The organism is Actinopolymorpha sp. B9G3 (assembly GCF_040120725.1).
Taxonomy (GTDB): domain Bacteria; phylum Actinomycetota; class Actinomycetes; order Propionibacteriales; family Actinopolymorphaceae; genus Thermasporomyces.
The window spans coordinates 1-115,343 of the sequence record NZ_JBEEAB010000009.1; the positions used below are offsets into that span (position 1 = coordinate 1).

The following is a 115,343-nucleotide window of genomic DNA, read 5'->3' on the forward strand; positions in this document are numbered from 1 at the left end:
TCGAGCTTCGCACCACGCCGTTACCGACATCGCACGTCAAGGGCGGGGACGGGCCATACGGACACAGACCCGGGACCACACCAACGGCATCAGCCGCCTCTCCAACCAGTCAGCCCACTCAAACTCGTGCAGCATCGTGTCGCACGGTCGCCTTCCCAATGCCCGGCCTGCAGTTTGGTCTCGACCTCGGCCGGTCGCTGGTCGATCATGGTCATGTCACGCACCGCCGCACCGTGTCCGGACCGGGTCAGCCAGCGTGACTTGCGGATCCGTCGGCCAGTGCGAAGCTTGCGGCAGTAGCGCTTGTGCAGGCCCTTTCCACCAGGGACGAGCAGGGCCCGGTAAATCGTTTCCGGACACAGCGACATGGACCTGTCATCTGGGTAGGTGCGGCGGAGCCATCCGCTGATCTCGTCCGGTGACCAGCATCGGTTGAGTTTGCGTTGCACCAGCTTCCGCAGTTCCCGGTTGGCGGCCAGCTTGGGCTCGCGGGGTCGGCGACGCTGCACTCGTGCGGCGTGGTCGGCGGTCTGGGGCAGGTAGCGGCCTTGTTCGTCACGGTGCCGATCGAGTTCGCGTTTGATCGTCGATGGGCTGCGGCCCAGCTCGGTGGCGATCTGCCGCTTCGAACAGCCCAGCCGCAACAGATCAGCGATCTGCAACCGCTCTCGCAGCGACAGGTACCGTCCCGAGGATTAGCGCTGCTGGGCAGGCGCCACGCTCTGGTGACGGGCTCGGGTGCGAATCAGTACGCCGGTGCGTCGAGTCACCCCGAGCAGCCTGCACGCTGCGGTGTTCGTCAGCCCGGAACGCATCAACTCCCAGTACCGCGTGTCGCGCAACTCGGTCTTCGACAGCGGCCGCGCGTGCAGCAGTTCGACATGGCGCGCTGACTCCCGCACCGCGCGCTGCTCGGCGGCCGTACGCTCACGCCGCGCCCGCTCATAAGCCCTACGGCGTTCGGCCTCCCACACCGCCGACCGCTCCCGCGGAATCCGCAGCTGGCGCGCCACAGCACGCGCGGACACGCCCTGCTCCCGCAGAGCCGTGAACCGGCGCCGCCACCACCGATACGCACTCGCGCGACTAATACCAGCAGCCCCGCAAGCGGCGTCGAGAGAAGCGCCGCCGAGGAAGCTTGCCCAGAACGCGTCCTCAACCTCTTCGCCGACGGCGAGATGGTGTCGGCGGTCGCGTCGGCTAGTGGCCCTCTGCTGCTCCCAGCGAACAACCAGCGGGGAGAAGTACCCCAGCGACGCCTGAGCCTCGGCCACACCCAGGCCCTGCTCGCGAAGAGCCACGAACGACTCTCGCAGCCACCGATACCCCGTCTGCTTTCCGACCCCGGCCGCCCGTGCCGACCGTGTGAGATCACGCCCCTCACGCACCGACGCCAGGAAACGCACACCAGCAGCAGAGTCCGACCGCAAGTACATCGACGAACCACCTTCGAAGAAGGCGTTGCGTCGACCGATAGAACCTGAGGGCTAACCGTACGCTGCCGATCATGCCTCGGTGCGCCAGGATGGCCGGCACGCTGGACGTAGCCTCTTTAGTAGAGGGCCGCAGGCGGCCGTCGCGTGGTGCGGGTTGTGGTGCGAACTGCGGTCACGCGATGCACGTGGAGTCGAATCCGGAGGGGCGGCACGACTGCAAAGTCGCAGGTAGAACGCCTGGGGCAGGTCGGCGAGGGTTCTCATAATCCCTGGGTCGCGGGTTCGAGTCCCGCCCGCCCTACCCCTCTGACCTGGCGCGCGGCGTTGTAGCCGAGTGCCGGAACCGGGCGCGGTCCTCGGTGTACTCGATCCGGTTGGCCGAGGACTCCCGGCTGTCCGTGCGGCGATTCACGCCTTTGACCCTGGCAGGTTTGCGATTGAACAGCCACGTTCTTCCGGCAACAATTGCCGGCATGCAGTTCAGCGCCGATCTTCGCGATCGAGTAGCGGACGGAACCATCACCGTCTCCTACCGGCTCTGGTCGCGACCAAAGGTCAAGGTCGGCGGCGTCTACCGGAGCGGGTCCGTGATGATCGAGATCGACGAGATCGAGCTGCTTCCGTTCTCGTCCATCAAGGAGGTGGATCTCGACCGGACAGGAGAGCCCGACCGTGAGACCCTTCGTCGTCGCGCTGCACACGCCGGTCCGATCCAAGACGACACGATGCTGTACCGGGTGGAGTTCCATGTGGTCAGGCAGCGCCCATGATCAGGTGACCCTCTACGCCATGCCTTTCGCCTTCATTACCGACTTGAGGTAGGCGATGACGTCGTCGTGCGTGGGCTCCGACCGTAGGCGAGATGCATTGACCGCCCACTCCAGCGGGGTCAGGTCGGAGTTCCCGTACGGCTCGTCGGGCTCAGATCGCGCCGTCAGGTCAGCACCCCACTCCACAAGCTTGCGGACCTGCTCGAGGTCTCCGCGCCAGGCGGCAATGTGAAGCGACGAAGCCGGCCACGGAGGACGCTCCAGCGCTTGCTGAAAGGCCTCGCGGGTGTGGACAGGCTCGCCGTGGGAGATGATCACACGCTCGAACGGAAGGTCCAGCATCGCATGAAGGTCAGGCAGAGCGCGTTCCTCGTGAGTGGGTGACATCCACACCCTCAACGATCCAGCTCGCTCGGTCAGGCCGTCGCCGAACACCAGAGTCTTGTGCTGTGGAAGGTAGAGCGGCGTCTCGTGCCAGCCACGTGGATCCCGGAAAGGTAGCAGGCCTCCCGGCAGCTCACGACCGGGCACGATCTTCTGCACGTCGGTTTCTGCCGGGCCCACCTTGTCGATCATGTCGGGATCAAAGGCGTTCGGGCCGAAGGCGCGGCATCGGTATCGGCGGACCAGCGCATCGACGCTCCACGTCTGGCGATCGCTCCAGGTCTCACGCATGTGATCGGCGAGCAGGACTGCGACCGCCGTAGGCGGTCCGGCGGCGAATCGATCCCACACCTCGCTCGCGACCTCCGGCGGAAGCAGAGGGTCGACCACCCACCTTTCGTCGCCTGCGTCCACACAGACACTCGTCACCACCTTCTGCCAGTCGTGACCCTCACTCCAGGCGGGGTGCTCGAGCCGCCAGATCCAAAGACCCGGCGCGAGGTCGATGACCTCCACACCCGGGGAGATGCGCTGAGTCATCGCCGCATCATTCCTTTCGCGTGCGGACCGTCCGCTGGCCGACCGGGGGCAGAGCCGGCAGAGCCAGTGTGGCAGGCATACCGGACATCCTTAGTCCTGTACGCAGCGATGCTGTACACCGGAGTACCCGAGTCCGGTCGGGCATTCGTTCGTGGGGCCAGCGGCAGATCGTTCCGAGCGTTCGCTCGTCACTCGTGCGGGGCGAGCGTGCGGGCGAGCAGGCTGGCGGTTTCCGCGAGCAGGTGGTCGTCCGCGGGAACACCCTCGAGTTCCTTGCTGGACATGACGGAGAGGACGAGCGTCGTACCCTTCGGTGTCCACACGATGCCGATGTCGTTCGCGGTTCCGAAACCGCCGGTGCCGGTCTTGTCGCCGAGCACCCAGTCGTCCGGCAGGCCTGCCCGGAAGCGCCTGCCGCTCGTGGTGTTGACCTTCAGCCAGGACACCAGCTGGGCGCGATGGAACGGCTTCAACGCACGGCCCAGGACGAGGTGCGCGTAGTCGCGGCCGATCGCCTCCGGCGTGGTGGTGTCCCGCACATCGCCGGGGACGCTCGCGCTCATGTCCGGCTCGTACCGGTCCAGTCGGGTGTACGAGTCGCCGAGGGAGCGGCAGAACCTGGTGAATCCGCGCGGGCCATCCGTCGCGCGCAGCAGCACGTTGGCCGCGGTGTTGTCGCTGAGCGCGATCGTGGCCATACAGAGGTCGCGGACGGCCATCCCGGTGTTGACGAAGTTCTCGGTGATCGGGGACCAGTCGACCAGGTCGTCCTCGGCGTAGTGGAGGACGCGCTCCAGATACTCGCCGCGGTTGTCGTAGTCGCGCATCACGTGCGCCGCGAGCAGACTCTTGAACGTCGAGCACATCGGGAAGCGCTCGCCGCTGCGGTACCTGACGGTCTCGCCGGTACGTACGTTGCGCGCATAGACGCCGAGCCTCGCGGCGTACCGCTTCTCCAGGTCTTGGAGCTGTTGGGTGACGCCGGGGTCCGATGTCGCGATGGCCATCGGAGTGGCGGTGACCGCGGCGGCACCCGACACGAGCACGCCGGCGGTCGAGGCGGTGAGGCCGGTCTTGAGCAGCGAACGACGGGACACCGGTGAGGTCGAGGGCATCTGTGCTCCAGGTTCGAGAGAGGGTAACGGCACGGGCGAGCCAACCAGCTCACCTGCGGTCATGTCCAAGACACAACTTTGAACGAACCATGCAGATCTGATATGAGTCGGCCATGGACCTGTTCGTGCACCTCGAGACGTTCGTCGCCGTCACCGAGGAGCAGAGCTTCTCCCGCGCCGCGGATCTCCTCGGCATCGCACAACCGTTGCTCAGCCGCCGCATCAAGACCCTCGAGCGGGAGCTCGGCGGTGACCTCTTTGACCGGTCCAGGCGGCAGATCGAGATCACCCGGTTCGGCAGTCTGCTGCTCCCGCACGCGCAGGATGTGCTGCGAAGGGCGGAGCAGCTGCGCAACGTGGCCAGGTCCGCCCAGGCGTCCGCGGTCCAGGTGCTCGGTGTGCCGCCGGACTGCGACCCGCCGGCGCTGGCCCGCGTCATCCGCGCCGCGGCTGACCGGGGGGTCGCTGTGAGCGTGCGGGAGCTGCCCGCACAGGCTCGCTCCGACGCCTTGGCGGACGGGTCCCTGACCCTCGCGCTGGTTCGCGTCCCCGTAGACACCGCGGACCCCGCGGACCTCGACGTGCCGCTCGGCCTTGCCGGGGCGATGCCACGCGGCGGGCTCGGCGGGGGCGTCGCCCACCTGGAGAGCCTCCGCCCCCGCCGGGGCGCTGCTTCGAATGCCGACCCGGCGCTGCTCGTCACCCCGGAGGACGACCTGCCACAGTTCGTCGAGCAGCTGCGCAGGGCGATCGCTCGCGCCGGGCTGCCGGAGGAACGGGTCAAGGTCGCGTCGTCGACGGCGGCCGCGCTCGCAGAGACCCTCGCCGGCACCGGACTGCTGCTCTGCACAGAGCAGTTTGCGCGACGCAACCAGGTCACCTGGGTGCGACTGCCCGACATCCCGGTGCGCAGGGGGTACCAGCTGGCACCCAAGGCCCCGGACTGGTTGCTCCCGTTGCTCGGCGCTGCCGTCGGGAGTGTCCCCGAGCACCGGCAGGACGCCGACGACGCGCGCACGCGACTGGCGGTGCAGGCGTGACCGTACGCCAGCCTGCGTACGTCGCCAGCTCGCCGAAGCTGCTGCCGCTCGCCCAGTCCGTCGCGGCCGACTGGCAACGGCTCGGCGTCCAGGGGCACCTGCTCGCGCGGAACATCAGCACTGGGGATCAGTTCGGGTTCGACGTCGACACGCCGCTGCCAATGGCGTCGGTCGTGAAGGTTCCGCTCGCGCTCGCCGTACTCCAACGCACCGCGACCGGTGCACTCGACGCCGCGCAGCAGATCACCATCGACCCGGGCGCAGCCAGCTTCGGGCCGACCGGAATCGCGGCGTACCGCCATCCGGTGACCATCGCGGTCGGCGACCTCGTGTACCAGATGCTCTCGGTGAGCGACAACGCGGCCGCGGACACACTCGTCGACCTTGTCGGCATCGACGGAATGCAGCAGAGCCTGCGTGAGTGGGGCTGTACCGACATCAAGATCAGGCACCGGATGCAACGGATGTACGACTGCGCCGCCGGTGTGGCGGGCAACGACTTCGGCCTGGCAATGGAGCTCGCGATCAAGTCCGAGAGCACCGGGCACCATGTGATCGAGCTGCTCGACCCCGGGCGGGGCAACGTCGCCAGCGCAGAAGCGCTCGTCGATCTCCTGCAGCGGGTGTGGCTCGACCAGATCGCGGTCCCGGCGGCGACGGCCGAGCTGCGCCGACTGATGTCGCTGCAGGTCTTCACCTACCGGCTATCCGCCGACCTACGGGCGGACACACTGCGGGTGAGCGGCAAGACCGGGTCGTTCCTCCATCTGAGGCACGAGATCGGCGTGGTCGAAGCAGAGTCCGGCGACCGGGTGGCGATCGCCGCCCTTACCCGGTCGACCCGCAGAGCGATGATCGCCCACGACGTCGACGTGGCCATCGGCGCCGCGGCCCGATCGGCGTTCGAGGCGCTGCGCCGCTGAAGGCAGCGCCCGCTGCGCGCAAATGAGGTTGCCTGTCGGACGGCGACCTGCTTCGCTCCTGGACAAAGTATCGATCGATGAAAGGGGCCCCACGATGCGTCGTGCGTTCATGTCCACGCGAACTGCCAGCTATGTGGAGGACGTGTCATGCAGTGCGAACGCTGAACCTGGGGATCTTGGCACATGTCGACGCAGGTAAGACCACACTGACCGAGCGGCTGCTCTTCGTATCCGGCGTCATCGACCAGCTGGGCAGCGTCGACGATGGCAACACTCAGACCGACTCGCTGCCGCTCGAACGCCAACGTGGCATCACGATCAAGTCCGCCGTCGTCTCGTTCGAGGTCAACGGGGTCGTGATCAATCTGATCGACACGCCTGGGCACCCCGACTTCATCGCTGAAGTCGAGCGCGTGCTGACCGTCCTCGACGGCGCGGTGCTGGTGGTCTCGGCGGTGGAAGGCGTCCAAGCGCAGACCCGCGTACTGATGCGTACCCTGCAACGGTTGTGCGTTCCCTCGCTGATCTTCATCAACAAGATCGACCGCAGCGGTGCACAAGAGGGGCCCATCCTGCAGAGCATCTCCGACAGACTCACGCCGGGCATTATTGCGATGGGATCGCCCTACGGTCTCGGCACCCACGATCCAGGATTCACGCCGTACGACCCCGCCGAACCTGGCTTCACCTCCCGGCTGACCAGCCAGCTCGCCGACCATGACGACGCACTGCTTGCCGCGTACGTAGGCGACGAGAAGGTTCCGTACGACCAGCTCCGACATTCCTTGGTCACCCAGATCCGTGCGGCGCAGGTGCATCCGGTGTACTTCGGATCGGCGGTCACCGGCGCCGGGGTCGAGGCCTTGATCGAGGGAGTCACCGAGTTCCTGCCCACGGTCGAAGGAGACGCCGAAGGTCCAGTCGCCGGCTCGGTCTTCAAAGTCGAGCGCGGCCCGTCAGGAGAGAAGATCGCCTACGTCCGCCTGTTCTCCGGGACCGTACGCATCCGAGACCGGCTGCACTTCGGCGACAATGCCGAGGGCAAGGTCACGGCCATCCACCTCTTCGACCACGGCAAAGCCGTCCATCACGGTACGGTCACAGCCGGGCACATCGCGAAGCTGACAGGCCTTGTCGACATCCAGATCGGCGACGCCATCGGCACGCCACGCACCACAGCCGGACACTATTTCGCTCCGCCTTCCCTCGAAACGGTCGTCGTGCCCAGCAATCCGGCCGACAAGGGCGCGCTCCACTCCGCCCTCACGCAACTCGCCGAGCAGGACCCGCTGATCAACCTTCGACAAGACGATGTCCGCCAGGAGATCTACGTCTCGCTTTACGGTGAAGTGCAGAAGGAAGTCATCCAGGCCACCCTGGCAAGCGAGTACGCCATCGACGTCACGTTCCGCGAGACCACGCCGATCTGCGTCGAACGACCCGCAGGTGTCGGGACCTCGCTCGACGTGCTCGGGAAGGGAGGGAATCCGTACGTCGCCACGGTCGGGCTGCGCGTTGAGCCCGCGCCCGCCGGTGCCGGCATCGAGTTCCGGCCGGATGTCACGATCGACGGAATTCCGATCCATGCGTTCAAGGACGTGGAGGCGTTCCGCAGGACGGTCGAAACCGCAGTGCGAAACGCCCTCCGGCAAGGAATCCACGGATGGCAAGTCACTGACTGCATCGTGACCATGACGAAGTCCGGTTTCGTTTCGGCAACGAGCGCGAAGGACTTCCGCCTCCTGACGCCATTGGTGCTGATGGACGCTCTCAGCCGCGCCGGCACCATCGTGTGCGAGCCCATCCACCGCTTCCATCTCGATGTCCCCGCGGACACCGTGGGGCAGATGCTGGCGGCCCTGGCGCGGTTGCGCGCCGTGCCGGAAACACCGGTGATTCGCGGCTCGGAGTGCACCATCGAGGGTGTGATCCCGGCAGGACGAGTGCATCTGCTCCAAGAACAACTCTCGGGACTGACCCGCGGTGAAGGCGTGCTGGAGTCGGCCCTGCACCACTTCGAACCGGTCGGCGGCAAGGCGCCGAGCCGCCCGCATACCGGCGTGAATCCACTCAATCGGACCGAGTACCTACGGCAGATGAAGCGAGGTATCTGAGACACCTCGGCATCGCTCGGCGTGCCAAGTCGACACGCCGCCTCCGCGCTGACCCGCGTGGTCATCTCGAGCGCTGTACGTCGCATCCAGGCCGATTGCTGATGATGGTTAACCTGCCGTCGTGGGTTCTGATCGGGTAGGCGGCGGCGCCGTTGGGCGAGGCGCGGGATGGTATCGCGGCGATTGCCACGTGCACTCGGTTTACTCGGATGGACACCTGACGCCAGAGCAACTCGCCGCGGAGGCGCGCACCGCAGGGTTGGACTTCATCGCCGCCACCGAGCACAACACGTCCGCCGGTCACGCCGCCTGGAGTGGCGTCGCCGGCGATGACCTGCTGGTAATCCTCGGCGAGGAAGTGACCACGGACAACGGTCACTGGTTGGCGCTTGGTATCCGCCCGGGTCAGGAGATCGACTGGCGGTACCGCGTGCGGGACGGCGTGCTCGGTCGGCACCTGGACGAGGTGCGCCGCTCGGGTGGCCTGTGTGTGGCAGCACACCCGCACGCCCCCTACCAGTCCGGGACGTTCATGTATCCCCCTCAGGGACTCGATGTCATCGAGGTGTGGAACGGGCTGTGGGCGTCGGACCTGCCGTGGAATGCCGACAACGCTGCGGCCCTTGCCGAATGGGGCCGCAACCTGGCCGCCGACATCCATTCCGGAACGTGGCGGCCCGCGATGGGCAACAGCGACACCCACTTCGAGAATCAGCTGGGGATCCCGCAGACAGTCGTCCAAGCTGACGACTTCACCACCGGCGCCATCCTCGCGGGAATACGCGCCGGTCGGAGCTGGGTCGCCGAGTCCTCCGGTGTCGACCTCGCGGTCACCCTCTCCACCAACCACCGGACCGCCGGCATCGGTGAACAGCTCGAGACCGACAACAAGCCAGCCGTCGTGCGCGTAGCCGTTCAGGGCGTACCGTCCGGCTCGATCAGCGTGCACACCGATCGCGGCACCGTCCACCGCGCGTCACTGCCCGAGGATGGCGCAGGCGCGACCGAGTGGGCGACCACCGCCGAGGAATCGGACTACGTCCGCATCGAAGTACGCCACCCCAGCGGCTCCATGGCAGCGCTCACCAACCCCGTCATCCTGACCTAGTCCGGCTGCCGAGCTGCGCGGTGATACTTGGTGTATCGAGCGGGCGGAGGCTGGTGGCGATGGACGTCTGGGCGTGGGCCTTTCTCGTCGTTGCAGTCGCGGCGATCTTCATGGTGATCTCCGGCGAGGTTGTGGTGACGTTCATCCTCACCGGCCTCTGGATGGGAGTCATCTGGCTGCTCGTGACGTACGGCGGAGTGGTGATGGATGGTCCCGGCCCCGCGATCGTGATCGTTGTCGGCATGGTGATCCTCAGCATCGTCACGCTCGCCGCCATGGCCAGCGCCATCGAGGACCGCCGTTCGGACAAGACCTGATCTCAGAGCCACTCTGTGGCAGGTCATGGCTGTGCCATTGTGGACCTGTGAGAGCCGTACAAATCCGGCTCGACCGCGCCATCAGGACACCTAGATGTTGCGGATCATGAGGTTGGTGACGCGGGGGGCGTGAGGACGTGAGGCGGGTCTCCGTCGGCAGGATGTGAAGCGCTGACCACACGTCCTGTTCCGAAGGAGACCCGCGTGTCCCACCGTAATGCTCCGTTGACTCCTGCTGGCCGTCTGCGTCTGGTTCAGCGCTGTCAGGCCCGTCCGATCGCTCATGTGGCTGCCGAGGCTGGCCTGTCTCGGCAGTGCCTGTCCAAGTGGGTCGGCCGGTACCGCCGGTGTGGCCAGGTGGGTCTGCTCGACCGGTCGTCAGCGCCACACACCTCGCCCGCACAGCTGGCGCCGGAGGTGGTGGAGCTGATCGAGTCCTGGCGCCGCAAGCGCAAGTGGTCCGCCCGCACGATCGCGACCGAGCTGGCTGCGATCGGGCACCGGGTCTCGGCCGCGACGGTGGGCCGCTGGTTCGTCCGGCTGGGCATCAACCGCCGCCGCGACCTCGACCCCGACGGGGAGGTGAACCGCAGACCAGCCACGATCACCGCCCGCTATCCCGGCCACATGATCCACCTGGACGTCAAGAAAGTCGGTCGGATCCCCGACGGCGGTGGCTGGCGCGCCCACGGCCGCGGCAGCACCGCCGACCGGGCCGCCCAACGCGCCAAGAACCGCCGCAACGGCGCCGCCAAAGCCGGCTACGTCTACCTACACTCCGTCATCGACGGCTACTCCCGACTGGCCTACACCGAACACCTGCCCGATGAGACCGCCGCCACCAGCATCGGCTTCTTCCACCGGGCGCGAGCGTTCTTCGCCGCCCACGGCATCACTCGGATCACCCGCGTGGTCACCGACAACGGACCCAACTACCGCGCCGCCGCCTTCGCCCGCACCATCGCCGCGTTCGCCTCCCGCCACCAACGGATCCGCCCCTACACCCCACGCCACAACGGCAAAGTCGAGCGCTACCAACGGATCCTGGCCGAAGAACTCCTCTACGCCAGAGTCTGGACCAGCGAAACCCAACGCGCCGAAGCCATCCAGATCTGGAACATCCACTACAACTACCATCGCCCACACACCGCCGTCGGAGACCAACCCCCAGCCTCACAACTCCACCACGGCGTCACCAACCTCCTGACCGGGAACACCTAGACGGTGCTGTGCGGCCCCGGCCGGGAAGGAACGTCCAGCTGCGTACGTTCGTCGACTCGAATAGAGACCAAGCGAAGACTCGAGTTCGCCGAGGGCCACTGAGCAGGTGTGGTGACCCGTACGAATCCGGCAAAGTGAGGCATCATGGCAAGGCTCTCTGAGCGCGTCCGCGCATTCTTCCACGGCGAGCAGGCACAGCGACTTACTCGTCAGGCCCGCGAGCAGCTGCGTAAGCCTGGGAACCAGCGGCGACTGCGGCAGTTGGTGCATCCACGCCGGCACCGGCACCACTGACCTGCCGGATCCGGGCGTTCCCTCCGCTGAGGGTGAGGTCCTCGTGTCCCGACTGCTCACAGGTCCAGGTCGACGACGACCGGGGCATGGTCGGAGGGATTCTTTCCCTTGCGCGCATCTCGGTCGACGTAGGCGTCCGTGACGCGTGACGCTGCCGACCGGCTCGCAAGGAAGAGATCGATCCGCATGCCTTCGTTCTTGTGGAACCTGCCAGCTCGGTAGTCCCAATAGGTGTAGGGAGTGTCGTACTTCAGCGCCCGTGGATTCACGTCATCGAGACCGAGCGCGCGAAGGTCGGCGAGTGCCCCTCGTTCCTCATCGGTGACGTGGGTCGAACCCACGAAGACGGACGGATCCCAGACGTCGGCGTCGGTAGGTGCGACGTTGAAGTCACCAGCCACGACGAACGCCTCCGAGGTGGCGAGCTCAGCTGCCAGCGCGTCGCGCAGCGCGGCGAGCCACGTCAGCTTGTAGTGGAAGTGCGGGCTGTCCGGGGTCCGTCCATTGGGCACGTACACCGACCACACCCGCAGCGGGCCACAGGTGGCGCCCAGCGCGCGGGCCTCGACTTGGGCGACCGGCGGGATGTCGACCAGCGCCGCGTCATCCTCATCCGGTGGGGGCGCGTAGCCCGGCTGGCCGGGGAACCCCCGGGTGATCTGTTCGAGTCCCACGCGAGACAGGATCGCCACGCCGTTCCACCTGCCGTCGCCGTGGGCGACCACCTGATAGCCCCGCTCGATCGCCCCCTCACCGGGGAACTTGTCTCCGGCGCACTTGGTCTCCTGCAGGCAGAGCACGTCGGGTTGGGCGAGGTCGAGCCAATCCTCGACGCGTGCCTGCCGGGCGGTGATGGAGTTGACATTCCAGGTCGCCACTCTCACACGTACCGTTGTACCGCACCGACCCAGGTCGTCGTCGGTAGGTCCTGGCGACGCTCGCGGAGAGGTTCGATCAGCCGGGCCGGCGGGTGATACAACGGTACGAATGTATGACCGTCCGCTGATGCCGGGCCTTCGAAGGCGCCTGGCGCTCGCCTCCGCAAGGATCGGGGCGTGGGCGGCTCAGCGACGCTTCCTGGGCGTCGTCCTCCGTACGTACGCGCGGGTGTCTACCCGGTTGCGTCGTCCGGTCCAGGTCGTCGGCCTGGCCGGGTTGGCTGCCGGCGGGGCCTGGCTGGGCATGTTTCTCGGGCAGACGGCGGCTCCGGTGGGTCCGGTGGACACGACGATGCGGCTTGTGCCGTCGTGGGACGGCGAGTCGAGGGTTTCACTGCCGCCTCTCGGCACCCTGGAGCTCGACACGCACGACGGGCCCGTCCAGATCCAGGTCAGCGTCGACGCGATCAACCCGGTCGCGGCGAAGCGGCTCGTCGAGGACCCGCAGGCGCTTCGGGGGCTCGAGCCCGAGATCGTCGACGACGTGCGTACCGGTATCTACGCCACCGCGACCAAGGGGCTGATCACCGGAACGCTCGGCGCGATGACGGTCACGCTGATCGTCATGCGTCGCCGGATCCCGACGCTCATCGCCGGCGGTGGGGCCGCCGTCGCGATCCTCACGGTGCTCAGCGTCGCGGGCGCGACGCTGGATCCGCGCGCTGTCGCCGAGCCGAAGTACACCGGCCTCCTTGCCAGCGCACCCTCTCTGGTCGGCGACGCCCAGGACCTCGCCGAGAGCTTCGGTGCCTACTCCGACGAGCTGGTACGCCTGGTCGGCAGCGTCTCCGACCTGTACGACGTCACGAACACGCTCCCGGCCACCTCGGCGAGAGACGACGAGATCCGGGTCCTCCATGTCTCTGACCTGCACCTCGGCGAGCACGCGTGGGACATCATCGGTTCGGTCACCCGGCAGTACTCCATCGACGTGATCGTCGATTCCGGTGACATCACCGACCATGGCCTCCCGGCTGAGAACTACTTCCTGCAACCCATCCGGAACCTCGGTGTGCCGTACGTCTGGGTGCGCGGTAACCACGACTCGCTGGTCACCGAGGAGGCGATGCGGGCGCTGCCGAACGTCGTGGTGCTCGACGGCAAGGTGAAGACGGTGAAGGGGATCCGGTTCCTCGGCGCGGGTGATCCGCGGTTCACCCCGGCCTGGAGGCGTGTCGTGCCGGAGTCGGACACCCGCGCGGTGGCGAACCAGGCGTTCGCGCTGGCGAAGGTCGCGAAGAACTCCTTTCCCGCCGTCGACGCGATCGTCTTCCACGACAGCGCCGGCGCGACGTTCTTCGACGGCCACGCGTCCTTGCTGCTCACCGGCCACGGCCACGAACACCTCGCCCGCGTACTGCCGAAGGGCAGCCGACTCATGCAGGAAGGCACCACCGGTGGCGCTGGCATGCGTGCCCTGAAGTACGAGGAGCCGCAGCCGGTCGCGCTGGCGGTGCTCTACCTCGACCGGTCGACCAGGGAGCTTCGGGCCTGGGACCAGATCACGCTCGGTGGGCTTGGGCTCACGTCGGCCCAGATCGAACGGCACCAGGTGAAGCCGGACGAAGAGGCGGAACCGCCACCGAGCCCGATACCCACTCCGACCGGTTCGGTGCCCGAGACTCCGGTGTCGTCGCCGACCGTCAGCCTCGACCCGTCACCCCCGCCCTCCCCGTCGTCCCCCTCCCCGTCCTCGCCCTCCCCGTCGTCGCCCTCCCTTTCGTCTCCTCAGCCGGACGGACGCTAGCCGCCGAGGCGCAGCGACTGCCGAACGACCCGTACGGGACCGGACGCCGGTGGCGTACGCCTGCGCCATGATGGGGTGATGCGAGTGGTGGTGCTGTCTGACACCCACGCGCCCCGGCGGTGGCGGTCATGCCCCGAGCGGGTCGCCGCACACCTGCGGACGGCTCAGATAATCCTTCACGCGGGTGACGTGTGCACGGCAGCGGTGCTGGACGAGTTGGCTGCTTACGCGCCCGTGCATGCGGTCCGGGGAAACAACGACGGGCCCGACGTCGCCAACTGGGGCGCGCCGGACGAGGTGGAGCTGACACTCGAAGGCGTACGACTTGCGATGCTGCATGACAGCGGTCCGGCGGCCGGGCGCCTCGCCCGGATGCGCCGCCGCTACCCGGATGCCGATCTCGTGGTCTTCGGTCACTCCCATATCCCGCTGACGGAGACCGGGCAGGGTCTGCGGATCTTCAACCCCGGCTCGCCGACCGACCGGCGCCGGCAGCCACGAGGCACGATCGGAATCCTCGAGCTCGACGCCGGTCGGATCCTGGACGCCCGGATCGTCCCTGTCACCTGACTGCCGCCCCGTCGCCGTCGTCCCGAGGCGGGCAAGGAGCCGGTCGGCGTCCGCGGAAGCGTGCCGGTTGCCCACCACACCGGGTTTGGCGACCGGAAGTTCGACCGGTGTCACCACCCCGACGCCGAGGGAGGTCAGGTGCCGGCACCACGCTGCACGGCCTCTCCGTTGCGCTGCGCGGCGTGTTTGAGCACGACCCGGTGTCCCTGCCAGTCCGACGGAAAGACCGGTGACCATGGATAGCAGCACCGTTCCTGGGTCGGTCGGCTGTCCGGGGCGTGCTTCTCGCCCGAGAAGCGATGCGGCTGATGGTGGCGCGTCCCCGACATCGGCCGGATTCGGACGGGGTTCGGCCTCTCGCGTTTCGTCGTCTGGCCTCACTACGGTGCACGACATGTTGCTCACGCCAGAATCGCCTTATGCAGTTGACGTGAGAGCCGCCCAGAAATACGGCTCTGTTCCGGGACTGCCGGCATGGCAGGCGGACCGGTACCTCGACCTCCTCCTGCCCACACCACGACCGCCGGAGCTGGCACCTGCCGTTCTCTACCTGCACGGCGGCGGTTGGCGGGCGGGGGAGCGGAGCGCCGGACTGTATCCCTGGCTCAGCCCACTGCTCGCCGCCCACGGGTTCGTCGCGGCCAACGTGAGCTACCGGTTGAGCGGAGAGGCACCTTTCCCGGCCCAGCTGTACGACGTGAAGGCGGCGGTCCGCTGGGTGCGGGCGAACGCGGAGGCGTACGGGATCGACCCGGAGCGCGTCGGGGTCTGGGGCGATTCGGCGGGCGGCCACCTCGCGGCGCTGCTCGGCACCACCGCCGGGCGTGCCGATCTTGAAGGGAACTGCGGCTCGACCGAATGGTCGAGCGCGGTGCAGGCGGTGGTCATGCGTTGCGCACCGAGTGACTTTCCCACGATGCCACCCGAGAACGCGGAGGTGCTCGACGCTTGTTCGGCGGGCCGCCTTCAGAAACTGCGGAGCTCCGCCGGTTGGCGAGCCCTGCGGGTCACGTGCATGCGGGCGTGCCGCCGTTCCTGATCGTGCACGGCACCCGCGATGAGACGGTCCCGTTCGACCAGGCGGAGACCATGGTCCAGGCACTTCGGGCGACCGACCGGGATGTGACGTTCCATGTCGTCGAGGGCGGGCACCACAACCTGCTGGAAAACCTGGATCTGCCCTGGGGGAGCGACCCTTGGGTCGATCTCGGCCTGCAGGCCCTCGACTTCTTCCGGCGGACCCTGGGAACGTGAACGGCCTACGTCCTTCGGGGGCTGATCGGCGGTAGCGTCGGTCACGGGCCGATCGGGGACGAAGACGCCGCCAAACCTCCACCAAGTGCCATGGATCATGCATGATCCATCACCATGACGCCGATCCGCCCGTTGGGACGGGGCACGCTTTCCGACGCCGTGTACGAGCGCCTCGGTGAGCTGATCTGCTCCGGCGGACTCGTCCCCGGCGAGAAGCTCGTCATCGACAAGCTGGCCAAGCAGTTCGATGTCAGCATCACCCCGGTCCGCGAGGCGATGCGCCGGCTGCAGCGTGAGGGCCTGGTCACCGAGACCCCCTACCGCGGCATGACGGTCTCACGCGCGACGGACGAGCAGCTGCGCGAGCTGTTCGCGGTCCGAGGGCTGCTCGAGGGGTACGCGGCGGCCGAAGCGTGCCAGGTGATGACCACCGAGGAGCTCGCCGTCACCGCCCGGTTGCTCGACGCTCTGGAACGCGCCACCGCCGACAACGACGTGCGCGAGTTCCGCCGGCTCAACACCGAGTTCCACGACAGCTTCGTCCACAAGGCACCATCCCAGGCACTACAGGAGGCGATCGCCGCGATCGCCCGCAACACCGAGCGCTACCGGCACTCTGACGACGTCTTCGACCGTGCCTATCTCGAAGCGTCCCAGGCCGAGCATCGGGAACTGCTCACCCTGCTACAGCAACGCCGACGCGACGACCTCGAACGCCTGCACCGCCGCCATGCCATGACCTTCGTCGACCATCTGATCAGGGGACGGACGAGCTAGTGAGGAGGGAGGAGCCGGGTGCGCATCACGAAGGTTGACACGTTCACTTTCTGGGCCGACTGGTGCAACTGGCTCTTCGTCCGCGTGTCGACCGACGAGGGCCTCGTCGGGTGGGGAGAGGGATCTCTGCACGGCGCCATCGCGTCGGTCGAGACCGCGATCAGGGAGATGAGCCCCGCGCTCGTCGGTGCGCCGTTCGATGGCGTGGAGGTCAGCTGGCAGCGGCTCTACCACGGCTGGCGTTGGCGTGGCGGAGCGATCCAGAACACCGCCCTCAGCGCCATCGACCTCGCCCTGTGGGACCTCGAGGGTGTTCCGACAGGGCCCGGACTCGGTGCGGAGGTCAACGTGGAAGCCATCGCGGAGTTGAGTTTCCGACCGCAGCCGTTGTCGCAGTCCAGGAGCTGGTGGAGTTGATGCGTACGCGCCGCCAATGCCCTCTCAGGTCGCCGGAACAGACCTTTCACGATTGTCTACCGACAGGAGGACTTCTCGTGTCACGCACAGGTGACGACGCCGAACGCCTCGGCCAGGTCGAGGACGCCATCTCCGCGGCTTCGCGGTCGTCGGATCTGAAGATCACCGACCTCCGCGTGGCGGTCGTGGCCAGCAACTACGACTACCCGATCATCCGGATCGACACCAACCAGGACGTGTACGGACTGGGCGAAGTCCGCGACGCGGGGCACAAGGAAAGCGCGCTGCAGTTCAAGAGCATGCTCGTCGGTCAGAACCCCTGCAACGTGGACATGATCTTCCGTGCCATCAAGCGATACGGCAACAGCGGTCGTGAGGGTGGCGGCGTTTCCGGGATCGAGATCGCCCTGTGGGACCTCGTCGGCAAGGTCTACGGCGTCCCCTGCTACCAGTTCCTCGGCGGCAAGTACCGTGACGCCGTACGGATCTACGGCGACACTCCCGCGCCGGCCGAGCCGACACCGGAGGCCTACGCCGACGTCGTACGCGCCCGTAAGGCTCTCGGCCTCACGTTCATCAAGTTCGACATCCGGCCGAGTCTGTTCACCGACACGCCGGGCGGCACGATCGGCCAGCCGTCGAAGTTCGAGCACGGCCTCGGTCGCCGATGGCGGGCACCGGGTGCCGGATCTCCCGCGAAGCTCACCGAACGCGGCATCGCGCGTGCGGTCGAGGTGGTGTCCGCGGTGCGAGAGGCGGCCGGCTGGGACGTCTCGCTCTGCACCGATCACTTCGGTCATGGACACCTGACCGCGAAGGACGTCATCAAGCTCGCCGAGCCCCTGGAGTCCTTCGGCCTTGCCTGGTTGGAAGATCCGATGCCGTGGTACGACGTGGCCGGACACAAGCGGGTGACGGACGCGATTTCCACGCCGACGGCGGCGGGCGAGGAACTCTATCTGTGGGACGAGTTCCAGCCGTTCATCGAAGAGCGGGCCATGGACATTCTGCACCCTGACCTTCTCACTTCGGGTGGGATGCTGGAGACGAAGAAGATCGCCGACTACGGCGAACGCTTCGGCTTGACGACGGCGCTGCACTTCGCCGGCTCGCCGATCGCGTTCATGGCCAACGTCCACTGCGCTGCGGCGATTCCCAGCTTCGTGGCGCTCGAACACCACGGTCTCGACCTTCCCTTCTGGGAGAGCCTGGTGACTGGCCTGCCGGCGGACTATCTGACCGACGGCTACGTCACCGTCCCGGATTCCCCCGGCCTGGGTGTCGATCTCAACTACGCCGCCATCGAGGAGAACCTCCGCACACCCGACACGATGTTCCTTCCCACCGAAGAGTGGAACACGCCCAAGCTCGGCTTCTGGCGTCCGGACGATCGCTGGCGGGAGTGACGATGACGAGATTCGACCATCTGAAAGGCGTCTTCGGCCTGCTGCCCACGCCTTACGCCGAGGACCACGAGATCCACACCGCCGATCTCCTGGCGGCGGCGGAGTTCTGTTGCGAGACCGGGCAGCACGGCATCGTGTGGCCGGTGATGGTGGGGGAGTTCTACCTCCTGGGTGAGTCGGAACGCCTCCGCCACCTCGAGCCCCTGCTGGAGAAAGTGAACGGCCGCCTGCCGGTGGTGTTCGGATGCTCCGGTACGTCCGTGCCACAGGTGTTGCTGTTCGCCCGCGAGGCGCAGAAGGCCGGTGCAGACGCGATCATCGCCATGCCTCCGGCAGGTACGACGCAGGACGTGGGAATGGACATGTTCCGTCGGCTGGGCGAGGTCTTCGAGGGCCCGATCATCCTGCAGAACGCGAGCGACTACGTGCCGCTGTCGGCCGAACAGGTGGCGTCGGTCGTCGACGACGTACCCCAGATCACCTACGTCAAGGAGGAACGCCCACCGGGGCCGCGGCATATCGGGGAGATCCACCAGCTGCTCGGCGACAAGATCAAGACCATCTTCGGCGGTGTTGGCGGGCGGTTGCTTCCCGAGGAACTCGTCCGCGGGGCTGGCGGGTGCATGCCCGCCTGCCAGGTGGCCGATGTCCTGGCCAAGGTGATGGAGCAGTGGTGGGCCGGTGATGAGCCGGCCGCGCGGGACCTGCACCAGCGGCTCCTGCCGATCCTCATCCGGGAGCGGCAGTCACTGATGCGCTACATCCTCAGGAGGCGTGGCGTCTTCACCTCGACCGTCCAACGGGCGCCCAGTGCGGCGTTCGAGCTCGACGCGGACGACAAGCGGGAGATCTCGATCCTGATCGAGGCAATACGTAACGACGTCGGCGGCTATCCCTTCGGGCCGGAGTAGCCGCGAGCCCGCCGTCGGCCATCCAGCGTCGCGAACGAAAGAGGAACGGAGTGAATCATGGGGGACACGGTTTCTCGCAAGGCGTTCCTGAAGTCGAGCGGGATGGCCGTCGTCGCGACTTCATGGGACAAGGTTCTCCCGAACGTCGCGGAGAAGTACGAGGTGAACGATGATGCGAGCGAGTACGTCTTCACGCTCCGCCGAGGAATGAAGTGGTCCGACGGCAAGCCGTTCGCCGCCGATGACGTTCTTCTGGTACGAGGACGTCTTCATGAACGACGAGTTGATGCCCACCAAGGAAAGGATGAGGTGCGGCGGCCAGGAGCCGATGCTGGTCGAGAAGGTGGACGACATCACTTTCGCGGTGCGGTTCCGTTCCAGGCCGAACGCGCTGCTCGACCGATTGCTCGCGTCGGGCAACGGCTACGGCATCGCGATGGTTGCCACACCTCGCCACTACCTCGAACAGTTCCACAAGCGCCACAACCCGGACATCGACCGCAGTACCTCGTCGAGGGATGAGCGCCTGAGCCGGGCCCGGAACTCCCGGCTTCTGTCCGACAAGGGCGGGGTGAGGGCGGTCGTCCGCCTGCTCGATATCGTGACAGTCTCGGCGTCCGGCTAAGGAGATGGCACGTGGGTGACGACGCACCGCGGATCCTGTTGACAGGAGCGGCCGGCAGGATCGGCACGAGCCTGCGCGACACGCTGTCGGACTATCGCCTGCACCTGCATGACCGGGACCTGTCCGGCGTCCAGGCGCGGCCGAACGAGATGGTGTTCGAGGGTGACATCGCGGACTTCGACGGCGTCCAGAAAGCGGCGGCGGGGTGCGACGCGGTGATCCATCTGGCGGCGGATCCCCGGGTTTCGGCGCCCTGGGACGACCTGCGCTCGCCCAACTTCGACGGTGCCTACCACGTGTTCGAGTCGGCCCGTCTGGCTGGCGCGCGTCGGCTCGTCTTCGCCAGCACCAACCACGTGACCGGCATGCTCGACCAGCAGGAGCGGTGGCCCCTCGACCCTGGCGGTGACATCGCGCCGGACTCCCTCTACGGCGCGAGCAAGGCGTTCGGCGAGGCGCTCGGACGCTACTACGCCGAGACCAGTGACCTGTCCGTCGTCTGCCTACGGATCGGCTGGGTGCTCGAACGCTACCTTCCCGACAACGCGGGCTGGCGGCGGATGTGGTTGAGCTTCCGCGACCTTGGCCAACTCGTCCGCAAGAGCCTCACCGCCGATGTCCGCTTCGGCATCTACTACGGCGTGTCCGCCAACACCCCCATGCGCTACCTGCTGGACAACGCCCGGAGCGAACTGGGGTACGAACCAGTTGACGACTCGGCCCGGATCGTCGCCGAGCTCGCCTCGTCAAAGGACGCGTCGCAGGCCTAGCTCCCAGGTCCCGCGCGCGGAGGCCTAGAGCCTCACTGCTGCCACCGGGCGAACGGCTCGTCGGCACCGGGCGTCGGGACGTACTGGAGCTGGCCCGGGGCCAGTCGGTGCAGGGCGTCCTGCATCTGCGTGAGGATAGGGGGAGTCCGCTCGACGCCGGGTACGAACTCCTTGGGTGCGGCATAGATGATGCGGGCCACCCCGGCGACGGCACATGCCGCGTGGCACATCACGCAGGGCTCGCAGCTCGACACGACGGTCGCCCCGGCGAGGTTCTCCAGGCCGTGCCGGGAGCAGGCGGCGCGGATGGCGGCCACCTCGGCATGCGCCGTCGGATCGTTGTCCTGCGCGGTGGTGTTGACGCCGGTGCCGAGCACCTGCCCGTCTCGGACCACGAGGGCGCCGAACGGGGCTCGACCGACGCCCGCGTTGTCCAAGGCGAGCTGGACGACCTGCCGCAGGAGATCACTGTCGGCCGGAGCCAGGCCCGGCTCGTCACTCGACGTCATGCGGGAATCGTAACGTTCCGGGCGTTCCGGCCCTGCCCGTCGAGCTTCCAGGCGATCACGTGTCGCGGATGGCCGCCGATGAGGTCTCGGCTGAAGCCGTCCCCCGTGGCCGCCGACGCTAGGAGGTCTTCCCGGTGGCGAGCAGCTTCTCCAGCTTGGGTCGAACCTCCTTCATCGCCTCGGCCGCGGAGCGTTTGCCCATCAGGACCGACTCCCAGACCGGCGTGAAGACGTTGCCCCACTCGACGACGTACCCGCCGTAGTGCTTGCCCGTCTTGTCACCTGGCGTACGAAGGAACTCAGGGTTGAGCTCGTCGAGGAAGACCTGCTTGCTCATGGGTTTCGTCGACGGATCGAGGAACACGTCGCCCTCGGCGAGCTCCCGGAGCGACGGCACGCTCTGGCCGAGCGAGGAGACGATCTTCTGGCCGTCGGCCGAGGTACAGAAGGAGATCCAGTCCCAGGCGGCCTGCTTCTCCTCATCCGGTGCCTTCGCCGTGACCGAAAGCGGGGAGTACCAACCGGTGGAGACCTTCTTACGCCCGACCGGGAAGGGGACGACGTCCCAGTCGAACTTCGCCGCCCGGTTGCGCACCGTCGCCCACACGCCGTCATAGACCATCGCGACGTTGCCGGTCAGGAAGGAGAGCTGGCCGGACTGCTGGTAGGCAGGACTCGGGGCAATCGCGTGCTTGACGCCAAGGTCGGCAACGAACTGCAGACCTTCCACCGCCTCTGGTTCGTCCAACGGCACTCGGCGATCCTCGGTGATCACCTCGCCCTCGCTCGCCCACACCCACGGCCAGGGCGTGCCGCCGGCGGCCGGGTCGAAGCCGTACTGCTTGACCCGCTTCGGATCGAAGCCGGCCTGGCCGGGGCTCTTGCCGTTGCGGTCGACGGTGAGCTGGCGGCCGTACTCGACCACTTCGTCCCAGGTCATCGGCGTCGTCGGGTCGGGCGGTTCGATGCCGGCCTTCTCGAACAGGTCGAGGTTGCAGTAGATCGCCATCGACCCGCCGTCATAGGGCAGGCCGTACGTCTTGCCTTCGTACTCCGAGGTGTCCCACGCGGTTGGCAGGAACTCGTCCTTCTTGAACCGGGGGTCGCTCTTGATCAGATCGTCGAGTGGCTCGAGCGCACCCGCCCGAATCGACGACGTGATCGTGCACGAGCACTCGAAGAGCGCGTCCGGCGGCGTGCCACTCGCGAGTTTGAGCTGGAACTTCTGGTAGAAGTCGCCCGGCACCTGCTCGATGTTCACCTTGGTGTCGGGATTGCGGGTGGCGAACTCCTCACGCAGTTGGCGGAACACCTTCCAGATCGCCTGGTCGCCACGGGCGAAGAAGTCGACTCCCGCACTGTCGCTGCCGCCCGCGCCGCCGGATCCGCCGGTGAAGCCACTGCAGGCCGACGTGAAACCTCCGGCCGCAAGTGCGAGGCCGAGCGAGCCGGCGCCCAGGAGGAACCCGCGCCGGCTGTGGAGCGGAGACTGTCTCGGAGCATCCACGATGATGCCTTCCTTTCGAGCAAGGCGTCGTCACTACGCCTTGAGACCTGTGAGCACGATTCCGCGGATGAATGTCTTCTGCGCCAGGAAGAACAGCACCACCACCGGCGCCACCATGATGACGGAGACGGCCATGACGAGATGGGTCATGTCCCGGCCCCACTGCAGGCCCTGTAGCGCTGAGATTCCCAGCGCGAGGGTCCACTTCTCTTCGCTCGTGAGGTAGACCAACGGACCGAAGAAGTCGTTCCAGTGTGAGAGGAACGAGAACACCGTCACGACCGCGATCGCCGGTCTGGACAGCGGAAGGATGATCTGGGTGAGGATCACCCAGGGGCTGGCCCCGTCGATGCGGGCCGCCTCGTCGAGTTCCATCGGCAGCGTACGGAAGAACTGCCGGAGCAGGAAGATGAAGAACGCACTGCCGGCGCCGAACCAGTAGGGCACGGTCAACGGCAGGAAGGTGTCCAACCAGTTCAGCGACTTGAAGAGGATGAACGTCGGTATCAGTGTCACGGTGTACGGCACCATGAGCGTGGCCAGCACGATGGCGAAGAAGATGTCGCGGCCGGGCCAGCGCAGTCGTGAGAATGCGAAGGCACACAACACCGACGTCACCACCTGCCCCGCGGTCGCGACGAACGTGATGACGAGTGTGTTCTCCAGATACTGCAGGAAGGGGAGTGCGGAGAGGACCTCGGTGAAGTTGCTCCAGCGCACCGGTTCGGGGATCCACTCCGGCGGTAGGACGAAGATGTTCTCCGGCCCCTTCAGGGAGCTGCTGATCAGCCACGCGAACGGCAGCAGCATGACGAGCCCGCCCCCGGTCAGCAGGACGTAGGCCACCGCGCGGCGGATCCGACCGGTCGGCCGCCGGCGCGGTGCGGCCGGTGCCTCGCCCAGGTCGACTGTCAGGGGACCGCTTCCCGTCGTCGTGGTGGCCACCTGCCTACCTCCCGCGCTCGGCTTCGTAGTAGACCCAACGGCGTTGGAGGCGGAACATCACCACGGTCAGCCCCACGATGACGAGGAACAGCAACCACGACAGTGCCGCTGCGTACCCGACATTGAAGTACTGGAACGCGTTGCGGTAGAGGAACACCATGTACATCAGCGCGGAGTCCTCAGGCCCCGAACTGCCCGTGCCGGTGGGAGTGTAGATCAGGTAGACGATCGTGAAGACCTGGAACGACCCGATGATGCCGAGTACGAGGTTGTAGAAGATGATCGGCGACATCATCGGGACCGTGATGTGCCGGAACTGACCGACCGTGCCGGCACCGTCGATCTCGGCCGCTTCGTACAGCTGTTGGGGGAGTCCCTGCAGTCCGGCGAGGAAGACCAGCATCGTCCCGCCGAGGCCCATCCAGAGCCCGATCATCACGAGGGCGGGAATGGTGAGTCCGGGTTCGATCAACCATCCAGGGCCGGGTATGCCAACGAAGTCGAGCAGGTTGTTCAGCAGGCCGAAGTCGCGGTTGAGGATCCAGCGCCACAGGGCGGCGGCGGCCGCTGCGGGTACGAGCGTCGGGAGATACCAGATGGTGCGGTAGATGCTGATGCCGCGAACCTTCTGGTTCATGAGGATGGCAACCATGAAACCGGTGATGAGCGTCAGGGGGATCGCGAGAACGCTGTAGTAGATCGTCGCCGACAGCGACTTGAGGAACAGCTCGTCGGAGAACATCTCCAGGTAGTTGCGCAACCCGATGAAGGTCGGCGCGTCGACGATCTTGTACTCGGTGAAGCTCAGATAGAACGTGAAGACAATGGGGTACGCCGTGAAGATCAGCAGACCCAGGATCACCGGCGCGGCGAAGAGGTACCCGTGCACCGCCTCCTGCCCCCAGCGCCGGCGCGACCGCTTCGCCCCTGACCGCCTGGTGCCAGCGTCAGCGGGCTTCGCGGCGGGCGGGGAATAAGGCATACAAAATTAGTAATGGTGGCCCGCGTGGCAGGTCAACGGAACGCGGCATCGGTGGACACTCTTGGCCGCCACGCGCGGTGTCCGGGTAGCTGTGATCTGTCAACCCGCCGTTGCGACCTCTCCGCCGAACACTGCACTGGTGGTCAAGCCCAGTGCGCTGGCGTACGAGGGGCCCCGGCGGACCGGTCGCAAGACTGGCCCATGTCAGCGGCCGAGTAGTACTGCGGGGAAGGTGAACGTGAACGGAATGCGCCGCGCTGTCCATGCACCGCGGGTGGGTCGAGACTCGACAAGGGTCGGTTCGTCGCGGTCGCGGCAGGCAGTGCCCAGCTGGACCGGCTGATCACGACGCCCGGCTGGCCGCGCGACTCAGTGACTCAGCCTGACACCGCCATCTCGCCGAGCTCGGACCAGTCGTCCTGCGGGACCTTGAAGTTCACGATCCGCGGTGTCTCGACGAGGTGGGGCGGCAGCGTCTCGCGTGCCTTCGCGAAGTGCGCGGACTGCACGTGCGCCGCCCCGGCGTCGTCGTCGCGAAACGCCTCCACCAGGACGTACTCGGCCGGGTCGTCGAGGCTGCGCGACCAGTCGAACCACAGGCAGCCGGGTTCACCGCGGGTCGCCCGGGTGAACTCCTCGACGATCGCGGGCCACTGGTCGGCCGACTCGGGCCGCACGCGGAACTTCGCGGTGATGAAGATCATGGCCGTCCCTTTCATACGTACGAACGACGTTGCACGGCACGCTCACTCGCGGGCAACGACGAGTGCCCCACACTAGAGGTTCACAGCAGGCCGTAGGCGACGGCTGGAAGGGCGGTGCGGGGTCGGGCCGATGCCTGCGGCTGGCTACACGCATCGTCGTCCGGGGATGGGTGGAACCGTTCCGGTCCATCGAGCAGAGACACACGTGCTACGTCGCGACCCGCCGGGCATCGATACCGAGCCAGTCGCGGAAGGACGTGGTCCGGCGTACCTCCTGGACGACGAAGCCGGCGGCGGCGAGATGCGCGGCGAGGTCGGGTGCGCGGTGGTAGGTGAACCAGCGCCGACGGTGCGAGCCGTAGTTGAACGCGACCTCCCACGCCTCGCCGTCGCCGTCGGCCACGGACAGGTGGAGCCGGCCGCCGATGCGTACGGCTCGGGCGAACTCGGCGAGCACGCCCGGCACGTCCGCACGAGGGAGGTGGAGCAGTGCGGCCTGGCACCAGACGGCGTCCATGGATCCGGTACGCAGCGGAAGCTGGCGCATGTCGGCCCGCGCGGCGCCGGTCAGCCCACCGGTCCGGAGCTGGCCGGCGGACAGGTCGAGGCCGACGACCCGGAACCCGTTCGCGCGCATGGCGCGGACCTCTCGGCCGGGACCGCAGCCGACGTCGGCCACCCAGCTTCCGGGCGGGAGAACGGCGGCGAGGGCAGCGATGTCGTCGTTGAGCGACCGAGAATCGACGGTCGAGTTCCGCCGGAGGTATTCGGATGCGATCGCGTCGTAGGTCTCCTGCGTTTCAGCAATCGGCTCCGCCATGGCCGCGACGTTACCGGCGTGCCCAGAGCGCTCGACAGTGCAGAACCCGACAACGCCTCAGCCGATGGTTCAGAACTCGACGACGACCTTGACCTCGTCGTCGTCACGGTCGAGGGCGCTCTGCCAGGAGGTGAGCGGCACGCGCCGGGTGAGGAGGCGGCAGAGCCAGGAGCGGTCCACGCGCAGCAGGGTGTCGACGGCCTGGGCGTAGTGCCGGCGGCCGGCGTTGACCGTGCCCACCAGTGCGGCGTTCGCGCGCAGCAGCATCGGCGGGACCGAGCCGGGGTCGGCGGCGCCGCCGGCGATGAGCATCATCACGCCGGCCTGGCCGAGCAGGGCGGTGGCCGGCCCGATCAACCCGGCCGCCCCTGAACACTCGAAGGCCAGGTCGAAGTGGGGACCGTCCGCGAGGGTGCCGAGGTCGTCGGTGTACGCCGCACCGAGCGTGGTCACCAGGTCGGGTTTCACGCCGGTACGCATCCGGTCGAGCACGGTCACGTCGAGCCCGGCGTCGCGGCCGGCGGCGGCGGCGAGCAGACCGATCGGCCCCGCGCCGGTCACCAGGAGGCGCGCGGGCGTGGAGGGTCCCCGTCGGGCGACGTAGAAGGCGGTCTCGAGTGCCTTGCACACGACCGACATCGGCTCGACGAGGACGCCCAGCTCGCCGAGCCTGTCGGGAACGGGAACGAGGTAGGCGGGTTCGCTACGCCAGCGGGTCCGGCCGAAACCGTCGGCACCTTTGATACCGCGTTCGGTGTAGGCACCGCTGGTGCAGAAGTCCCAGTCACCACGGGCGCAGGCGGCACACTCGGCGCAGGGCCGGCGCACGATGCCGGTGACCAATTGCCCGGGCGCGAACCCGGAGGTCGGCGGTGCCTCCACGACCAGCCCGACCGCCTCGTGGCCCAGCACCAGCCGGGGCGCGTCGGGGCCGGACGCGGACGCACGGTGCGTACCGCCGACAAGGTGCAGGTCGGTGCCACAGACCCCGACGAGGAGGGTACGCACGAGCACGGAGCCTTCGCCTGGTCCGGGCTCGGGAACGGCGTGCGTCGCCGCCGTGTCACGCCGGCCCCGCACGACGCTCATTGCCAGGTTCGTCACGGGCGTCACCAGGAGACGATCGTCTCGCCGGTCAGGCGGGCCGACGCCGGGCCGACGAGGAACAGCACGATCGACGCCATGTCCGCCGGCTCCGCGACGCGTTGCAGCCGGGACCGGTCGCTCTGGTCGGCGACCTCCCGGGTGGCGCGGAACCGCCCGGTATAGGTCGCGGTCGGCGCGATGCAGTTGACGTTCACGTCGTACGGACGAAGCTGCTCGGCCAGGCACCTGGTGTAGTGCGAGTTCGCCGCCTTCGCCGCGGCGTAGATGAGGCCGTTGCGGGCCGGTAGGTGCCCCGCGACCGAACCCACGTTGACGATCCGGCCGGTACGCCGTTCGCGCATGTGCCGGCCGGCGTACTTGCAGGCGTACATCGTCGTGAGGACGTTGTTGTCCACGACGGCGCGGATGTCGTCGGGGTCGATGTCGAGCGCGTCGTTCGGCTCCGGCCGGGGGGTCTGCGCGCCGATGTCCCCGCCGGCGTTGTTGACCAGGATGTCGAGCTGACCGAACGCCTCGATCACGTCCGTGATCAGGCCCGCGGTCTGGGCGGCGTTGGTCAGGTCGGCGGCGAAGAACCCGGACCCCCGGCCGAGCGCGCGTACCTCGTCCGCCACCGCCTCTCCGGACTCGGCCTCGCCGAATCGCGCGGCCGCGGCCCCGTCCAGGTCGTGGATCGCGACATCGGCGCCGTGGCGGGCGAGCTCGAGCGCGTAGTGGCGGCCGAGTCCGCGGCTCGACCCGGTGACGAGCGCGACCTTGCCGGTGAGGTCATCGCCCGGGTGGTCCTGCGCGGTCATCGGTCTCCCGCCCGAGCGGTCTGCAGTGCGTGGACGTACGCGAGACTCGCCGTCAACTGGCGCTGCTCGTAGGCGACGATGGCCTCTGCGGGTTCGCCGCGTTCGGCGGGCGTCCGCCAGTCGCCTCCCGGCCGGGCGTTCGCGCGGACGACGCGCAGCGCCTCGGCCAGCTGGGCGGGTGTACGGGACGGCGGGTAGTCGGGCCAGAAGTCGGGCGCGAACACCCGGATGTCGCGGGCCTGAAGCGCACCCAGCTCGATCGCCATCGTGACGCCCGGCACGGCCTCGTCGAGCAGGTCCAGCAACACCGGGAAGTCGGTCAGCCCCTGACCGAGGGGGCAGCGGACGAGCAGATAGCCCTCCTCGCTCCACCACGTCCAGTAGTCCTTGAGGTGGACGTTCTTGACATACGGTGCGACCCGGCGGAAGTAGTCGACCGGTTCCTCCGCCGTTCCCAGCGGGTTGCCGGTGTCGAGGTTGATACCGAAGGACGGCGACCCGATCGACTCACACAGCCACAGGAGTTCTTCCGACGCGAGGTCCTGGTGGTTCTCCACGGCGAGGTTGATGCCCGCGCTCTCGGCGGTTCCCGCGGCCACCTTCAGCTTCGCCTGCACCTCGGCGAGGAAGGGCTGCCAGCGGCCGGCCAGGGGTCGCCGGTCGCCGCCGATCTTGGCGCCGCCGACGACGGTACGGACAGTGGGAGCGCCCACCCGCGCGGCCAGCTCGATCACCCGGGCCAGTGCCTCGGGGTCGTAGCCGCCGGTGTCTACGGTGATGAACAGACCTCGTTCGGCCGCCTCGCTGCCCAGCTTCTCGACGTCCTCACCCTCGAGGAACGTGGCCGGCATCTCCACGCCGGTCAGGCCGTACGTCTGTGCCAGGTCCATCATTGCCCGCGCTGTGATGCGTGGCCGACCGGCGTCGGGGTTGAGACCCATGCTGTAGGTGGTGCCGTACGCGGAAAGTCCCACGCGCAGAGGTGACGGGCTCATTGGGCGGTCCACCCTCCGTCGATCACGAGTTCCGAACCGGTCATGAAGCTCGACGCGGCCGAGGCGAGGAACACGATCGCGCCACTGAGCTCGTCAGGATTTCCCCATCGACCCAGGGGGATCCGGTCGACGAAGAACTTGTTCGTCTCCGGGTTCTCGATGACCGGGATGTTGAGGTCGGTGGCGAACGGTCCCGGGCACAGCGCGTTGACGGTGATGCCGTGGCCGGCCCACTCGAGTGCGAGCACCTTGGTCAGCTGCATCACGGCCGCCTTGCTCGAGCAGTAGGCGCTGCGGTCGGGGAGTGCGGACAGGCCGAGCATCGAACCGACGTTGATCACCCGGCCGTAGCCCTGCGCCTTCATGTGCGGCGAGACGGCCCGGGCGAACAGGTACGGCGCCTTGAGGTTGGTCGCCTGCACGCGGTCCCAGCTGTCCTCGTCGAACTCCTCGATCGGCTTGCGGATGTTGATCCCGGCGTTGTTGACCAGGATGTCGATCCGGCCGAACTCCTCGGCGACCGTGGTGACCACGCGGGCCACGTCGTCGGCGCGGGTCACGTCTCCGCCGACGCCGAGCGCGCGGACGCCGGTGGACTCGGCGATGCCGGCCGCCGCCTCCCTCGCCTGATCCTCCTGGCGGCTCGTCACGGCGACGTCGGCGCCGGCTGCCGCGAGTGCCGTCGCCATCACCAGCCCGAGGCCGCGGTTACCTCCGGTGACCAGGGCGACCCGGCCGTTGAGTCCGAACGACTCCAACCCCATGAACGAAACCTCACTTCGCGACGATGGCGATCTTGGCGATCCTTGCGGTCCTTGTGACCTTGGCGATCCGGAACGGACGAGCGGCGACGGACGCGCCGGGCCGGGCGCCACGTTGCGCCCACCCGCCGCTCCCGGAGAGATACGGGGCGAATTGGCCGACCGGGGTTCTTGCGACGGAGCCCTCCACAGGCGGGACCGGGATGGAAAAGGCGTCCCGCGGCAGGTGTCCAGCATTTCGGACGCTATTTACGGCCCGCAACAGGTGTCAAGGAATTGCCGGATCTCGACCGGACTCCAGGCAGAATCACGTATGCGTGATCATTCCCCACGATGCGCGGTGGATCGGGCGCGCATCGTGGGGAACTGGCGCGCAAGGCGCGCAGCTTGGGTGGCCGTACGACGTGCCGCACAATGGACCGATGCCCGGGAACGAGCCGGCCGAGGAATGGGTGAGCAGGCCGCCCTCGCCTGCGCTGCGAGCGTTCGTGGCGGAGTACGTCGGTTACCGGCAGGCCGGTCGGGCGCCTGGGATCCATCGCGGCCTGCCCTCGCCGTACCTCACCCTGATCGTCACCCTGGACGAACCCGTCACGATCGCCGCCCATCCGGATCCTGCAATCGCGCCAGGCCGGTACGACACGCTGATCGGCGGCCTGCACACCGCTCCCGCCCTGATCAGCCACGAGGGACGGCAGTCGGGGATCCAGCTGGCGCTCAACCCCTGCGGCGCGAGGGCACTCCTCGGGTTGCCGGCCGGGGAGCTCGCCAGCGTGGACGTCGACGGCACAGAGATCCTCGGGTCACTCGCGAACGAACTGCACGAGCGCATCCGGACCGCGGCGGCCTGGCCGCAACGCCTCGCCGACCTCGACGAACTCCTCCTGCGACGACTCGACCACCTCGGCCACCACCCCGACCACCATCCCGCCCACCCCCTCCCGCCCGAGCTCCTCCACGCCTGGCGGCGGCTTCTGGCGAGCGGGGGAACGGCCTCGGTGGCCGACGTTGCGCAGGAGGTCGGGTGGAGCGACCGGTACCTCGCGCGGCACTTTCGTACCGAGATCGGGCTCACCCCGAAGGTCGCCGCGCGGGTCATCCGGTTCGACCGGACCCGGCGGATCCTGCAGCGCCACGCCACACCTGCCGACGACTCCGGCCCGAACCTCGCCACCCTGGCCGCGGAGTCCGGCTACTACGACCAGGCGCACCTGGCGAGGGAGTTCCGGTCGCTCGCGGGTTGCCCGCCGAGCCGGTGGCTGGCCGAGGAGTTCGGAAATTTCCAAGTCGCACCAGACCTCGACCGGACAGCATCGAGGCCATGACTGACAACGCACCTGGCACGGCCATCTGGCCGACCCTCCGCGCCCGAGACGCGCGAGCCTTGATCCGCTTCCTGGTCGACACCTTCGGCTTCGTCGAGACGGTGGTCTTCGGCGAAGGGGACCGGGTCGACCACGCGCAGCTGTCCTGGCCGCAGGGCGGCGGGATCATGCTCGGCTCGGTTCGCGATCCGGGCACCGACGACCCGTGGCCGCAGCAGCCGGGACACGAGGGCGTCTACGTCGTCACCGATGACCCGGACGCCCTGTACGCCCGCGCCAAAGCCGCGGGCGTGGACATCCTCCAGGAGCTCCGCGACGAGGACTACGGCTCGCGCGGGTTCGGCGTCCGAGACCCGGAGGGCAACCTCTGGTCGTTCGGCACCTACCGGGGCGAAGCCACGAAGGACGCCTGAGCGGAGCTAGGGCGGGGGTTCAGCAGCCCGGGGGCGGGGTGCCGAGGACCTCACGCCGAGGACGCGGCGGGATCGGCGCCGAAGAGCGGCAGCACCACCTCGTCCACGATCTCGACGATGATCTCGTCGGGGATGGGTACGCCGTTGAAGAGGAAGTACGTACGAAGCAGCGCCTGTCCGGTCTCGAGCCGGCGAGGAGTCACGACGCCGGGGTCGATCTCGCCGCGCTCGGCCGCCCGGCGGACGATCTCTCCCATGACCATCCGGCCGGTTCCCTGCGAGTGCTGGCGTACCTGTGTGGTGGTGGCCTGGTCACGCAGGACATCGCTCAGCAGACCGCGCATCGCCTCGCCGGCCGGTCCCGCGAGCGCGTCGGCGGAGGCGCGGAGGCTGGCGAGGACATCACCGCGCAGCGTCCCTGTGTCCGGAGGCGCGGTCGGGTCGGGCAGGGCGTGGTAGACCGCGTCCATCGCGAGCTCGATCCGGGTCGGCCAGCGACGGTACAGCGAGGCCTTGCTCGCCCGCGCACGTTCGGCGACGCGTTCCATGGTCAGTTTCGCGTAGCCGTGCTCGGCGAGTTCGTCGAGCGTGGCCTGGAAGATGGCGGCGGTGAGGGCGTCTCCGCGCCGCCGCGGCTGGCTGCGGTGGTCGGTGGCCGCCCTGGCCGGAGGGTCGTGCGCTTCGCGGGCCACGGGAGAATCCTAGGAAGCTTCGCGGGTGGCCGCGGTCACCCGTCCTGTGTCGCCGTCGACGGTGACGAGCTGTCCGTCGCTGAGCACACTGGTTGCCCGGCCGGTGCCCATGACGGCGGGCAGGCCGTACTCCCGGGCGACGATCGCGGCATGTGAAGCGATCCCGCCGGCATCGACCACCACCGCCGCCGCGCGTGGGAACAGCGGTGTCCACGCCGGATTGGTGTACGGACAGACGAGGACGTCGCCAGTCTGCAGGTCACCGAACTGGTCCGGTCCGAGGATGACCTTGACCGGTCCCGTGACGGCGCCACCGCCGGCGCCGGTTCCGGTGACCAGCGCGTCCCCCTCGTCGCTGGCGCGCGGGAAGACCAGCGCAGGATCGATCAGGCGTACGCCGGACAACTCGTCGCGCCTGGCCGCCCTCGCCCGGACCACCGCGCGCACCTCCGATGCGGTCGCGTCCGGGAGAGCGGTCACGTCGGTGAGCGCTTCGAGCTCCTCGAGACGCAGGTGGAACACGTCCTCGGAAACGTCCAGCACTCGGGCCTCGCACAGCCGGCGTCCCATCTCCAGCAGGGAACGCCGCAGGACCGGCAGGGGCTTGGTGAAGTAGAAGTGCGAGTCCTCGCGGAAGGCGATACCCGCCCGGGCCGCCTCGACCCAGCGCCGGATTCTCGCCCGCGCCCACGGCCGGCGCAGCAGTGGATGGTCGAGCACGTCGGCCATCGCGGCACCTGCCCGGTCGGCATCGGCGTCAGCATCGGCGTCGGCATCGGCGTCGGCATCGGTGTCGGGACCACCCCGCGACCGCGCCCCGGCGAGCACCTTGACCAGCCCCAGTGCCGTCTCCGGAGCCTCGCCCCAGGTGGGTGGCGACACGAGAATCGGGCTGGCGGTCTCGCGATGTCCGTACTCACCGAGGAAGTCCTCGAACGCCCGCGCGAATCCGTCGAACGCCGGATCCGCGATCACGTCGACCAGATTGACCGCGTCGAACCGCGCGAACGCGTCCGCCAGTCGGGCGTCGGCGCGTACCAGATCGGCGAGTCCAGCCAGAGCACGGTTGGCCGCCTCCGTCCTTGTGTGCGCGCCGAGGATCAGGTCGCCCAGCAGGCGCCGTCGCCGCAGCAGCGTGAGCGCGACGAGCAGCCGCAACAGCCCGAGTCCGGACCGGGGAAGGTAGTCGATGCGCAGGTCGGCGACCGGCTTCTCCAGGTCGAGGGCGGTCCGCGGGACCCGGACGAGCTCTGACCAGGGCAGGCACTGCAGATCGACGCGGGCGAGTGCGTCCGTACGCCGGAGGAACTCGACGAAGCGCGGGTCCTCGGTCCACCGTGCCGGGTCGTACCGGCCAGCGCGGCGGGCGAGCCGGAACGGCGCCAAGAGCACCCTCGGCGCGAGGCGCGGCGATGGCGGCACGACCCGGTCGACCACGCCGTCCTCCTCGTGGAGGATGTCGTCGAAGGTCCGCACCACACCGACGCTCGCCGCCACCTTGGCCATGAGTCCGGCCGGACCGTACGGCAGCCAGGTCGTCATGTCGATGGGGTACGGGCGGACCGGAAGGTACTCGAGCAGGACCGACGCCATGCGCCGCTGTACGTGGTTGAGCCGGACGGGGGGCGGCGGCAACGCGGTCATCGGGCGCGACTGGACCAACCACACCTGCCCGTCGGCGTAGGCCCACTCGATGTCCTGGGGACGTCCGAAGTGGCTGGCGACCGCGGTTCCCAGCCGGGCGAGCTCTGCCAGCACGGCCGCCGGCAGCGGAGGCGTGTCGGTGACCGGACCCTTGTCCTGGCTGACGCCGCCGCCCGGCGTCGAGGCGACGACGACCTCGTGCCGCCCGGGCGTGCGTTCCTTGACCTTGCCGCCGGCGTCCAGGACGTAGTGGTCCGGTGTGACGAGGCCCGAGACGACGGCCTCGCCGAGCCCGGTGCTGGCGTCGACGACGATCTCGCTCCGGTCGCCGGAGACCGGGTTCGCCGTGAACATGACGCCCGCCGTCTCGGCCTCGACCATGCGCTGGACGACGACGGCGATGCGTACGTCGGCGGAGTCGATCCGCCGGTTACGGCGGTAGGCGATCGCCCGCTCGGTCCACAGCGATCCCCAGCAGTGGCGTACGGCGTCGACCAGGGCGGCGGAACCGATGACGTTGAGATAGGTGTCCTGCTGGCCGGCGAACGCCGCGCCGGGCAGGTCCTCCGCCGTGGCGCTGGAGCGGACCGCGACCGGGCCGCCGCCGAGCTTCGCGTGGGCCTCTGCGAGCGCGGCTCGGAGTGCCCCGGGAACCTCGACCGCGGCGAACCCGGCGCGAATCGCGGCACCGTCGCCACCGTCAGCGCCCAGCACGTCGGCGAGGTGGACCCGGAGCCCGGAGGCGTCGAGGAGTCGTTCGTACGCATCTGTGGGGACGACGAACCCGTCGGGGACCGGGAAACCGGCCCGGACCAGCTCGCCCAGGTTGGCGCCCTTGCCGCCTGCCGCACCGATGTCGTCGCGGCCGAACTCGCTGAGCGAGCTGACGTGCCAGTCCGTCATGGCTGGTGCTCCTCGTGTCGTCGGGAGGCGGGGGCTTGGTCGTGCGTGGCGACCTGCGCGGTGGGCTCGTGGTGGGCGTCGACATGGGCAGTGGTCCGCAGCGGGCGTACCGGCAGTGCGAGCGCGAGAACGAACGCCAGCACCAGCAGCGGCGCCATCGCACCGAACACCGGTGGCGCGGCCGTACCGAACGCCGCACTGACTGCGGACCGCACGCCCTCCGGAAGCTGCGCCAGGGCGTCGGGGGAGAGGCTCTCGATCCGGCCGCCGCCGAGCCGGTCCGTGAGCCCGGCGGGCAGGCGTTCGGTGAAGCGCCAGGTCACCAGTGCTCCGACGACCGCCACCCCGACCGAGGCGCCGATCTGGCGGAGGAAGGTCACTGCCGACGTCGCCGCACCAAGGTCGGGATAGCTCACGGAGTTCTGTGCCACCAGGACCATGACCTGCATGACGAGACCGACCCCGAGTCCGGTCAGAAGCAGCACGGCCGCGAGAACCGCGGGAGGAGCGCCGGCGCCGACTAGGGCCAGCAGCGCCAGTCCGGTCGCCGTGAGGGCGGTACCGGCTACCGGGAAGGCCTTGTACTTCCCCGTCCGCGTGATGAGCCGACCGGACACCACCGTGGTGAGCAGGACGCCGGCCATGAGCGACGTCACCAGCAACCCCGCCTGCGTGGCGGTCGTCCCCAGGGCGATCTGCAGGAACGCCGGGACGTAGGTGACCGTCCCGAAGAGCGCGAACCCGATGAGGAAACTGATCGTGACCGGGATGGCGAACGCCGGGTCGCGGAACAGTCGCAGCGGCAGGATCGGGTCGGTGGCGAGCCTGGTCGTGACGAGCCAGCCGGCGTACCCGGCGATCGTCGCGGCGATCAGGCCGGGACGGACCCACGCCGGCACCGCGTCGAGACCCCCCACCGTGCCTGCCAGCAGGACCGTGCCGACGACTGCGGTGCCCAGGGTGAGTGCGCCGGCCCAGTCGATCGGCGGCCGGGCAGTCGGTCGGGGGATCCGGAGTGTGGCGGCCAGCAGGACGAAGGCGACCAGCCCGAGCGGCGGATAGATCGCGAAGATCCACCGCCAGCTGAGCTGGTCGACGAAGAACCCGCCGAGCAGCGGCCCACCCACGGCGGCGACGACGTACGCCGCACCGACGAACCCGAGATAGCGGCCGCGCTCACGGGGACTCACGATCTCGCCGATGAGGGCCTGGGCGCCGATCACCAACCCGCCGCCGCCCATGCCCTGGACCGCCCGGAACGCGACGAGCTGCGACATCGACCCCGCGAGCCCGCACAGGACCGCGCCGGCGACGAAAACCCCGATCGCCGCCTGCATGACGGGTTTGCGGCCGAGCCGGTCGCCGAGCTTGCCGTAGATCGGCATGACCACGGTCGCCGCGACGAGGTACGCGACCACGACAGCGGGCATCTCGTCGAGCCCGCCGAGGTCCGCCGCCACAGTCGGCAGCGCGGGCGCCATGATCGTCTGGTCGAGGGCGCCGAGGAGCATGACGAGCAGGAGTCCCGGGAGTACGAGGGCCATCGACGTCGGCAGTCGCTGCGCCATGCCGCCACCCACCCTCGCGAGAATAGAGTACGGAGCGTTTCCAATACGCGCAGATTACTCTCCACATATTGGAAACGCAACGTTCACTATCGGTGCGGGTGGTGTGTGGGCGACGGGTGGTCAGTCAGGTGCGGGTGGTGAGTCAGGTGCGGGTGGTGAAGTACTGCTCCGGGTTGGACGGTCCTGGCTCGGGATAGTCGGACTCGATCATCATCGTCGCGGGCACGTTGTGGAAATCCGTACGCCTGATGCAGTAACCCTTCGGCGGCAGGGCGATCCCGATCGCGTAGAACTGCTCGCGCGCCATCGCGATGACGTCGCGGAGCAACTGGTCCTGCTCGGCCGGGTCGGCGGTCGCGGCCATCTGGTCGTACAGCCGCATCTGCTCGCGCACCGCGGCCGGCGGCTCCTCGCCGCCGGCGCCCTTGGTCTGGTACCACTCCGCCCACGCCAGCGCGAAGTTCGACTCGTCGCGGTACGGCATGTAGTAGCGGGGTTCGAGGCGCGGGTCCATGCCACCGACGTCGCCCTGCCACACCACCGCGTCGAAGAGGTTGGCGTCCTTGCGTTCGTAGAACAGGTCGCCGTCCTCGGCCCGGATGTTCACCTCGATGCCGACCTCGCGCCAGTATCCCCGCACCAGGTCCATCACGCTCGCCCAGGCGAAGCCGTAGTCCTGGGAGGCGATCTCGACGGAGAACCTGATCGGCGACCCGTCCGGGCCCAGCCGAAGGCCATCACCGTCGCGGTCGCTGTAACCGGCCCTGTCCAGGTGCGAGTTGGCCAGATCCACGTCGTACTCGGTGTACTGCTTGGCCAACGTCTCGTCGTAGAAGTCCGACTCCGGGCGGGGCGCCGGCTGGGCCGGCTCACCCTGCCGCTGGTAGGCAGCGACGATGATCTCCGGTCGGTTGATGGCGTGGGAGAGTCCGATGCGGAAGTCGCGGTTGCGGAAGATCTCGCGTTTCACCGGGTCCTTGTGGCAGAGGTTGAGCGAGATGATCGCGGTGTTCATGTTCGCGTTGACCATGTCGACGAACTCGTAGCCACCCTTCTCGCGGCTCTGCGCGAGGACGGGCTTGTTCCGCAGCGAGGTGATGGTCCGCGTCTGCATGTCGAACTCGCCGTTCGTGGCCTTGAGGAGCATCACCTCCGGATCGGTGATGAGGGTGTTGACGAACTCGTCCAGATAGGGAAGCTGGCTGCCGTCGGGGTCGACCTTCCAGTAGTACGGATTGCGCTCGGCAACCACCCGGTCGCCTTCTCCGACCGGCTGTTTGATCATCCACGCGTTGAGCGTGGGGAGCTCGGGGTTGGCCCATCTGTCGCGCTTGGCGTCGAACAGTGCCACCCAGTCGCCGAGCTTCTCCTCTTCGGCGACCTGGTCGGCATTGTCGGCGTAGCTCGCGTGGAACTGGGACAGGTAGTGCTTCGGGAGCCGGACGAAGTCGAGACCGTACGCCTTGGTCGCCATCCGCTGCGCGAACAGGGCGTTGGGCGCGGGGAACGTCACCCGTACCGCGTAGTCGTCGATCTTCTCCAGCGTTGCCGGGCCATCCGCGCTGAGGTAGGCCGCGGCCAGCAGCGGAGAGATGTCCTCGTTACGCAACACGTCGTCATAGGCGAAGAGCACGTCGTCGGCGGTGAAGGGTTCTCCGTCGGACCAGCGGGTGCCCTCCCGGAACCGGAAGACGTACTCGGTCGCGTCGGCGTTGACCTCGAAGGACTCGGCGACACCCGGCACCACCTGGTCGCGGCCGAACGTGCGGGCATCGGGGCGCCATCGCAGCACCGGGTCGTAACCGACGCTGCGATCCAGCCACGCGGTGTCGGGCCCGAGCATGGCCGCCCGCCAGGTACCGCCGTACTGCCCGATGCGTTCGGCGGGCTCGACGACGAGCGGCTTCTTCGGCAGGCGGCGTCCGACCGGCGGGAGCGTACCGGCCTTGACGCGTTCGGCCAGCATGGGCGCCTCCCGGCCCTTGGACGCGGCCGGTCCGGTCGCCTTCTTCTGCGTAGTCGGATCGGTCGACAGCAGATTGCAGCCGGCTCCCGCGCCGCCGGCCAGCAGGGTCGACACGCCAATGCCGAGTGCCTGCCGCCGGGTCAGACCGTGGCGGACGTGGTTGGTCTGCTGACCCATGGTCAGGCTCCTCTCGTCGAGGCAGCGCCAGCCTTCGAATCCAACGGGCGGGCTGAACGCGGGACCGTGGAGATGCCGCCCGCCGGGCGAGACGACGACCAGCGTGGATCGCCGCAGTGTAACGATTTATCAATCTGCCACTCAATGGCGTTGCGGACGTCGCCGCGTCCGAGAGAGGACGCTGTCGTGCTTCGAAGAGACCGACGTTCGAGGTGGCCAACGTCCGGACTAAATCGTTAGACTCCGGACGACATCCATACCGGTGTGAGGAGGGCGGTTGGGCAGCGGCAAGGTCAGCCTGCGTGACGTCGCGCGCCATGCCGGCGTCTCACCGAGCACGGTGTCGAACGTCCTCAACGGCAGGGTCGGTCGGATGCGGGACGAGACCAGCGAGCGGGTACGCCAGGCCGTCCGCGAGCTCGGCTATGCGCCCAACCAGCTCGCCCGCCAGCTCCGTACCGGGCAGGTACGCACGATCGGGCTGATCGTTCCCTCGGTGGCGAACCCGTTCTGGGGCTTCGTCGCGTTGCGGGTCGAACAGGCGGCGAGTGAACGCAACTACCAGGTGCTGCTGTGCAACGCCGAGCGCGACCCGGCGCGGGAGGCCAGGTTCGCCGAGACGCTGCTCGACTCCGGCGTGAGAGGACTGATCTTCGGGTCGTCGCCGTTGTCGTTCGACCACCTCACGACATTCGCTGGGCGTGGCCTGCAGGTCGTCGCATTCGACCGGTCACTCGCCGGCGCGGGCTCGGTGGTCGTCGGCAGCGTGGAGATCGACAACGTCCTCGCCGGCCGGCTGGCGATCTCCCACCTGACCGGACTGGGGCACACGCGGATCGGTTTCCTGTCCGGCCCGATCCGTACCGTCAGTCGGCGCGAGCGGCTCGCCGGGTACCGCCAGGCGTTGGAGGCGGCGGGCATCGGGTTCGACCCGGGTCTGGTGTGGGAGGGCGCGTCGGTGACGGCGTTCGGTGATGCGGAGGGGGCCGAGTTGGGTCGGGCAGGTGCGCATCACCTGCTGAGCCGGCCCGACCGGCCGACGGCGCTTTTCACGATCAACGACATGTACGCGATCGGGGCGTACGCCGGCGCTCGTGACCTCGGCCTTCGCGTGCCCGACGACCTGTCGGTGCTCGGCTTCGATGACCTGCCGGTGCTCGCGGAGGTAGCCGCGCCGCCGCTCACCACGGTGCGCCAACCGCTGCCAGAGATGATGCGTGTCGCCACCGACCAGCTCATCGGACGTCTGGAAGGCGAGCGGAGTGGTGAGCCCGAGCACGTGACCGCGGCGGCGGAACTCGTCGTGCGGCAGTCGACAGCCCCACCGGGCGGTCGATGACGTCGGGGAGGTTCGCATGCGTACGCGACAGAAGGGACGATGGTATGGGCCGTGCGAGAGTTGTCTTGGTCGGCGTCGGTGCAATGACCCAGCGGGTGCACCTTCCGTCGCTGGCGTCGTTCGACGACGTGGAGATCGTCGGCGTCTGTGACCTGGACGCCGAGCGGCTGGCCGACGTCGCGGACCGCTACGGCATCGAGGGTCGTTTCACCGACTATCGCGCGATGGTGGACGCCACGGCACCCGATGGTGTCTATGCCGTCGGCCAGCCGCACCTGATGTACGACATCTGGGTCTGGTGCCTGGAACACGGCCTCAACCTCTACGTCGAGAAGCCGCTCGGCCTCAGCTGGCACCAGGCGCGGATGCTGACCCACCTCGCCGAGACGTCGGGGGTGATCACTCAGGTCAGCCACCAACGCAGGACGTCGCCGCTCCTGGTGAAGATGCGCGAGGCATGTCTTGCCCGAGGACCGATCAGCCATGCCGTGTGCGAGTTCTACAAGTGCGACCGGCGCGCATTCGTGTCCGCCCGCGACCGGATGCTCGACGACGGCGTGCACGCGATCGACACGTTGCGGTGGCTCTGCGGTGGTGAGGTCGTCGACATCGACAGTCACTGCAAGCAGGTCGGCGTACCGGACCTCAACTGGATCACGGCGACACTTCACTTCGACAACGGATCGACCGGTCTGCTGGTGGCGAACTGGGCGAGTGGGCGGAGGATCTTCAGGGTCGAGATGCACGCACCCGAGATCGCCTGTGACGCCGACCCGGAGGGGCAGGCTCACCTGTACGCGGACGGGGACACAGCCGGCACGACGTACGACTCCCGTGCGGTCGCGGGCGGCGAGAGCCTTCACATCTACGGTGGGTTCCAGGCCAAGAACCGGGAGTTCGTGGACTCGCTCCTGGCGGGAAAGGAGCTCACGAGCTCACCGTTCCGCGACGCCCTGAAGACCATGCAGGTCGCGGAGAAGATCCTTGCCCAGGCGCTTCTGCACCAGTGAACGAGCGGAGGAGGCCGCCGAACTCAGCGAGCGTCCTTCCTGGCCGTCATACCCTGACGGACGTCTCCTAGCGCGGGTAGCCGTTGCGTGGGTCGTACGCCGGCATCGTGCGCGTCTGTTCGGCCGCCACCCACGCGGGCTCCGGCTGACGCGCGCTGGGGCCGGGCTGCGTCGGCCGCATGTAGAGCCACTCGCCGTCGGCCCGCCGCTCCCGTCGTTCGACTCTGCCGACGACCCAGCGCTCGCGACCGGACGGGTCGACGCCTGCGTAGTACTCGACCGCCTCGCCAGCAGGAGCGACCGGCGGCGGGTGGTCCTCAGCGGCGAAGGGCCGGCGCCGCTCACGCCGCTCGCGTGGTCCGCGGCTCCGGCGCGGCGCCCAGATCGCGAGCGTCGCGGCCATGCCCAGTGCGCCGACGAGCATGAGGATCCAGCCGATGACGGCGATGTCGATCCCGGAGACGTGGTAGTCGACCGCGAAGGCGAGGATGGCGCCGACAGCGATGAGAAAGATGCTGGCACCGATACCCATGGGAATTCACCTCGAGCACTTGGCTATCTCGGACTGTCCCCGTATCGACCGACCGCCCTCGTGACCGCGGGGCGGGCAGGTCGTCGTGCCGTTCGGACACACTAGGACAAACTAATCGGGAACGCGACTGTGGCCCCCTGAACCGGCCGGCCACCGCCAAGTGCCAGCAAGGAGAGCTTCGTGACGAGACCGGTTGACGCGTCGCCCACCGGGCCCTCGCGGGAGAGGTCGCAGCCGCCTCCGGCGGAGGACTTCCTCGACGTGGACGCCTCGCTCAGCGACGAGGAGCGCGCGAGCCGCGATCTGGTGCGTAGGTTCGGCGAGGAACGGCTGCGTCCACGGGTGGCCGAGTGGTTCGAACGCGAGCTCTCGCGCGCTGAGGCCCGCGATGTGCTCCGCGAACTCGGCGTTCTGGGTGTGCTCGGCATGCAGCTTTCCGGCCACGGCTGTGCGGGGGTGCCGCCGGTCACCTACGGCCTCGCGTGTCTCGAGCTGGAGGCCGTCGACTCCGGGATCCGCAGCATGGTATCGGTGCAGGGCTCACTGGCGATGGCCGCGATCGACCTGTACGGGTCGGAGGAGCAGAAGTCCCATTGGCTGCCCCGGATGGCGACCGGGGAGGTCATCGGATGCTTCGGCCTCACCGAACCGGACTCCGGCAGCGATCCGGGGAGCATGCGGACGACAGCCCGGAAGTCGGGCGCGGACTGGATCCTCGACGGCACGAAGATGTGGATCACCAACGGCGGGATCGCCGATGTGGCCGTGGTCTGGGCGCGCACTGACGACGGCGTGCGCGGGTTCCTGGTGCCGACCGACACCGAGGGTTTCACCGCCAACGACATCGGCCGGAAGGCGTCGATGCGCGTCTCGGTCACGTCCGAACTCGTCCTCGACGGCGTACGCCTGCCATCCGACGCGCTGCTGCCGGCCGCCCGCGGGCTCGGCGGCCCGCTCGGCTGCCTCAACGAGGCGAGGTTCGGGATCGTGTTCGGCGCCATGGGCGCCGCGCGGGACGCGTTCACCTGTGCGCTCGACTACGCCAAGACGCGTACGCAGTTCGGCCGGCCCATCGCGGGATTCCAGCTCACCCAGCGAAAGCTCGCGGACATGCTTCTCGAACTCCACAACGGAGTCCTGCTCGCCGTCCATCTCGGCCGGCTCAAGGAAGCGGGTCGACTGCGGCCGGCCCAGGTCAGCTTCGGCAAGCTGAACAACACCCGGTCGGCGCTGGAGATCTGCCGGACCGCGCGCACCATCCTCGGGGCGAGCGGAGTGACCCTCGAGTATTCCGTGCTGCGACACGCGAACAACCTCGAGTCGGTCCTGACCTACGAAGGCACCAGCGAGGTGCACACCTTGGTCCTGGGCCAGGCGCTCACCGGGCTCGACGCGTTCCGCTGATCCGGCTCACCCGAGGGCGACCCGGCGGCGGGACGTCTCATAGGCTGCTGCGGTGACGACAGCAGACTCTGCGAGCGAGGTTCCAGCGGCCGACGGCACGGCGTACAAGCTGGTGATCTTCGACTGTGACGGCATCCTCGTCGACAGCGAGCCGCTCGCCCTCCGGGTCGACGCCATGCTCTTCGCCGAGCTGGGCTGGCCGCTGCCCGAGGCGGAGATCGCCCGGCGGTTCGTCGGGCGTACGTCGGAGTACATGATGGGCGAGCTGACCGCGCACATCGGCCGTCCCGTGCCGGCGGAGGTCGAGGAACGGTTCAACGCCCACTACCGCGAGGTGTTGGCCGCGGAGCTGCAGCCGGTGTCCGGCATTGTCGAGGCGCTCGACCAGATCACGACACCGAGCTGTGTGGCCTCCAGCGGCGGCCACGCGAAGATGCGCTTCACTCTCGGCCTCACCGGGTTGTACGAACGGTTCGAAGGGCGGATCTTCTCCGCGAGCGAGGTCGCCCAGGGCAAGCCGGCCCCTGACCTGTTCCTGCACGCGGCCGCGAGCATGGGCGTCGAGCCGGCCGACTGCGCGGTGGTGGAGGACAGCCAGTACGGCGTCGAGGCCGCCCGGGCGGCGGGCATGGCGGCGTTCGGCTATGCCGGTGGTGTCACGCCCGCGAGCCGCCTGGAAGGCCCAGGCACCGTGCTCTTCACCGACATGCGCGCCCTCCCGGAGCTCCTGGGAGCGTAACCGGGCCGCGACGCTGGTCGCGCCGCTTCCTCGCCGCCCGGCTGGCCAGACGGATCCCGCGCGTGGTCGCCGTCGACGTGGACGCCCCAGTGCTGGAGCGGGCCCGGGCGCGGTTTCCTGACGCGAAGGTCACCTGGTGCTGTGGTGACGCCTTGACCCAACCGCCCTCGTAGGTCCGACGCCGCGGTCGGGCGGACCCCGCACAAACCCGCTGCCCTGAGAGCTTCGCGGTTGGTAACCTGCGCGGCAAGTGGATCCGGGATCTCTGCTCGAGGAGGCATCCGATGGCGGCCCAGCTGGTGACGTCGTTCGATCCCGGGCTCGCCATGACCCTCGCGGTGAGGTAGGGACCACGGCCCAGACAACGGGCCTTCCGGACCTCCTGCCAAGGCTGATCTCCGCATTCGCCCGGTGACGGCGTCACGTCCAAGCCCCGTGACGTTTCCGTCCAGCTGGGAGAGGCGATCGTGCGTATTCCCGTTCGTGCGTACTGGCAACTGTTGGCTCGTTATCTCGTCGCACACCGTCGACTGCTTGTTCTGCTCGCGGTGATTCTGTTCGCCGGGATCGGCGTACGCCTGTTGACGCCGTGGTTCGCGGCGCGGTTCATCGATGGCGCCACCGTGGCCGCGCGGTTGCCTGAGCCGGTCGCACGTGAGGCGATGCCCGGACTGGTGGTGTGGGCGGCACTGTTCTGCGTCGGCGGAGTCCTCGACCAGGTGCTGGCCGTGTCGGGCGTCCACCTGGGTGCGCATGTCGCGTGGCAGGCGACGAACCGGCTTCGCGAGGACGTCACCGATCACTGTCTGCGCCTGGACACCGGCTTCCACCACGACCACGGCCCAGGTGAGCTGGTGGAACGCGTCGACGGGGACGTCCGGGAGCTGAACAACTTCTTCTCCCAGTTTGCCCTTGTTCTGTTGGGAAACCTGGCGTTGATCGGCGGCGTGCTGGTCGTGATGCTGGCCGTCGACTGGCGGATCATGGGTGTCTTCGTCGGGTTCACCGCCGGCACGCTCTGGATCCTCAGCCGGGTTCGCGGTGTCGCCGCACCTTCATGGCAACGTAGCCGGGCGGCCTCCGCCGACCTCTACGGCGAGGTGGAGGAACGGTTCGGCGGACTGGCCGACATCCGCGCCAACGGAGCCGGGGAGTACGTGCAGGGGCGGTTCACCTCTCTACAGCGCGCGATGTTCCTGCGTACGCGTGCCGCCGGGATCACCAGCGTGCTCGTCGGCGGGGGCATCGAGCTCCTCATGGTGGTGGGATCGGTCGCGATCCTGACGGTTGCCGTCGCGCTGTACCGGTCGGGAACGGTCTCGCTCGGAACGGTCTTCCTCATGGTGGCCTACACCGCTCTCGTCGTCGGGCCGCTGCGTCAGATCATGGGGCAGATCGACGACCTGCAGCGGGCGACGGCGAGCATCGGGCGGGTACGAGAACTGCTCGCCGTCACACCCACGATCTCCTCCGGTCCCGGCGCGGCCTTCGCCGGTGGCGCGGTGGCGGTGGCGGTGGAGGACGTGTCGTTCGGCTATCCCGGCCGCGACACCTCGTCGCCGGTCCTGCATGACGTGACCTTCCGGCTGCGACCGGGTGAGGTGCTCGGCCTGGTCGGGCGCACTGGTGCCGGCAAGACCACGATCGCCCGCCTGCTCCTGCGGTTCTACGACCCCGACACCGGACGGATCACCTTCGACGGTACGGACATCCGACAGGCCCACCTCGACGAGCTCCGAGCGACGGTCGGCGTCGTCACCCAGGACGTACAGGTGTTCCGCACGACGCTGCGCGACAACCTCACCCTCTTCAGACCCGGCCGCGCACCTGACGAGCGGCTTGTGACGCTGCTGCGTGAGGTCGGACTCGGCGCCTGGTACGACCGACAACCCGGCGGGCTCGACACCCTGCTCGCCTCCGGATCGGCGGGCATGTCGGCGGGAGAGGCGCAACTGCTCGCCATGGTGCGGGTCTTCGTCGACGATCCCGGCCTGGTGATCCTCGACGAGCCGGCATCACGGCTGGATCCGGCGAGCGAGGCGGTGGTGGAGCGGGCATGGGACCAGCTGTTCGCCGGCCGGACGGGCGTGATCATCGCCCATCGCCTGCGTACGCTCGAACGCGCCGACACGATCCTGGTCCTCGAGCGCGGTCGGATCTCCGAGTACGGTCCGCGGGCGGTCCTGGCGCATGACCCCAGCTCCGCCTACCACCGCGCACTCCTTGCCGGCGGCCTCGAGGGCGTGGAATGTCTCGGTGGTCCTGGACGGGCGGAGCGTGAGCGCTCCGGAGGTGTGCGGTGATGCTCGTCCGACTGTTCACCTACCGCCCGGGTCTGATGTTCGCGTCCGTCCTCACCTGGACGTTGTCGTCCTGTCTCCCGATCCTGACCGGCCTTGTGCAGCAGGCGATCTTCGAGGAACTGGACCCGAGTGCGTCCGGCCATCTCGAGGGCCGGGATCTCGAGGGCCGGGATCTCGAGGGCCGGGATCTCGTGCTGCTCTTCGCCGCCCTCGCCGTCCTCGCGGTATCCGAACCCGCGCTGGGAGTCCTGTGGTACTGGGTGCACACCACGTTCGAGGGGACGGTGGAGGCACTCGTTCGTACCAACCTGTTCTCGTGGGTTCTCACCACGTCGGGGAGGCGCGGGACCCCGGCATCGCCGGTCACCCTGGTGGGCCATCTCCGCGACGACGTTCCCGGTCACACGTCTCTGGTCAACGAGTGGTACCGGCTCTCGGGGGAAGGGGCGTTCGTGGCGATCGCACTCGTGATCATGCTCGGCATCGATCCGCTGATCACCGTCGCGACGTTCCTGCCGCTGGCCGGTGTTGTGGGGTGTACGCACTGGGTGCGCAGTCGGCTGCCGCGCTTGTGGGGCGAGGCGCGGGAGGCGACCACGGCGGTGACGAACTTCGTCGGCGAGGCGTTCGAGGGGGTGCAGGCGATTCGGGTGGCGGGCGCCGAAACGGCCGTGGTGCGACGCTTCGCGCACCTCAATGACCTCCGCAGGAAGGCCGAGGTCCGCAGCCTCGTCGCGGCGAGGCGGATCGACGCGATCACGGTGGCGACGACCATCGCGGGCCGCGGGCTGGTCCTGCTCATCGGGGCCGGTGCGATGGTCGCGGGCCGCTTCACCGTCGGCGACTTCATTCTTTTCGCGTTCTATCTCGACTGGATGCTCATGCTCCCGCGTCGAATCGGCCGGCTGCTCAGCCAGCACAGGACCAGCGAGAAGTCCCTGGAGCGGCTGCGCGAGGTCATGGGAACGACACCCGTGTCGACGCTCGTGGCGCATCGAGCCGTCCATCTGAGCGGTCCACGGTCGCAGCCGTCGCCCGCGAGTGTCCACGTGGTCGAGCCGACGGCCAGCCGCCGCGGTCGGACGCGGAGCCACAGCGGCGGTCGGCTGCGAGATCTTGTGGTCACTGACCTCTGCTACCGGCATCCGGAGACAGGTCGCGGTATCTCGGGCGTGAGTCTGCACCTGCGTGCCGGCGCCCTGACGGTGGTGACCGGACCGGTCGGTGCCGGCAAGTCGACGTTGCTCGGGGTCATGCTCGGCCTGCGGGAAGCGCAGTCGGGCGCGCTTTTCTGGAACGGCATGCGGATCGAGGATCCGGCGACGTTCATGGTCCCGCCGAGGGTGGCGTACAAGCCGCAGGTCCCGTGGTTGTTCAGTGAACCGCTGCTCGACACGATCCTGCTCGGCCTCCCGCCGGACGCGGTCGACCTGGAAGCGGCCCTGCGCCGTGCCGCGTTCGAGCGGGACGTCGCCGAACTGGACCGGGGACTCGACACGAGGGTGGGCAGCCGTGGTGTCCGGCTCTCCGGCGGCCAGGTCCAGCGGGCGAGTGCCGCTCGAATGTTCGTGCGTACGCCGGATCTTTGTGTCATCGACGACCTGTCCAGTGCACTCGACGAGGAGACCGAACATCTGGTCTGGGAACGCATGGACGGGGCGCGGGCGGAGGACCGATCGGCGGCGTATCTTGTCGTGTCGCACCGTGCGGCTGTCCTCGGAAGGGCGGACCAGATCGTCGTCCTGGAGGCCGGCTCCGTGGCGTCCGTCTCTCATCCGGACCGGAGGTGAGCGGACTCACGCGTGGGTGAACAGGTCGGTCTCGGCGTTGTCGAGGACCTCCTGTAGGTGCAGGCCGCGCTGGACGTCGAGGCCCCTGGGCTTGCCGGCCGCGACCGCCGCGGCGAACTCCGTGACCATCGTGGCGAACGAGTCCGGCCCGGCCGCCGCGGCGCAGTTGACGAACGCGGCCCCACCGGGCCCGAAGACCTCGACCTCGGCGCGGGGCGGCGTCCCTGCCGTGGCGCACAGCGACGCCTCGCTGAACCGGCCGCCCGCGTGCTCGAGGAGCAGGCCGACCCAGCCGAGCGGGTCGCCGTGGGCGCGTACGCCGACGATCCGGCCGAGTGCCGCGTCGAGCAGGTCGATCAGGTCGGGGCCCTCGCCGAGCAGGACGCCCCGCTCGAACCGCCACGGCTGGGTGCGCTGTCGGTCGTGTGGGCTGGCGGTGACGACCCGTCCACTGCCGCCGAGCGGTCGGGTCCGCGGAGCGGCCATGGCCAGGAACTGCCGGACGGGCTCGGCGTAACGCCAGTCGAGCGCGACCTGGGACACCACTCCCGCGCTGGTGACCGCCACGGCGATCTCCTCGGCTCCAGCGAGGTCGTTCGCGAGAGGTTTCTCCAGCAGAACGGCGCGTCTCGCTCGGGCGGCCGCGGCGGCGAGGTCGGTCTGGACATCCGGGGGAATGGCGAAGGCGACCGCCTCGCAGTGGTCGAGCAGGTCGGCGAACCGGTCGTAGCTGGCGACATGGTGACGGTGTGCGAGCTCACGGGCCGATTCGGGCCGGCGTGACCAGATGCCGGCAAAACGTACGTCGGCGGAGCCAGAGAGCGCCGGGGCATGGACCTCGGCGGCCCTCCGTCCCGCACCGACCAGGCCGATGGTGACGCTCACACCTTCACCATAGGCACGCGCGCCCCGGGTCGGCCCCATCCCGGTGATCATGATCGTGATCATGAAGGTTCCCCGGATGTATGGCCCTCTTTGGCTTCACAGTTCTGTTCTCTTTCATGATCACGAGACCTTGGCGGCCCCATCGCATGATCATGAAGTGGATCCGGGCCAGGAAGGGAAACGGGGCTATCCGTCCGCGAATCCTTCATGATCACGATCATGATCACGGGATGTAGCGGTCGGGCATGGTCACGGGATGTCGCGGTCGGGCATGGTCACGGGATGTGGCGGTCAGGGGAGGAGGGGGAGGAAGACGCGCATAGGGCCGGGCTCGCGGTTCGCCCAGGCGTAGTAGGGGATCGCGGTGAGCTGGACCGGGCGCGTCGCGACGGTCCGGTCCGGGTCGTACGCCCGGTAGAGCGGTCCCTGGTCGGGCTCGACGGCCACGGCCGGCACGGTCAGGGTCACGACGCCACCCAGCAGGTCGCCTGCGTACGCAGGCGTCCAGGACTCGGCGCCGGTGAGCCGGAGGTCCTCCACCGCCACGCCCTCGTGGTCAGCTTGTTCGACGCAGTAGACGAGCGGCCCTCGGCTGATCGCCACCCTGCCGTGCGCGGAAGCGACCCGCGGGTGCGCGGCGACGAGCCTGGTCGACAGGTCGAACTCGATGCGTACGGTGTCGCCCGGACTCCAGACCCGCCGCACCGCAAGGTATCCCGTCTCCCGGCCGGCCTCGAGTAACGCCGCGTCGACCGGCTCGCCGGCCACGTGAACCGCGGCTGAGCCCGCCCATCCCGGCACCGGCACGAACAAAGTGAACTCGGCGCCCGGGCCGCTCTCCCGGCCGGCGTCGCCACCACCGCCATCTCCCGGGGTCACCGTGATGTCAACCCGACCTTGCCAGGGGAGGGCACTGGTGACATCGAGTCGCACGGGCGTACCGTCCGAGAGCCGCAGATCCACCTCACCACCCAGATAGAGCTGGACCCAGACCCCTTCCTCCGACGTGGTGTACGCATAACCCGGCAACGACGCGAGCAGGCGCGCGATGTTAGGTGGACAGCACGCACACGCGAACCAGGGCTGCCGGCGATGGCGCCCACTGTCGGCGAGCGGGTTCTGGTAGAAGAACTCCGTTCCGGACAGCGCCAGGCCCGGCAGGACTCCGTTGTACAGCGCGGTCTCGATCGCGTCCCGGTACCTCGCGTCGCCCGTGAGCAGCAGCAACCGCCACGCGAAGAAGATGACCGCGATGGCGGCACAGGTCTCGTTGTAGGCCCGGTCCGGCAGTTCGTACGCCGCACCGAACGCCTCACCGTCCCACCGTGCGCCCACACCTCCGGTGACGGCTGTCTTGTGTCCCGCGAGGTCCGCCCACCACCGGTCGACGGCCGCCCGCAGCTCCGGATCGCCGGTCTCGAGCAGGACGTCTGCGGCGGCGGCGTAGAGGTAGAGCGCGCGTACGGCGTGGCCGGTCACGGTGTCCTGCTCGCGCAGGGGAGCGTGGTCGAGGAGGTATTCACCGCTGTCAAGGACGCCGCGGCCGCGGGAGTCGAGCTGCCAGGTCGCAAGGCGGAGCCACTTCGGCTCGCGCGTGGTGCGGTAGAGCTCGACAAGTGCCATCTCCAGGCAGGGATGCCCGCAGGTGCCGGGCACCTCGTCGGGCGTGAACCTCGCGAAGACATGCTCACAGGCGCGGATCGCCACATCCAGCAGGGTGCGTTTTCCGGTGGCGCGGACGTGGGCGACGGCTGCCTGCGTCAGGTGCCCGAGGCAGTACATCTCGTGCTTGACGACGAGGTCCGTCCAGCGTTCGGCAGTCCGGTCGGCGGAGAAGTACGTGTTGAGATAGCCGTCGTCGTCCTGGGCGGTGGCGAAGAGCGCGATCAGCTCGTCGAGGTCCTTGCCCGGCTCGGGACGGTCACCCGACTGACCCAGGGACTCGCCGGTTGGCACGTTCTGCGGATCGCCGCACGAATCACCACGTGACGCGTTGCTGGGTTCACCCTCTCGGCCACCGGCGGCCAGGATCCATGCCGCCGCCTCGACCCATTTGTAGACGTCGGAGTCGGAGTAGTACCTGCCGTGGAACGGTCCGCCGGTGAGCCCCGCCGCCCGCCGGAAGTTCTCCAGGGCCCCGGTCGACTCGCACAGCTCCTGCTGCGCGGGAACCGTCTCGGTTCGGTTGCGTTCCAGCCGCGGCCCCCAGAAGGCGTCGTCGACGCGGACCGCCCCGACGCCGACCGGCCGCAGCCGGGCGTGCGGGCTCTGCCTCGTGTCGACAACAGGCGTCGTGTCCGCCACCCCGGTCGTGGCGGCAACGGGCGGGTGCGGGTTGGCGGTCACTAGGGCTCCCTCGTGGTCGACGAGTCAGGGCGGGCGCCCCCTGGATTCTTGGGTCTACGCATCGGGCACCAGGGGTGCGTCGCCCACCCACACCGGGTCGTCGCCGGTGCCCGCCGGACACGAGGCCCGGACGGCGAGGGAGCAGGGCAGCCGCCGGATGCCGGGCTCGCGCTCGCCGTCGATCGCCTGCAGGAGGGTGGTGCCGACGATCCGGCCGAGGCGGTAGAGGTTCATGTCGACCGAGGTGAGGGGTGGGCGGGTGGAGGCGGCGAGCAGGGTCCAGTTGTCATAGCCGACCACTGCGATGTCGTCGGGAACGCGGACGCCGAGCACGGTGAGCCCGTCGGCCACGCCCCGCGCGATCTGGTCGTTGCCGCAGAGGATCCCGTCGACGCCGGGCCGGGTCTCGAGCAACGCTCGGGCGGCGTGGTAGCCCGCCTCTTCGCCGAACGGCCCGTGCACGACGTGGGAGTCGGGCAGCTCCCACCCCTTCTCGGCGAGAGCCCGGCGGGCACCGGCGATCCGTTGCCGGACCGCCGCGTACGACGGTGGACCGGTGAGGTGCGCGATCTGCGTACATCCCTGGCGGAGCAGTTGCCGCGCCGCGAGCCAGCCGCCGTGCTCGTCGTCGACCGTGATGCTGGTGGCGCGTTCGTCGTCGGCCGTGGTGTAGGCGTAGACGACGGGAAACGGCAGGTCCCGGCCGACCCGCGGTGCCGGGTCGGTGGCGCGGCCGGTGACGATGAGCCCGTCGACCCGCCGAGCGGTGAGGGCGTCGATGTAGTGCCGTTCCCGGACAGCGTCGCGTCGGGCGTCGCACAGGAGCAGGCTGCAGGTGTCGGCCGACAGGGCGTCTTCGACACCACCCAGCATGGCGGGCGTGAAGCGTCCGTACCCGTCGCGGGTGAGGAGCCCGACCGTGAAAGTCCGGCCGCTCGTGAGCGAGCTGGCGTTGCGGTTGGCCCGGAAGCCCAGCTCCCGCGCACTCTGGACGATCCGCTCGCGGGTCTCCGGGCGCATCCGGCCCTTGCCGTTGAGGCCCTTCGAGGCGGTGGCCACCGACACTCCGGCGACGCGGGCGACGTCGCGGATCGTTGCGGCCACAGGTCCTCCGGGAAGCCAGATGAGAAAACGGTTTGTCAGTCAGCCGGTCTCCGAGGGTCACCGGTGATCTGTGTGCAACGCAAGCAAAACATCGGGATATCTCGAGTATCGAGACGAAGCGCTCCGCAAGCAAGGATGCGCGTTGAGAAACAGTTTTCCCACCTGTTGAACCGTTGACCGGGTGCTGCCGGCTGTTCTACCTTCGCGGCACCATCCCGTGGCAGGAGTGCGCAGATGAGTCACGCCAGCAGTCACCCGGCCTCCCATGGCAGGTCGATCCACAGCCCTCGGTCCGTTCAGAGTCGCCGGTCGTTCCTGCAGTGGGGAGTCGCCGCTGCTGTCGCGACCGCCGCAGGCCCAGTGCTCGCCGCCTGCGGTGGATCAGACGGAGAGGCCGGTGCGAACGGCCAGATCACCCTCAAGGTGATGGGCTTCGAGGTCAACCCCGAGGAGAAGGGAAGCCCGCTCGACAAGGCGTACAAGAAGTTCCTCGCCGACTTCCAGGCCGAGCACAAGAACATCACGATCGACTCGATCGCCACCCCGCCCGAGTTCGACACCAAGATCATCGTCGATCTCGCCTCCGGCACCGCACCAGACCTGTGGTCGCAGGACGCGTCCAGCCTGGCACCACTCATCGACCGCAAACTGCTGCTCGACATGCGCAGGTGCACCGAGAAGCTTCCGTCGCTCGACACCAAGCGGTTCTTCCCCGCTGTCCTGGACATCCACGAGCAGGAGGACGGCGCGATCTACGGCCTGCCCAACGACTTCACGCCGATGGTCGTCTACTACAACACCGACCTCATCGGCAAGGCGGGCTTGACAGCGCCAACGGCCGGCTGGACCTGGGACGACCAGCTGGAGCTCGCCAAGCAGCTCACCAAGGACGGCAGGGGCCGGACCGCCGCCGACGGCGGCTTCGATGCCGCGGACATCACGCAGTGGGGATACCGCGCCGGCCAGTACGCCTACCAGTGGGTCTACCGCACCTGGCAGAACGGCGGCGACGTCCTCGCGCCCGACCGCTCCACCGCGACCGGCTACCTCGACTCGGCGGCCACTCTCGAAGCCCTGCAGTGGTACGCCGATCTGGTCCTGAAGCACAAGGTCTCGCCCAAGCCGTCGGTCCTCGACTCGATCACCGAGAAGTCCAGCTTCGAGGCCGAGTTCATGGCAGGACGTTTCGCGATGTTCGACAGCGGCCACTGGTCGCTCGTCGGGCTCACGGCGGCGGAGGGTTACAAGCCCGAACTGCTCGGCGTCGCGCCCCAGCCGGCCAGCAAGACCGACGCGACCGTGCTGTATGAGTCCAGCTTCGTGATCCGCCACGACCTGCCGGAGGAGAAGATCGAGGCGGCGGCACGGTTCGTCGAGGCGGCGACCGGCCGGTCGTACCAGGACACCAAGGCCATCACCGGGATCGCGATCGCCGGGAACCAGGAGGCGGCGGAGGCGTCGCTCGCCAACGCCGACTCGCAGTTCGCGGGGCTCGACCCGGTGTTCGTCGAGGCCACCGCCAAGGGTCGGCCGCCGTCGGGATCGCAACTGGCGAAGTACCCCACGATCGAGGGCCTCCTCGACGAGATGATGGATCGCATCCTCGCCGGCGGCGCCGTCGAGACGGAGGCGAAGAAGACCGTCAAGCTCATCGACCAGGAGCTGGACGCCCAGTGACGGTCGCCGACGCCGGAGAGGATACGAGGAGGGAGAGGCAGCCGCGCGGCAGGGTTCCAGGACATCAACTCTGGAGGCGGTTCTGGAGCCGGCACAACGAACGCGCGGGCTACCTGTTCATCCTCCCGGCGTCGGCGCACCTCGCGTTGTTCCTGCTGATCCCGATCGGGTTCAGCCTCTACCTTTCGTTCCACGAGTGGAGCACACCGGGTTTCCTCGGCGCTCCGTTCGTCGGGCTGGAGAACTATCGCGACCTGCTCCAGGACGAGCCGTTCTGGCGGGCGATGCGCAACACCGCGACCTACACCGTGCTCTCGGTGCCGCTCGGGATGGCGGTGAGCCTCGCGATGGCGGTCACCGTCAACCGTCGCCTGCCCGGAATCAACGTCTTCCGGGCGATCTTCTTCCTTCCGGTGATCACGTCGTGGGTGGCCGTCTCGGTCGTGTGGATCACTCTGCTCTCCCCGAACGCCGGTGTCGTCAATTACGTGTTCAGTCTGGTCGGCCTGCCACCGCAAGCCTGGCTTGACAACCCACGGTGGGCGATGTTCGCGATCGTCGTCATCACCATCTGGAAGGGCGCCGGATTCCAGATGGTGATCTGGCTTGCCGGCCTGCAGTCGATCCCGACCGAGCTGCTCGAGGCGGCCGCCATCGACGGCGCCAACAAGTGGCGGACCTTCTGGCACGTCACCTTGCCGCTGCTCTTCCCGACGACGTTCTTTCTCGCGGTGACCGGTGTGATCGGCGGCTTCCAGGTCTTCACCCCGATGTACGTCATCACCGAGGGCGGCCCGCTCGGCGCCACCGACGTGGCCGTCTACCACATCTACAAGCGCGCGTTCCAGGAGTTCTCGATGGGCTACGCGTCCGCGCAGGCGTGGGTGCTCTTCGCGGTGATCTTCGTCGCCACCCTGCTGCAGCTGTGGTACGTACGCCGCCGCGGAGAGACGAGCCTGGCATGAGGGAACGGAGGATGGGCGAACGGAGCCTGAGGACACCGAGCCTGAGGGAACGGAGCAGGAGAGGACGCATCGTGACAGGTGAGCAGCGTGGGCTGGCGCGGCTGTGGGACGCGCTCATGCCGCTGCGTACGGTCTTCTTCTACGCCATGCTCGTCTTCATCGCCGCCGGCATGCTCGTACCGTTCCTGTGGATGGTGTCGACGTCGCTTCGGCCACCGGGCACGGCGTTCTCCTATCCGCCGCAGATCCTGCCGACGACCTTCGACCTGCGGAACTACCAGCAGCTCTTCACCCTCGTGCCGTTCGGGCGCTACTTCCTCAACACGGTGCTCGTGACAGTACTCACGGTCGTGGGGCAGGTGGCGTTCTGTGCGACCGCTGCCTATGCGTTCGCGCGGCTTTCGTTCATCGGCCGCAAGGCGTTCTTCGTGCTCTTCCTCGCCACCATGATGATCCCGTTCCAGGTGACGATGATCCCGCTGTTCCTGCTGGTCTTCCAGCTCGGCTGGGTCAACACCTACACCGGCCTGATCGCGCCGGGCATCTCCAGCGCGTTCGGGATCTTCCTGCTCCGGCAGGCGTTCCTCACCATCCCACGCGACTACCAGGACGCGGCCCGGATCGACGGCGCGAACGAGTGGACGGTGTTCTTCCGGATCTTCCTGCCCCTGACGAAGCCGGCGCTCGCGACCGTCTCGGTGTTCGCGTTCATGGGCACGTGGAACGACCTGCTCTGGCCGCTGCTCGTGTCCCGTGACGAGGAGCACCGAACGCTGGAGCTGGGCCTTGCCTACTTCAACGCCTCGTCGTCGGCGTTCCAGCAGCCGAACTGGCCGCTCATGATGGCCGCGTCGGTGGTGGTGCTGCTTCCGGTGCTGGTCGTCTACCTGTTCGCCCAGCGGTACTTCGTCGCCGGCATCGCACTGAGCGGGGTGAAGGGCTGAGCCATGTCCGCACCGGATCCTGGGCGTAGGACTGTGCCCGTCGACGACTACACGCCCCACGGATACCTCGACCTGCCGGGCCACACCAGACGCCTGACACCCAAGGGGGTGCTGCGTAGCAACGGGGTGGGTTTCCGGTGGCACTTCCCGGCGCTCGCGACGTCCTACGGCGGGCGGCGGGAGACCTATCGTGCGGGGTTCCGGCTGGTTCTCGACGGGGCGGCCGCCCTCACGGACTTCGACGACCTCCGCGCGCCGTACCACTCCAAGAACGTCGTCCGCTTCGTGGCGACCAGCGGAAACGCCCGGATGGAGGCGGAGTACTTCGCACTCGGCGATGACGTTCTCTGTGCGCAGGTGCACGCGGCACCGCGGCGACAGCTCTCTGTCCAGGTCGGCTACACCCGGCTGATCGCCGCCGATCACGGGTGGGGCGAGTCGGGGCTCGTCGCGCGGCGCGTCGGTGACCGCCTCGTCCTGCAGGGCTTCGAGGACGGCGAGGCGTTCGTTCTGGAGGTCGTCGGTGCGGCCGCCGAGTTCGCGGTGACCACGGGGGACGTGGCCACCGGCGCGGTGCAAGGCGACGTCGACGGTGCGAGTGCGGACCGGGTGACGGCCGTCGGCGCGGCGGGGGAGCAGGTCAGCGTCTCCGGTGTGGTCACGATCCGGTCCGCGACCCCGGTTGCCTGCACCGTCCTGCTCGCGCGCGGACGTACCGAGGACGAGGCAGTGGCGCGCCTGTCGCGGGCCCGGCGTACCCAGGACGCTTGTCGGGCGGCCCTGCTGGCCGACGACGAGGAGTTCTGGTCGCACGCACCCACGCTGGACGGCGACTGGCCGGACCACTGGCGGCGCGGGCTGGTCTATGACCTCGAGACCCTACGAATGATGGTGAAGCAGCCCGCCGGCATCTACCGGCACGCATGGGACGCGATGCAGATCCAGGCACCGCGGGTCGTCCTCGCCGAGGCGGCGATCGACGCGTTGCTCCTCGGTTACGCCGATCCCGAACTCGCCCAGGAGCTGCTCTTCGGCACGTTCGCCGACGCACCACTGCCCAACGTGCCGTGCTCACGCGAGGACGGTACGTACAACATGGTCTCGGCGGACGGTTCTGTCTGCGGCACCGGTCCGCAGTGGGGTTATCCGTGGCTGGTTGTCCGCCAACTCGCGGCGCTGCGGCCCGACCGCGACTGGCTCGCGCGGCTCTATCCGTACCTCGTCCGTTATCTCGACTGGTGGCTCGCCCATCGCCGCGACACCGACGGATGGCTGGTCCACGCGTGCAGCTGGGAGTCGGGTCAGGACCTCTCGCCACGCTTCGGCGAGCAGCCGCTTGGTGGCGGCCACCCCACCTGGTCGACCCGTCCGGTCGACCTGCAGGCAGCGTTCGCGGACGCGGCCCTGGCGATGGCGGAGTTCGCGGTCGAGTTGGGCTACGGCCAGGACATCGCCCGCTGGAGCGCGCTCGCCGAGGACTACGGCCGGCGCACTGAGCAGTTGTGGAACGGCGGCCGGTACGCGGACTGGCGCACCGACACGGGTGCGGACCAGCCGGGACTCACCGGCGTCGACGACGTGATGCTCCTGGCGCCGGTCGCGCTCGGGTTGGCAGCGGCGGAGCGCAGGGAGGCCCTGCGGCCGGCGATCCGGGCCTGTGACGCCGACTCCGTCGTGTGGCCGATGTTCGCGTGGACCACCGTGGACGCCGCACTGGCGGTGGACGAGGACGACACGGCGGCACGGATCGCGGGAGCTGTCGTCGACCGGGCGTACGGCTTCTGGGATGCCCGCGACCACCAGGAAGGTGTCGGAGGCAAGCCCGGGCGCACCCTGCCTGGAATCGCGTGTGAGTACTGGCCGCTGTCCGGCCGCTGCGGTGGCGAAGGGTACGGCTGGGGAGCGTTCACGACCCACCTGCTCCTGGGCGTCCTGGTCGGTATGCGCCCGACGTCGGAGGGTCTGTACGTACGGCCGAACCTGCCGATCGGCATGCGTACGCCCGGGCGCCGTTATGCCGTCAACCTCACCTTGCGTGGTGTGCGGCTGGTGCTCACCTTGCGACCCGACGAAGACGGTGGCGGCGCCACCGTCGATGTCGCCGACCGAACTGCGACGGTGCGTTGGGGTGAGGAGGCCTTCTGGCGTTGGGAGGAGCTCGGGTGCGCAATGCCGTCCTGACAGGACCCTGGGAGGTGGCCGGCCGCCCAGTAGAGGTCCCCGGATGCTGGGAGGACACGGGGATCGCCAAGGACGCGCCCGGACCGTTCGACTACCGGACGACGTTCGACGTAGGAGGGTTGGCCGCCAGCGATCGGGTCTGGCTGCGCTTCGGAGCGGTGAGCTACGCATGCGAGGTCTTCGTCGACGGGCAGGAGGTCGGGCGACACATCGGCATGTGGGACGCGTTCGACGTGGAGGTCACCTCGGCGGTCGACGCGGGCGGCACCCACGAACTGCTGGTCCGGGTCGAGAAACCCGCCAGCCTCACGGCGGGGCCTGACTCGCCGGCGGTTCCCGGTCGCTATCCGACCAGGGAGACCCTCGCCGGCTTTCTGCCCTACGTCTGGGGACACGTCCACGGCGGCATCTGGCAGGACGTCGAGGTGGTCGTCACCGGGCCTGTCGTGTTCGGCGACGTCACCGCGTGGGGGACTCCGGCGGGCGAGGTCACCATCGCAGCTGAGGTGTCCGGAGCGTCCACCGTCAAGGTGACGTTGACAGATCCGACGGGTGGTGTCGTCTCCGAGGTCGTACGCCGGGTCGAGCACGACGCCGTGTTCAGTATCGGCGTGGACGATCCACAGCCCTGGTCACCGGACGATCCGCGGCTCTACACGGTGCACATCGCCGCCCACACCGACGACGGGAGCAGCGACGACGACGACAGCAGCGACGGTGACGACAGCGACGAAGACGGGAGCAGCAGCGACGACGGCGGCCGCGGCCGGTCCGACGAGCGAACGCTTCGGGTCGGCCTGCGCGAGCTGGCCGCCCACGGCAGCGAGCTCCGCCTCAACGGCGACCCGCTCTATCCGCGGATGCTGCTGTCCTGGGGCTTGTATCCCGACCTGCTCCACGCCGCGCCGTCGCGCGACCGGGTCCGCGCGGACCTCGAACGCCTACGGGAGCTGGGATTCAACGGCGTCAAGCTGTGCCTGTGGTTTCCACCGACGTACTACTTCGACATCGCCGACGAGCTCGGCCTGCTGGTCTGGGTCGAGCTACCCATGTGGCTGCCCCATCCGACCGAACACTTTCGTACGCAGTTGCCCGCCGAAACCGACCGGTTGGTCCGGATGGCGCGCAACCATCCGTCGGTCATCCTCTACACGTTGGGCTGTGAGCTGAGTGCCGTCATCGGAGACGATGTTCTTGCGCCGCTCTACGCCCATGTGAAGGGGCTCGTGCGCGACGCCCTGGTCCGCGACAACAGCGGGTCGGGGGAGGCGTACGGCGGACTGCTCACCGAGTACGCCGACTTCTACGACCACCATCTCTACTGCGAGCTCCAGCACTTCCGCGAGACACTCGAGCACTTCGCACCAGGATGGCGCGACGCCAAGCCGTGGCTCTTCGGCGAGTTCTGCGACCTCGACACGTTCCGCGACCTTCGCCGCCTGGGCGCCGTAGCCGCCGACCGCCCCTGGTGGACACACGGCGACCCCGCGGTCAATCCGCAGGGCGCCCGCTGGCAGTACGACGTCCAGGCACACGAGGAACGCCTGCGGCGCAACGGCTTCTGGGACCGCGGAGCGGAGCTGGAAGCGATCTCGCGACAACAGGCCCTGCTCCACCGCAAGGTCACGTTGGAGGCCGTCCGGATCCGGCACGACACGTCGGGCTACGTCGTCACCGGCGAGCGCGACACCCCGATCAGCACGGCAGGGCTCTGGGACGATCTCGGCGAGCTGAAGGTCGATCCCGCGGAGTTCCGGGCGTTCAACTCCGACCTGGTGGCGTGTGTCGGCTGGGACCGGCGCCGGACGTGGCGGGCGGGTGGCGACCGGCCGGCGTACGGCGATCCCTGGTGCCACGAGGCCGGTGCCGTCGTACGCCCGCATCTCGTCCTTGCCCACCACGGAAGGGACTCCGCGCCCGTATGGGCGGAGTGGACGGTCGCGCTCGACGGCAGTGATCCTTTCACCTCCGGCTCCCATGGTCCGGGGGAGCGGCTGAGGCCGGGAACGGTGCGGGAGGTGTGCGTCGCGGCGTTCGAGGTTCCGGACGTACGCACACCACGGCAGGCGACGCTGCGGGTCCGTGCCTGGGTGGGCGGTGAGCTGACCTCGAACACCTGGCGGTTCTGGTTCTTTCCGCACTCGCCGTGGGCAGAGGTCGGCCCGGTCGTCCTGGACGACCCTGGCGGGCGGGTCGCCGACCTCCGCGCCCTCGCGCCCGCAGTTGCCGACACCCTCACCACGGAGGCTGTCACGGTCGCGACGCGGTGGACGCCGGACCTCGCCCATGCGGTCGAGAACGGCGCGCGCGCGATCCTGCTGGCCGACGAGGCGAGCGACAGCCCACTGCCGCTCGTCCCGATGCCGTTCTGGCGTGAGGCGGTGAAGGTGATCGAGCCGCACGAAGCCTGGGACGACTTTCCTCATGAGGGATGGACCGACCTGCAGTTCGCCGGATGTGCGCCCGACCTCGCGATCGACACGAGCGACACGTGTGGTGTCGCCGGCCCGATGCGCCCGCTGCTCCGCAGGATCGATGCCCGGACGGCGCACCTGCACGACTACGCGACCGAGATCGCGTGGGGCAAGGGCCGGCTGATCGTGTCCACGTTGCGGTTCGAGGGATCGCGCGGTGACCAGCCTCGTGGGCTGGCCCGCAACACCGCCGCGTCGTACCTCCTGTCGCGCTTTGTCAGTTTTCTCCAGATGCGCTGACCGGGACCGGGACCGGGCGCCGAGCTGGCCGGGGACGGAGATCGGTGGGCTGATGCGGCATTCGCCTGGTTGGCCGGGTTACTCGCCTGGTTGGCCGGGTTACTCGCCTGGTTGGCCGGGCTGTTGGGGCGTTTCGAGGCGTCGATGCCTTGCCCGGGTGCCACTCGCCTAGCTGACGTGGTTACTCACCTAGCTGACCTGGCCCGCGCCGCTCACGGGCGAGCCGCTCACGGGCGAGCCGCCCACCGTCGGTGCAAGACGCGCACGCGTGACGGAAAACCGGGTGGGTCGGCTTGGCGGCATTGCTTATCCTTGCCACCGTATGCATACTTCCTCGCCGCCCACGCTCACGATGCTGCGGAGCCGGCTCCCCGACCTGATGCTTCGCGACCAGCATCGCCTGCGGCGCCGGCTCGACGGCGTACGCAAGATCCGGTCCGACGGTGCACGTCAGTCGGCCGAGGCCGCGATCGTCGCCGATGTCGACAGGGCGGAGCGGCGCCTCGCCGGCCGGCAGGCGGGCGTCCCGGCGGTCACCTATCCGGCCGCGCTACCGGTCAGCCAGAAGAAGGACGACATCCTGGCCGCGATCCGCGACCACCAGGTGGTGATCGTCGCGGGTGAGACCGGCTCGGGCAAGACCACTCAGCTGCCGAAGATCTGCCTCGAGCTCGGTCGCGGCGTACGCGGCATGATCGGTCACACGCAGCCGCGCCGGATCGCCGCGCGCACCGTTGCCGAACGCATCGCCGCAGAGCTCGACACCCCACTCGGCGGAGCCGTCGGGTGGAAGGTCCGGTTCACCGACAAGGTGGGCGACGACACGCTCGTCAAGGTGATGACCGACGGCATCCTGTTGGCGGAGATCCAGCACGACCGCCTGCTGCGCGACTACGACACCCTCATCATCGACGAGGCGCACGAGCGCAGCCTGAACATCGACTTCATCCTGGGCTACGTCAAGCAGCTCCTGCCGCGCCGGCCTGACCTGAAGGTGATCATCACCTCGGCCACCATCGATCCCGAGCGTTTCGCACGGCATTTCCAGCTGGAGACCGCCGAGCGTGCATCCGCCGCGGAGGTGCCGATCGTCGAGGTCTCCGGGCGTACCTATCCGGTCGAGGTGCGCTATCGCCCTGTCGTCGACGACGCCGAGGACCGCGATCGCGACCAGATCCAGGCGATCTGCGACGCGGTCGACGAACTCCTCGCCGAAGGCCCCGGCGACATCCTGGTCTTCCTCTCCGGCGAACGGGAGATCCGCGACACCGCCGACGCACTGAGCAAGCAGAACCTCCGCCACACCGAGATCCTCCCGTTGTACGCACGACTGTCCTCGGCCGACCAGCACCGGGTCTTCCAGTCCCACGGCGGCCGCCGCATCGTGCTCGCGACCAATGTCGCCGAGACCTCGCTCACCGTGCCGGGCATCAAGTACGTCATCGACCCCGGCACCGCCCGCATCTCCCGCTACAGCCACCGGTTGAAGGTGCAGCGGCTGCCGATCGAACCCGTCTCGCAGGCGTCGGCCAACCAGCGCAAGGGTCGCTGCGGGCGAACCTCTGACGGGATCTGCATCCGGCTCTATTCCGAGGAGGACTTCGAGTCCCGCCCGGAGTTCACCGAGCCCGAGATCGTCCGGACGAACCTCGCCTCGGTCATCCTCGCGATGGCGGCGGCGGGGCTGGGCGACATCGCGGCGTTCCCGTTCATCGACCCGCCGGACCACCGCAACATCAGGGCCGGCATCCAGCTGCTGGAGGAACTCGGGGCGCTCGACCCGAAGGCCAAGGGCCCGAAGCTCACCCCGCTCGGGCGTACGCTGTCCCAGCTCCCGCTCGATCCCCGGTTCGCGCGGATGGTCGTGGCAGCACAGGACAACGGGTGCGTCCGCGAGGTGATGGTCATCGCGGCGGCCCTGTCCATCCAGGACCCGCGCGAACGCCCCACCGACAAGGAGCAGCAGGCGGCGGAGAAGCACGCCCGGTTCGTCGCGGAGGACTCGGACTTCCTCGCCTACCTCAACCTGTGGAAGTACCTGCGGGAGAAGCAGGACGAGCTGTCGTCGAACCAGTTCCGCAAGCTGTGCAAGGCCGAGTTCCTCAACTTCCTCCGCGTCCGCGAGTGGCAGGACATCGAGAGCCAGCTCCGGCAGGTGACCCGGGGTACGGACATCACCCTCAACTCCACGCCGGGGGAGCCCCAGAAGATCCACCTGTCGTTGCTGGCGGGTCTGTTGTCACAGATCGGCGTGAAGGACGGCGAGCAGCAGGACGCTGGGAAGAAGGGGGCGTCGCGCGGTACGCGTCCACCGCGACGCCGGATCTCGCATGAGTACCTCGGCGCGCGGGGCGCGAGGTTCGCGGTCTTCCCGGGATCGTCGCTGTTCAAGAAGTCGCCGTCGTGGGTCATGGCGGCCGAGCTCGTCGAGACGTCGCGGCTGTGGGCCAGGGTCGTCGCGAAGATCGAGCCCGAATGGGCCGAGGCGCAGGCACAGCACCTGGTCATGCGCAGCTACAGCGAACCGCACTGGTCCAAGAAGCAGAGCGCCGTCCTCGCGTACGAACGCGTGACACTGTACGGCGTACCCCTCGCGGTGAACCGGCGCGTCAACTACGGCCGGATCGATCCCGTGGTCTCCCGCGAGATCTTCATTCGACAGGCCCTGGTCGAGGGCCAATGGGAGACCCGGCATGCGTTCTTCCACGAGAACCGCGCGCTGCTGGACGAGGTGGAGGACCTCGAGAACCGCGCGCGCCGGCGCGACATCGTGGTCGACGACGAGACGCTGTTCGCGTTCTACGACGAACGCCTCCCCGCCGATGTCGTGTCCGGCGCGCATTTCGACAGCTGGTGGAAGAAGGTACGCAGGGACACGCCGGACCTGCTCACCTTCTCCACGTCCATGCTCGTCACCGACGCCGCCGAGGCGGTCCGCGAGTCCGACTACCCGGACTTCTGGCACCGCGACGGCCTTCGGCTCAAGCTGACCTACCAGTTCGAGCCCGGCAGCGCCGCCGACGGCGTCACCGTCCACATCCCGCTGCCGGTTCTCAACCAGGTCAACGGGACGTCGTTCAGCTGGCAGGTTCCCGGGCTTCGCGAGGAACTCGTCACGTCGTTGATCCGCGCCCTTCCGAAGCAGCTGCGGCGGATCTTCGTGCCCGCGCCCGACTTCGCGAAGGCGGCTCTGCAGCGCCTCACGCCGTACCAAGGTGCGCTCCAGGAAGCGCTGGGGCGGGAGCTTCGCGCGATGTCCGGCACGATCGTGCCACGCGACGTCTGGCAGCCGGACCGGGTACCAGAGCACCTCAAGATGACCTTCGCCGTCGACGACGGCAAGGGTCGCACACTGGCGGAGGGCAAGGACCTCGAAGCCCTACGCCGGCAGCTCCGGGACGAGATGACGACGACGCTGGCAAAGGCCGCCGGCGGCCTCGAACGCGACGGCCTGCGCGACTGGGACTTCGACCAGCTCCCGCGCGGCATCGCCCAACGCCGGCAGGGCTACGAGGTCAAGGCCTATCCCGCGCTCGCTGACGAGGGGACCAGCGTCGCCATCCGGCTGTACGAAAGTGAGTCCGCGCAACGTCGCGCGATGGTGGCGGGCACCCGCAGGTTGCTCCTGCTGAAGCTCCCAGCCCCCATCAAACCGGTGCTCGCCCGGTTGAGCATCGCGCAGAAGCTGGCTCTCGGGCACAGCCCGCACGGCGACGCCGGTGCGTTGTTCGACGACTGCCTGGGCTGTGCGGTCGACACCCTGGTCTCCGCGGCGGGCGGTCCCTCCTGGGACGCCGAAGGTTTCGCCAAGCTGGTCGACACGGTGCGCGCCGACCTGCAGGACACTGTGACCGACATCATCGTCAGGGTGGCCGAGATCCTGCGCGTCGCGCACGAGCTGAACGCCCACCTCGACACCATGACGAACCCGGCCCTGGCCCCGGCGGTCGCGGACGTGCGGTCACAGCTCGAAGGACTCGTCTTCGCCGGCTTCGTCACCGCACACGGCAGGGATCGGTTGCCTGACGTCCTCCGCTACCTGCGGGGCATCGAACGCCGCCTCGACAAGGTCCCCACCGAGACCCAACGGGACCTCGAGCACACGCAGGTGGTCGCCCGGCTTCAGCAGTCCTACGACCAACTCGTCGGAGGTCTGGACGCCGACGACCCCGACTCTCGCATCGAAGGGGTCGAGCAGGTCCGCTGGATGCTCGAGGAACTCCGGGTGAGCTTCTTCGCCCAGCAGCTCGGGACCTCCGCCCCGATCTCGGAGAAGCGGATCCGCAAGGTCCTCGACCGGCTCGAGTCCTGACCCTGACCCGGCGCTGAACATACCCGGGCCGTCAAGCAAACAAGGGCATCAAGGTGCCATGGCGATTGACGCCGCACCGCCCGCCGTCGAAGGTGAGTCCCGACCTGCGGGGGTTGGCGATCGGTCGATGTCCATGCGTACGCGACAGGCTTGTCGTACGTATCTGTTCATGCGTTGACCGCACTCTCTCGAGGAGACACGATGGCGCGACGGCGACTGATGGGGATACTCGCGGGCTTGACGATGGTCCTGGCGACAGCGGTCGTGGTCGGCGTACCGGCGACGACCGCACACGCCGATGGTTGCTACACCTGGAACCGCACTCTCCAGCAGGGCATGAGTGGAAGCGACGTCACCCAGTTGCAGATCCGGGTGGCCGGTTGGCCCGGATTCCAGAACCAGATCGCGCTCGACGGCGCCTACGGTCCGCAGACCGCGGCGGCGGTACAGCGTTTCCAGGCTGCCTACGGCCTTGCCGCGGACGGAGTGGCCGGCCCGGCGACCTTCGCGAAGATCTACGAGCTACAGGACAACGACTGCACGCCGATCCACTTCTCCTACGCCGAGCTCAACCAATGCAACAGCACCTGGGCCGGTGGCCGGGTCTCGGCGACCACCGCTCGTGCCAACGCACTACGCACGATGTGGAAGCTCGAGGCGCTGCGGCACGCCCTGGGTGACAACCCGCTGATCGTCACGTCAGGTTTCCGCAGCGAGGCGTGCAACAGCGCGGTGGGTGGTGCGTCGAACAGCCGGCACCTCTACGGCGACGCGGCCGACCTCGTCTCGGGCTCCGCCTCCCTGTGCCGGATCGTGCAACAGGCGAGGTCGCACGGGTTCGGCGGCCTGTTCGGGCCCGGCTACCCCGGTCACAACGACCACATCCACGCGGACGGCCGGTCTGGTTTCGTGTGGGACGCGCCCACCTGCGGAGTCTGATCCCGGCGCCGCGTTCCACCCGACCTCGATCGACAACCCTCACCGATCCCGCTGGCTGTTGGCCACGATGGCGGCGGCCGGCGGGATCAACGCGGCGACGGCGGACAGGATGAACGCCGCAGTCACCGAGAACCGGCTCACCACCAGCCAGGCCATTAGGAACAGGCCGATGCAGAGGCCCATCAGGGCAAGGTAAAGGCGCCGCCGCTGCCCGCGCTGTCCCTGCCCCTGCCGTTGTTCGTTCACCTGGGCAAGGCTCGCACCGTCAGGCGGGCATGTCCGGGCGCAGGTACCGCGAGAACCATTCGCTCGCGAGCTGTGCCACGCGTTCCAGCGCACCGGGTTCCTCGAACAGGTGCGTGGCTCCGGCGACAACGGCGATGTCGTGGGGCGCCGACAGCCTCCTGGCCGCCTGCTGGTTGAGGCCCAGTACCTGCCGGTCCTCGCTGCCGACGATGAGGAGGGTGGGCGCCCGCACCCGGTCCAGCGCGGCACCAGCGAGGTCAGGTCGACCACCCCGGGACACGATCGCGCCCACGTCGTCTGGCCGTTCCGCCGCGGCCACCAGCGCGCTGGCGGCGCCTGTGCTCGCACCGAAGATCCCGATCGGCAGGCCACGCGTCTCTTCCCACCGGCGTAGCTGGTCAACGGCAGCGGTGACTCGTTTACCGAGCAGGCCGATGTCGAAGCGCAGCTCGGCGGTCTGGCGGTCGAGCACCTCCTCGTCCGGCGTCAACAGGTCGAGGAGGACCGTCGCGAAGCCCGCATCGGAGAGGGTACGAGCGACTGCCCGGTTGCGCGGACTGTGCCGCGAACTTCCCGACCCGTGGGCGAACAGGACGAGCGCCTCGGCACTGGTGGGCAGGACGAGGTCTCCGCGCAGCTCGACGTCCGCGGGCGCGGTACCAGCAGGGACGGTGACCGGAACGCTCATCGGCGCCTGCACAGCCTCTCGACGTCTCGGTGTCGCCGACGCACCTGATGACCCACCTTGGACTTCCTACCGCAGGGCGGCCCGCGCAAACCAACGCCGACGATGGGGCATACAGATTCGGGCGGACGGGTGGACGTGGCGGACCGGCCGATGGTGCAGATCTGTGGGCGTGGCTGACCGGCGTACTGCTGACCGGCGTACCGCGGGCCGGCCTACTGCGGACCGGCGTACCGCGGGCCGGCCTACTGCGGACCGGCGTGACGCGCGCGAAACCTGGCCGGCGTACGATCGGCTCGTTCGAGCTGGGGCGCTTGGCAGATCCACCCGATCCGACCCGGTCGCGGGCGTAGGAAAGAGCAGGTTCGCAATGCGGATGGCACGATGATCCAGATCCGTGGCGATGAGCAGTCCGGTTACTTCGCGATGGTCGACTGCGACGAGTGTGCGGCGTGCATCGTGTTCAGGCCCCGTGACCACGGGTTGTGGGTGGGCTCGGCGCGCCAGGTACGCGTCTACCTGACCGACCACGTGGGCTGGGTCTTCGACGGCAGCTCGGGCGGCTTCTTCTGTCCCGCCCACTTCGCCTGACCGGATCGGGCCCAGCATGTCGGAGGACGTCGGCGATCCCGGTTCCCCATGCGGATGACGGACCGTCTGGCGGTGTCGCGCACCACCGCCTGGCAGTGTCCGGGACAGGTCATGACCGGTGTACCCGGAGCGGGCCAGCCGACCGGTACGTTCGTAGGAATCGATTTCCGGAGGTACGAACGTGAACGCAGGCGACGGCATGACCGGCGGTCCGAACAGCGGTCGGGGAGGTGGCCAGGGGAGTGGTCGGGGCGGCGGTCCGACGAGCGGGCTGGTCGGCGGGCTCGGTGACCTGGCCCGCGTGTCCGACGCGGTGACCCGCTCGATCAGCGCCGAGAACCCGACCGGTGAGAAGGGCCGCGGCGGTGCGGCGACCGAGGGGACCGGCGCCAACGCGGCGCGTGATCTCGGCCGCGGCTGGAAGGTCTCGCCGTCGATCCGGATCGAGGCCGGCGACACAGCGACTCTGGCAGGCATCGAAGGGTCCGGAGCGATCCAGCACATCTGGCTGACGACCCACGTGTCGAACTGGCGCCGGCTGCTCCTGCGGTTCTACTGGGATGACGACCCGCGCCCGGCCGTCGAGGTACCGGTGGGCGACTTCTTCGGCCAGGGATGGGGAGCGTTCGCCCAGCTGAGCTCGCTGCCCGTCGCGGTCAACCCCAACGGCGGGTTCAACTGCTACTGGCCGATGCCGTTCGCGCGGTCGGCGCGGATCACCCTGGAGAATCTCGCCGACGACCCGGTCATCGTCTACTACCAGGTCGACTACACCCTCGCGGAGCAGGGCGACGACCTGGCGTACTTCCACTCCCAGTGGCGGCGCAGCAACCCGCTGCCGTCGGCGGAGGTCCACACGATCCTGGATGGCGTCGAGGGCACCGGCCACTACGTCGGCACCTACCTCGCGTGGGGCGTCAACAGCACCGGCTGGTGGGGCGAGGGTGAGCTGAAGTTCTACCTCGACGGGGACGACGAGTTCCCGACCATCTGCGGTACCGGGACCGAGGACTACTTCGGCGGTGCCTGGAACTTCGACGTCCCGGGTCAGGGATACACCGCGTTCTCGACGCCGTTCCTCGGACTGCACCAGATCATCGCGCCGGACGGGCTGTACCGGAGTCAGCAGCGGTTCGGCATGTACCGCTGGCATATCTTCGACCCGATCCGCTTCGCGGCCGATCTGCGCGTCACCGTGCAGGCGCTGGGGTGGCGGGCGGGTGGGCGGTACCTGCCGCTGCAGGACGACATCGCCTCGACCGCGTTCTGGTATGGCCGCGAGACGTCGTACGCCGCTCCCGCGACCCCCGACCTCGACACCCTGGAGATCTGCTGAGCACCGGCCTCTCCCGGCCTATCCCCGTGATCATGATCGTGATCATGAAGGAAATCTGGGGTCTATGCGCCGCAAGACTTTCATGGTCATGGTGCGTAGATCCCGGCGTCGACCTGCTGGACCGAGGCGGCCGCCAACCTCGCGGTGAAGTCCTCGGTCTCCTGCAGGTGCTCGTCCATCAGGGCACCGGCCGCGCGCGCCGCTCTGCGGCGTACGGCGGCCATGATCTTGGTGTGGAAGTCGATCGCCCGAGCGGCCAGCTCGGCGTTGTCCTCGACGGTACGCCTGCGGACACTACGCAGCGCACCGTCCACGGAATGGAACAGCGTCAGCGCGAACGTGTTGCCCGCGGCCCGGAGCAAGGCGTCGTGGAAGTCGACGTCGGCGGAGCTGAACGTGTCGAGATCGCCGGCGGCCCACGCGGCCTTCATCGCCTCGACGGCGACGGTCATGCGTTCGAGGTCGGCGTCGGTACGCCGGAGAGCGGCGAGTTCGGCGATGCCGCGCTCGACGATGCGCCGCAGTTCGGTGAGCTCGTACGCGAGTGCGTAGCCGGGTTCGAGGGTCGCCCGCGCGTTGAGCACGGTGCTGTCGAACGGTGCCCACATCGCCGGCGCGTTGACGAAGGTGCCCCGCCCCTGCTGAACCCGCAGGACACCGCGCTGGCGCAGATCCTTGATCGCCTCGCGCAGGGTCAGCCGGCTCACCCCGGCTCGCTCGGCCAGCACGGGTTCGGGAGGAAGCCTGCTCTCCGGTGGGTAGGTACCGCTGACGATCTCGTCCAGCAGTCGTTCTGCCAGTTGGTCGGCGAGGCCGGTGCGGCTGACAGTGGAGAACTGACTCGCGCGTCTGCCGGTGCGCGGCGGATCCACCCAGCGGATGTTCTGGTCGGTCATGTTGGACTGCGCCTCCCCAGCCTGGCCACCTTGCCTGACCATCTTCGGACGGTCCGGTGGCCCACACGAGAGCCACAGAGTATGGCAGCCGCGCAACGGATACCTGGCACAGGGCCGAAACCCGGTACGATCGCGATGTTGAAACATCTGATGTCTTGGAGGGTGCGTACCCATGGCCGTTCCGGCGCCAACCGCGCTTGCTGACCTGACGCTCCGACTCCATGCCGACGACAACGTTGTCATCGCGATGCAGGACCTCGACCCAGGACCGTACGCGCTCGCCGGCGGCGGCACCCTCGACGTCGCCGACTCCGTGCCCCGCGGGCACAAGGTCGCCGTCGCTCCAGTGGCCGAAGGCGACCCTGTTCGCAAGTACGGCCAGGTCATCGGCTTCGCCAGCGCGGCCATCACACCTGGCCGGCACGTGCACACGCACAACACGGCGTTCCAGATGTTCGAGCGGGCCTACGACTTCGGTGTCGACACGCGCCCGACCGAGTACGTCCCCGAGAACGCCCGCGCGACCTTCCAGGGCATCCTCCGCCCCGACGGCCGCCCGGCGACCCGCAACTACATCGGCATCCTCACCACGGTCAACTGCTCGGCGACCGCGGCCAAGCTGATCGCCGAACGGTTCAAGTACGACGCGCTCGACGACTTCCCGCAGGTCGACGGCGTTGTCTCCCTCACCCACGACACAGGCTGCGGCATGGCTGGTCCTGGCAGCGAGGGGTTCGAGGTCCTGCGCCGTACTCTCACCGGCTACGCCAACCACCCCAACTTCGCCGGCTTCCTCGTCCTCGGCCTCGGCTGCGAGGTCAACCAGGTCTCCTCCCTCGTCGAGCACTGGCAGATCCCCGCGCACAAGCTCACGGTGCCGATGACGATCCAGGAACTCGGCGGTACGAAGAAGACCGTCGCCGAAGGCATCGCCCGGATCAAGGAGATGCTCCCCGACGTCAACAACGTCACCCGCGAGACCGTCCCCGCGAGCGAGCTCGTCCTCGCCATGGAGTGCGGCGGCTCCGACGGCTACTCCGGCATCACCGCCAACCCCGCCCTGGGCGCGGCGGCGGACCTGCTCGTCGCCCACGGCGGCACGGCCGTCTTCGGCGAGACCCCGGAAATCTATGGCGCGGAACATCTGCTGGCTCGTCGCGCCGTCAGCCACAAGGTCGGCGAGAAGCTGGTCGAGCGCATCCGCTGGTGGGAGGACTACACCGCCAAGCACGGCGGCAGCATGGACAACAACCCCTCGCCCGGCAACAAGGCCGGCGGTCTCACGACGATCCTGGAGAAGTCGCTCGGTGCGGCGGCCAAGGGTGGCACGACCAACCTCGCCGACGTCGTCGAGTTCGCCGAGGAGATCACCGCGCGGGGGCTCGTCTTCATGGACACCCCCGGCTACGACCCGGTGAATGCGACCGGCATGGTCGCCGGCGGCTCCCAGGTGCTGTGCTTCACGACCGGGCGCGGCTCGGCGTTCGGGTGCAAGCCCACGCCGTCGCTGAAGCTCGCCACCAACACCCCGATGTACGAACGCATGACCGATGACATGGACCTCAACTGCGGCATCGTCGCCGACGGCGGGGCCTCGGTCGCGGAGTCCGGGCAGCAGATCTTCGACCTGGTGCTGCGGGTCGCGTCGGGGGAGAAGACCAAGAGCGAGGAGCTGGGGTACGGCGACGAGGAGTTCGTCCCGTGGCAGCTCGGCGCTGTGATGTGAGGGAGGCGGTCGCCGTGACGAACGGCGGTGGAACGACCAGCACAGGCACCAACCTCGGCCCGTTCGAACGAATCCGCGACGTCTCACCGCAGGCGCCCCTGCCGGATCTGCTGCCCGTCCGCCAGCACTACGACGTGCCCGTCGAGGCCGACGTCCCGGCGGCGACCAGGCGCGAGCTGGAAGCGCTCCGTCCTCGGATCGCCGCCGGCATGCGGATCGCCGTCACCGCCGGCAGCCGGGGCATCCACGACATCGCCACCGTGGTCAAGGCCGCGTGCACCTGGTTACGGGAGCAGGGGGCCGAGCCGTTCATCGTTCCGGCAATGGGTTCACACGGTGACGCGAATGCCGAGGGCCAGCTCGCCGTCCTCGCGTCGTACGGCATCACCGAGCAGACGATGGGCGTCCCGCTGCGGGCGACCATGGACACGGTCGTGCTGGGACGCGTACCGGACGGGCCGGAAGTCCATCTCGACGCCCATGCCGCCCAGGCCGACGGGATCCTGCTGGTCAACCGGATCAAGCCGCACACCGACTTCCACGGCGAGATGGAAAGCGGTCTCGGCAAGATCGCCGCGATCGGGCTCGGCAAGCAGCGGGGTGCCGAGGGCATTCATGCGTACGGCTCGACCGGGCTCGCCCGGTGGATGCCCGCGGTGGCCAGGCGAATCGTCGACACCGGCAAGGTGCTCGGCGGGCTTGCGATCGTCGAGAACGCCCACGAGACGACGGCCAAGGTGGCCTTCGTCGCCCCCGACGGCATCGCCGGGCCGGCGGAGACCGCTCTGCTGGCCGAGGCCGGTGAACTGCTCGGGCGGCTGCCCTTCGACGACCTCGACGTGCTGGTCGTCGACGAGCTCGGCAAGGACAAGTCGGGCTCCGGCATGGACACCAACGTCATCGGCCGGATGTGGATCCCCGGCGTCGCCGAACCCGACGGTCCCCGGATCACCGCCATCACCGTGCACGCGATCAGCAAGGCGTCGTACGGCAACGCCGTCGGCGTCGGTCTCGCCGACTTCATCCCGTTCCGCGTGCTGGAGGACATCGACCTGCACGCCGTCTACGTCAACGCGATGACGTCGGGAACCGGCGGCCTGCGGCGTACGAAGCTGCCGATCGCCCTGGCCACCGACCGCGACGCGGTGGCGGCCGCGATTCTCATGTGCGGCCGGCCCGACCCGGAGAACGTCCGGCTGGTCCGGGTCCACGACACGCTCGACACGGTTTCTCTCCTGGTCTCGGCGAGCCTGCGGGCCGAGATCGAATCGCATCCGCGGTTGGAGATCGTCGGTGAGCCGGTTCCGTTCGCGTGTACGCCGGAGGGTGAGCTGCCCGCCTGGCCGGCGTAGAGTCCCGCCCGCGACGGCAACAGCTTCGCGGGCAGTGGTCAGGCACATCCGTCGATGTCGGACAATCCAGGATTTTCGGGCTCGAGCTGAACCGACCGGGCTCGCCTTCCGTAGTTAGAGGGGTCAGCGCCCGGTGCTCGACCTATCGACGGGAGTTACCACGTGGAGACCACTGACCCGCAGGCCCGGCTTTCGATGCCCTCGACCGTGCCGCCCCCGCCCGCTGGCGACCTGCCTTCCTTGACCCGGCGCCGGGTCCTGAGCGGTGTCGCCGTCGCCGGAGCCGCAGTCCCGGTGCTCGCCGCCTGCGCCGGTGGCACACAGACCGAGGAGGAGCCGCCCGCCGACGGCGCTCCAGCGGAGGACCCGCCCGCGGAGGAGGAGCCCTCCGAAGAAGAGCCCACCGAGGAGGAGCCGCCCGCCGGGGCCGACGCTCTGGCGAAGACCGCGGACATTCCCGTCGGAGGTGGCGTGGTGCTCGCCGACCAGAAGCTGGTGGTCACGCAGCCGGCGGCCGGTGAGTTCAAGGCGTTCAGCGCGTTGTGCACCCACAAGGGCTGCCCGGTCAACGACGTGACGGACGGGTCCATCAACTGTCCGTGCCACGGCAGCAAGTTCAGCGCCAGCGACGGCAGTGTCACGAGCGGTCCCGCCACCGAGCCGCTGGAGACCAAGGAGGTCACGGTCAACGGCGATTCGATCATGCTCGCCTAGTTGGTGCCGGTCCCTCACAATCGCGAGGCCGCTCGGGGTCCCGTCCCGCTCAGAGCCGCTCGTGGTCCCGTTCCGTGATCATGATCGTGATCATGAAGGTTGTCGTGGCCCATAGCCCCGAGAGCCTTCATGGTTCCGAACGCCTTCATGATCACGCAGCGCAGATCGGCCGTCCGAGCGATGGTCCAGCCCGGAGCGCCAGCCATGATCATGAAGGGAAACCGGACCATGTAAACCAACGGGGCTATAACCCCCCGGAACCTTCATGATCACGATCATGATCACGGGGTGGTGCCGATCAGGTGGGGGTAGGGGCGTCTACGCTCGGACAAGTGGCAGATCCCGCGACCTATCGACCGGCTCCCGGCTCCGTTCCCGACGCGCCCGGCGTCTATCGCTTTTCCGACAGCCGGGGGCGAGTCGTCTATGTCGGGAAGGCCAAGAGCCTGCGTGCCCGGCTCGGTTCGTACTTCCAGGATCTCGCCGCTCTCCACCCGCGCACCCAGGCGATGGTGCAGACCGCGGCCAAGGTCGAGTGGACTGTCGTCAACACCGAGGTCGAGGCACTCCAGCTGGAGTACGCCTGGATCAAGGAGTTCGACCCGCGGTTCAACGTCAAGTACCGCGACGACAAGAGCTATCCGTGGCTGGCGGTGACGCTCGACGAGGAGTTCCCGCGGCTGCAGGTGATGCGCGGTGCGAAGCGCAAGGGCGTCCGCTACTTCGGCCCCTACGCCCACGCCTGGGCGATCCGCGAGACGCTCGACCTCCTGCTGCGGGTGTTCCCGGCCCGTACGTGTTCCAAGGGCGTCTTCAAGCGCGCCCACCAGATCGGCCGGCCGTGCCTGCTCGGCTACATCGGCAAGTGTTCGGCGCCGTGCGTGGGCCGGGTCAGCGCGCAGGAGCACCGGCGGATCGTCGAGGACTTCTGCGACTTCATGGCCGGCCACTACGTGCCCTACCTCAAGCGGGTCGAACGCGAGATGAAGCAGGCGTCGGACGAGTTGGAGTTCGAGCGGGCGGCCCGGCTCCGCGATGACCTCAAGGCTTTGGAACGCGCGCTGGAGAAGAACGCCGTCGTCCTGCCCGACGGGACCGACGCCGACGTGATCGCGCTCTCGGAAGACCAGCTCGAGGTCGCGGTGCAGGTCTTCCACGTCCGCGGAGGACGGATCCGCGGGCAGCGCGGCTGGGTCGCTGACAAGACCGACGACGCCGGGACCGGCGAGCTCGTCGAACGCCTGCTCACCCAGCTCTACGGTTCCGAGTCGGCAGACGGCGTGCCCCGCGAGGTTCTCGTACCCGCCGTACCCGAGGACGTCGACGCGCTCACCACCTGGCTCACCGAACGCCGGCACGCACGGGTCGACCTGCGAGTACCCCAGCGCGGCGACAAGAAGGCGCTGCTCGAGACCGTCGCCCGCAACGCCCACCAGGCACTGGGCCTCCACAAGACCAAGCGGGCAAGCGACCTCACCACCAGGAGCAAGGCGCTGGAGGAGATCCAGGAAGCGCTGGGCATGGAGGAGGCGCCCCTGCGCATCGAGTGCTACGACGTCTCCAACCTGCAGGGGGCGGACGTCGTGGCGTCGATGGTGGTCTTCGAGGACGGGCTTGCTCGCAAGAGCGACTACCGCCGGTTCACCATCAGGAGCAGGGGCAAGGTGATGGGCGGAGGGGACGCCGAAGGCGACGGTCCACGCGGATCCAACGACGTCGCATCCATCCACGAGGTCATCACGCGCCGGTTCCAGCGTTATCTCGACGAGCGTTCCGAGACCGGAGAGGTCGGGGAGAACGGCCACGACGACGAGGGTCCGGCCGCTGTCGATCCCGAGACCGGTCGGCGACGCAAGTTCGCGTACGCCCCTGGCCTGGTGGTCGTCGACGGCGGACCGCCCCAGGTCGCGGCGGCCCATCGCGCGCTCGACGAGCTCGGCATCGACGACGTGCCCGTCTGCGGTCTGGCCAAGCGGCTCGAGGAAGTGTGGCTGCCCCGCCAGGAGGATCCGGTCATCATGCCGCGTACGAGCGAGGGCCTGTATCTCCTCCAGCGCGTCCGCGACGAGGCGCACCGGTTCGCCATCACGTTCCACCGGCAGAAGCGGTCGAAGTCGATGGTCGAGAGCCTGCTCGACGACGTTGCCGGACTGGGTGAGACCCGGCGCAAGGCGCTGATGCGCAAGTTCGGTTCGTTGAAGCGCCTGCGCGCGGCGACCGCGGAGGAGATCACGGAGGTCCCCGGCATCGGGGCTCGCACGGCGGCGGCCGTCGTGGCCGCGCTGAGAGACGAAGGCGCCGGCGCCACCGGCCGGCCGGCGATCAACACCGCGACGGGCGAGATCCTCGACGAGGCGGACCCGCCGGCCGTGACCGACACGGCCGAGCTGCCCGACCAGCCGTACCCCTCGCCCAGTTCGGGAGACAATGACGCCATGACGACGCACGAGGATCACCGGCAGGGAGTTGGCCATGGCGACACGTCCACCTGAGCTCGTCCTCGTGTCCGGCATGTCCGGAGCGGGTCGCAGTTCGGCCGCCGACGTGCTGGAGGACCTGGGGTGGTTCGTCATCGACAACCTTCCGCCCGAGCTCCTGCCGACCATCGTGAAGCTCGTCGCCGACGGCGAGCGATCGGTCGCCAAGATCGCCGTGGTGGTCGACGTCCGGTCCGGATCCTTCTTCGCGGCTCTGCAGGGATCGCTCGAGGCGCTGCGCGCCCGTGGCCTCCGCCCGATGCTGCTCTTCCTGGAGGCCGCCGACGAAGTGCTCGTCCGCCGGTACGAAAGCGTCCGGCGACCGCACCCGCTCCAGGGCGAGGAGGGTCGGGTCCTCGACGGGATCGCCCGCGAACGCGTCGCCCTCCGGGAGCTTCGCGCCGACGCCGACCTGGTGATCGACACGTCCAGCCTCAACGTCCACCAGCTCACGGCGAAAATCGTGAACGCGTTCGGCGGCGCCGACGACCAGGCGTTGCAGGCGACGATCATGTCGTTCGGCTACAAGTACGGCATCCCCGTCGACGCCGACCACGTGGTCGACTGCCGCTTCCTGCCGAACCCGTACTGGGACCCGGAGCTGCGGGGGCAGAGCGGCCTGGACTCCGATGTTCGTGAGTACGTCCTCAAACAGGACGACGCGCTTCCGTTCCTCGACCACTATGAAAATCTGATGAGCCTGTTGGCTCGCGGCTATCTGCGAGAGGGCAAACGGTTCGTGACGATCGCGGTCGGCTGCACCGGAGGCAAGCACCGGAGCGTGGCCATGGCGGAGGAGCTCGGTGCGCGGCTTCGAACGCACGGCATCGGCAACCTCGTCCTGCATCGGGACCTGGGGCGGGAATGAGCGCGTCGATGTCCCGGACGAGGCGGTTCGCCACATGAGCGGCGGACAGTCCGACCCGCGCATCGTCGCCCTCGGCGGCGGGCACGGGCTCGCGGCGTCGCTCTCGGCCCTGCGGCAGGTCACCGAGCACCTCACCGCGGTCGTGACGGTCGCCGACGACGGCGGTTCGTCGGGCCGGCTGCGCAAGGAGTTCGGCGTCCTCCCTCCTGGCGACCTCCGGCAGGCGCTCGCCGCACTGTGCGGCGACGACGAGTGGGGACGGACGTGGGCCGAGGTGCTGCAGCACCGGTTCGCCAGTGACGGTCAGCTCGCCGGCCATGCGGTCGGAAACCTGCTCATCGTGGCGGTTTGGGAGCGGCTGGGCAAACACGTGGACGGACTCGACTGGGTGGCGAGGCTGCTCGGTGCGCGCGGACGCGTGTTGCCCATGAGTGCGGTACCCCTCGAGATCACCGCACAGGTACAGGGACTCGACCCTCTCGATCCCGATGCCGTACGCACGCTGCGCGGCCAGTCGGAGGTCGCGGCGACGGCTGGGCGGGTCCTCAGCGTCGCGCTCGAACCCGCCGACCCGCCGGCATGTCCGGAGGCGATCGACGCCGTAGGGGCCGCCGACGCGATCGTGCTCGGGCCAGGTTCGTGGTTCACCAGCGTGCTGGTGCACCTCATGGTTCCCGAGCTCCGAAGGGCGCTGCACCAGACTGCGGCGCGGCGGATCCTCACCCTCAATCTCGCACCGCAGGCAGGCGAGACAAGGGACTATTCGCCGGAGCAGCACCTCGAGGTGTTGGCCGCGCATGCTCCCGACCTCCGCATCGACGTCGTGCTCGCCGACGACGCGTCCGTCGCGGACCAGTCGGCACTGGCGAAGGCGGCGGCAACCCTGGGTGCGGAGTTGGTGGTCGCCGACGTGGGGCGCGGCGATGGTTCACACCGACACGACCCTGAACGCCTCGCCCGCGTCTATGGCAAGGTTCTCGTCGGCTGAGTGGTGGGCCGTTCGTATCTTGCGATCGTGTCATTCGGTCACTCTGCGTGGCTAAAACCATGGCGAGAATTCCCTCCGGCTTGACCCATTCGCCCACAGATTTCGTCATGCGTGGCAGGATCGGGCCATGGCGATGACGTCTCAGGTCAAGGCAGAGCTCACGAGCACAACGGTGACGAAACCCTGCTGTCGCAAGGCGGAGGTCTCCTCGACGCTTCGGTTCGCGGGCGGACTGCACATCGTCAGCGGGCGGATCGTCATCGAGGCAGAGCTCGATACCGGCGCGTGTGCGCGGCGACTACGCAGGGAGATCGCGGAGGTCTTCGGGCACGCGAGCGACGTCCTGGTCCTGGCGCCCGGTGGACTCCGCAAGAGCAACCGCTTCGTCGTCCGCGTCGTCAAGGACGGCGAGGCGCTGGCGCGCCAGACGGGTCTCCTCGACGGGCGTGGCCGGCCCGTCCGCGGCCTTCCGCCGCAGGTGGTCAACGGGTCCACGTGCGACGCGGTGGCGGCCTGGCGGGGTGCGTTCCTGGCACACGGTTCGTTGACGGAGCCGGGTCGGTCGGCCTCGCTCGAGGTGACCTGCCCTGGTCCCGAGGCGGCGTTGGCGCTCGTGGGTGCGGCCCGCCGGATCGGGATCGTCGCGAAGGCCCGTGAAGTACGCGGCGTCGACCGGATCGTCATCCGAGACGGCGACGCGATCGGTGCGCTGCTCACCCGACTCGGCGCCCACGAGAGCCTGATGGCGTGGGAGGAACGCCGGATGCGGCGCGAGGTGCGGGCGACCGCCAACCGGCTCGCCAACTTCGACGACGCCAACCTGCGACGCTCCGCGCGCGCTGCGGTCGCGGCGGGTGCACGGGTCGAGCGTGCCCTGGAGATCCTGGGCGACGACGTTCCCGACCACCTGCGACTGGCGGGGAAGCTCCGCGTGGAGAACACCCAGGCGAGCCTCGAGGAGCTGGGGCAGCTGCACGAGCCGCCGCTGACGAAGGACGCGATCGCGGGCCGGATCAGGCGACTCCTGGCCATGGCCGACAAACGGGCCACCGACCTGGGCGTCGCGGGCACCGAGGCCAACCTCACCCCGGAAATGCTGAGCACCTGACGTCGGTCCTTCACCCCGGCCCCGACCCCGGCCGCCGGGGAATGATGCACGGTTAATTCGGCGTGCATCATGGGGAGTTACCGTGTGAGGTACGCGGTCTGAGGCCGGCTCACGACGCTCGCCAGCCGACCGATAGTCTCCGTTTTGAGCCGTGCCGTACGCGCACAATGCAGAGGGGGAGCGGCGTCGGGCAACGAGGCCAGCCGCACGCAACGAGCACTGAAGATCGGCAACGACCCCATGCGAGGGAGTGTCCTGTGACCATTCGGGTAGGAATCAATGGCTTCGGCCGCATCGGCCGCAACTTTTTCCGGGCAGTCCTCGCCCAGGGTGCAGACATCGAAATCGTCGGTGTCAACGACCTGACGAGCAACGACGTGCTGGCCCACATGCTGAAGTACGACTCGGTGCTCGGCCGGCTCGACGCCGATATCCGTTACGACGACGAGACGCTCACCGTCGACGGCCGGTCGTTCCGCGCGACGGCTGAGACCGACCCGGCGAAGCTCCCGTGGGGCGACCTGGGGGCCGACGTCGTCATCGAGTCGACCGGCCGGTTCACCAAGGCCGAGGACGCCCGCAAGCACGTCGAGGCGGGTGCGAAGAAGGTCATCATCTCCGCGCCGGCCACCGGTGAGGATCTCACCATCGTGCTGGGCGTCAACGACGACAAGTACGACCCGGCGAAGCACACGGTGATCTCCAACGCCTCCTGCACGACCAACTGCGTCGCGCCGATGACCAAGGTCCTGCTCGACAGCTTCGGCATCGAGAAGGGGCTGATGACCACAATCCACGCGTACACCACCGAGCAGCAGCTGCTCGACCAGATCGCGGTGACGCGCAAGGGCTCGGTCAACCTGCGCAGGGCGCGCGCGGCGGCGATCAACATCGTCCCGACGACGACGGGTGCGGCGAAGGCGACCAGCCTCGTGATCCCGGAGGTCAAGGGCAAGCTGGATGGCATGGCGTTCCGCGTGCCGGTGCCGACGGGTTCGGTGACCGACCTCGTGGTCGACCTCGGACGTGAGGTCACCAAGGAGGAGGTCAACTCCGCCTACCAGGCCGCCGCGGACGGTCCGCTCAAGAACATTCTCGTCTACACCGAGGACGAGATCGTCTCCTCCGACATCGTCAACACCGCGCCGAGCTGCACCATCGATGGGGCGCTCACGATGGCGAACGGCAACCAGGTCAAGGTCGTCGGGTGGTACGACAACGAGTGGGGCTACTCCAACCGGCTCGTCGACGTCGCCGCCCTCGTGGGTCGGTCCCTTTGAGTTCGGGCCCAGTGAGTTCGGGCCCTGCGACCGAGGGGTCTCGGCTGCGTACGATCGACGACCTGGGAGATCTGCGCGGCAAGCGCGTCCTCGTCCGTTCCGACCTCAACGTCCCGCTGGACGGTGAGATGATCACCGACGACGGACGGATCAGGGCCAGTGTCCCGACGATCCGCGCGCTCGCCGACAAGGGTGCGCGGGTCGCCGTGGCAGCTCACCTGGGACGCCCGAAGGGCAAGCCGGACCCGCAGTACTCGCTGGCGCCGGCGGCTCGGCGGCTCGGCGAACTGCTCGACCGGCCGGTGGCGTTCGCCTCCGACACGGTGGGCGAGAGTGCGCACGCCACCGTTGACGGGCTGGCTGACGGCGGTGTCGCCGTCCTGGAGAACGTCCGCTTCGACCCGCGCGAGACCAGCAAGGACGACGCGGAGCGTGGCGCGTTCGCCGGCGAGTTGGCCGCACTTGCCGATGCGTACGTCTCGGACGGTTTCGGAGCGGTGCACCGCAAGCACGCGAGCGTCTACGACGTGGCGAAGCGACTTCCCCACGCGGCCGGCGGGCTCGTGCTCGCCGAGGTCGAGGTCCTGCGCAGGCTCACGGTCGACCCGGACCGGCCTTACGCGGTCGTCCTCGGCGGCGCGAAGGTCTCGGACAAGCTCGGGGTCATCGACAACCTCCTCGACCAGGCCGACCTGCTGCTCATCGGCGGTGGAATGGTGTTCACCTTCCTCGCCGCGCAGGGGCATGAGATCGGCCGGAGCCTGCTCGAGGAAGACCAGGTCGAGACTGTCAAGCGCTACTTGACACAGGCGGGCGACCGGATCGTCCTGCCGGTCGACATCGTGGCGGCAACGGCGGTCAGTGACACGGCCGAGCACTCCGTCGTCGCCGTCGACGCGATTCCCAAGGACCGGATGGGCCTCGACATCGGCCCGGCCTCGGCGAAGCTGTTCGCTGACAAGCTTCGCGGCGCCCACACGGTGTTCTGGAACGGTCCGATGGGTGTCGCCGAGATCGAGGCGTTCGCGAACGGGACGCGGGCGGTGGCCGAAGCGCTCACCACGATCGACGGACTGTCGGTCGTAGGCGGCGGCGACTCGGCGGCGGCGGTGCGCGCCCTCGGCTTCGCCGAAGACGCCTTCGGGCACATCTCGACCGGCGGCGGAGCGAGCCTGGAATACCTTGAGGGCAAGACCCTTCCGGGACTTGCCGTGCTGGAGGACGAGTGACGAAGCAGTCGGGTGACGGCCGTACCGTGTTGATGGCCGGCAACTGGAAGATGAACCTCGACCATCGCGAGGCCGTCCACCTGGTCCAGAAGCTGACCTGGATCCTGCAGGACAAGAAGCACGACTTCGCCGCCGTCGAGGTGGTGGTGCATCCGCCGTTCACCGACATCCGCTCGGTGCAGACACTGGTCGACGGCGACCGGCTGCACCTGCAGTACGGCGGACAGGATCTCAGCCAACACGACGGCGGCGCCTACACCGGTGACATCTCCGGGGCCATGCTCGCCAAGCTGGGCTGCACCTACGTCATCGTCGGACACTCCGAACGCCGTCAGCACCACCACGAGGACGACGCGCTCGTCAATGCCAAGGTGCACGCCGCGCTTCGGCACGGCCTGCGCCCGATCCTGTGTGTGGGTGAGGGTCTGGACGTACGCAAGGAAGGCAGACAGGTCGAACACACCGTCGACCAGGTGCAAGCCGCCCTTGACGGCGTGAAACCCGACCAGGCGGGCGAGATCGTCATCGCGTACGAACCGATCTGGGCGATCGGCACCGGCGAGGTCGCGACGCCGGACGACGCGCAGGAGGTGTGCGCGGCGATCCGTGAGGTGGTGGGACTGCGTTACGACGCCGCGGTCGCGGGCGGCATGCGGGTGCTCTACGGCGGCTCGGTGAAGGCGGCCAACGTCGCCGGCATCATGGAGCAACCCGACGTTGACGGCTGCCTCGTCGGCGGTGCCAGCCTCGACCCGGAGGAGTTCGGGGCGATCTGCCGCTACCACGACATGCCGGTGCTCCCCACCTGAGCGCTACCGTGGCCGAACGTCCGTACGTCGTGGCCAGTGCCGCGATGTCGGTCGACGGCTGTCTCGACGACACGACCCCCGAGCGGCTGCTGCTGTCCGACGCGGCCGACTTCGATCGGGTCGACGAGGTGCGATCCGGCTGCGACGCGATCCTGGTCGGCGCGGAGACGATCCGGCGCGACAACCCCCGGCTGGTGGTGCGTTCGGACCTACGCCGTCAAGCTCGCCTTGAGTCCGGCCGCCCCGCCGACCCGGTGAAGGTGACGCTCACGGCGAGCGGGGAGCTGGATCCGGGCGCGAGGTTCTTTGCGGCGGGGGAGAGCGACAAGGTCGTCTATGCGGCTGGCGGTGCGGCGGGTACGGCGCGAGAGCGGCTCGGTGACGTGGCGACCGTGGTGGATGGGGGTGACCCGCTCGACCTCGAGGTCGTCCTGGCGGACCTGAGGCGGCGCGGCGTACGACGGCTCCTGGTCGAAGGTGGCGGCCGCGTCCACACGGCGTTTCTCACAGCGGGCTTCGTCGACGAACTCCACCTCGTCGTCGCGCCGTTCTTCGTCGGTGATGCCGACGCGCCACGCTTCGTCGGGGACGGTGCGTTTCCGTATCACCCGGGCCATCCGATGCGGCTCGCGGACGTACGCCGGATCGGTGATCTCGCCTTCCTGCGTTACGTTCTGGCCGCGGACCATTACTGGCTCGCCGAGGCGATCGAGGAGTCCCGGCGGTGTCCGGTCTCGCCGTCGGCGTACTCGGTCGGTGCCGTTCTCGTCGACGCCGAGGGTCGGGAGATCTCCCGCGGCTACTCGCGCGAGGCCGACCCCCGCGACCACGCCGAGGAGGCGGCCATCGCCAAGGTTGCCGATGACGATCCCAGGCTGCGGACCGCCACGCTCTACTCCACGCTGGAACCGTGCAGCGCCAGGGCGTCCCGGCCACGCCCGTGCGCGGAACTCGTCATCGCGGCCGGCATCCCGCGCGTGGTGATCGCGTGGCGTGAGCCGGACCTCTTCGTGGACTGCCACGGCGTCGAGGACTTGCGCGCGGTGGGTGTCGAGGTTCTCGAGAAGCCTGAGCTGGCTTCGGAAGCGCGCAGCGTCAACGCGCACCTCTTCCGTACGTCCTGAGGCGACGCCCGGCCGTGATCATCTGCCTCAGTGGCACGGCCGACCGTCGCGGCCCAGATGCGCGTTATCGCTGAGGATCAGTTCAACCAAGAGGTCAGTGTCGAGGAGGTTGGGAAGCACGGCGCCTGCGCCAACCTCCCGCAACTCGTCCGCACTGCTGCTGCCGGTAGCTACAGCGATCACGCGAACGCCGCTCCTTCGACCTGCCTCCACGTCTGCGGTCGTGTCACCGATGATCAATGCCCCCGCAGGCGTGATTCGCCGCCCTGCCGCCGCTGACGCGCGCTCCAAGGCAATCGTGACCAGCTCCGTACGGACATCGGCGTCCTCTCCGTAGGCGCCGAGCTCCCACTCGATGTGACGGTCAAGTCCGAAGGCAGCGAGCTTGACCTCGGCGACACCGCGTACGTTTCCGGTGAGCACAGTCTGCGTCACTTGCGGCTGGGCGGCGAGAGCGTCCAGCGCGGCGGCGGCACCGACCAACGCCTGTCCACGTTGACGTAGCTCGAGGGCCCGGTCGACGTGCAACTGAGTCAGGGCGGCAGCGAACCTTTCGAAGTCCGCTCGACTTGTTGACAGGCCATGGAGCCTTGCGGTCTCTCGAAAGATGACTGGTTCAGTGATCCCGTCCACCTTTGCCTGGGTCACCATCTGGCGGCCGGTGACCTGCTCGAAGGCTATGGCCGACAGTTCCTGACCCACGCCGCGAGTGGCGATCAAGGTGTGATCGATGTCCCACAGCACAAGCCACACTGTCGCTCTCCATCTGTCACCTGACTGGCGGGACGAGCGTTCGCATCCACCAGGCTGCGGTACCTCTAGGCTGACAGAATACGGGCCACTGTGCGGTGAACGAGGGGATCGCATGAGTATGCCAAAGCTGCCTATCGGCGAACGGATCCGTTCGGGGCGGGAAAGGGCTGGACGAACCCAAGCGGCGGTTGCCGGCCTGTGTGGCATCACTGTCGACTACCTGTCGCAGATCGAGCGCGGCATGAAGGTTCCTTCCCTGGAGGTACTGCTCGCGATTGCGAAGGAACTAGGTGTGCCTGCCGCCGGCCTGATCGCCGACATCCCGCAGTCCCAGCCCTACTCTTCCGACCATGGAGCTGCACCGCCCGTTGTGAGAGCGCTCTTTGCTTCACAACCCCGATCCTGCGCAGGGGCGTCGGCGCTTTCGCCAAGCCTCCTCCGGCATCGGGTCGAGGATGCATGGCGGAGCTGGCAGACCTCCGGGAGGAGGTTCAGTGAGGCGGTTGAAGTGCTGCCTGAGCTGATCACGGACACCGAATGTGCCGTCAGGGCACACCGAAATGACCCTGATGCAGCGGGCCGGCGTGAAGTGCTGCGCTGCGCCGCAGATCTGTATGGCTTGCTACGGTCTTACTGCCGTCGCACCGGGCGGCTTGACCTGTCGCTGATGGTCGCTGATCGCGGGCTGCGAGCCGCAGAAGACGCGGATGATCCCATCCGCATAGCAACGGCCCAGTGGAACATGGGCCACGTCCTCCTGGGCGACGGCCACCCGGAATCTGCCGAGGATGTGGCTATGCGCGCCATCAGTCAGCTGCGTGAGGCCCCTGAGGACCATGACGTCATCGCCATCGTCGGCGCCCTGCATCTGGTGGCTGTGACAAGTGCTGCGCGCCGCCACGCATGGTGGGTGGCCAGAGATCGGCTCAGAGAGAAAGCCAGCGTGTTCGCTGCGCGGAGCGGCGAGCGCAACGTGATGCACACCGTCTTCGGTCCCACCAACGTTGAGCTTCACCGACTATCCGTCGAGATGGAGGCCGGCGAAGCCACCGAAGCCCTACGCATCGCCGACGGGATCGATACCACCAGGTTGCCGTCCCGAGAGCGGCGCTTCACTTTCAACCTGGAAGTCGCCCGGTGCTACGACCTGCGCGGAGACGATGCCGCTGTCCTGGTACACCTCAGAGACCTTGTTGAGCTCGCACCTGAGGATGCCTCCCACAGCCTGGAGACCCGCGAACTGGTGCGACGGCTGCTACGGCGAGCTCGGCCGACCTACCGCAAGCAGGTTGTCTCGCTCGCCGACCGCCTTGGTATCGCCTGATGCTTCTCGTACCGCTGGTCGAGCCGAACTGACAGTTCGGGTCTCGAGCGTCATCCCGCTCTACGTTCGTCACCACCGACGTACCGAGAGGGACGAGCCATGCTCATAACGGAGAGCACCACGCAGCCAAGGATGCTGCCGGCAGGTCTCGGCCCGGTCGCTGCGTCGCACGCAAGCTGGTGCGGCAGCCTGGGAAGGCCATCCCCACGGAGGCGGTCTGCCGCACCTTCAGTCCGACCGGCGAAGGCGGTAGCGGTGCGATGGCGGATCGGCATGTTCCTGGTATTCATGGCTCTCGGGATCGTGTGCGCGATGGCGGTGGCAGGCCCGTAAACGTTCATCCCGTCGACTCGGGCCGGCTCGATCGGATCTGGTCAGGCGATTTGAAGGATCAGGGCTACACCGACGACGACCTGACCATCACCGCACGGGTACTGTCCCGGGTCTGCCCGATGTGCGGCGCAGGTGTCGACGTATGGTGCCGCACCGCTTCCGAGAACGTGCTGGCCAGCCTGGATCTGCAGCACGTCGCCCGTCGAAGCTGTGTGCTGTCGACCTAGCCAAGCGGCGATGACCTCGCAGGACGTTGTCGCTTCACGGTCCCGGAGAGTTCGCGAACTGTTGACCTCACCGGAGCGTGGCGGGCGGCCGAGACCCGCTGTAGTCTGACGAACCGCCGCGCTCCTGCCCGTTCGGACCTCGAGGAGATTCCGTTGCGCTGGTTCGTACGCGTCTTTCGTCGGCTGGCTGTGCTCCTCGCCGCCGTCGCCACGTTGCACGGCGTCGTCGTCGTACCCGCTGCCTTTGCCCGGCCGGGCGAATCCGTCGCCGCAGCGCCGACCACGCTCCGGATCCTGTCGTTCAACATCTGGTTCGAGGGCACCGCCGTCCCCGACGGTCTCGACTACGTGGTCGAGACGATCCGAATGACCGGCGCCAACGTGGTCCTGTTGTCCGAGGCCGGGGCGGCCACACATGCGATCGCGGAGGCGCTGTCGACCCCGGAGCAGCCGTACTATGCGGCTGCCTCGGATGACGCCGGCATCGTCTCAGCATTCCCGATCATCGACGAAGCCGAGCTCCCCTACGCCAAGAAGGCAATCCTCGACGTCCACGGGCGGGAGGTGGCGACGTACTCGGCGCACCTCTACTACCGGAACTACGCGACCTATCTCCCGCGCGGGTACGGCGGCGGCGTAGACGAGCCCAGCGAGTTCGCCCAGTACGGTTGGGACAAGCTGCCGGACGGGCCGGTACTCGACGTGGACAAGATCCTTCAGGTCAACGCGGACTCTGGCCGGACCGAGGTCATCAGCCACATCGTCGCGGACGCCGCGCTCGAGCGCGCCAAGAGGCGAACCGTGTTCCTCGGCGGCGACTTCAACGAGCCGCCGGCTGACGACTGGACCGCCGCGACCGGCTCACTGTTCGACCACCAAGGCCTCACGATCCCGTGGCAGACGAGCGCCTTTCTCCGGGACGCAGGCTACGTAGACGCCTACCGCGCCACCTACCCCAACCCGGTCACCCATCCCGGATTCACCTGGCCGTCCGACAACCCCGACAAGGATGTGTCCGAGCTGACCTGGGCCCCCGAGGCCGACGAGCGAGACCGGATCGACTACGTCTTCCACCGCTCCGCGTCCGGGGTCAAGCTCGTCAGCGCGGGCGTCGTCGGCCCGCGTTCGACGATCGTGCGCAACGAGCGCGTTGTCGAGGACACCGACGACAACTTCCTGTCGATTCCCGAGCACTGGCCGAGCGACCACAAGGCGGTCCTGGCGACATACCGGCTGGCCGGATCTCCGCCACCCCCTGAGCGGACGTTCGAGACCGCTACCCGGACAGCCTGACAGGCCGCTGGCTGCCAGCCGAGCAACTGCCGGAGCCCGAGGCGTACGCCGCCGTCGTGGCCGGGTTCGTCACGACCAACGCTGTAAGGACTTCTGACGGCTATCGTCCTAAGGCGAGTGGGACATCACACACGTCGCCTGGTATGTCCGCACGCGGACAGGGAGCGAGTCGCAGCCGATGAAGATCACCGATCTGAAGTGTGCCGTTCTCGGTCGCAATCCCGTCGTGAGGGTGGTGACGGACGAAGGACTCGACGGATACGCAGCGATCGAGCCGGCTAAGGACCAGCACAAGCCGGTGGTGGAGCTCTATCGCGAGCGCATCCTCGGCGAGGATCCCACCGACGTCGAGCGGGTCATGCTCAAGATCCGCCGGCTGGGGGCGTTCAAGCCCTGGGGGTCCGCGGTCTCGGCGATCGAGATGGCGTTGTGGGACATTGCCGGCAAGGCAGCCGGGCTTCCCGTCCACAAGCTGCTGGGCGGCAAGGTCCGCGACAAGGTGCGCGTCTACAACGGCGGCGTCCGCAGCCCGATGAACGGACACGCACCAGAAGATCATGCCGCCGCGATGACGGCCATGCGCGAGGCGCCAGAGGGCTTCACGATCGTCAAGCAGGCGTTGGCGTTCCACAGCGCGATGCCGGTTCAGCTTCCCGACTTCTTCTACGGCGAGCCGCGCAGCGGTCCCTCCCATCCACACCGCGGGTTACTCACCGAGCGTGGGCTGCGGCACCTGGTCGACTGCGTCGAGGCCATGAAGGAGGTGTTGGGCGACGAGGTCGGGCTGGCGCTGGATCTGGGACCGGGCTGGACGGTGCCTGATGCGATCCGCTTCGCCCGCGCCGTCGAGCCGTTCTCGCTGATGTGGTTGGAGGACATGCTCACCGGCGACTACGTGCCGTACGTCAACGCGGCTCAGTACCGCGAGGTGACGACCGCGACGACCACCCCGATCCATACCGGTGAGCAGATCTATCTCCGGCAGAACTTCAAGGAGCTGATCGAGACACAGGCCGTGCGCGTGGTGGGGCCCGACCCCTGCGACGTGGGCGGCATCGCGGAACTCAAGTGGGTCGCGGAGTACGCCGACATGCACGGGGTGCTGATGGCGCCCCACGGAGTCGGCGACGGCGTACTGGGACTGGCGGCGCTGGTCCAGGTCTGCGCGACCCTTCCCGACAACTACATCGCGTTCGAGTATCCCGTCGGCCGGCCGGAATGGTGGTGCGACATCGTCGACGGGCTGCCGGATCCCATTGTCTCCAACGGTTTCATCGACGTGTGGGACCGGCCGGGCATGGGTGTCGAGCTCATTCCCGAAGCCGCCCGGCCGTACCTCTCGGCGGAGGACGCGGACTTCTTCGACTGATTCCGTTCGTACGAACAAGATCCGTGGATCCGTCATCCCCCGCCAACATGCCGGAGGCTGTCGCATGAAGATCACCGACGTGCGGTTCACGACGTACGACCTGGGGAAGCTGGCGAAGCCTTTCCGCAACTCGATCCTGGTGACCGAGAACAAGCGCCTCACCCTTGTCGAGGTCGACACCGACGAGGGCATCTCCGGCCTCGCTCTGTCGGCCGAAGGCTCCGCCAGATTCGCGGTACCGATCCGCGATCGGCTCGTCGGCGAGGACCCGCGTGACTACAGCCGCCTCTGGCACCGCATGTTCACCGGTTGGCGGAAGCCTGTCGTCAAGGGTGACGCCGTGTCGGCGATCGGGTCGGTCGACAACGCCTTGTGGGACCTGCGAGGCAAAACGTTCGACCTACCGGTCTACCGGCTGCTCGGCGGCTTTCGTTCCCGCGTACCCGCATATGCCGCCGGTGGCTACTACGAGGAGGGCAAGGGGCCTGCGGACCTCGCCGAGGAGATGCTGCGGTTCGTCGGCGCCGGCTACCGCGCCGTCAAGATGAAGGTGGGTGGCGCGGACATCGGTGAGGACGTACGCCGGGTGGCCGCGGTCCGCGAGGCGGTCGGGCCGGACATCAGGGTGATGGTCGACGCGAACAACGCCTGGACCTCGGCCGAGGCATTGAAGTTCGGGCAGGCGGTGGAGGGGTTCGACCTTGCGTGGTTCGAGGAACCCTGCTGGCCCGACGACCACGAGGGGATGGCCCGGCTGGTGGGCCGCCTCACGACTCCCATCGCCACCGGTGAGATCGAGTTCACGCGTTGGGGGTTCCGGGATCTCATCGAACGCCGGGCGGTCGACATCGTCCAGGCCGATCCGCAGACATGTGGCGGGCTGACGGAGTGGGTCCGGATCGCGACCCTCGCCTCCGCGCACCACCTGATGATGGCGCCGCACGGTAACCACTACGTGGGCGCGCACGCGGTGGCGGCGGTGGACAACGGCCTCATCGTCGAGAGCTACGCCGGTCTCAGCCCGTGGCAGGACGAGTTCCTCGGCGGGATCTCCTTCGTCGACGGCGATCTGGTCCTCCCCGAGACCCCAGGGCTGGGAATCGCCGTCGATCGCGCCGCGCTCGAGCGAGCCGCCCGTACCAGGTGACGACCGCATCCGGCCGCCGCGTACGACTCGGACGGCGTTTCCCCGCGCCGTACCTTCGAGATCGGTTCATCGCATCGTCGAGCCGAGTTCGCGCAGCCGAGCGCTGCGTTCGAGATGGTCGCCGCGGGAGATCCACGTGGAGGACATGATGGTTGCTCGAACCAAGATCGTCGCTGGAGTGGTTGCCGGGCTCGCGGCCGGAGCGCTGGCACTGAGCTCCGCTCTGCTGCCAGCGCAGGCGTCCGCACCAGCTGGTGCCGCGGCCGGCGAGCCGCCGGTGTACACGGCCACGCTCGACAGGTCCTACGACACCTTCGATGCGAACCAGGGCGTCGGCGTCGACCGAAACGCCTTCTACGCGGTCAACAACCGCACCATCACCAAGCATGACCGGGCGACCGGCAAGCCTCTCTTGCAGTTCGCCGGCAACGACGACGGTCCGATCACGCACATGGACAGCAGTGTCGTCGTGAACGGCAGGTTGTACGCAGCACACTCCAACTACGACGAGTCGCCGATGGAGAGCTCGGTCGAGGTGTTCGACTCCAGGACGATGCGACCCATCCGTACCCACAGTTTCGGCGTCGACCGAGGATCGCTGACCTGGCTGGACCGGCACGACGGCGCGTGGTGGGCAGGCTTCGCCAACTACGACGTGGTCCCGGACGACCAGACCGAGCCGTACGGCGAGACGTACAACACCCAGGTCGTGAAGCTGGACGACCATTTCCAGGTCGTCGAGGCGTGGACGATTCCGAAGGCGATCCTCGACAGGTTCAAGCCGATGAGCAACTCTGGTGGGTCGTGGGGACCCGACGGGCGGCTCTGGCTCACCGGTCACGACCTCGGTGAGGCGTACGTCATGAACGTCCCGTCCGCGGGTTCGAAGCTCGAATGGGTGGCGACCGTCGAGCTTCCGGAGGTCGAGGGACAAGGCATCGCGTGGGACCGCTCCGGTGACAAGCCGAGGTTGTGGACGATCAGGCGGTCGACGTCGCAGGTGTTGACCTTCACCGTTCCCTACGGCTCGATCAGCGACCCGACCACAGATCCCTGGCAGGTCCTCGGCCCCGGCGAATTCCGCGAGTAGACGGACACTACCCCCGTAGGGCGGTGTGTCGGCGGGTAGTGCTGCCGCTGGCGGCGGTTGTGCGGAACACGCTAGGACGATCGGGCGGCGTGGCGTTCGACGGTCTCGGCCATCGTCTGGGCCAGGAGGCCCGCCACCGGAAGGGAGACACCGGCGGTCCGCGCTGCTGCCACGATGTCCCAGAGGTCCTTGCTCCACGGGCGATAGGCCACGGGCACGTCGGCCGCGTCGTAGGCCGATGCCACCTGGTCGAAGAATCCCCAGCTCCGCGCCACCCACGAGTCGCCCGTGCTGGTGCCCGCAACCTTCAGGACGGTGGCCGCATCGACGTCGTACGCCTGGGCAAGGTCGAGAGCCTCGTGCGCCCCGGCGAGGGCGGCGAACATCATCAGCTGGTTGGCGAGCTTCACCGCCGATCCCGCGCCCGGAGCGCCGACATGGACGACGTCGCCGGCGATGGTGTCGAAGTACGGCTGTGCGAGTCGCAACGCCTCGGCGTTCGCGCCCGCCATCACGGTCAGGTCGCCCCGCTCGGCGCGTTCGAAACCGCCGCTCACGGGGGCGTCGACGAAGGCGGTCGTCGACGAGTCAGCCAGCTCCTGGCCGAGGGCCTTGGCGGTGGCCGGAAGCACAGTGCTGTGGACCACGACGAGGGGATCGTCCGCCAGGCTCGCAAGCAGTTCAGGCGTACGCACGACCGCCGAGACCGCTGCATCATCGGGCACGGCCAGGGCGAGCACCCGGCATCCAGCGAGGTCGCACAGGGAGGCGGCCCCCGACGCTCCCTTCGCGACGGCGGCGCTGACCGTGTTCGGTCGGATGTCGTACGCCGTCACCGGCCAACCCGCGCTGACCAGGGCGGACACCATCGGCAGTCCGAGGTTGCCCAGCCCGACGAATCCGATCTGCGCCGAACGGTCGAGCTGGTTCATGCGTTCCTCCCGGTCTGTCGGTCAACGGCGGTGGCCCCTGGCTACGCCAGGCAAAGCTGACTATTGTCTACAACAGTCGAAGGACCCTTCACAACCAGTCGGCGTACACCCGACCATCCGAGACGCGGAGGATTCGTGGCAGCACGCGACCGGGCACAGCCGACCGGCCGGCGTGCGGCGTCGTCCGAGGGTCAGCCTCCCGCATCGTCCGACGGCACCCCGCCGGCGCCCGCCACCGTCCGGCCCCGGCTCGACCCGCCGAGCCTCGTCCAACTCGCCGCCGACGAACTGCGCCGGATGATCCTCGCGGCCGAGCTGCGACCCGGCGAACGGCTGATCGAGGAACGCCTGACCGCGCATCTCGGCATCAGCCGGCCACCCCTGCGCGAGGCGATGCGGATCCTCCAACAGGAAGGCCTCATCGTCGTACAGCCGCGCCGGGGCGCCACGGTGACCCAGCTCGCCGACGAGGACGTGTTCGAGATCCTCACCCTGCGTTCGGCTCTCGAGCGCCTGTCGGTGGAGCTCGGCGTTCCCGTCACCGACGACCGCGCCGACCGGCTGCAGCGCTGCCGCGACGCTCTCGCCGAGATGCAGGCGTGCGCCGAACGCGAGGACCGCGCGCACCTGGTCGAGTGCGGCTATGCGTTCCACCGTTCGATCGTCGGACTTGCCGGCCATCGGCGGCTCGAGGGTCTCTACGACTCGCTCCATCAGCAGTTGCTGTTGTGCATGGCGATGAACCTCTATGCCCGCGAGCACTTCTACGAGGATCTCGCGCACCACGTCGACCGTCACCGCGTCCTTCTCGACATCATCGAGCGCGGTGACACCCAGGCGGTGCTCGACGAGCTCGCGGCACACGGGGAGAGGTCGTTCACCAGGCACGCACGCAGCGAAGCCGCCAGTGATTCCGCACCGAGGTGAATGCCCGCAGCCTGAAAACCGCATCCCCGGAAGAGGTGGACCCGTGCACACTCGCCGTGCAGTTACTCGGAACGAACTCTCCCGTCGTGCCGTCCTGGCCAGGGCGTCCACCGGCGCCGTCCAACCTGCGGATCTGGTGGAACATCATCCTTCCGCTGTCGAAGCCGGTACTGATCGCGATCGGCATCTTCTCGTTCGTGTACCACTGGAACGACTTCCTGCTTCCGCTCATCTACCTGCAGAGCGAGGGAAACAAGACGCTCGCGTTGGGCCTGCGCGCGTTCATCAGTCCGACGGAAGCGTCGTGGAACATCAGCATGGCGGCGTCGATGTTCCTGGTGATCCCGGTGCTCATCGTCTTCTTCGTCGCGCAACGGCAGTTCATCCGGGGCGTTGTGATGACCGGGATGAAGGGCCGGTAGGTCAGGGAACGATTCCACCAGAGGAGTACGTCGATGGAGCCGAACGAGTCCGAGCGCGCCAGCATGGCGGGAGTGCGGGTCGTGGAGGTCGGTGTGTTCATGGCCGCGCCGTTCGCCGGGATGCAGCTGGCCGACCTGGGTGCCGACGTCATCAAGGTCGAGCCACCCGGGCGTGGTGACCCGTCGCGTCAGATCGGGCCGTTCGTGGCGGGGGAGAGCGCGCCGTTCGTACGCCTGAACCGGAACAAGCGTTCGGTCGTGATCGACCTCAAGCATCCCGAGGGAAAGGAGGCGTTCCGCCGGCTCGTCTCCACCGCCGACGTCCTGCTGGAGAACCTCCGCCCGGGCGCGATGCGCCGCCTCGGCCTCGGCTACGACGACCTGCGCGTGGGCAACCCGCGACTCGTCTACGCGTCACTGTCGGGTTGGGGTCAGGACGGGCCGCGCGCGGGGCTGCCAGGGCTCGACGTCATGGCCCAGGCGAGAGCGGGCCTCATGAGCATCACCGGAGAGCCGGACGGCCCGCCCGCGAAGATCGGCGTACCGGTGTGTGATCTCGTCTGCGGCCTCTACGCCGCCCTCGCGGTGACGGCGGCCCTCCGAGCGCGGGATGCCACGGGCGAGGGGCAGCACATCGACGTGTCGCTGCTGGAGTCCGGGGTGTCGTTCGCGATCTGGGAGGCGGGACGGTACTTCGGCGCCGGCGAGGTCGGTGGCCGGTTGGGATCGGCGCACCAGAGCACCGCGCCCTACCAGGCGTTTCGTACCTCCGACGGGTGGGTCACGCTCGGCGCGGTCACGCCCAAGACCTGGGCGGCCCTGTGCGACCTGCTGGGTCTGGAGGAGCTCCACGCCGCCCAGCGCTACGCCGACGCCTACGACCGGCAACGCCTTCGGGCCGAGCTGGCGCCGGCGATCGAGGCCGCGACGTCGACCTGGACCACCGAGCGCCTGCTCGACGCACTCGACGAGGCCGGCGTCCCCTGCGCCCCGATCGCGGACTACGCCGAGGTCTTCGCCGACGACCATCTCCACGAGCGGGACTTCTTCTGGGACGCCCCGCATCCCCGGCTCGGCCCGGTCCGCCAGATCGGGTCGCCGATGCGGATGTCCGGCACACCGGTCGTACGCCACCGCGCGGGCCCGCCTCTCGGGGCCGACACCAGGGCAGTATTGGCGGAGGCAGGCATGTCGGACCGCGCGTTCGACGAGCTCCGCGCCTCGGGTGCGGTCCAGGACGTGGGAGAGGAATAGCAACAGTGGGGGACGACCGGCCGAAACCCGACCAGGATGGCCCGCTGCTCGTCGAGCGGAAGGGCGCTGCCCTGTGGGTCACGTTCAACCGGCCTGAACAGCGCAATGCCATCACCTGGGAGATGTACGAAGGCCTGGTCGAAGCGTGCCGCCGGGCCGACCGCGAGGCCGACGACGGGCTCCGGGTCATGGTGCTGCGCGGCGCGGGCGGTGAGGCGTTCGTCGCGGGGACCGACATCGCCCAGTTCACCGAGTTCGCCGCTGGCGCGGACGGGATCGACTACGAACGCCGGATGACGGCGCTGCTCGACCAGCTGGCATCCGTACGCGTCCCGACGGTCGCGGTCGTGACCGGCTACTGCGTCGGGGCGGGCCTGGCCATCGCCGCTGCCTGCGACCTGCGGATCGCCACGGAGGGATCCCGGTTCGGCGTACCCATCGCGCGCACCCTGGGCAACTGTCTCTCGCTCGCGACGACGGCGCTCCTGGTGGACCAGCTCGGCGCGAACCGCACGCTCGACCTGCTGCTGCGGGCCCGGTTCATGGGCGCGGAGGAGGCCCACACGGCCGGGTTCGTGAGCGAGGTCTGTGCGGTGGAGGAGGTCGACGCGGCGGCGGAGGACGTCGTCTCGCGCCTTGCCACCCACGCGCCGCTCACGATGTGGGCCGCGAAGGAGACGGTTCGGAGGCTGCGGACGGCTGAGATCCCCGATGACACCGACCTCCTCCACCGGGTCTACGCGAGCGAGGACTTCTCGGCTGGGGTTCGGGCCTTCCTCGCCAAGGACCGCCCGACCTGGAGAGGCCGTTGAGCGACACCGGCGGGGACGATCCCCGCGTGCGGACCGAGATTCTCGACCTCATGGGAGTCCGGCGGGGTCACTTCCTGCTGGAGTCGGGTCACCACGGCGATCTGTGGCTCGACCTCGACGCGCTCTTCGAGAATCCCACGGCGCTCCGCCCGTTCGTTCACGACCTCGCGCGCTCACTCGACGTCAACCGGCTGGACGGCGTGTGCGGCCCGCTCACCGGCGGGGCGTTCGTCGCGCAGATGTTGGCACTGGAACTCGGCGTGAAGTTCTGGTTCACCGAACGCACCCAGCCACCCCGGGAGGGGACGCTCTACTCCGCGCGCTACGCGCTTGCAGCCGGGCAGCGGGTCGCGGGCGCCCGGGTCGCCGTCGTGGACGATGTCATCAACGCCGGCTCGGCGGTCACGTCAACGCTGTCCGCGCTGAGGTCGGCCGGGGCGATGCCGGCCGCGCTGGGCGCCCTGCTGGTCCTCGGCCAGGCGGCCGAGGCGTTGGCCAGCAAGCATTCCGTACCTCTCCACAGCACGGCGCGGCTGGACAACGCCCTCTGGCCACCGGCGGCCTGCCCGCGGTGCGCAGCCGGCGTACCGCTGGACACGACCTCGACGATGGGCGGACCTGCACCACCGTCATCCGGATGACAGCCGACTCACTCCCACCACACCGTCAGCCAGCCGTAGCACACGATGGGACCTCCGCTGAGCGGTTGGTTCCAGGAGAAGGCTGTGACCTGGGTCGCGGTGGAGAAGAAGCCGGTAAAGGGAACCTGGTCGCCTTCCCGTTGTTCCAACCCCTCGAAGGTGAAGTTGGAGGCGACGCTGAGTTCTCCGTTGGTGGACACCTGCGCGGCTCCGGCCAGGGCCGGTCCGGCCTTGCGCCGGAAGAACTCGTTGGTCCACGTCCAGTTTCCGTCCGAGTCGCCCCACAGGCTCATCGTCGAACACTCACGGGTGACCTCGTCCTCTCCCTCCTCAGTGGTGCCGACGTTCCTTTCGTCAGCCCTGGCCAGTTCCCGGCGAGGAGCAATCGCCAGTTCTTCCTCCCCGATCACGGCCAGTGCTTCGTCGACCGTCAGCGCGGGGTTGGACTTCCATGCATGTTCGAGTGCCTTGGCCTGTTTGCTGTCGAGGTGAATGGCAGCGGTCTCGGCCTGGACCACCGGCCTCTTGTCACCGCCGGCCGCGGCCGCTTGCTCTGCCATGGCACCGCCACCAGTAACACTGGTGACCAATGCGAGGAAAGCGATGATCATGGCGCGCATGATGCACCCCCGGTTTCGTCTTATGAAGGTTGTGCGCCGGCCGCGGTTCGGTCGGCGGCACTGCGCGGTCTCGACAGAGACTGACCGTTGCCGGTATCGATCCGATCTCGGTTCGGTACTGGCCCGAGAGGCTGCGGCCCGGGTGCCGTTTCAGCCGTCAGTACGCCCGGCACTGTCGGGGAACCTCGTGGCAGGGTGAGGGGATGGCTCACGACATCCTCCTGCGCGGCGGCACCCTGATCGACGGCACCGGAGCACCCGGTCGTACCGCTGACGTCCTCGTCGCCGACGGTCGGGTCGTCGACGTGAGCGCCGTAGGCGCAGGCGGCCTCGACGTGAACGCGAGCGAGGTCGTCGACATCCCGGGCGCGGTGGTCTGCCCGGGGTTCATCGACCTGCACTCCCATGCCGACTTCACCGTGTTCGGTGCACCGGAGGCGGTCACGCAGGTGACCCAGGGCGTGACGACGCTCGTGACGGGCAACTGCGGATTCTCGCCGTTCCCCGTCGTACCACACCACGCCGACGAACTCCGCGCACACGGGCGGTTCATCGATGACGGGCTGACCTGGGAGTGGTCGAGCGCGGGGGAGTACGCCGATGCGGTCGGACGGCTCCCGCTGGGTGTCAACCTCGCCTTGCAGGTCGGTCACGGTGCGCTGCGGATCGCGGCGATGGGCGGCGCCGACCGCGCTCCCACGCCAGCCGAACTGGAGCGGATGCGTGCGCTCGTCGCGCGGAGCGCCAACGCCGTGGTGGGATTCTCCACCGGTCTCATCTACGCACCCGGCACGTACGCGGAGGCCGACGAGCTCGTGGCGATCGCGACGCAGACCGCCGCGGAGGGACTCCTCTACTCCACTCACATGCGCGACGAAGGTGGCGGCCTGCTGGATGCTGTCAACGAAGCGTTGACGATCAGCCGGCGGTCCGGCGTACGCCTGGAGATCTCGCACCTCAAAGCGTCCGGTCCGGCCTTCTGGGGCTCCGTTGCCGAGGCACTGGACCTGATCGAGGCGGCGAGAGCCGAGGGTGTCGACGTCGGCGCAGACCAGTACCCCTACACCGCGTCGAGCACGACGCTCACCAGTTGGCTGCCCGGCTGGGCGCTCGACGGTGGTCCCGCCGCGATGCTGAAGCGGCTCGATGATCCGGACCAGGCGGAACGTATCGCTCGCGACCTCGGCGGCGACGTCGGCGGGTCGTTCGATCCCGAGCGCATCGTCGTGGCGGACACACCTGACGGGCCCTACCAGCGGTTCGTCGGGCGCACCATCGAGGCGGCGGCCGTCGAGCTCGGCCTCGACACCGCCCACGCCGCCGTCGAACTGCTGCGCGGCCAGCGTGGACTCCTCGGCGTGGTCAACCACTCGATGTCCGAGGACGACGTACGCCGGATTCTGCGCGACCCCGCTGTCGCCGTCGCCAGCGACGGTCATGTGCTCGGCTGCCCAGGCCGCGGGCGACCTCATCCGCGCGGGCTCGGGACGTTCACCCGGGTGCTCGGCCACTACGTGCGCGACGAGCGGGTGCTCGACCTGCCCCTCGCCGTACGCACGATGACGGAGCTGCCGGCCTCGCGGCTCGGCTGGTCGGACCGCGGCGTGGTCCGGCCGGGTGCCGTCGCCGACCTCGCGGTGTTCGACTCCGGGACCGTGACCGACCGGGCCAGCTTCGAGGACCCGTGGCAGCTCTCGACCGGCGTCCTGCACACCCTGGTCGGGGGCACGATGGTCCTGCGTGACGGCGTTCCGACGAGCACCCCGGCCGGCCAGGTGATCCACCGCCGTCCACGTCCGTGAAACCGAATTGCCGCCAGCCGGCGCCGACACCGAGAATGGCCGCTCGTGACGCGTCCTCGACCAGCCGAGGAACCACCAGGCGGGTCGAGGTGGTCTTCAGGGCTGTCCAGATGGTGGCGCCGGCTCGCCGCGCTGCGCCTCGACCTGACCCCGATGCGGACCTCCCGCGACTTCCGGCTGCTCTGGATCGCCGGCACCGTCTTCTATCTCGGCGGGATGATGACCTACGTCGCCCTGCCGTACCAGCTCTACCACCTCACCGGCTCCAACTTCGCCGTCGGCGCCCTCGGACTCATCCAGTTGGTCCCGCTGATCGCCTGCGGCCTCTACGGCGGGGCGCTCGCCGACCGGGTGGACCGGCGGAGCGTCCTCGTCGCGACCGGCACAGCCCAGTGCCTGCTCACGGTCGTGCTCCTCGTCAACGCGGCCCTGGCACGGCCGTCCGTCGGACTGATCTACGCCGTGGCAGTGCTGTTGACGGTCGCGCAGTCGCTGCAACGACCGAGCCGCGAGGCGCTCACGCCGCGCGTCGTCCGCCATGACGAGCTGCCCGCTGCCGTCACCCTCTCCTCGGTCGGGATGCAGACCGGCATGCTCGCGGGACCGGCGCTCGCCGGGGTGATCCTCGCGACCAGCGGCGCCGTGTGGGCCTACACGGTCGACGTCTGCGGTCTCATGATCGCTACCGCGCTCTTCGCCACCCTGCGCCGCTATCCGCCGTTGCAGGACACCGTGCAGGCCGGTCTCGCCGGCGCGGCCCGGGGGATCGCCGACGGGCTGCGCTACGCCGTACGCCGCAAAGACCTGCTCGGGACCTACATCGTCGACCTGACGGCGATGTTCCTGGCGATGCCGATCGTGCTGTTCCCCGCGTTCGCGGCCGACGTGCTGCGCGAGCCGACGATGCTCGGGTTGCTCTACTCGGCGGGCACAGTGGGCTCGTTGGTGGCGACGGCGACGAGCGGCTGGACGGCGCGGGTTCACCACCACGGCCGCGCGGTCGTACTGGCGGCGGCGTGCTGGGGCGCGGCGGTCGTCTTCGCCGGGCTCGCGCCGTCGGCATGGCTCGCGATCGTCGCGTTGGCGTTCGCCGGCGCGGCCGACATGATCAGCGGGATCTTCCGCAGCGTGATCTGGCACCAGACCATCCCGGACGAACGACGGGGCCGGCTTGCCGGGATCGAGATGCTGTCGTACTCCATCGGGCCGATGGGCGGTGAAGCACGCGCTGGTCTGGTCGCCGACGCGACGAGCGTGCGTACCTCCATCGTGAGCGGTGGCGTGCTGTGTGTGGTCGGGGTCGCGCTCGTGTCCGCGTGGCTGCGGGAGTTCTGGGGGTACGACGCGCGGACGGACGAGCACGCAGTCCGTGAGCGCGACATCCGCGCCGCCCGGTCCGCCGCGGAGGCGGCGGGTGCCACCGCTGGCGTCACGACGGCGGCCGGAGTCACGAGGGCGGCCGGAGTCACGGGGGCGGCGGCCGCCGGATCGGTCGGTGACCCGTCCACCTCGTCCTGATCGGGGTGGCGTCCCTCGAGGTGACGATCCTCGCTCTCGAACCTTGCACCGGCCGCGAAGATCGCCCTGACGCCGCGGCTACAGTGCCGGGGGGCTACGGCTTACGCTGTGTGTCGTACTCTTAGGGCTCTTGGGTTATCCATAGCCGGTTATTGGCGTTATCGGACAAAGGGGTTCACCGGACCGTGGTTACCACGCTCTCGATCCTGCTGATCCTCACGAGCCTCGTGCTCGTGCTGCTGGTCCTGCTCCACAAAGGGCGGGGCGGCGGCCTGTCTGACCTGTTCGGCGGCGGAGTGACGTCGAGCCTCGGTGGCTCTTCCATCGCTGAACGCAACCTCGACCGCATCACGGTTGGCACGGGCATCATCTGGTTCGCCTGCATTGTGGGACTCGGATTGCTGCTCAAGTTCGGCTGAGCGTGCGGGCACACTCCCCACCTCGCTGGACAGCGCCGCGACGACCGCGGCCACCTGGTCCCTACTGATCGCCGATGTCCGGGCTCGTTCCAGAGCCATCGTTCGTCCGCAGACCGTCACGAGGGAGATCGTCAGTGGCAAGTGGCAGTGCCATTCGGGGCAGCCGGGTCGGTGCCGGTCCAATGGGAGAGGCCGAGCGTGGTGATACCGCGCCCCGCCAGAGAGTGACGTACTGGTGTGCCAACGGGCACGAGACGCGTCCGAGCTTCGCGCTTGACGCGGCGGTGCCTGACTCCTGGGACTGCCCGCGGTGCGGGCTTCCCGCCAGTCTTGACTCGGGCAACCCGCCGGCGGCGCCGAGAAATGAGCCGTACAAGACGCACCTCGCCTATGTCAAGGAACGCCGTACCGACGAAGAAGCCCGGCAGATCCTCGAAGAGGCGCTGCAGCAGCTTCGCGAACGCGTCGGTCGCGGAGAAGTCATTCTCTGACCGAGGCATCGTTCCCACGACCTGTGGGAGGGCGGCCGACTTCCAGGCCGATATTCCTCCCGCCAGTCTGAGGGGCACGCTCGTCCGGGCCGGGTAGCTGAGTCGGGCTGCCCGGCCGGTTTCGTTCGCCGGTCTTGTCATCGGCACGTCGTGGGTCTACCGTCGCCGCCAGACATCCCATGTCCCACGTCCAATGTCGACGCAAGGGACGGACGAACGGAGTCCGGCATGACGGCAGCGCCTCCGTACGCACGCCCGAGCGGGGACACCGAACCGCGGCGAGCCGGCGTCCCTCGCGCAGCGACGGTGGCCATCCTCGCCACCACCTGCCTGCTCGCCGCGCTGCTGGCGGCGGTGCCCCGCACTGACGCCGCCGGTGCGGAGCCGCGGCCGGGCCAGGAATCGGGCCATGAGGAGAGCCTGGGCCTGGTCGAGCAGGCGATGTTCGAGGAACAGGTGCTGTTCCAGGGCGGCACGCTGGGCTACTCGTGTTTCCGGATCCCGGCGATCGTCACCGCCACCGACGGCACGTTGCTCGCCTTCGCCGAAGGCCGGGTCAACACCTGCTCAGACACTGGCGACATCGACCTCGTACTTCGCCGGTCGCAGGACGGTGGCCGAACCTGGGGACCGCTGCAGGTCATCATCGAGGGATCGGGAGACACCAGAGGGAATCCGGCACCGGTCGTGGACCGGGCGTCGGGTCGGATCGCGTTGCTCTCGACCTACAACCCAGGGGCGAACCAGCAGATCCGCCGCCCGTTCCTGCAGGTCAGCAACGACAACGGTGCCACGTGGACCGCACCGGTCGACATCACCGGCGACATCAGCAAGCCCGAGTGGGAGTGGTGGTACGGCACCGGGCCGGTCCATGGCATCCAGCTCACCCGCGGACCCCATGCCGGACGTCTCGTCGTCCCGTCGTACTTCAACGAAACGGGCGGAACGCCCGGCGGCGTCGTGCTCGTCTACAGCGACGACGGTGGGCTGACCTGGCACCGAGGTGCGATCGCCTCGCACGACAGCCAGGTGATGCACCCGGGCGAGAACACCATCGTCGAGCTCGTCGACGGCGGGATCTATGACTCCGCCCGCGAAAGCGGGAGCGATCCTGACCCGGGCAACCGTGCGTTCGCGACCAGCGGCGACGGCGGAGAGACCTTCGACGCGCCGTTCGCCACCGACCCGCGGATCGTCACGCCGATCGTGCAGGGATCGCTGCTGCGGCTGGGCGCGGTCGACGAGGGCGATGCCCGCAACCGGATCCTGCTCGCGGCGCCGGCGCATCCGGCGGCGCGCGAGGTGATGACGGTTCGCTCGTCCTACGACGAGGCTCGGACGTGGGAGTCCTGGGATGAGGGCAAGGTCGTCCACTGGGGTCCCTCGGCGTACTCCGACCTCACCGAGATCTCCGACGGCGTGGTCGGGTTGATGTACGAGGCGGGGAGCTTCAGCCCATACGAGACGATCCGCTTCGCCCGCTTCGACGAGGCCTACCTTGCGACGCCGAACGGTGATCCGCCCGGCATCCCGCCGCCTCCGGCGCCTGGGCCGACGACGCCCGACCTGGCGAAGGCAGGTGTGCCGGGGCGTGGCAACACCGCGTACGTCCGAGGTGGAGCGACGCTCGGCGAAGGCCGGTTCGGCACGGCGCTCGACCTCGACGGTAGCGACGACCGAGTGGAGCTGCCCTTCACGAAGGCGCTCGACCTCGCTGCCGACGACTTCACGTGGTCCACCTGGATCCGCTACTCGGCGACGGCCGGGTCGCACACTTTGCTGTGGGCGTACCGGCTCGGGTCCGGCACGACGCCGCAGGTCTGGCTGCGCGCGGAACCGGGCAGCAACCGGATCCGTGCGCTGATCGGCACCGGCTACGGCTCGGCCACCCTGACCGCCACCGACCCGGTGAACGACGGCGAGTGGCACCACGTCGCGCTGCGGCGGGCTGGCCGGCAGTTCAGCCTGTGGCTGGACGGTGAGCAGGTGGCGGCCGCGACCGGGCCGAAGGGCTCGGTGACCGAGGGCCAGGAGTTCGGCGTCGAGGGGATCCACGTCGGCCAGCGCATCGACGGTGCGAACCGGTTCCAAGGCTCGATCGACGAAGTACGCATCTACCGGCGTGCCCTGCCCGAGTCGGAGATCGGTCAGGTCAGCCGGTCCAGTGCGCTGGATCCGCGTGGGCTGGAGCTACGACTTCCGTTCGAGAAGATCCAGGGCGGCTGATCCTCATCCGACGCGCGCGTTGTCCAGCACCAGGTGGATCGCGGCGGACACGTTGTCGGCGGTGCGCGTAGGTTGGTACTCGAGCTCGGCCGGCCAGATCCTGCCGAGAGAGGCAGCCACACGCTGGGGTAGCCGATGGCCTGAGCGCCGCCGATGTCCGCGCGCGCAGAATCGCCGACGACCCAGCCGCCGTCGGCCAGCCTCGCCCCCACCACCTCCGCGGCGCGGGCGAAGATCCCCGCGTCCGGCTTGGCCGCCCCGACGCCCTCGGAGATGACCCAACCGGCGACCTCCCGATCGAGGCCGGAAACCTGGATCTTCTTCTCCTGTTGGCGGACCCGGCCGTTCGTCACGATGACCGGAGTCCAGCCGAGGGCCGTGGCGTGTCGCAGGGCCGTACGGGTGCTCGCCGCGAGGGTGACCGCATCGGCGGCGCCGTTGTCAAGGAAGCCTTGCACGAGCGGGGGAGCGAGCATCGGATAGCGATCCAGCAGCCCGCGTGCTACCACGCCCCGCGGCCGGTAGCCGCTGGCGTCGAGCTCGAGAACCCAGTCGAGGTCGGTGGCCGGAAGTCCGTGCGTAGCAAGGAGATCCGTCGTCGCGAACCGGAACGCGGCATCCCGGTCGACGAGGGTGTTGTCGAGGTCGAGCAGCAGGAGTGGCACGTGGAGCGATCCTACGGCCGCGCCGCTTCGCGGATCCAGCCAGATGCTTCAGGGGCGGGCGGTCCGGCCCTCGCTCGGTTTGCTCTCGTGGTGCAGCCGGTCGAGCCCGGTGACCGCGTAGGTGTAGGTCCGTCCCGGATCGGCGGTGGTGTCAACGAAGCCTTGCTTCGTACCCGACCCCGCCCGCACGGTCGTGAGCAGGTTGCCCGCGTCGTCGAAACCACACGGGTCGGACTCGTCCCCGTCGAACCGGTAGACGGCGTACGACGTGGCCCGGCGGTGCGCCGACGAGGTGTCCTTCCAGGACAGGCGTGCGCCCTCGTCGGTGTGCTCGGCGCTCACGAGTGACGGTTGGTCAGGTGCCCTCCCGCCCAGCTGGCGCATCTCCGGCACCAAGGCCGGCCGCGCGTAGTGGTCGGCGACCAGGATGCTCATGTTGTCAAGCCGGTCGGCGATGACGTCCTTGGCGCTGAAGTAGATGTCACCGGCCACCTGCGGATGGTCGCGGTTGAAGGTGAGGTGCCGCGTCATCTCCCGCGGGTCCGACCAGGCGGGATCCTGCGTGGACGTGCCCGCCTTGTAGGTCGCCTGGCCGACGAAGAGTTGGACATCCCTCCCGTCGACCTCGGCCGACCACCACGGCACGAGCTTCGCGTAGTCGGCGGGAGCGAAGCCGATGTTCCAGTAGACCTGCGGGACGATGTAGTCGATCCACTCCTCGCGGACCCACCGCCTGGTGTCGGCGTACAGGTCGTCGAAGGTCTCGACGCCGGCCTGTGTGTCGGACCCCTCGGGATCGGTGGCGATGTTGCGCCACACCGCGAACGGGCTGATCCCGAACTTCACCCAGGGCTTCGCCTTCTTGATGCGTACGGACAACTCCTTGACGAGCAGGTCGATGTTGTTGCGGCGCCAGTCGGCCTTGTCGGGGAAGCCGGCGCCGTACTCCTGGTAGGTCGCCTCGTCGTCGAACTGCTCGGTGCCCACGGGGTATGGGTAGAAGTAGTCGTCGAAGTGGACGGCGTCGACGTCGTAGTTCTTCACCGCGTGCAGGATGGCGTCCTCGACGAAGCGCCGCACCTGCGGGATACCTGGGTTGTAGTAGAGCTTCCCGCCGTAGGGCACGATCCAGTCCGGGTGCTGCCGGGCTGGATGATCGGGTGCGAGGTGGGCGGGATCAGCCTGCATACTGACGCGGTACGGATTGAACCAGGCGTGGAACTCCAGGTTGCGCGCGTGCGCCTCGCCCACGAGGAAGGCCAGCGGGTCATAGCCCGGGTCCTGTCCCGGAGTGCCGGTCAGCCATTCCGACCACGGTTCGTACGGCGAGGGCCAGAAGGCGTCCGCGGTCGGCCGGATCTGCACGACGACGCCGTTCAGGCGACGGTCCTCGGCTTCGTCGAGCAGGCGGAGGTACTCGGCCTTCTGCTCGGCGACGCTGAGGCCCTGCCGGGACGGCCAGTCGATGTTGACCACGCTGGCGATCCACATCGCGCGGAACTGCCGCTTCGGCGTCGCCGGATCAGGTGCCGGACACACCTTGCCCGTCGTCGAGTCTCCGCCGCCTGGTGCCGCGGCGGCCCTCTCACCGGACGACGCGACCGGCGCGGCGGCGGACGGCAGGGCGGCCATGGTGGCCACCAACGCGACCGCGGAGACCGCGACGAGCGTGAGGCGTTGCAGGTGGATGCGCGAGGTCAGCACGGTGGACGCACCTCCCGGACGGCGTACACGGATGTGCACGATGCTCGGAAGCAGTGTGCCGCTCCGCGCCGGGCGCGTCTATAGTTTTCGGTCGCCGGCATATGCATGTAAGGAATGTGCGGATGCTCGGCCGCGACCGGTGCGGTTCACGTGTTCACCCCAACTCCGCGAAGTCGACACCGGTGAGCTCTGCGGAGCGCTTCCACAGCGCCTCCGCCGTCGCGCTGTCGTACGCCCGTGCCGCGGCTCGCACCCGAGTCGGCGAGCCGCGCAGGCCGAACCATCGTGGGCCGAAGAAGTCGCCGCTCCGCACGTCCGGCATCGTGGCCGCGTAGAGACTGGGCAGTGCACCAGCGGAAGCGGGTTGCGCCGCCAGATCTCCCGCGGTGCGCAGCCACCCAGGTGGCCTGGTCTGGGACCACGGATGCTGCAGGTTCGTCGCGGCGTAGCCGGGATGGCTGGCCGCGCTGACCAGATCCAGTCCGGTGTGCTCGGCACGGCGTTGGAGCTCGAACGCGAAGAGCAGGTTCGCCAACTTGCTCTGTGCGTACGCCCGCCACCGGCCGTACCGGCGTTCGGACATCAGGTCGTCGAAGTCGATCCTCCCGACCGAGTGCGACGCGCTGGTCACGGTGACGACCCGTGAGCTGCCCGCACGGGTCAGGCAGGAGAACAGCAGCCCGGTGAGCGCGAAGTGGCCCAGATGGTTGACACCGAGCTGCCTCTCGAAGCCGTCCGGGGTCACGTGGCGAGGGATCGCCATGATCCCCGCATTGTTGACGAGGATGTCCAGCCGCGGATGTGCGGTCCGCATCTCCACGGCGAATGCCCGAACGCTCGCCAGATCGGCAAGGTCGAGCCGCCGGAGCTCGAGTGCCGGGCGGCCGAGTTCGTGCTTCATCCGGGCGAGGGCGGCTTCGCCCTTGCGGAGATCGCGGCAGGCCATGACCACTGTCGCGCCGTAGCGGGCCAGCTCGAGCGCGGTGTGGAAGCCGAGTCCGGAGTTCGCACCGGTGACGACGGCGGTTAGCCCGGTGAGATCAGGGATCGTGTCCCCGGTCCAACCAGGCGACGTCATGGCAGCCATCATTCCGCGCGTATCCGGCAAATGGCATCGACCGTCCGGTCGTGGCACAGGAGGTCCGGCCGGGCATACTCGAGGGCGTGGGCAAGGATCCGGCTGGCGGCCACCGTGCCGTCGATGCGGCAGTCAGGCACCTCCTCCGGGCGGGGATCGACGGCGGAGGGAGGCTTGCGTCCGCGGATCGGGCGGCCGAGCGTGCTCTGCGCGCCCATCCCGACGCCGAGGACGCGATCGACCGGATCGTCGCGACGCACACCCGCCTCGCGGCTGCCGGAGGTTTCGCCACCGGAATCGGCGGTTTCGTCACACTGCCGGTCGCGTTACCCGCCAACGTCCTCGGCTTCTACCTGATCGCGACCCGGATGGTCGCGGCGATCGCCGCCGTCCGTGGGCATGACGTGAAGGAAGACGCCGTACGCACGTCGGTCCTGCTCGCCCTGACCGGGAGCGACGCCTCGAAGGTCGTGAAGCATGCGGGGATCGGCGTGAACGGCGTCGCGGCGTACGCACTGCGAAGTGTGTCGCCGGCCGCTCTCATGGTCGTGAACAAGGGCGTGGCGTTCCGGCTGTTCGTCCAACTCGGCCGACATGGCCTCAGCAGGTTCGGCCGCGCGATACCCGTCGTCGGCGGCTTCGTCGGTGCGGCGTTCGATGCCCTGCTGATCCGTCGGATCGCCCACCAAGCCCGCGAGCACTTCCCGCCCCGGGCGGGATCGGAGGACCTCCCGCGCTCGCCGGAATGATCAGCAGATCAGGCCGCGCTTGCTCTCCGCGCCATGGGCGGTGGGGTTCGCCCCGATCCATCGCGGATCCGCCGGCTCGCTCGCCCGCTGGTAGCGGATGTCGCAGGACAGTCGCAGCCGGTCGGATGTGTTGTCGAGGCTCCCGTGCAGCGTGTACATCGGGAACGTCACCAGGTCACCCATCGCGAACTCGGCCGTGAGCCAGCGCAACCCGAGGTCGTCGCGCAACTGGACCGGGTCGGGGGAGATGTATCCGTTCCACTCCCACGCCCCGGCGCGGGCCGAGGCGGTGGACTCCTCGTCGTTCTCGCAGTAGGTGTCGACGTCTCGGGTGTGGTAGTCGCGGCGGAGTTGGTCGACACGGTGTGAGCGCTCGAGGACGATGAGGCCGCCGAGGCGCAGGTCGACGTCGCCGAGCGGCACCCACGCGGTGAGCAGGCGCGGCGTACCCCGGTTCATGAAGACGCTGTCACCGTGGGGTGGCGTCCCCCTGCCCGGACGTACGGCGCGCAGCCAGGTGAAGTCGAAATGTCGCACCCGCTCGCCGAAGATCCGTTCGTACAGTGCGGCCGTGCGGCCGGCGTAGAGCAGGCGCTGCAGTGGCGCGCTGGCCTTGGCGGTTGTGTGGAGGATCCCGCGGTACGACTCGTCCGAGGGGATGCCGTCCATCGGATCCGTACCAGGCTGCACGAGTCCGTCGGCCTGCAACCTCGTCATGAGGTCGAGCCGAGCCGCGAGTACCTCGTCTCGGTCGAGGTGGCCCGGAAGGTAGAGATACCCGTCGTCGTCGAGCCGACGGAGCAGCTCGTCGGCATCGTCGGCCACGTCGGCGGAACGCCGGAGCTGGCCCAGCGCCTCTGGGGCGGCGTCGAGGGTACGCTCCTGAGCGCGAAGAGGGGGAAAGGTCGAGATCGTCACCTGGTGGCTCCTCTGCGGGCGTACGACGCGGCCGATCGCCCTGATCGCCGGTGGGCTCCGGTGCGGACGACCTCCAGCATGGGTCGCGTCCGCACGAAGCGGCAAGGCGTAGAACCGGACGGGCCACGACCGGCAGCGGACCACCACAACCCGCTCATCACACTCGACCACCACATCGGATACGCCCAGGAGGAAATGCGGATGGCGGCACGGATCTGTGTCCTTGGTAGCGCCAACATGGACCTGGTCGTGTTCGCGGAACGACCGCCGGCGATGGGGGAGACGGTGACGGGCGATCGCTTCCTCACGATCCCCGGCGGCAAGGGAGCCAACCAGGCGATCGCCGCGGCGCGGGCAGGCGGAGAGGTCCGGATGGTCGGCGCGGTGGGCGAGGATCCGTACGGCGACCAGGTGCTCGGAGTTCTGCGGGACGCCGGCGTGGACACTGCCGGAGTCGCCCGTGTCGCCGAGACCACCGGAACCGCCCACATCCTGGTCGAGCGCGGTGGCGACAACTCGATCGTTGTCGTACCCGGCGCCAACGGCACCGTGCACGAACCCGTCGCAGGTCTGGATACCTCGCTGGCCGACGCCGACCTGTTGTTGCTCCAGCTCGAACTCCCGCTCGACGCCGTCACCGATGGTGCGCGAGCGGCTCGGGGGCACGGCGTCAAGGTTGTCTTGACACCCGCACCCGCGCAGCCGCTGACGGGCGCACTCCTGGAGTCGGTCGACCTGCTGGTGCCGAACGAGCACGAGGCGGCGGTGCTGACAGGAGCGGCCGATGTCGACTCGGCCGCGTCCGTCCTCCTCGAGGTCGTGCCCGAGGTCGTGGTGACACTCGGCGCTCGGGGTGCGTTGTGGCGTGACCGGCACGGCGGACGGCTCGAGGTACCGGCGCCCGAGGTGGTCGCCCGTGACACCACGGCGGCGGGTGACACTTTCGTGGGCGCGCTGGCTGTCGCGCTGGGGGAGGGCCGCCCCATGCCGGACGCCCTCCGGTGGTCGGCCGTCGCTGCCAGCCTGTCGGTCCAGAAGGAGGGCGCGAGCACCTCGATGCCCGACCGCGCCGCCATCGACCGCGCCGCCGCGACCACCGGCTGACCCTCCCGGTTCTCTGCCGCTGCGCCGCCCGCCGGGCGGGAGATCCCCTCGATCCCCGCCCGGCAGCTGTTCCCCCAGCCCCTACGGAGTGTCAGCGGTGGGGTCGACGACGCTCCTGATCTCGGTGATGACCGTGACGGGCATTCCGCTGAGACGGGCGTGCTCGCGCACGACCGCCTCGTCGTCCGCGATGTAGACGCAGAAGATCTTGTCATCGGCGACGTAGCTCTGTTGCCATTGCACGCGCGGCGAAAGCGCTGTGACCGCCTTGTTGGACTCCGCGGCGGCGGCGCGGAGGCCTTCGGGCGAGAGCCCGCCGGCCCCCGGTACGTCGCGTTCGATGAGGTACTTCGGCACGGTGCATCCCTTCGTTCGCGCCCTCGTGACCCGCGGGCGTCCGGACCACGAGGCTACGAAGCAGGGAGTACGCACAGCTTCGGTCAGATTGTGCAGGTCGCCGCGACGAGCCATGGGTCGTTCTCCCCACCCGTGACGTTCGACGGACCATGCTCCAAGACGTCTCTGGGTGGCTATGACTCGTGCGATCGCGCCGGTGGGACGTTCAGCCGGTGATCTGGCAGAACGACGCGTAGTGGTCGGCGGTGTAGTAGAGCGCGGACGGATCCGTCGGCTGGGCACCACCGGCGACGAGCCGTCGGTCGCCGCGGTCGGGCGCTCCCGGAGTCGGGACGGTGTAGACGCGGTAGTAGCCGAGGTCCTGGTCGGGGAGCAGGCTTTCGCGGTTCTCGTACGTCGTCCCGTCCTGGTCATAAGGGAACGGACCTCCGGCCCGGACCAGTGAGACCGTCTCCGCCACCTGTGCGGGCAGATCTGCCAGGGCGCACTCGCCGACCGGGTCGGGCGTTCCGCCGGTGCCGTCGATCTCGCAGAACGACGCGTAGTGGTCGGCGGTGTAGTAGGCCACGTCCGGGTCGGTGGGCTGGTCGCCCCCGGCGACGATCCGCCGTGCGCCGCGGTCGGGCGAGCCGGGCGTGGGCACGGTGTACTCGCGGTAGTAGCCGATGGGCTCGGCGGGCAGGAGCCCTTCGCGGTTCTGGAACACCGTGCCGTCCTGGTCGTAGGGGAACGGCCCTCCCGCGTAGATCAGGTCCAGCGTCTCCGCGGCCTCGGGCGGCAGGCTGGACAGCGCACACCCCGGCAGGGCGGCGGCGTCGACCGACGGAGCGGTCAGGACTGAGCCCCGCTCCGGCAGCACCCGAGCACTGGCCGTACCAGTGAAGAGGGGGCTGGCGAGGAAAGGGGCGGTGACGAGAACGGACAGGGCGAGGATGGCCAGGGCGAGTCCTGCGAGCGTGCGCGACCGGCCACCATGGCGGTGATGTGGCTGGGGGCTACCCGGGGAGGACGGTTCGCGCCTTCGCGGGGTCCGCGGCGTCGTGGCGTTCTCCATGATCGGAACGCTAGGGCGGACCCGGACGAACGGGAAGATCACGCACGTGCTCGTCGCCCATTGGCCGCGCCGCCGACACCTTCCTGCCACCCTCGTGAGCGACCTGACCGCCGGGCGAATGCCAGAGGCGTGGACCCCGTCACGGCAGGGCGAGGTGGGTGAAGCTGATCCGTTCGTAGGGGCGATGGTCGCCGTTCTCGAACAGCACCCCGATCGTGCGCTCGCCGTTGTGGCGGCCGAGGTCGACGAGATCGGAGTACGCAGCGGGACCCGGCGAGACGACGACCTCCTCGGGAAAGGACCGACCGGCGTCCCGGCTCGAGCGGACGGTCAGTCGCCTCCGGACCTCCTGATCACCTGGCCCGGCGAAGACCAACTGCCCATCGACGGCCAGCAGGCTGCACTGGACGACGGGCGTCGCGAGCGCCAGCACTGGTGCGTACGGCCGGTCGAACGTCTCCCCGCCATCGGAGCTCACGGTCTGAGCGCGATGGGCGGGCGCGAGGCCGCCCTGGTTGCGGGTGTTGGCGTAGATCCGCCCGTCCGGGAGCTCGGCGACCGTCGACTCGTTGGCATGTACGCACCAACCGGCCGACTGGTGTTGCTCGGGCGGGCAGTGGTCCTCCGCACCGATCCGCCAGGATCGTCCGCCGTCGTCGCTCAGCAGCAGGTGCCCGCCGTGTCCCGCTGCGCCGGTCGAGTGGTTGGCGGGTACGACGAGGCGCCCGGCGTGTGGCCCCTGGCGGAGCGCGATCGCATGGCCCGGCCCGGTGGCGTACCACCGCCAGTCGGGGCGTTTCGTCGAGGTGGTGAGGTCGACCGCCGCCGTCCAGCTCAAGCCATGGTCGGCGCTGCGCTGCAGCCAGACCCGCCGCGACTCGGCGGCAGGGACCTCACCCCGCACGATGCGGTCCTCGGTCGCGCTTCCGGCGGCCCGGGTCGTGAGAAGCACGACATCGCCGGACGCCGGATCCACGACCGGGCTCGGGTTGCCGACGGTGTTGCCGGGATCGCTCGCTACGACCTGGAGGGCAGACCAGGTGTCCCCACGGTCGGCGGATCGCCGCAGGACGAGGTCGATCGGCCCCGCGTCTCCCGGACCGAGACGGCGACCTTCGGCGAAAGCGAGCAGCGTGCCGTCGGGCACGGCCACGATCGCCGGGATCCGGAACGTGTCGTAACCGTCGGCCCCCGCGGCGTACACCGTCCTCGCCGGCGTCACCGCAGGCCCGCTTCCTCCAGGTGCCGCGCGACGGCGGCGAGTTCGCGGTCGTCGAGAGGGATCATCGGCAGGCTCGTCGTCGCGTGGTCGATCACCCCGCGCATCCGCAGCGCTGCCTTGAACGCACCGATGGCCGAGGAGTACAACCCCATCCGGCCGTCGCCGACGCCGACGAGGGCGAAGAGGCGCCGGAGCCGGTCCTGCTCGGCCATGGCCGCCGGCCAGTCACCACGTTGCGCGGCTTCGTACAGGCGGACGAACCCGGCCGGGTCGACGTTGCCGAGACCCGGGACGATGCCGTGCCCGCCCGCGAGGAGCGCGAGGTCGGCGTGGACCTCCGACCCGGTGTACGCCCGGAACGACGGCACCCCCGCCGTCGCACCGATCGCGGCCCGGAACCCGTCGATGTTCCCGCTGGAGTCCTTGAGCCCGGCGAGTACGCCGTCCGCCGCCAGCTCGCCCACCAGGTCGGCGGGCAGCTTCGTGTGGACGGCGGTGGGGATGTCGTACGCGAGTAGCGGCAGGTCGACGGCTCGCCTGATCGCGCGGAAATGGACCGCGATCTCCGCCGGGTGCGTGGGCGAGTAGAACGGCGCGGTCGCGACCAGGCCGTCGGCGCCGTGCTTCTGGGCCGCCCGGGCGTGCGCGATCACACGGGTCGTGGCCATGTCGATCGCCCCCGCCACCACGGGTACCTGTCCCGCCGCGAAGCCCACGACTGCCTGCAACACACGCGTCCGCAGGTCGTCGGTGAGGTAGGCGGCCTCGCCGGTCGACCCGCCGACGAACAGTCCGGCGACGCCGGCGTCGAGGAGGAAGGCGCAGAGGCGTTCGAGGGAGGCTACGTCGAGCTCGCGCTCGGGCGTGAACGGCGTGCAGACCGGCGGGATGACACCTGACGGTGTGCTGGCTGAAGCCACGGTCCACCTCTTCGTCTCGCCATACGTAGGACGTGGGATGTCCGCCGGATAGGCTAGCCCAAGGCGCCGAATGCTCAGGGCACCGGACGCCCCCACAGCCCGTAGGACCCAGGCCCCGGTGCCCACAGGACCCGGGCCCCGGTGCCCACAGGACCCGGAGCACCAGGGTCCCAGGACTCGCTGAAGGTTGGTACATGGCAGGGACAGGTCGCCAGCTCGAGGCCCGGATCGTCGATCTCATCCTCGACGAAGGGCTGCGGGCGGGTTCGCCGTTGCCGGCGGAGCCGGCCCTGGTGACGACGTTGGGCGCGAGCCGCAACTCCGTCCGTGAAGCCCTCCGCGCGTTGCACACGCTGGGGATCGTCGAGATCCGGCACGGCTACGGGACGTTCGTGGGCAGTGCCCCGCTCACGGCCGTCACGCCCGGCCTGCTCTTTCGTACCCGCCTCGCTGTACGCGACGACCCGAGTGCGCTCGCCGACCTGGTGGAGGTCCGCGAGCTGCTCGAACTGGGACTGATCGAACGCGTCGCCGACCAGGCAGATGACGACCTCCTCGAAGCGCTCGACGCGGCCGTCGAGGCCATGCGTACCGGCGAACTCGCCGACGCCGACCGCAGGTTCCACGAACGGTTGTACGCGGGCGTGGGCAACGAGCTCGCCACGCAGCTGGTCAGTCTGTTCTGGGACATCTACCACCAGGTCGCGAGAGAGCTTGCTCCGCCGCCGCTGGACCGTTCCCAGGTGGTCGGGAGCCACCAGCGGATCGTCGAGGCCCTCCGCTCTCGCGACGGGGCACGGGCGCGGCACCTGCTGCGTTCGCACTTCGCCGACCTGCGCGAGCGGGTGGCCCGCCTGGTCGATGCCGTCAGCCCCGCCGGTACGGAGTCGCGTTCGTAGCACCTGGCACGATGGGGAAGTGCCTCGATCCCTGGATGAACTGCTCGACCTGCTCGATCTGGAACAGATCGAGGACAACCTGTTCCGCGGCCGCCAGCCGGAGACCAGGCTGCAGCGCGTGTTCGGCGGGCAGGTTGCCGGCCAGGCATTGGTCGCCGCCAGCCGTACCGTCGAACCGGGCCGGGCGGTCCACTCGCTGCATGCGTACTTCCTGCTGCCCGGCGACACCAACGTCCCGATCGTCTACGACGTCGAGCGGCTGCGTGACGGCCGGTCGTTCAGCACCCGCCGGACGGTCGCGCGACAGCACGGCCGGACGATCTTCTACATGTCGGCGTCGTTCCATGTGTCCGAGGCCGGGTTCGACCACCAGGACGTGGCACCCGACGTACCCGCTCCGGACGTGTGCCCGACACTCGGCGAGGTGTTGGAGAAGATCTCGGGGCGCCCGAGCGACACGTGGGCGGAGGAGTGGGCCGCGCTCGACGTGCGCTATGCGGGCGACTCGCGCCGTGGCGGTACGCCGGACGACCCGGACCATCCCGCCCGCGCGCGGGTGTGGTTCCGCGCCGCCGGCCGGCTGCCGGACGACCCGGTCCTGCACCGGTGTGTTCTTGCGTACGCCAGTGACCTGACCCTGCTCGGTGTCACGCTCGTGCCCCACGACACCTACATCGGGGCGCGTGGTCTGCAGACCGCGTCGCTCGACCACGCGATCTGGTTCCACCGGCCGTTTCGCGCGGACGAGTGGCTGCTCTACGACCAGATCTCACCGTCGGCGTCGGATGCCCGGGGCCTTGCGACCGGCCGGCTGTTCACCACCGACGGAAGCCTGGTCGCGTCGGTCGTCCAGGAGGGGCTGATCCGTCCCCGTCTCGATGGGGCAGGGTAGGCAGCATGATTGTGGCGTTCAGCATCAGTCCCGCCGGCGGCGCCGACGACGGCAGCGTGAGCGAAGCCGTCGCCGCGGCGGTCCGTGTGGTCCGCGAGTCCGGCCTGCCCAACGAGACCAACGCGATGTTCACCAACATCGAGGGGGAGTGGGACGAGGTGATGGCGGTGGTCAAGCAGGCCGTCGACGTCGTGGCAGCGACCTCACCCCGGGTCGGCCTCGTGCTCAAGGCCGACATCCGTCCCGGCCACACCGGAGAGCTCACCGGCAAGGTCGAACGCGTCGAGCGCCTCCTCGCCGACGGAGACCACGACGGGGCATGATCACGCATGCGTGATCATTCCCAACGATGCGCGGTGAATTCGCCATGTTTCGTTGGGAATTGACGTGCGTCGTCGTCGGCTGGCGTAGGGGTGGGATCGGTGAGCGGGCGTAGGCCGGCGACCAGCTCGGCGAGGCGTTCCGGACGGACGACCCGCGCTCGCACGGCGCCTGACGCGAGCCGCCGGGTGAGCGGGTCGAGCGGCAGAGGCGCGTTCGATGCGACCAGGAGGACGTTGCCGTAACGCCGGCCACGCAGCTGGGACGGTTCGGCCACCAGCGCGACGTGCCGGAAGACCTCGCGCAGGGTGGCCGCCTCCGCACGGGCGTGCCGCTGCTCGGTGCGGTCGGCGACGTTGGCGACGTAGGTACCGTCCGGTGCCATGACGCGGGCGAGGTCTGCACAGAACTCGACCGTCGTGAGCGCCGGCGGCACCTGGTTGCCCGCGAAGACGTCGCGGATCACGACGTCCTGAGAGGCGTCCGGGAGGGTACGTAGGCCTTCGCGAGCCTCGGCGACCCGGATCCGGAAACCCTGGTCCCGACGGATCCCGAAGGCCCGGCGGACCAGCTCCACCAGGTCTCCGTCGACCTCGAACACCACCTGCCGTGAACCTGGTCGGGTTGCCGCGACGTACCGCGCGAGGGTGCAGCCGCCGCCTCCGAGATGGGCGACGCGCAGCGGTGCCGGCAGGGCCCGGTCGAGGACGTCGAGCACGTCGCCGATCCACCGGACGTACTCGAACTCCAGCCGG

At 68.8% G+C, this 115,343-nt stretch carries 106 protein-coding genes and 1 pseudogene (1 of these 107 running past the window's edge); 68 read left to right on the forward strand and 39 right to left on the reverse strand.

Features of this window, described 5'->3' with window-relative positions:
- Positions 1-89 precede the first annotated feature (89 nt).
- Together ABNF93_RS16840 and ABNF93_RS16845 are read right to left on the reverse strand one after the other, a co-directional pair.
- On the reverse strand, positions 90-680 hold the full coding sequence (locus ABNF93_RS16840) for an IS30 family transposase (protein WP_349329266.1): 591 nt from the start codon (positions 678-680) through the stop codon (positions 90-92).
- A 15-nt stretch (positions 681-695) separates the two neighbouring features.
- On the reverse strand, positions 696-1,436 hold the full coding sequence (locus ABNF93_RS16845; RefSeq protein WP_349329026.1) for a hypothetical protein: 741 nt from the start codon (positions 1,434-1,436) through the stop codon (positions 696-698).
- A 473-nt stretch (positions 1,437-1,909) separates the two neighbouring features.
- On the opposite strand from ABNF93_RS16845, the gene ABNF93_RS16850 reads away from it, so the two are divergent.
- A complete protein-coding gene (locus tag ABNF93_RS16850) occupies positions 1,910-2,206 on the forward strand; it encodes an ASCH domain-containing protein (protein ID WP_349329027.1) in 297 nt (98 codons plus the stop codon).
- 12 nt (positions 2,207-2,218) lie between these two features.
- On the opposite strand, the gene ABNF93_RS16855 is transcribed toward ABNF93_RS16850, so the two are convergent.
- Complete coding sequence (locus tag ABNF93_RS16855; protein ID WP_349329028.1) at positions 2,219-3,130, reverse strand: MBL fold metallo-hydrolase; 912 nt, start codon at positions 3,128-3,130, stop codon at positions 2,219-2,221.
- A 188-nt stretch (positions 3,131-3,318) separates the two neighbouring features.
- Positions 3,319-4,245 carry a class A beta-lactamase gene (gene bla / locus ABNF93_RS16860; protein ID WP_349329029.1) on the reverse strand — a complete coding sequence of 309 codons (927 nt, stop codon included), beginning with the start codon at positions 4,243-4,245 and terminating at the stop codon, positions 3,319-3,321.
- Positions 4,246-4,358: 113 nt separating this feature from the next.
- On the opposite strand from bla, the gene ABNF93_RS16865 reads away from it, so the two are divergent.
- The 7 genes from ABNF93_RS16865 to ABNF93_RS16895 all read left to right on the forward strand — a co-directional run bounded on the left by ABNF93_RS16865 (position 4,359) and on the right by ABNF93_RS16895 (position 11,262).
- A complete protein-coding gene (locus ABNF93_RS16865; RefSeq protein WP_349329030.1) occupies positions 4,359-5,285 on the forward strand; it encodes a LysR family transcriptional regulator in 927 nt (308 codons plus the stop codon).
- A complete protein-coding gene (locus ABNF93_RS16870; protein WP_349329031.1) occupies positions 5,282-6,208 on the forward strand; it encodes a serine hydrolase in 927 nt (308 codons plus the stop codon). Before ABNF93_RS16865 ends, ABNF93_RS16870 begins: the two co-directional genes overlap by 4 nt.
- 131 nt (positions 6,209-6,339) lie before the next feature.
- The gene (locus tag ABNF93_RS16875) at positions 6,340-8,322 is read left to right on the forward strand and encodes a GTP-binding protein (RefSeq protein ID WP_349329032.1); all 1,983 of its coding nucleotides are present in this window, start codon (positions 6,340-6,342) and stop codon (positions 8,320-8,322) included.
- A gap of 121 nt (positions 8,323-8,443) precedes the next feature.
- Positions 8,444-9,430, forward strand: a complete 987-nt coding sequence (locus ABNF93_RS16880; protein WP_349329033.1) for a CehA/McbA family metallohydrolase — start codon at positions 8,444-8,446, stop codon at positions 9,428-9,430.
- A 59-nt stretch (positions 9,431-9,489) separates the two neighbouring features.
- Positions 9,490-9,747 carry a hypothetical protein gene (locus ABNF93_RS16885; protein ID WP_349329034.1) on the forward strand — a complete coding sequence of 86 codons (258 nt, stop codon included), beginning with the start codon at positions 9,490-9,492 and terminating at the stop codon, positions 9,745-9,747.
- A gap of 204 nt (positions 9,748-9,951) precedes the next feature.
- Complete coding sequence (locus ABNF93_RS16890; protein ID WP_349329035.1) at positions 9,952-10,968, forward strand: IS481 family transposase; 1,017 nt, start codon at positions 9,952-9,954, stop codon at positions 10,966-10,968.
- A gap of 144 nt (positions 10,969-11,112) precedes the next feature.
- Positions 11,113-11,262 (forward strand): hypothetical protein, encoded by a 150-nt coding sequence (locus ABNF93_RS16895; protein WP_349329036.1) that lies wholly within the window; start codon positions 11,113-11,115, stop codon positions 11,260-11,262.
- 56 nt (positions 11,263-11,318) lie between these two features.
- On the opposite strand, the gene ABNF93_RS16900 is transcribed toward ABNF93_RS16895, so the two are convergent.
- On the reverse strand, positions 11,319-12,146 hold the full coding sequence (locus tag ABNF93_RS16900; protein WP_349329037.1) for an exodeoxyribonuclease III: 828 nt from the start codon (positions 12,144-12,146) through the stop codon (positions 11,319-11,321).
- A gap of 103 nt (positions 12,147-12,249) precedes the next feature.
- Here ABNF93_RS16900 and ABNF93_RS16905 point away from each other — a divergent pair, with 103 nt between their 5' ends.
- Both ABNF93_RS16905 and ABNF93_RS16910 read left to right on the forward strand, forming a co-directional pair.
- Positions 12,250-13,947, forward strand: a complete 1,698-nt coding sequence (locus ABNF93_RS16905) for a metallophosphoesterase family protein (RefSeq protein ID WP_349329038.1) — start codon at positions 12,250-12,252, stop codon at positions 13,945-13,947.
- A gap of 78 nt (positions 13,948-14,025) precedes the next feature.
- A complete protein-coding gene (locus tag ABNF93_RS16910) occupies positions 14,026-14,517 on the forward strand; it encodes a metallophosphoesterase family protein (RefSeq protein WP_349329039.1) in 492 nt (163 codons plus the stop codon).
- A 134-nt stretch (positions 14,518-14,651) separates the two neighbouring features.
- On the opposite strand, the gene ABNF93_RS16915 is transcribed toward ABNF93_RS16910, so the two are convergent.
- Positions 14,652-14,846: a hypothetical protein gene (locus tag ABNF93_RS16915; protein ID WP_349329040.1), complete on the reverse strand. Its 195-nt coding sequence runs from the start codon at positions 14,844-14,846 to the stop codon at positions 14,652-14,654.
- Positions 14,847-14,947: 101 nt separating this feature from the next.
- Between ABNF93_RS16915 and ABNF93_RS16920 the strand changes: the two genes are divergently transcribed.
- The 9 genes and pseudogenes from ABNF93_RS16920 (at position 14,948) to ABNF93_RS16960 (ending at position 20,677) form a co-directional block, all read left to right on the forward strand.
- Positions 14,948-15,556, forward strand: coding sequence for an alpha/beta hydrolase fold domain-containing protein (locus ABNF93_RS16920; RefSeq protein WP_349329041.1), 609 nt, complete (start codon positions 14,948-14,950; stop codon positions 15,554-15,556).
- Complete coding sequence (locus tag ABNF93_RS16925) at positions 15,508-15,771, forward strand: alpha/beta hydrolase family protein (RefSeq protein WP_349329042.1); 264 nt, start codon at positions 15,508-15,510, stop codon at positions 15,769-15,771. Before ABNF93_RS16920 ends, ABNF93_RS16925 begins: the two co-directional genes overlap by 49 nt.
- 114 nt (positions 15,772-15,885) lie before the next feature.
- A complete protein-coding gene (locus ABNF93_RS16930; RefSeq protein ID WP_349329043.1) occupies positions 15,886-16,548 on the forward strand; it encodes a GntR family transcriptional regulator in 663 nt (220 codons plus the stop codon).
- Positions 16,549-16,566: 18 nt separating this feature from the next.
- On the forward strand, positions 16,567-16,965 hold the full coding sequence (locus ABNF93_RS16935) for an enolase-like domain-containing protein (protein WP_349329044.1): 399 nt from the start codon (positions 16,567-16,569) through the stop codon (positions 16,963-16,965).
- A 77-nt stretch (positions 16,966-17,042) separates the two neighbouring features.
- Positions 17,043-18,371, forward strand: a complete 1,329-nt coding sequence (locus ABNF93_RS16940; protein ID WP_349329045.1) for a mandelate racemase/muconate lactonizing enzyme family protein — start codon at positions 17,043-17,045, stop codon at positions 18,369-18,371.
- A gap of 2 nt (positions 18,372-18,373) precedes the next feature.
- On the forward strand, positions 18,374-19,282 hold the full coding sequence (locus tag ABNF93_RS16945) for a dihydrodipicolinate synthase family protein (RefSeq protein ID WP_349329046.1): 909 nt from the start codon (positions 18,374-18,376) through the stop codon (positions 19,280-19,282).
- A gap of 102 nt (positions 19,283-19,384) precedes the next feature.
- Positions 19,385-19,477 (forward strand): annotated as a pseudogene (locus tag ABNF93_RS34940) (hypothetical protein); the annotation flags it as partial.
- A gap of 76 nt (positions 19,478-19,553) precedes the next feature.
- Positions 19,554-19,907 carry a hypothetical protein gene (locus ABNF93_RS16955; RefSeq protein ID WP_349329048.1) on the forward strand — a complete coding sequence of 118 codons (354 nt, stop codon included), beginning with the start codon at positions 19,554-19,556 and terminating at the stop codon, positions 19,905-19,907.
- 11 nt (positions 19,908-19,918) lie between these two features.
- Complete coding sequence (locus ABNF93_RS16960) at positions 19,919-20,677, forward strand: NAD-dependent epimerase/dehydratase family protein (RefSeq protein ID WP_349329049.1); 759 nt, start codon at positions 19,919-19,921, stop codon at positions 20,675-20,677.
- 32 nt (positions 20,678-20,709) lie between these two features.
- Here the strand turns inward: ABNF93_RS16960 and ABNF93_RS16965 are convergent, their stop codons facing one another.
- The 10 genes from ABNF93_RS16965 to ABNF93_RS17010 form a co-directional block, all read right to left on the reverse strand.
- The gene (locus ABNF93_RS16965; RefSeq protein WP_349329050.1) at positions 20,710-21,186 is read right to left on the reverse strand and encodes a nucleoside deaminase; all 477 of its coding nucleotides are present in this window, start codon (positions 21,184-21,186) and stop codon (positions 20,710-20,712) included.
- A 118-nt stretch (positions 21,187-21,304) separates the two neighbouring features.
- Complete coding sequence (locus ABNF93_RS16970; protein WP_349329051.1) at positions 21,305-22,693, reverse strand: ABC transporter substrate-binding protein; 1,389 nt, start codon at positions 22,691-22,693, stop codon at positions 21,305-21,307.
- 33 nt (positions 22,694-22,726) lie between these two features.
- Positions 22,727-23,638 carry a carbohydrate ABC transporter permease gene (locus tag ABNF93_RS16975; RefSeq protein WP_349329052.1) on the reverse strand — a complete coding sequence of 304 codons (912 nt, stop codon included), beginning with the start codon at positions 23,636-23,638 and terminating at the stop codon, positions 22,727-22,729.
- Between the two features lie 4 nt (positions 23,639-23,642).
- On the reverse strand, positions 23,643-24,620 hold the full coding sequence (locus ABNF93_RS16980; protein WP_349329053.1) for a carbohydrate ABC transporter permease: 978 nt from the start codon (positions 24,618-24,620) through the stop codon (positions 23,643-23,645).
- Between the two features lie 377 nt (positions 24,621-24,997).
- On the reverse strand, positions 24,998-25,324 hold the full coding sequence (locus ABNF93_RS16985; RefSeq protein ID WP_349329054.1) for a putative quinol monooxygenase: 327 nt from the start codon (positions 25,322-25,324) through the stop codon (positions 24,998-25,000).
- Between the two features lie 208 nt (positions 25,325-25,532).
- On the reverse strand, positions 25,533-26,144 hold the full coding sequence (locus ABNF93_RS16990) for a class I SAM-dependent methyltransferase (RefSeq protein WP_349329055.1): 612 nt from the start codon (positions 26,142-26,144) through the stop codon (positions 25,533-25,535).
- Between the two features lie 69 nt (positions 26,145-26,213).
- Positions 26,214-27,257 carry an alcohol dehydrogenase catalytic domain-containing protein gene (locus ABNF93_RS16995; protein WP_349329056.1) on the reverse strand — a complete coding sequence of 348 codons (1,044 nt, stop codon included), beginning with the start codon at positions 27,255-27,257 and terminating at the stop codon, positions 26,214-26,216.
- Positions 27,254-28,048: an SDR family NAD(P)-dependent oxidoreductase gene (locus ABNF93_RS17000; protein ID WP_349329057.1), complete on the reverse strand. Its 795-nt coding sequence runs from the start codon at positions 28,046-28,048 to the stop codon at positions 27,254-27,256. Before ABNF93_RS17000 ends, ABNF93_RS16995 begins: the two co-directional genes overlap by 4 nt.
- A complete protein-coding gene (locus ABNF93_RS17005; protein WP_349329058.1) occupies positions 28,045-29,022 on the reverse strand; it encodes a sugar phosphate isomerase/epimerase family protein in 978 nt (325 codons plus the stop codon). The genes ABNF93_RS17000 and ABNF93_RS17005 overlap by 4 nt, the downstream gene beginning before the upstream one ends.
- Before the next feature lie 17 nt (positions 29,023-29,039).
- A complete protein-coding gene (locus ABNF93_RS17010) occupies positions 29,040-29,807 on the reverse strand; it encodes an SDR family NAD(P)-dependent oxidoreductase (RefSeq protein ID WP_349329059.1) in 768 nt (255 codons plus the stop codon).
- Positions 29,808-30,226: 419 nt separating this feature from the next.
- Here ABNF93_RS17010 and ABNF93_RS17015 point away from each other — a divergent pair, with 419 nt between their 5' ends.
- Complete coding sequence (locus ABNF93_RS17015) at positions 30,227-31,129, forward strand: helix-turn-helix domain-containing protein (RefSeq protein WP_349329060.1); 903 nt, start codon at positions 30,227-30,229, stop codon at positions 31,127-31,129.
- On the forward strand, positions 31,126-31,542 hold the full coding sequence (locus ABNF93_RS17020; RefSeq protein ID WP_349329061.1) for a VOC family protein: 417 nt from the start codon (positions 31,126-31,128) through the stop codon (positions 31,540-31,542). The genes ABNF93_RS17015 and ABNF93_RS17020 overlap by 4 nt, the downstream gene beginning before the upstream one ends.
- A 50-nt stretch (positions 31,543-31,592) precedes the next feature.
- Here the strand turns inward: ABNF93_RS17020 and ABNF93_RS17025 are convergent, their stop codons facing one another.
- The 4 genes from ABNF93_RS17025 to ABNF93_RS17040 all read right to left on the reverse strand — a co-directional run bounded on the left by ABNF93_RS17025 (position 31,593) and on the right by ABNF93_RS17040 (position 38,492).
- On the reverse strand, positions 31,593-32,234 hold the full coding sequence (locus ABNF93_RS17025; protein WP_349329062.1) for a TetR/AcrR family transcriptional regulator: 642 nt from the start codon (positions 32,232-32,234) through the stop codon (positions 31,593-31,595).
- A 9-nt stretch (positions 32,235-32,243) separates the two neighbouring features.
- A complete protein-coding gene (locus ABNF93_RS17030) occupies positions 32,244-34,781 on the reverse strand; it encodes a PEP/pyruvate-binding domain-containing protein (protein WP_349329063.1) in 2,538 nt (845 codons plus the stop codon).
- The gene (locus ABNF93_RS17035) at positions 34,778-36,349 is read right to left on the reverse strand and encodes an MFS transporter (protein ID WP_349329064.1); all 1,572 of its coding nucleotides are present in this window, start codon (positions 36,347-36,349) and stop codon (positions 34,778-34,780) included. The genes ABNF93_RS17030 and ABNF93_RS17035 overlap by 4 nt, the downstream gene beginning before the upstream one ends.
- 142 nt (positions 36,350-36,491) lie before the next feature.
- Positions 36,492-38,492, reverse strand: coding sequence for an ABC transporter substrate-binding protein (locus ABNF93_RS17040; RefSeq protein WP_349329065.1), 2,001 nt, complete (start codon positions 38,490-38,492; stop codon positions 36,492-36,494).
- A gap of 277 nt (positions 38,493-38,769) precedes the next feature.
- Between ABNF93_RS17040 and ABNF93_RS17045 the strand changes: the two genes are divergently transcribed.
- Together ABNF93_RS17045 and ABNF93_RS17050 are read left to right on the forward strand one after the other, a co-directional pair.
- A complete protein-coding gene (locus ABNF93_RS17045; protein WP_349329066.1) occupies positions 38,770-39,831 on the forward strand; it encodes a LacI family DNA-binding transcriptional regulator in 1,062 nt (353 codons plus the stop codon).
- Between the two features lie 44 nt (positions 39,832-39,875).
- Positions 39,876-40,841 carry a Gfo/Idh/MocA family protein gene (locus tag ABNF93_RS17050; RefSeq protein WP_349329067.1) on the forward strand — a complete coding sequence of 322 codons (966 nt, stop codon included), beginning with the start codon at positions 39,876-39,878 and terminating at the stop codon, positions 40,839-40,841.
- A gap of 67 nt (positions 40,842-40,908) precedes the next feature.
- Here the strand turns inward: ABNF93_RS17050 and ABNF93_RS17055 are convergent, their stop codons facing one another.
- A complete protein-coding gene (locus tag ABNF93_RS17055; protein WP_349329068.1) occupies positions 40,909-41,373 on the reverse strand; it encodes a DUF6458 family protein in 465 nt (154 codons plus the stop codon).
- A 261-nt stretch (positions 41,374-41,634) separates the two neighbouring features.
- Between ABNF93_RS17055 and ABNF93_RS17060 the strand changes: the two genes are divergently transcribed.
- The 4 genes from ABNF93_RS17060 (at position 41,635) to ABNF93_RS17075 (ending at position 47,609) form a co-directional block, all read left to right on the forward strand.
- Complete coding sequence (locus tag ABNF93_RS17060) at positions 41,635-42,777, forward strand: acyl-CoA dehydrogenase family protein (protein ID WP_349329267.1); 1,143 nt, start codon at positions 41,635-41,637, stop codon at positions 42,775-42,777.
- A gap of 52 nt (positions 42,778-42,829) precedes the next feature.
- Complete coding sequence (locus ABNF93_RS17065) at positions 42,830-43,516, forward strand: HAD family hydrolase (RefSeq protein WP_349329069.1); 687 nt, start codon at positions 42,830-42,832, stop codon at positions 43,514-43,516.
- Positions 43,517-43,983: 467 nt separating this feature from the next.
- Complete coding sequence (locus tag ABNF93_RS17070; RefSeq protein WP_349329070.1) at positions 43,984-45,819, forward strand: ABC transporter ATP-binding protein; 1,836 nt, start codon at positions 43,984-43,986, stop codon at positions 45,817-45,819.
- Positions 45,819-47,609, forward strand: a complete 1,791-nt coding sequence (locus ABNF93_RS17075; protein WP_349329071.1) for an ATP-binding cassette domain-containing protein — start codon at positions 45,819-45,821, stop codon at positions 47,607-47,609. Before ABNF93_RS17070 ends, ABNF93_RS17075 begins: the two co-directional genes overlap by 1 nt.
- 6 nt (positions 47,610-47,615) lie before the next feature.
- Here ABNF93_RS17075 and ABNF93_RS17080 read toward each other — a convergent pair whose 3' ends face one another.
- From ABNF93_RS17080 to ABNF93_RS17090, 3 genes are all read right to left on the reverse strand, one after another.
- On the reverse strand, positions 47,616-48,557 hold the full coding sequence (locus tag ABNF93_RS17080; protein WP_349329072.1) for a Gfo/Idh/MocA family protein: 942 nt from the start codon (positions 48,555-48,557) through the stop codon (positions 47,616-47,618).
- Between the two features lie 228 nt (positions 48,558-48,785).
- On the reverse strand, positions 48,786-50,840 hold the full coding sequence (locus ABNF93_RS17085; protein WP_349329073.1) for a glycoside hydrolase family 127 protein: 2,055 nt from the start codon (positions 50,838-50,840) through the stop codon (positions 48,786-48,788).
- Positions 50,841-50,894: 54 nt separating this feature from the next.
- Positions 50,895-51,944 (reverse strand): LacI family DNA-binding transcriptional regulator, encoded by a 1,050-nt coding sequence (locus ABNF93_RS17090; RefSeq protein ID WP_349329074.1) that lies wholly within the window; start codon positions 51,942-51,944, stop codon positions 50,895-50,897.
- Between the two features lie 234 nt (positions 51,945-52,178).
- Between ABNF93_RS17090 and ABNF93_RS17095 the strand changes: the two genes are divergently transcribed.
- From ABNF93_RS17095 to ABNF93_RS17125, 7 genes are all read left to right on the forward strand, one after another.
- Positions 52,179-53,621 carry an ABC transporter substrate-binding protein gene (locus tag ABNF93_RS17095; protein ID WP_349329075.1) on the forward strand — a complete coding sequence of 481 codons (1,443 nt, stop codon included), beginning with the start codon at positions 52,179-52,181 and terminating at the stop codon, positions 53,619-53,621.
- Positions 53,618-54,586, forward strand: coding sequence for a carbohydrate ABC transporter permease (locus tag ABNF93_RS17100; protein ID WP_349329076.1), 969 nt, complete (start codon positions 53,618-53,620; stop codon positions 54,584-54,586). Before ABNF93_RS17095 ends, ABNF93_RS17100 begins: the two co-directional genes overlap by 4 nt.
- A 71-nt stretch (positions 54,587-54,657) precedes the next feature.
- Positions 54,658-55,530: a carbohydrate ABC transporter permease gene (locus ABNF93_RS17105; RefSeq protein WP_349329077.1), complete on the forward strand. Its 873-nt coding sequence runs from the start codon at positions 54,658-54,660 to the stop codon at positions 55,528-55,530.
- A 3-nt stretch (positions 55,531-55,533) separates the two neighbouring features.
- Entirely contained in the window at positions 55,534-57,711 is a 2,178-nt protein-coding gene (locus ABNF93_RS17110) for an MGH1-like glycoside hydrolase domain-containing protein (RefSeq protein WP_349329078.1), read from the forward strand.
- Complete coding sequence (locus tag ABNF93_RS17115; RefSeq protein ID WP_349329079.1) at positions 57,693-60,425, forward strand: glycosyl hydrolase 2 galactose-binding domain-containing protein; 2,733 nt, start codon at positions 57,693-57,695, stop codon at positions 60,423-60,425. The genes ABNF93_RS17110 and ABNF93_RS17115 overlap by 19 nt, the downstream gene beginning before the upstream one ends.
- Positions 60,426-60,747: 322 nt before the next feature.
- Positions 60,748-64,737 carry an ATP-dependent RNA helicase HrpA gene (hrpA, locus tag ABNF93_RS17120; protein ID WP_349329080.1) on the forward strand — a complete coding sequence of 1,330 codons (3,990 nt, stop codon included), beginning with the start codon at positions 60,748-60,750 and terminating at the stop codon, positions 64,735-64,737.
- Between the two features lie 201 nt (positions 64,738-64,938).
- Positions 64,939-65,676, forward strand: coding sequence for a D-Ala-D-Ala carboxypeptidase family metallohydrolase (locus ABNF93_RS17125; protein ID WP_349329081.1), 738 nt, complete (start codon positions 64,939-64,941; stop codon positions 65,674-65,676).
- Between the two features lie 39 nt (positions 65,677-65,715).
- On the opposite strand, the gene ABNF93_RS17130 is transcribed toward ABNF93_RS17125, so the two are convergent.
- A complete protein-coding gene (locus tag ABNF93_RS17130) occupies positions 65,716-65,922 on the reverse strand; it encodes a DUF3099 domain-containing protein (protein WP_349329082.1) in 207 nt (68 codons plus the stop codon).
- A 19-nt stretch (positions 65,923-65,941) separates the two neighbouring features.
- A complete protein-coding gene (locus ABNF93_RS17135; RefSeq protein WP_349329083.1) occupies positions 65,942-66,610 on the reverse strand; it encodes a dienelactone hydrolase family protein in 669 nt (222 codons plus the stop codon).
- Positions 66,611-66,991: 381 nt separating this feature from the next.
- On the opposite strand from ABNF93_RS17135, the gene ABNF93_RS17140 reads away from it, so the two are divergent.
- Together ABNF93_RS17140 and ABNF93_RS17145 are read left to right on the forward strand one after the other, a co-directional pair.
- The gene (locus tag ABNF93_RS17140; RefSeq protein WP_349329084.1) at positions 66,992-67,198 is read left to right on the forward strand and encodes a hypothetical protein; all 207 of its coding nucleotides are present in this window, start codon (positions 66,992-66,994) and stop codon (positions 67,196-67,198) included.
- A 181-nt stretch (positions 67,199-67,379) separates the two neighbouring features.
- Positions 67,380-68,534, forward strand: coding sequence for a glycoside hydrolase family 172 protein (locus ABNF93_RS17145; protein WP_349329085.1), 1,155 nt, complete (start codon positions 67,380-67,382; stop codon positions 68,532-68,534).
- 86 nt (positions 68,535-68,620) lie between these two features.
- Here the strand turns inward: ABNF93_RS17145 and ABNF93_RS17150 are convergent, their stop codons facing one another.
- Positions 68,621-69,472 carry a FadR/GntR family transcriptional regulator gene (locus tag ABNF93_RS17150; RefSeq protein WP_349329086.1) on the reverse strand — a complete coding sequence of 284 codons (852 nt, stop codon included), beginning with the start codon at positions 69,470-69,472 and terminating at the stop codon, positions 68,621-68,623.
- A 130-nt stretch (positions 69,473-69,602) separates the two neighbouring features.
- Between ABNF93_RS17150 and ABNF93_RS17155 the strand changes: the two genes are divergently transcribed.
- From ABNF93_RS17155 to ABNF93_RS17205, 11 genes are all read left to right on the forward strand, one after another.
- Positions 69,603-71,156, forward strand: a complete 1,554-nt coding sequence (locus ABNF93_RS17155) for a UxaA family hydrolase (RefSeq protein WP_349329087.1) — start codon at positions 69,603-69,605, stop codon at positions 71,154-71,156.
- A 14-nt stretch (positions 71,157-71,170) separates the two neighbouring features.
- Positions 71,171-72,508, forward strand: coding sequence for a nickel pincer cofactor-dependent isomerase, group 22 (locus tag ABNF93_RS17160; protein ID WP_349329088.1), 1,338 nt, complete (start codon positions 71,171-71,173; stop codon positions 72,506-72,508).
- A 162-nt stretch (positions 72,509-72,670) separates the two neighbouring features.
- Positions 72,671-73,222: a Rieske (2Fe-2S) protein gene (locus ABNF93_RS17165; RefSeq protein WP_349329089.1), complete on the forward strand. Its 552-nt coding sequence runs from the start codon at positions 72,671-72,673 to the stop codon at positions 73,220-73,222.
- Positions 73,223-73,554: 332 nt separating this feature from the next.
- Positions 73,555-75,714: an excinuclease ABC subunit UvrC gene (uvrC, locus tag ABNF93_RS17170; protein WP_349329090.1), complete on the forward strand. Its 2,160-nt coding sequence runs from the start codon at positions 73,555-73,557 to the stop codon at positions 75,712-75,714.
- Positions 75,695-76,567, forward strand: a complete 873-nt coding sequence (gene rapZ / locus ABNF93_RS17175) for an RNase adapter RapZ (protein WP_349329091.1) — start codon at positions 75,695-75,697, stop codon at positions 76,565-76,567. Before uvrC ends, rapZ begins: the two co-directional genes overlap by 20 nt.
- A 34-nt stretch (positions 76,568-76,601) precedes the next feature.
- Entirely contained in the window at positions 76,602-77,555 is a 954-nt protein-coding gene (locus tag ABNF93_RS17180) for a gluconeogenesis factor YvcK family protein (RefSeq protein ID WP_349329092.1), read from the forward strand.
- Positions 77,556-77,682: 127 nt separating this feature from the next.
- Positions 77,683-78,663, forward strand: a complete 981-nt coding sequence (gene whiA / locus ABNF93_RS17185) for a DNA-binding protein WhiA (protein WP_349329093.1) — start codon at positions 77,683-77,685, stop codon at positions 78,661-78,663.
- 257 nt (positions 78,664-78,920) lie between these two features.
- Positions 78,921-79,943 (forward strand): type I glyceraldehyde-3-phosphate dehydrogenase, encoded by a 1,023-nt coding sequence (gene gap, locus ABNF93_RS17190; RefSeq protein ID WP_349329094.1) that lies wholly within the window; start codon positions 78,921-78,923, stop codon positions 79,941-79,943.
- A gap of 44 nt (positions 79,944-79,987) precedes the next feature.
- Positions 79,988-81,172 (forward strand): phosphoglycerate kinase, encoded by a 1,185-nt coding sequence (locus ABNF93_RS17195; RefSeq protein WP_349329268.1) that lies wholly within the window; start codon positions 79,988-79,990, stop codon positions 81,170-81,172.
- A gap of 32 nt (positions 81,173-81,204) precedes the next feature.
- Positions 81,205-81,981, forward strand: a complete 777-nt coding sequence (gene tpiA, locus ABNF93_RS17200) for a triose-phosphate isomerase (protein ID WP_349329269.1) — start codon at positions 81,205-81,207, stop codon at positions 81,979-81,981.
- 8 nt (positions 81,982-81,989) lie between these two features.
- Positions 81,990-83,105, forward strand: coding sequence for a dihydrofolate reductase family protein (locus ABNF93_RS17205; protein WP_349329095.1), 1,116 nt, complete (start codon positions 81,990-81,992; stop codon positions 83,103-83,105).
- 27 nt (positions 83,106-83,132) lie between these two features.
- Here the strand turns inward: ABNF93_RS17205 and ABNF93_RS17210 are convergent, their stop codons facing one another.
- Entirely contained in the window at positions 83,133-83,858 is a 726-nt protein-coding gene (locus ABNF93_RS17210; RefSeq protein ID WP_349329096.1) for an HAD family hydrolase, read from the reverse strand.
- A gap of 112 nt (positions 83,859-83,970) precedes the next feature.
- On the opposite strand from ABNF93_RS17210, the gene ABNF93_RS17215 reads away from it, so the two are divergent.
- From ABNF93_RS17215 to ABNF93_RS17240, 6 genes are all read left to right on the forward strand, one after another.
- Entirely contained in the window at positions 83,971-85,182 is a 1,212-nt protein-coding gene (locus ABNF93_RS17215) for a helix-turn-helix domain-containing protein (RefSeq protein WP_349329097.1), read from the forward strand.
- Between the two features lie 260 nt (positions 85,183-85,442).
- On the forward strand, positions 85,443-85,742 hold the full coding sequence (locus ABNF93_RS17220; protein WP_349329098.1) for a zinc finger domain-containing protein: 300 nt from the start codon (positions 85,443-85,445) through the stop codon (positions 85,740-85,742).
- Positions 85,743-85,895: 153 nt separating this feature from the next.
- Entirely contained in the window at positions 85,896-87,035 is a 1,140-nt protein-coding gene (locus tag ABNF93_RS17225) for an endonuclease/exonuclease/phosphatase family protein (protein WP_349329099.1), read from the forward strand.
- Between the two features lie 178 nt (positions 87,036-87,213).
- A complete protein-coding gene (locus tag ABNF93_RS17230) occupies positions 87,214-88,404 on the forward strand; it encodes a mandelate racemase/muconate lactonizing enzyme family protein (RefSeq protein ID WP_349329100.1) in 1,191 nt (396 codons plus the stop codon).
- Between the two features lie 64 nt (positions 88,405-88,468).
- Positions 88,469-89,551, forward strand: coding sequence for a mandelate racemase/muconate lactonizing enzyme family protein (locus ABNF93_RS17235; protein ID WP_349329101.1), 1,083 nt, complete (start codon positions 88,469-88,471; stop codon positions 89,549-89,551).
- Positions 89,552-89,699: 148 nt separating this feature from the next.
- A complete protein-coding gene (locus ABNF93_RS17240; protein ID WP_349329102.1) occupies positions 89,700-90,641 on the forward strand; it encodes a hypothetical protein in 942 nt (313 codons plus the stop codon).
- 71 nt (positions 90,642-90,712) lie between these two features.
- On the opposite strand, the gene ABNF93_RS17245 is transcribed toward ABNF93_RS17240, so the two are convergent.
- A complete protein-coding gene (locus tag ABNF93_RS17245) occupies positions 90,713-91,573 on the reverse strand; it encodes an NAD(P)-dependent oxidoreductase (protein WP_349329103.1) in 861 nt (286 codons plus the stop codon).
- Positions 91,574-91,708: 135 nt separating this feature from the next.
- Between ABNF93_RS17245 and ABNF93_RS17250 the strand changes: the two genes are divergently transcribed.
- The 5 genes from ABNF93_RS17250 (at position 91,709) to ABNF93_RS17270 (ending at position 95,629) form a co-directional block, all read left to right on the forward strand.
- Entirely contained in the window at positions 91,709-92,500 is a 792-nt protein-coding gene (locus tag ABNF93_RS17250; RefSeq protein WP_349329104.1) for a GntR family transcriptional regulator, read from the forward strand.
- An 86-nt stretch (positions 92,501-92,586) separates the two neighbouring features.
- Positions 92,587-92,922 carry a carbohydrate ABC transporter permease gene (locus ABNF93_RS17255; protein ID WP_349329105.1) on the forward strand — a complete coding sequence of 112 codons (336 nt, stop codon included), beginning with the start codon at positions 92,587-92,589 and terminating at the stop codon, positions 92,920-92,922.
- Between the two features lie 33 nt (positions 92,923-92,955).
- Entirely contained in the window at positions 92,956-94,176 is a 1,221-nt protein-coding gene (locus ABNF93_RS17260) for a CaiB/BaiF CoA transferase family protein (protein ID WP_349329106.1), read from the forward strand.
- Positions 94,177-94,181: 5 nt separating this feature from the next.
- On the forward strand, positions 94,182-94,988 hold the full coding sequence (locus ABNF93_RS17265) for an enoyl-CoA hydratase/isomerase family protein (protein ID WP_349329107.1): 807 nt from the start codon (positions 94,182-94,184) through the stop codon (positions 94,986-94,988).
- Between the two features lie 26 nt (positions 94,989-95,014).
- Positions 95,015-95,629 (forward strand): orotate phosphoribosyltransferase, encoded by a 615-nt coding sequence (locus tag ABNF93_RS17270; protein ID WP_349329108.1) that lies wholly within the window; start codon positions 95,015-95,017, stop codon positions 95,627-95,629.
- Between the two features lie 8 nt (positions 95,630-95,637).
- On the opposite strand, the gene ABNF93_RS17275 is transcribed toward ABNF93_RS17270, so the two are convergent.
- On the reverse strand, positions 95,638-96,240 hold the full coding sequence (locus ABNF93_RS17275; protein WP_349329109.1) for a hypothetical protein: 603 nt from the start codon (positions 96,238-96,240) through the stop codon (positions 95,638-95,640).
- A gap of 212 nt (positions 96,241-96,452) precedes the next feature.
- Here ABNF93_RS17275 and ABNF93_RS17280 point away from each other — a divergent pair, with 212 nt between their 5' ends.
- From ABNF93_RS17280 to ABNF93_RS17300, 5 genes are all read left to right on the forward strand, one after another.
- Positions 96,453-98,051 (forward strand): N-acyl-D-amino-acid deacylase family protein, encoded by a 1,599-nt coding sequence (locus ABNF93_RS17280; protein WP_349329110.1) that lies wholly within the window; start codon positions 96,453-96,455, stop codon positions 98,049-98,051.
- A gap of 45 nt (positions 98,052-98,096) precedes the next feature.
- A complete protein-coding gene (locus ABNF93_RS17285) occupies positions 98,097-99,569 on the forward strand; it encodes an MFS transporter (protein ID WP_349329111.1) in 1,473 nt (490 codons plus the stop codon).
- A gap of 185 nt (positions 99,570-99,754) precedes the next feature.
- The gene (gene secG, locus ABNF93_RS17290; protein WP_349329270.1) at positions 99,755-99,988 is read left to right on the forward strand and encodes a preprotein translocase subunit SecG; all 234 of its coding nucleotides are present in this window, start codon (positions 99,755-99,757) and stop codon (positions 99,986-99,988) included.
- 134 nt (positions 99,989-100,122) lie between these two features.
- Positions 100,123-100,479, forward strand: coding sequence for an RNA polymerase-binding protein RbpA (locus ABNF93_RS17295; RefSeq protein WP_349329112.1), 357 nt, complete (start codon positions 100,123-100,125; stop codon positions 100,477-100,479).
- Between the two features lie 228 nt (positions 100,480-100,707).
- Positions 100,708-102,705, forward strand: a complete 1,998-nt coding sequence (locus tag ABNF93_RS17300) for an exo-alpha-sialidase (protein ID WP_349329113.1) — start codon at positions 100,708-100,710, stop codon at positions 102,703-102,705.
- On the opposite strand, the gene ABNF93_RS17305 is transcribed toward ABNF93_RS17300, so the two are convergent.
- The 3 genes from ABNF93_RS17305 to ABNF93_RS17315 all read right to left on the reverse strand — a co-directional run bounded on the left by ABNF93_RS17305 (position 102,627) and on the right by ABNF93_RS17315 (position 106,152).
- On the reverse strand, positions 102,627-103,370 hold the full coding sequence (locus ABNF93_RS17305; protein WP_349329114.1) for an HAD family hydrolase: 744 nt from the start codon (positions 103,368-103,370) through the stop codon (positions 102,627-102,629). The genes ABNF93_RS17300 and ABNF93_RS17305 overlap by 79 nt on opposite strands.
- 48 nt (positions 103,371-103,418) lie before the next feature.
- On the reverse strand, positions 103,419-105,074 hold the full coding sequence (locus tag ABNF93_RS17310; RefSeq protein WP_349329115.1) for a glycoside hydrolase family 10-like protein: 1,656 nt from the start codon (positions 105,072-105,074) through the stop codon (positions 103,419-103,421).
- A 154-nt stretch (positions 105,075-105,228) separates the two neighbouring features.
- Complete coding sequence (locus tag ABNF93_RS17315; RefSeq protein ID WP_349329116.1) at positions 105,229-106,152, reverse strand: oxidoreductase; 924 nt, start codon at positions 106,150-106,152, stop codon at positions 105,229-105,231.
- 50 nt (positions 106,153-106,202) lie between these two features.
- Between ABNF93_RS17315 and ABNF93_RS17320 the strand changes: the two genes are divergently transcribed.
- Complete coding sequence (locus tag ABNF93_RS17320) at positions 106,203-106,901, forward strand: EcsC family protein (protein ID WP_349329117.1); 699 nt, start codon at positions 106,203-106,205, stop codon at positions 106,899-106,901.
- On the opposite strand, the gene ABNF93_RS17325 is transcribed toward ABNF93_RS17320, so the two are convergent.
- Positions 106,902-107,819 (reverse strand): phytanoyl-CoA dioxygenase family protein, encoded by a 918-nt coding sequence (locus ABNF93_RS17325; RefSeq protein ID WP_349329118.1) that lies wholly within the window; start codon positions 107,817-107,819, stop codon positions 106,902-106,904. It abuts the gene before it with no gap.
- Between the two features lie 3 nt (positions 107,820-107,822).
- On the opposite strand from ABNF93_RS17325, the gene rbsK reads away from it, so the two are divergent.
- Complete coding sequence (gene rbsK, locus ABNF93_RS17330; RefSeq protein WP_349329119.1) at positions 107,823-108,923, forward strand: ribokinase; 1,101 nt, start codon at positions 107,823-107,825, stop codon at positions 108,921-108,923.
- An 81-nt stretch (positions 108,924-109,004) separates the two neighbouring features.
- Here the strand turns inward: rbsK and ABNF93_RS17335 are convergent, their stop codons facing one another.
- The 4 genes from ABNF93_RS17335 to ABNF93_RS17350 form a co-directional block, all read right to left on the reverse strand.
- Positions 109,005-109,394: a DUF4242 domain-containing protein gene (locus ABNF93_RS17335; RefSeq protein WP_349329120.1), complete on the reverse strand. Its 390-nt coding sequence runs from the start codon at positions 109,392-109,394 to the stop codon at positions 109,005-109,007.
- A 91-nt stretch (positions 109,395-109,485) separates the two neighbouring features.
- A complete protein-coding gene (locus tag ABNF93_RS17340) occupies positions 109,486-110,334 on the reverse strand; it encodes a guanyl-specific ribonuclease (RefSeq protein ID WP_349329121.1) in 849 nt (282 codons plus the stop codon).
- A 139-nt stretch (positions 110,335-110,473) separates the two neighbouring features.
- Positions 110,474-111,556 carry a sialidase family protein gene (locus ABNF93_RS17345; protein ID WP_349329122.1) on the reverse strand — a complete coding sequence of 361 codons (1,083 nt, stop codon included), beginning with the start codon at positions 111,554-111,556 and terminating at the stop codon, positions 110,474-110,476.
- The gene (locus ABNF93_RS17350) at positions 111,553-112,476 is read right to left on the reverse strand and encodes a dihydrodipicolinate synthase family protein (protein WP_349329123.1); all 924 of its coding nucleotides are present in this window, start codon (positions 112,474-112,476) and stop codon (positions 111,553-111,555) included. Before ABNF93_RS17350 ends, ABNF93_RS17345 begins: the two co-directional genes overlap by 4 nt.
- A 194-nt stretch (positions 112,477-112,670) precedes the next feature.
- Here ABNF93_RS17350 and ABNF93_RS17355 point away from each other — a divergent pair, with 194 nt between their 5' ends.
- From ABNF93_RS17355 to ABNF93_RS17365, 3 genes are read left to right on the forward strand one after another with little or no spacing between them, the layout of a single operon-like run.
- A complete protein-coding gene (locus ABNF93_RS17355; protein ID WP_349329124.1) occupies positions 112,671-113,375 on the forward strand; it encodes a FadR/GntR family transcriptional regulator in 705 nt (234 codons plus the stop codon).
- A gap of 19 nt (positions 113,376-113,394) precedes the next feature.
- On the forward strand, positions 113,395-114,267 hold the full coding sequence (gene tesB, locus ABNF93_RS17360; protein WP_349329125.1) for an acyl-CoA thioesterase II: 873 nt from the start codon (positions 113,395-113,397) through the stop codon (positions 114,265-114,267).
- A gap of 5 nt (positions 114,268-114,272) precedes the next feature.
- Positions 114,273-114,590, forward strand: a complete 318-nt coding sequence (locus tag ABNF93_RS17365) for an MTH1187 family thiamine-binding protein (protein WP_349329126.1) — start codon at positions 114,273-114,275, stop codon at positions 114,588-114,590.
- A 14-nt stretch (positions 114,591-114,604) separates the two neighbouring features.
- Here the strand turns inward: ABNF93_RS17365 and ABNF93_RS17370 are convergent, their stop codons facing one another.
- Positions 114,605-115,343: the 3' portion of a spermidine synthase gene (locus ABNF93_RS17370; protein ID WP_349329127.1), read on the reverse strand. 194 nt of this gene lie beyond the right edge of the window; only the last 739 of its 933 coding nucleotides appear in the window; its start codon lies beyond the right edge, outside the window; the stop codon is at positions 114,605-114,607.

What these genes read in the sequence shown, in the direction of transcription:
- ABNF93_RS16845 (WP_349329026.1), bottom strand. Translation starts at nt 1,436, where the DNA reads ATGTACTTGCGGTCGGACTCTGCTGCTGGTGTGCGTTTCCTGGCGTCG.
- ABNF93_RS16850 (WP_349329027.1), top strand. Translation starts at nt 1,910, where the DNA reads ATGCAGTTCAGCGCCGATCTTCGCGATCGAGTAGCGGACGGAACCATC.
- ABNF93_RS16855 (WP_349329028.1), bottom strand. Translation starts at nt 3,130, where the DNA reads ATGACTCAGCGCATCTCCCCGGGTGTGGAGGTCATCGACCTCGCGCCG.
- bla (WP_349329029.1), bottom strand. Translation starts at nt 4,245, where the DNA reads ATGCCCTCGACCTCACCGGTGTCCCGTCGTTCGCTGCTCAAGACCGGC.
- ABNF93_RS16865 (WP_349329030.1), top strand. Translation starts at nt 4,359, where the DNA reads ATGGACCTGTTCGTGCACCTCGAGACGTTCGTCGCCGTCACCGAGGAG.
- ABNF93_RS16875 (WP_349329032.1), top strand. Translation starts at nt 6,340, where the DNA reads ATGTGGAGGACGTGTCATGCAGTGCGAACGCTGAACCTGGGGATCTTG.
- ABNF93_RS16885 (WP_349329034.1), top strand. Translation starts at nt 9,490, where the DNA reads ATGGACGTCTGGGCGTGGGCCTTTCTCGTCGTTGCAGTCGCGGCGATC.
- ABNF93_RS16895 (WP_349329036.1), top strand. Translation starts at nt 11,113, where the DNA reads ATGGCAAGGCTCTCTGAGCGCGTCCGCGCATTCTTCCACGGCGAGCAG.
- ABNF93_RS16905 (WP_349329038.1), top strand. Translation starts at nt 12,250, where the DNA reads ATGTATGACCGTCCGCTGATGCCGGGCCTTCGAAGGCGCCTGGCGCTC.
- ABNF93_RS16910 (WP_349329039.1), top strand. Translation starts at nt 14,026, where the DNA reads ATGCGAGTGGTGGTGCTGTCTGACACCCACGCGCCCCGGCGGTGGCGG.
- ABNF93_RS16915 (WP_349329040.1), bottom strand. Translation starts at nt 14,846, where the DNA reads ATGTCGGGGACGCGCCACCATCAGCCGCATCGCTTCTCGGGCGAGAAG.
- ABNF93_RS16930 (WP_349329043.1), top strand. Translation starts at nt 15,886, where the DNA reads ATGACGCCGATCCGCCCGTTGGGACGGGGCACGCTTTCCGACGCCGTG.
- ABNF93_RS16945 (WP_349329046.1), top strand. Translation starts at nt 18,374, where the DNA reads ATGACGAGATTCGACCATCTGAAAGGCGTCTTCGGCCTGCTGCCCACG.
- ABNF93_RS16955 (WP_349329048.1), top strand. Translation starts at nt 19,554, where the DNA reads ATGAACGACGAGTTGATGCCCACCAAGGAAAGGATGAGGTGCGGCGGC.
- ABNF93_RS16965 (WP_349329050.1), bottom strand. Translation starts at nt 21,186, where the DNA reads ATGACGTCGAGTGACGAGCCGGGCCTGGCTCCGGCCGACAGTGATCTC.
- ABNF93_RS16980 (WP_349329053.1), bottom strand. Translation starts at nt 24,620, where the DNA reads ATGCCTTATTCCCCGCCCGCCGCGAAGCCCGCTGACGCTGGCACCAGG.
- ABNF93_RS16985 (WP_349329054.1), bottom strand. Translation starts at nt 25,324, where the DNA reads ATGATCTTCATCACCGCGAAGTTCCGCGTGCGGCCCGAGTCGGCCGAC.
- ABNF93_RS16990 (WP_349329055.1), bottom strand. Translation starts at nt 26,144, where the DNA reads ATGGCGGAGCCGATTGCTGAAACGCAGGAGACCTACGACGCGATCGCA.
- ABNF93_RS17000 (WP_349329057.1), bottom strand. Translation starts at nt 28,048, where the DNA reads ATGACCGCGCAGGACCACCCGGGCGATGACCTCACCGGCAAGGTCGCG.
- ABNF93_RS17010 (WP_349329059.1), bottom strand. Translation starts at nt 29,807, where the DNA reads ATGGGGTTGGAGTCGTTCGGACTCAACGGCCGGGTCGCCCTGGTCACC.
- ABNF93_RS17015 (WP_349329060.1), top strand. Translation starts at nt 30,227, where the DNA reads ATGCCCGGGAACGAGCCGGCCGAGGAATGGGTGAGCAGGCCGCCCTCG.
- ABNF93_RS17020 (WP_349329061.1), top strand. Translation starts at nt 31,126, where the DNA reads ATGACTGACAACGCACCTGGCACGGCCATCTGGCCGACCCTCCGCGCC.
- ABNF93_RS17030 (WP_349329063.1), bottom strand. Translation starts at nt 34,781, where the DNA reads ATGACGGACTGGCACGTCAGCTCGCTCAGCGAGTTCGGCCGCGACGAC.
- ABNF93_RS17035 (WP_349329064.1), bottom strand. Translation starts at nt 36,349, where the DNA reads ATGGCGCAGCGACTGCCGACGTCGATGGCCCTCGTACTCCCGGGACTC.
- ABNF93_RS17040 (WP_349329065.1), bottom strand. Translation starts at nt 38,492, where the DNA reads ATGGGTCAGCAGACCAACCACGTCCGCCACGGTCTGACCCGGCGGCAG.
- ABNF93_RS17050 (WP_349329067.1), top strand. Translation starts at nt 39,876, where the DNA reads ATGGGCCGTGCGAGAGTTGTCTTGGTCGGCGTCGGTGCAATGACCCAG.
- ABNF93_RS17055 (WP_349329068.1), bottom strand. Translation starts at nt 41,373, where the DNA reads ATGGGTATCGGTGCCAGCATCTTTCTCATCGCTGTCGGCGCCATCCTC.
- ABNF93_RS17075 (WP_349329071.1), top strand. Translation starts at nt 45,819, where the DNA reads ATGCTCGTCCGACTGTTCACCTACCGCCCGGGTCTGATGTTCGCGTCC.
- ABNF93_RS17080 (WP_349329072.1), bottom strand. Translation starts at nt 48,557, where the DNA reads ATGATCACGATCATGATCACCGGGATGGGGCCGACCCGGGGCGCGCGT.
- ABNF93_RS17095 (WP_349329075.1), top strand. Translation starts at nt 52,179, where the DNA reads ATGAGTCACGCCAGCAGTCACCCGGCCTCCCATGGCAGGTCGATCCAC.
- ABNF93_RS17110 (WP_349329078.1), top strand. Translation starts at nt 55,534, where the DNA reads ATGTCCGCACCGGATCCTGGGCGTAGGACTGTGCCCGTCGACGACTAC.
- hrpA (WP_349329080.1), top strand. Translation starts at nt 60,748, where the DNA reads ATGCATACTTCCTCGCCGCCCACGCTCACGATGCTGCGGAGCCGGCTC.
- ABNF93_RS17125 (WP_349329081.1), top strand. Translation starts at nt 64,939, where the DNA reads ATGGCGCGACGGCGACTGATGGGGATACTCGCGGGCTTGACGATGGTC.
- ABNF93_RS17135 (WP_349329083.1), bottom strand. Translation starts at nt 66,610, where the DNA reads ATGAGCGTTCCGGTCACCGTCCCTGCTGGTACCGCGCCCGCGGACGTC.
- ABNF93_RS17140 (WP_349329084.1), top strand. Translation starts at nt 66,992, where the DNA reads ATGATCCAGATCCGTGGCGATGAGCAGTCCGGTTACTTCGCGATGGTC.
- ABNF93_RS17150 (WP_349329086.1), bottom strand. Translation starts at nt 69,472, where the DNA reads ATGGTCAGGCAAGGTGGCCAGGCTGGGGAGGCGCAGTCCAACATGACC.
- ABNF93_RS17155 (WP_349329087.1), top strand. Translation starts at nt 69,603, where the DNA reads ATGGCCGTTCCGGCGCCAACCGCGCTTGCTGACCTGACGCTCCGACTC.
- rapZ (WP_349329091.1), top strand. Translation starts at nt 75,695, where the DNA reads ATGGCGACACGTCCACCTGAGCTCGTCCTCGTGTCCGGCATGTCCGGA.
- ABNF93_RS17180 (WP_349329092.1), top strand. Translation starts at nt 76,602, where the DNA reads ATGAGCGGCGGACAGTCCGACCCGCGCATCGTCGCCCTCGGCGGCGGG.
- whiA (WP_349329093.1), top strand. Translation starts at nt 77,683, where the DNA reads ATGGCGATGACGTCTCAGGTCAAGGCAGAGCTCACGAGCACAACGGTG.
- tpiA (WP_349329269.1), top strand. Translation starts at nt 81,205, where the DNA reads ATGGCCGGCAACTGGAAGATGAACCTCGACCATCGCGAGGCCGTCCAC.
- ABNF93_RS17215 (WP_349329097.1), top strand. Translation starts at nt 83,971, where the DNA reads ATGAGTATGCCAAAGCTGCCTATCGGCGAACGGATCCGTTCGGGGCGG.
- ABNF93_RS17220 (WP_349329098.1), top strand. Translation starts at nt 85,443, where the DNA reads ATGGCGGATCGGCATGTTCCTGGTATTCATGGCTCTCGGGATCGTGTG.
- ABNF93_RS17230 (WP_349329100.1), top strand. Translation starts at nt 87,214, where the DNA reads ATGAAGATCACCGATCTGAAGTGTGCCGTTCTCGGTCGCAATCCCGTC.
- ABNF93_RS17235 (WP_349329101.1), top strand. Translation starts at nt 88,469, where the DNA reads ATGAAGATCACCGACGTGCGGTTCACGACGTACGACCTGGGGAAGCTG.
- ABNF93_RS17240 (WP_349329102.1), top strand. Translation starts at nt 89,700, where the DNA reads ATGGTTGCTCGAACCAAGATCGTCGCTGGAGTGGTTGCCGGGCTCGCG.
- ABNF93_RS17245 (WP_349329103.1), bottom strand. Translation starts at nt 91,573, where the DNA reads ATGAACCAGCTCGACCGTTCGGCGCAGATCGGATTCGTCGGGCTGGGC.
- ABNF93_RS17260 (WP_349329106.1), top strand. Translation starts at nt 92,956, where the DNA reads ATGGAGCCGAACGAGTCCGAGCGCGCCAGCATGGCGGGAGTGCGGGTC.
- ABNF93_RS17275 (WP_349329109.1), bottom strand. Translation starts at nt 96,240, where the DNA reads ATGATCATCGCTTTCCTCGCATTGGTCACCAGTGTTACTGGTGGCGGT.
- ABNF93_RS17280 (WP_349329110.1), top strand. Translation starts at nt 96,453, where the DNA reads ATGGCTCACGACATCCTCCTGCGCGGCGGCACCCTGATCGACGGCACC.
- ABNF93_RS17300 (WP_349329113.1), top strand. Translation starts at nt 100,708, where the DNA reads ATGACGGCAGCGCCTCCGTACGCACGCCCGAGCGGGGACACCGAACCG.
- ABNF93_RS17315 (WP_349329116.1), bottom strand. Translation starts at nt 106,152, where the DNA reads ATGACGTCGCCTGGTTGGACCGGGGACACGATCCCTGATCTCACCGGG.
- ABNF93_RS17335 (WP_349329120.1), bottom strand. Translation starts at nt 109,394, where the DNA reads ATGGCTCGTCGCGGCGACCTGCACAATCTGACCGAAGCTGTGCGTACT.
- ABNF93_RS17340 (WP_349329121.1), bottom strand. Translation starts at nt 110,334, where the DNA reads ATGGAGAACGCCACGACGCCGCGGACCCCGCGAAGGCGCGAACCGTCC.
- ABNF93_RS17355 (WP_349329124.1), top strand. Translation starts at nt 112,671, where the DNA reads ATGGCAGGGACAGGTCGCCAGCTCGAGGCCCGGATCGTCGATCTCATC.
- ABNF93_RS17365 (WP_349329126.1), top strand. Translation starts at nt 114,273, where the DNA reads ATGATTGTGGCGTTCAGCATCAGTCCCGCCGGCGGCGCCGACGACGGC.